The 91,984-nt window shown below is 58.1% G+C and carries 74 protein-coding genes (1 of these 74 running past the window's edge); 39 read left to right on the plus strand and 35 right to left on the minus strand.

Annotation, left to right across the window (positions count from 1 at the left end; genetic code table 11):
* The 9 genes from nifJ to BUC26_RS03040 form a co-directional block, all read right to left on the minus strand.
* Window positions 1-2,936: the 5' portion of a pyruvate:ferredoxin (flavodoxin) oxidoreductase gene (gene nifJ, locus BUC26_RS03000; RefSeq protein WP_073373342.1), read on the minus strand. 586 nt of this gene lie to the left of the window's left edge; only the first 2,936 of its 3,522 coding nucleotides appear in the window; it begins with the start codon at window positions 2,934-2,936; its stop codon lies beyond the left edge, outside the window.
* A gap of 497 nt (window positions 2,937-3,433) precedes the next feature.
* Window positions 3,434-4,774, minus strand: a complete 1,341-nt coding sequence (locus BUC26_RS03005) for a (Fe-S)-binding protein (protein WP_073373343.1) — start codon at window positions 4,772-4,774, stop codon at window positions 3,434-3,436.
* Between the two features lie 72 nt (window positions 4,775-4,846).
* Window positions 4,847-7,429, minus strand: a complete 2,583-nt coding sequence (locus BUC26_RS03010) for an FAD-binding oxidoreductase (RefSeq protein ID WP_073373344.1) — start codon at window positions 7,427-7,429, stop codon at window positions 4,847-4,849.
* 77 nt (window positions 7,430-7,506) lie between these two features.
* Window positions 7,507-8,199 carry a class I SAM-dependent methyltransferase gene (locus BUC26_RS03015; RefSeq protein WP_073373345.1) on the minus strand — a complete coding sequence of 231 codons (693 nt, stop codon included), beginning with the start codon at window positions 8,197-8,199 and terminating at the stop codon, window positions 7,507-7,509.
* Window positions 8,200-8,237: 38 nt separating this feature from the next.
* Window positions 8,238-8,540, minus strand: coding sequence for an MTH1187 family thiamine-binding protein (locus BUC26_RS03020; RefSeq protein ID WP_073373346.1), 303 nt, complete (start codon window positions 8,538-8,540; stop codon window positions 8,238-8,240).
* Between the two features lie 87 nt (window positions 8,541-8,627).
* Complete coding sequence (locus tag BUC26_RS03025) at window positions 8,628-9,527, minus strand: HpcH/HpaI aldolase/citrate lyase family protein (RefSeq protein WP_073373347.1); 900 nt, start codon at window positions 9,525-9,527, stop codon at window positions 8,628-8,630.
* Between the two features lie 22 nt (window positions 9,528-9,549).
* Window positions 9,550-10,446, minus strand: coding sequence for a succinate--CoA ligase subunit alpha (locus BUC26_RS03030; RefSeq protein WP_073373348.1), 897 nt, complete (start codon window positions 10,444-10,446; stop codon window positions 9,550-9,552).
* A gap of 14 nt (window positions 10,447-10,460) precedes the next feature.
* A complete protein-coding gene (locus tag BUC26_RS03035; RefSeq protein WP_073373349.1) occupies window positions 10,461-10,745 on the minus strand; it encodes a hypothetical protein in 285 nt (94 codons plus the stop codon).
* A gap of 12 nt (window positions 10,746-10,757) precedes the next feature.
* Window positions 10,758-12,014 carry an ATP-grasp domain-containing protein gene (locus BUC26_RS03040; protein WP_073373350.1) on the minus strand — a complete coding sequence of 419 codons (1,257 nt, stop codon included), beginning with the start codon at window positions 12,012-12,014 and terminating at the stop codon, window positions 10,758-10,760.
* A gap of 1,027 nt (window positions 12,015-13,041) precedes the next feature.
* Here BUC26_RS03040 and dctP point away from each other — a divergent pair.
* The 5 genes from dctP (at window position 13,042) to BUC26_RS03065 (ending at window position 18,392) form a co-directional block, all read left to right on the plus strand.
* Window positions 13,042-14,190: a TRAP transporter substrate-binding protein DctP gene (gene dctP, locus BUC26_RS03045; RefSeq protein ID WP_073373351.1), complete on the plus strand. Its 1,149-nt coding sequence runs from the start codon at window positions 13,042-13,044 to the stop codon at window positions 14,188-14,190.
* 89 nt (window positions 14,191-14,279) lie between these two features.
* Window positions 14,280-14,963, plus strand: a complete 684-nt coding sequence (locus tag BUC26_RS03050) for a TRAP transporter small permease subunit (protein ID WP_073373352.1) — start codon at window positions 14,280-14,282, stop codon at window positions 14,961-14,963.
* Window positions 14,964-14,975: 12 nt separating this feature from the next.
* Window positions 14,976-16,514 (plus strand): TRAP transporter large permease, encoded by a 1,539-nt coding sequence (locus BUC26_RS03055; RefSeq protein ID WP_073373353.1) that lies wholly within the window; start codon window positions 14,976-14,978, stop codon window positions 16,512-16,514.
* 136 nt (window positions 16,515-16,650) lie between these two features.
* Window positions 16,651-17,601 (plus strand): methionyl-tRNA formyltransferase, encoded by a 951-nt coding sequence (locus BUC26_RS03060; protein WP_073373354.1) that lies wholly within the window; start codon window positions 16,651-16,653, stop codon window positions 17,599-17,601.
* Complete coding sequence (locus tag BUC26_RS03065) at window positions 17,595-18,392, plus strand: sulfite exporter TauE/SafE family protein (protein WP_073373355.1); 798 nt, start codon at window positions 17,595-17,597, stop codon at window positions 18,390-18,392. Before BUC26_RS03060 ends, BUC26_RS03065 begins: the two co-directional genes overlap by 7 nt.
* Before the next feature lie 199 nt (window positions 18,393-18,591).
* Here BUC26_RS03065 and BUC26_RS03070 read toward each other — a convergent pair whose 3' ends face one another.
* The 8 genes from BUC26_RS03070 to BUC26_RS03105 all read right to left on the minus strand — a co-directional run bounded on the left by BUC26_RS03070 (window position 18,592) and on the right by BUC26_RS03105 (window position 30,776).
* Window positions 18,592-21,468: an anaerobic glycerol-3-phosphate dehydrogenase subunit C gene (locus BUC26_RS03070; RefSeq protein ID WP_073373356.1), complete on the minus strand. Its 2,877-nt coding sequence runs from the start codon at window positions 21,466-21,468 to the stop codon at window positions 18,592-18,594.
* Between the two features lie 94 nt (window positions 21,469-21,562).
* Window positions 21,563-22,735 (minus strand): pyridoxal-phosphate-dependent aminotransferase family protein, encoded by a 1,173-nt coding sequence (locus BUC26_RS03075; protein WP_073373357.1) that lies wholly within the window; start codon window positions 22,733-22,735, stop codon window positions 21,563-21,565.
* A 77-nt stretch (window positions 22,736-22,812) separates the two neighbouring features.
* Entirely contained in the window at window positions 22,813-23,991 is a 1,179-nt protein-coding gene (locus BUC26_RS03080; protein ID WP_073373358.1) for an aconitase family protein, read from the minus strand.
* A gap of 52 nt (window positions 23,992-24,043) precedes the next feature.
* Entirely contained in the window at window positions 24,044-25,033 is a 990-nt protein-coding gene (locus tag BUC26_RS03085; RefSeq protein ID WP_073373359.1) for a zinc-dependent alcohol dehydrogenase, read from the minus strand.
* Between the two features lie 59 nt (window positions 25,034-25,092).
* Window positions 25,093-26,604 (minus strand): tripartite tricarboxylate transporter permease, encoded by a 1,512-nt coding sequence (locus tag BUC26_RS03090; protein ID WP_073373360.1) that lies wholly within the window; start codon window positions 26,602-26,604, stop codon window positions 25,093-25,095.
* Window positions 26,605-26,625: 21 nt separating this feature from the next.
* Entirely contained in the window at window positions 26,626-27,129 is a 504-nt protein-coding gene (locus BUC26_RS03095; protein ID WP_073373361.1) for a tripartite tricarboxylate transporter TctB family protein, read from the minus strand.
* Window positions 27,130-27,270: 141 nt separating this feature from the next.
* Complete coding sequence (locus BUC26_RS03100) at window positions 27,271-28,254, minus strand: tripartite tricarboxylate transporter substrate binding protein (RefSeq protein WP_073373362.1); 984 nt, start codon at window positions 28,252-28,254, stop codon at window positions 27,271-27,273.
* Window positions 28,255-28,799: 545 nt separating this feature from the next.
* On the minus strand, window positions 28,800-30,776 hold the full coding sequence (locus tag BUC26_RS03105; RefSeq protein ID WP_073373363.1) for a sigma 54-interacting transcriptional regulator: 1,977 nt from the start codon (window positions 30,774-30,776) through the stop codon (window positions 28,800-28,802).
* Here BUC26_RS03105 and BUC26_RS23385 point away from each other — a divergent pair.
* The gene (locus tag BUC26_RS23385; protein ID WP_153307075.1) at window positions 30,766-30,933 is read left to right on the plus strand and encodes a hypothetical protein; all 168 of its coding nucleotides are present in this window, start codon (window positions 30,766-30,768) and stop codon (window positions 30,931-30,933) included. The two genes, BUC26_RS03105 and BUC26_RS23385, sit on opposite strands and share 11 nt — an antisense overlap.
* Before the next feature lie 16 nt (window positions 30,934-30,949).
* Here the strand turns inward: BUC26_RS23385 and ilvD are convergent, their stop codons facing one another.
* The 3 genes from ilvD to BUC26_RS03120 all read right to left on the minus strand — a co-directional run bounded on the left by ilvD (window position 30,950) and on the right by BUC26_RS03120 (window position 34,685).
* The gene (gene ilvD, locus BUC26_RS03110; protein ID WP_073373364.1) at window positions 30,950-32,776 is read right to left on the minus strand and encodes a dihydroxy-acid dehydratase; all 1,827 of its coding nucleotides are present in this window, start codon (window positions 32,774-32,776) and stop codon (window positions 30,950-30,952) included.
* A 61-nt stretch (window positions 32,777-32,837) separates the two neighbouring features.
* Window positions 32,838-33,812, minus strand: coding sequence for an aldo/keto reductase (locus tag BUC26_RS03115; RefSeq protein ID WP_073373365.1), 975 nt, complete (start codon window positions 33,810-33,812; stop codon window positions 32,838-32,840).
* A 192-nt stretch (window positions 33,813-34,004) separates the two neighbouring features.
* Window positions 34,005-34,685, minus strand: a complete 681-nt coding sequence (locus BUC26_RS03120) for a GntR family transcriptional regulator (RefSeq protein ID WP_161949793.1) — start codon at window positions 34,683-34,685, stop codon at window positions 34,005-34,007.
* A gap of 267 nt (window positions 34,686-34,952) precedes the next feature.
* Between BUC26_RS03120 and BUC26_RS03125 the strand changes: the two genes are divergently transcribed.
* Both BUC26_RS03125 and BUC26_RS03130 read left to right on the plus strand, forming a co-directional pair.
* Window positions 34,953-35,780, plus strand: a complete 828-nt coding sequence (locus tag BUC26_RS03125) for a 4Fe-4S binding protein (protein ID WP_073373367.1) — start codon at window positions 34,953-34,955, stop codon at window positions 35,778-35,780.
* Window positions 35,777-36,457 (plus strand): hypothetical protein, encoded by a 681-nt coding sequence (locus BUC26_RS03130; RefSeq protein WP_073373368.1) that lies wholly within the window; start codon window positions 35,777-35,779, stop codon window positions 36,455-36,457. Before BUC26_RS03125 ends, BUC26_RS03130 begins: the two co-directional genes overlap by 4 nt.
* Window positions 36,458-36,660: 203 nt before the next feature.
* Here BUC26_RS03130 and BUC26_RS03135 read toward each other — a convergent pair whose 3' ends face one another.
* Entirely contained in the window at window positions 36,661-37,716 is a 1,056-nt protein-coding gene (locus tag BUC26_RS03135; protein WP_208609705.1) for a tartrate dehydrogenase, read from the minus strand.
* Window positions 37,717-38,102: 386 nt separating this feature from the next.
* On the opposite strand from BUC26_RS03135, the gene BUC26_RS03145 reads away from it, so the two are divergent.
* Window positions 38,103-38,912 carry a sulfite exporter TauE/SafE family protein gene (locus BUC26_RS03145; protein ID WP_208609706.1) on the plus strand — a complete coding sequence of 270 codons (810 nt, stop codon included), beginning with the start codon at window positions 38,103-38,105 and terminating at the stop codon, window positions 38,910-38,912.
* Window positions 38,913-38,927: 15 nt separating this feature from the next.
* On the opposite strand, the gene BUC26_RS03150 is transcribed toward BUC26_RS03145, so the two are convergent.
* Genes BUC26_RS03150 through BUC26_RS03160 form a run of 3 tightly spaced genes read right to left on the minus strand, consistent with a single transcriptional unit; the run spans window position 38,928 to window position 42,261 of the window.
* Complete coding sequence (locus BUC26_RS03150) at window positions 38,928-40,214, minus strand: MFS transporter (RefSeq protein WP_073373371.1); 1,287 nt, start codon at window positions 40,212-40,214, stop codon at window positions 38,928-38,930.
* Window positions 40,215-40,237: 23 nt separating this feature from the next.
* Entirely contained in the window at window positions 40,238-41,074 is an 837-nt protein-coding gene (locus tag BUC26_RS03155; RefSeq protein WP_161949794.1) for a VWA domain-containing protein, read from the minus strand.
* On the minus strand, window positions 41,071-42,261 hold the full coding sequence (locus BUC26_RS03160; RefSeq protein ID WP_073373372.1) for a magnesium chelatase ATPase subunit I: 1,191 nt from the start codon (window positions 42,259-42,261) through the stop codon (window positions 41,071-41,073). The genes BUC26_RS03155 and BUC26_RS03160 overlap by 4 nt, the downstream gene beginning before the upstream one ends.
* Window positions 42,262-42,514: 253 nt before the next feature.
* Between BUC26_RS03160 and BUC26_RS03165 the strand changes: the two genes are divergently transcribed.
* The 5 genes from BUC26_RS03165 to BUC26_RS03185 all read left to right on the plus strand — a co-directional run bounded on the left by BUC26_RS03165 (window position 42,515) and on the right by BUC26_RS03185 (window position 46,900).
* Window positions 42,515-43,168, plus strand: coding sequence for an RraA family protein (locus tag BUC26_RS03165; RefSeq protein ID WP_073373373.1), 654 nt, complete (start codon window positions 42,515-42,517; stop codon window positions 43,166-43,168).
* 4 nt (window positions 43,169-43,172) lie between these two features.
* Complete coding sequence (locus BUC26_RS03170; protein WP_073373374.1) at window positions 43,173-43,472, plus strand: MTH1187 family thiamine-binding protein; 300 nt, start codon at window positions 43,173-43,175, stop codon at window positions 43,470-43,472.
* 73 nt (window positions 43,473-43,545) lie between these two features.
* Window positions 43,546-44,112: a LutC/YkgG family protein gene (locus BUC26_RS03175; protein WP_073373375.1), complete on the plus strand. Its 567-nt coding sequence runs from the start codon at window positions 43,546-43,548 to the stop codon at window positions 44,110-44,112.
* A 38-nt stretch (window positions 44,113-44,150) separates the two neighbouring features.
* A complete protein-coding gene (locus tag BUC26_RS03180; protein ID WP_073373376.1) occupies window positions 44,151-46,274 on the plus strand; it encodes an LUD domain-containing protein in 2,124 nt (707 codons plus the stop codon).
* A gap of 197 nt (window positions 46,275-46,471) precedes the next feature.
* The gene (locus BUC26_RS03185; protein ID WP_073373377.1) at window positions 46,472-46,900 is read left to right on the plus strand and encodes a universal stress protein; all 429 of its coding nucleotides are present in this window, start codon (window positions 46,472-46,474) and stop codon (window positions 46,898-46,900) included.
* A gap of 5 nt (window positions 46,901-46,905) precedes the next feature.
* Here BUC26_RS03185 and BUC26_RS03190 read toward each other — a convergent pair whose 3' ends face one another.
* Window positions 46,906-47,631 carry a septal ring lytic transglycosylase RlpA family protein gene (locus tag BUC26_RS03190; RefSeq protein ID WP_073373378.1) on the minus strand — a complete coding sequence of 242 codons (726 nt, stop codon included), beginning with the start codon at window positions 47,629-47,631 and terminating at the stop codon, window positions 46,906-46,908.
* Window positions 47,632-47,879: 248 nt separating this feature from the next.
* Here BUC26_RS03190 and BUC26_RS03195 point away from each other — a divergent pair, with 248 nt between their 5' ends.
* The 15 genes from BUC26_RS03195 to BUC26_RS03270 all read left to right on the plus strand — a co-directional run bounded on the left by BUC26_RS03195 (window position 47,880) and on the right by BUC26_RS03270 (window position 65,033).
* The gene (locus BUC26_RS03195) at window positions 47,880-48,698 is read left to right on the plus strand and encodes a FadR/GntR family transcriptional regulator (protein WP_073373379.1); all 819 of its coding nucleotides are present in this window, start codon (window positions 47,880-47,882) and stop codon (window positions 48,696-48,698) included.
* Window positions 48,699-48,724: 26 nt separating this feature from the next.
* Window positions 48,725-50,311, plus strand: a complete 1,587-nt coding sequence (locus BUC26_RS03200) for a CoA-acylating methylmalonate-semialdehyde dehydrogenase (RefSeq protein ID WP_073373380.1) — start codon at window positions 48,725-48,727, stop codon at window positions 50,309-50,311.
* A 391-nt stretch (window positions 50,312-50,702) separates the two neighbouring features.
* The gene (locus tag BUC26_RS03205) at window positions 50,703-52,979 is read left to right on the plus strand and encodes an NADP-dependent malic enzyme (RefSeq protein ID WP_073373381.1); all 2,277 of its coding nucleotides are present in this window, start codon (window positions 50,703-50,705) and stop codon (window positions 52,977-52,979) included.
* 342 nt (window positions 52,980-53,321) lie between these two features.
* Window positions 53,322-54,038, plus strand: a complete 717-nt coding sequence (locus BUC26_RS03215; protein WP_073373383.1) for a GntR family transcriptional regulator — start codon at window positions 53,322-53,324, stop codon at window positions 54,036-54,038.
* A gap of 37 nt (window positions 54,039-54,075) precedes the next feature.
* Window positions 54,076-55,116 carry a TRAP transporter substrate-binding protein gene (locus BUC26_RS03220; protein WP_073373384.1) on the plus strand — a complete coding sequence of 347 codons (1,041 nt, stop codon included), beginning with the start codon at window positions 54,076-54,078 and terminating at the stop codon, window positions 55,114-55,116.
* A gap of 72 nt (window positions 55,117-55,188) precedes the next feature.
* A complete protein-coding gene (locus tag BUC26_RS03225) occupies window positions 55,189-55,752 on the plus strand; it encodes a TRAP transporter small permease subunit (protein ID WP_073373385.1) in 564 nt (187 codons plus the stop codon).
* Window positions 55,753-55,772: 20 nt separating this feature from the next.
* On the plus strand, window positions 55,773-57,065 hold the full coding sequence (locus tag BUC26_RS03230; RefSeq protein ID WP_073373386.1) for a TRAP transporter large permease: 1,293 nt from the start codon (window positions 55,773-55,775) through the stop codon (window positions 57,063-57,065).
* 9 nt (window positions 57,066-57,074) lie between these two features.
* Window positions 57,075-58,037, plus strand: coding sequence for a carbamate kinase (locus BUC26_RS03235; RefSeq protein ID WP_073373387.1), 963 nt, complete (start codon window positions 57,075-57,077; stop codon window positions 58,035-58,037).
* An 8-nt stretch (window positions 58,038-58,045) separates the two neighbouring features.
* Window positions 58,046-59,002, plus strand: a complete 957-nt coding sequence (locus BUC26_RS03240; protein WP_073373388.1) for an oxamate carbamoyltransferase subunit AllH family protein — start codon at window positions 58,046-58,048, stop codon at window positions 59,000-59,002.
* A gap of 150 nt (window positions 59,003-59,152) precedes the next feature.
* Complete coding sequence (gene fdrA / locus BUC26_RS03245) at window positions 59,153-60,688, plus strand: acyl-CoA synthetase FdrA (protein WP_073373389.1); 1,536 nt, start codon at window positions 59,153-59,155, stop codon at window positions 60,686-60,688.
* Window positions 60,685-60,864: a fdrA domain protein gene (locus BUC26_RS23535; protein ID WP_073373390.1), complete on the plus strand. Its 180-nt coding sequence runs from the start codon at window positions 60,685-60,687 to the stop codon at window positions 60,862-60,864. Before fdrA ends, BUC26_RS23535 begins: the two co-directional genes overlap by 4 nt.
* A gap of 37 nt (window positions 60,865-60,901) precedes the next feature.
* Entirely contained in the window at window positions 60,902-62,137 is a 1,236-nt protein-coding gene (locus BUC26_RS03255) for a YlbE family protein (protein ID WP_073373391.1), read from the plus strand.
* The gene (locus BUC26_RS03260; RefSeq protein WP_073373392.1) at window positions 62,134-63,471 is read left to right on the plus strand and encodes an amidase; all 1,338 of its coding nucleotides are present in this window, start codon (window positions 62,134-62,136) and stop codon (window positions 63,469-63,471) included. The genes BUC26_RS03255 and BUC26_RS03260 overlap by 4 nt, the downstream gene beginning before the upstream one ends.
* Window positions 63,472-63,492: 21 nt before the next feature.
* Window positions 63,493-63,972 carry an ureidoglycolate lyase gene (locus BUC26_RS03265; RefSeq protein ID WP_073373393.1) on the plus strand — a complete coding sequence of 160 codons (480 nt, stop codon included), beginning with the start codon at window positions 63,493-63,495 and terminating at the stop codon, window positions 63,970-63,972.
* Window positions 63,973-64,076: 104 nt separating this feature from the next.
* Window positions 64,077-65,033: a bile acid:sodium symporter family protein gene (locus BUC26_RS03270; RefSeq protein WP_073373394.1), complete on the plus strand. Its 957-nt coding sequence runs from the start codon at window positions 64,077-64,079 to the stop codon at window positions 65,031-65,033.
* 138 nt (window positions 65,034-65,171) lie between these two features.
* Here BUC26_RS03270 and BUC26_RS03275 read toward each other — a convergent pair whose 3' ends face one another.
* Window positions 65,172-66,029, minus strand: coding sequence for an alpha/beta fold hydrolase (locus BUC26_RS03275; RefSeq protein WP_073373395.1), 858 nt, complete (start codon window positions 66,027-66,029; stop codon window positions 65,172-65,174).
* 781 nt (window positions 66,030-66,810) lie between these two features.
* Between BUC26_RS03275 and BUC26_RS03285 the strand changes: the two genes are divergently transcribed.
* From BUC26_RS03285 to BUC26_RS03295, 3 genes are all read left to right on the plus strand, one after another.
* Complete coding sequence (locus tag BUC26_RS03285; RefSeq protein ID WP_073373397.1) at window positions 66,811-67,647, plus strand: cache domain-containing protein; 837 nt, start codon at window positions 66,811-66,813, stop codon at window positions 67,645-67,647.
* 36 nt (window positions 67,648-67,683) lie between these two features.
* Window positions 67,684-69,066: an ATP-binding protein gene (locus tag BUC26_RS03290; RefSeq protein ID WP_073373398.1), complete on the plus strand. Its 1,383-nt coding sequence runs from the start codon at window positions 67,684-67,686 to the stop codon at window positions 69,064-69,066.
* Window positions 69,067-69,293: 227 nt separating this feature from the next.
* Window positions 69,294-71,258, plus strand: coding sequence for a monovalent cation:proton antiporter family protein (locus BUC26_RS03295; protein WP_073373399.1), 1,965 nt, complete (start codon window positions 69,294-69,296; stop codon window positions 71,256-71,258).
* 198 nt (window positions 71,259-71,456) lie between these two features.
* Here the strand turns inward: BUC26_RS03295 and BUC26_RS03300 are convergent, their stop codons facing one another.
* Window positions 71,457-72,041 carry a YajG family lipoprotein gene (locus tag BUC26_RS03300; protein ID WP_073373400.1) on the minus strand — a complete coding sequence of 195 codons (585 nt, stop codon included), beginning with the start codon at window positions 72,039-72,041 and terminating at the stop codon, window positions 71,457-71,459.
* A gap of 236 nt (window positions 72,042-72,277) precedes the next feature.
* Complete coding sequence (locus tag BUC26_RS03305; RefSeq protein ID WP_073373401.1) at window positions 72,278-72,604, minus strand: hypothetical protein; 327 nt, start codon at window positions 72,602-72,604, stop codon at window positions 72,278-72,280.
* A 250-nt stretch (window positions 72,605-72,854) separates the two neighbouring features.
* Here BUC26_RS03305 and BUC26_RS03310 point away from each other — a divergent pair, with 250 nt between their 5' ends.
* Both BUC26_RS03310 and BUC26_RS03315 read left to right on the plus strand, forming a co-directional pair.
* Window positions 72,855-73,622 (plus strand): GAF domain-containing protein, encoded by a 768-nt coding sequence (locus BUC26_RS03310; RefSeq protein WP_073373402.1) that lies wholly within the window; start codon window positions 72,855-72,857, stop codon window positions 73,620-73,622.
* Window positions 73,623-73,973: 351 nt separating this feature from the next.
* Window positions 73,974-74,378 (plus strand): hypothetical protein, encoded by a 405-nt coding sequence (locus BUC26_RS03315; RefSeq protein WP_073373403.1) that lies wholly within the window; start codon window positions 73,974-73,976, stop codon window positions 74,376-74,378.
* Between the two features lie 3 nt (window positions 74,379-74,381).
* Here the strand turns inward: BUC26_RS03315 and BUC26_RS03320 are convergent, their stop codons facing one another.
* Window positions 74,382-74,567 carry a rubredoxin-like domain-containing protein gene (locus tag BUC26_RS03320; RefSeq protein ID WP_073373404.1) on the minus strand — a complete coding sequence of 62 codons (186 nt, stop codon included), beginning with the start codon at window positions 74,565-74,567 and terminating at the stop codon, window positions 74,382-74,384.
* A gap of 562 nt (window positions 74,568-75,129) precedes the next feature.
* On the opposite strand from BUC26_RS03320, the gene BUC26_RS03325 reads away from it, so the two are divergent.
* Together BUC26_RS03325 and BUC26_RS03330 are read left to right on the plus strand one after the other, a co-directional pair.
* Window positions 75,130-82,341: a non-ribosomal peptide synthetase gene (locus BUC26_RS03325; RefSeq protein ID WP_143165892.1), complete on the plus strand. Its 7,212-nt coding sequence runs from the start codon at window positions 75,130-75,132 to the stop codon at window positions 82,339-82,341.
* Entirely contained in the window at window positions 82,338-83,654 is a 1,317-nt protein-coding gene (locus tag BUC26_RS03330; protein WP_073373406.1) for an aromatic amino acid transport family protein, read from the plus strand. Before BUC26_RS03325 ends, BUC26_RS03330 begins: the two co-directional genes overlap by 4 nt.
* 8 nt (window positions 83,655-83,662) lie before the next feature.
* Here the strand turns inward: BUC26_RS03330 and BUC26_RS03335 are convergent, their stop codons facing one another.
* Genes BUC26_RS03335 through BUC26_RS03345 form a run of 3 tightly spaced genes read right to left on the minus strand, consistent with a single transcriptional unit; the run spans window position 83,663 to window position 85,653 of the window.
* A complete protein-coding gene (locus tag BUC26_RS03335; RefSeq protein ID WP_073373407.1) occupies window positions 83,663-84,307 on the minus strand; it encodes a 4'-phosphopantetheinyl transferase family protein in 645 nt (214 codons plus the stop codon).
* A gap of 37 nt (window positions 84,308-84,344) precedes the next feature.
* Window positions 84,345-84,614, minus strand: a complete 270-nt coding sequence (locus BUC26_RS23540) for a hypothetical protein (RefSeq protein ID WP_073373408.1) — start codon at window positions 84,612-84,614, stop codon at window positions 84,345-84,347.
* Between the two features lie 28 nt (window positions 84,615-84,642).
* Window positions 84,643-85,653 (minus strand): OmpA family protein, encoded by a 1,011-nt coding sequence (locus BUC26_RS03345; RefSeq protein ID WP_084540414.1) that lies wholly within the window; start codon window positions 85,651-85,653, stop codon window positions 84,643-84,645.
* Between the two features lie 727 nt (window positions 85,654-86,380).
* On the opposite strand from BUC26_RS03345, the gene BUC26_RS03350 reads away from it, so the two are divergent.
* The 3 genes from BUC26_RS03350 (at window position 86,381) to BUC26_RS03360 (ending at window position 89,283) form a co-directional block, all read left to right on the plus strand.
* Window positions 86,381-86,896, plus strand: coding sequence for a TRAP transporter small permease (locus tag BUC26_RS03350; protein WP_084540418.1), 516 nt, complete (start codon window positions 86,381-86,383; stop codon window positions 86,894-86,896).
* Window positions 86,893-88,191: a TRAP transporter large permease gene (locus BUC26_RS03355; RefSeq protein ID WP_073373410.1), complete on the plus strand. Its 1,299-nt coding sequence runs from the start codon at window positions 86,893-86,895 to the stop codon at window positions 88,189-88,191. The genes BUC26_RS03350 and BUC26_RS03355 overlap by 4 nt, the downstream gene beginning before the upstream one ends.
* Before the next feature lie 63 nt (window positions 88,192-88,254).
* Window positions 88,255-89,283 (plus strand): DctP family TRAP transporter solute-binding subunit, encoded by a 1,029-nt coding sequence (locus tag BUC26_RS03360; RefSeq protein ID WP_073373411.1) that lies wholly within the window; start codon window positions 88,255-88,257, stop codon window positions 89,281-89,283.
* A gap of 189 nt (window positions 89,284-89,472) precedes the next feature.
* Here the strand turns inward: BUC26_RS03360 and BUC26_RS03365 are convergent, their stop codons facing one another.
* The 3 genes from BUC26_RS03365 to BUC26_RS03370 all read right to left on the minus strand — a co-directional run bounded on the left by BUC26_RS03365 (window position 89,473) and on the right by BUC26_RS03370 (window position 91,256).
* Window positions 89,473-89,718 (minus strand): cold-shock protein, encoded by a 246-nt coding sequence (locus tag BUC26_RS03365; RefSeq protein ID WP_208609708.1) that lies wholly within the window; start codon window positions 89,716-89,718, stop codon window positions 89,473-89,475.
* 72 nt (window positions 89,719-89,790) lie between these two features.
* Complete coding sequence (locus BUC26_RS22875; RefSeq protein WP_143165893.1) at window positions 89,791-89,979, minus strand: DUF3553 domain-containing protein; 189 nt, start codon at window positions 89,977-89,979, stop codon at window positions 89,791-89,793.
* 422 nt (window positions 89,980-90,401) lie between these two features.
* Window positions 90,402-91,256 carry a restriction endonuclease gene (locus BUC26_RS03370; protein WP_073373413.1) on the minus strand — a complete coding sequence of 285 codons (855 nt, stop codon included), beginning with the start codon at window positions 91,254-91,256 and terminating at the stop codon, window positions 90,402-90,404.
* Window positions 91,257-91,984 lie beyond the last annotated feature (728 nt).

A 91,984-nucleotide genomic window follows, 5' to 3' on the forward strand; every position in this document is an offset into this window, starting at 1 on the left:
GCCATGACGTGGTCGAGACCGCTGTAGCCGATATCATAGGCCCAGCCGTCACCGCCGACGATCCAGTGAGATTTCTTAGTAAACAACTCGGAGCTGCGGGCTATCTCCTCGAGCAGTTGATTGCCGCTGCTATTTGCCAGCAATTGTTTCAGCTTCTTACCGGCGGCCTCGGAGCCGGCCGCATCGTTCATCGCACCAAGCCAAGCGGTGAAGGCTTCGCGCAGTTCAGCCGAAATATCCGAAGCTATGGCCTTTTCAACCTTGGCGGCCAGCGCCTGTCGCCGGGTGTTGTAGGCCAGGGCCATGCCGTAACCGAATTCCGCGGCATCCTCGAACAGCGAGCTGGCCCAGCCCGGACCATGCCCCTCGGCATTGGCGCAATACGGCGAAGACGGCGCCGAACCGCCCCAGATGGAACTGCAGCCGGTGGCGTTGGCGATGGTCATCCGCTCACCGAAGAGCTGGGTGATAACCTTGACATAGGGGGTTTCGCCGCAACCGGCGCAGGCACCGGAGAACTCGAGCAGCGGCTGGTAAAACTGGCTGCCTTTGACCGATTCTCGATTCGTCAACTCGCCCTTGAACGGCACGGTCAACGAGAAATCGTAGTTGGGAATCTCCGTCTCCGTCTGGGTGACCATCGGTTTCATCACCAGGGCCTTATTCTTGGCCGGACAGATGTCGGCGCAATTGCCGCATCCCTGGCAATCCAGGGTATTAACCTGCATCCGGAAATGATAGCCCTTGAGGTCCTTGCCGATGGCCGGAATGGTCTTGAAGGTCTCCGGCGCCTCGGCCAGTTCCTCGTCGGAAGCAAGAATCGGGATAATGGCGGCGTGCGGACAGACAAAGGAACACTGATTGCACTGGATACACTCCTCGGGCAGCCACTCCGGCACGCTGACCGCAACCCCGCGTTTCTCGTAACGGGCCGTCGAAGTCGGGAAGACACCGTCGACCGGGAAGACGCTGACCGGCAGTTCGTCACCCTTGAGGGCCTGAACCGGCCGCATGATTTTGTCGACATACTCGGTGGCCGACGGTTTGGCCGGGATACCGCCGGATGCCTGGCCCCAGGATGCCGGCACTGTAATCTCGACCAGATTGTCCAGGGTATTGTCCACCGCGTTGATATTCATCTCGACGATATGATCGCCTTTCTTGCCGAAGGTCTTCTTGATGTCCTTCTTCAGCAGATCAATGGCGGTATCGATGGGCAGCACCTTGGCCAGCTTGAAAAAGCAGGTCTGCATGATCATATTGATGCGGCCGCCAAGGCCGACTTCCTGGGCCAGTTTGATCGCATCGACGTTATAGAATTTCAGTTTTTTGTCGTGGATGGTGCGGCGCAGATCGCCGGGCAGATGCTCTTCCATCTCTTCAACGCTCCACGGCGAGTTGAGCAGGAAGGTGCCACCTTCGCGGATACCCTCGAGAATATCGTAGATATTGACGTAGGTCGGGTTGTGGCAGGCGACGAAATCCGCCTCGTTGATCAGGTAGGTGGACTTGATCGGCACGTCGCCGAAACGCAGATGGGAGATGGTGATACCGCCCGATTTCTTCGAATCGTAGGCAAAATAACCCTGCGCGTATTTTTCGGTATTGTCGCCGATGATCTTGATGGCACTCTGGTTGGCGCCGACGGTTCCATCGGAGCCCAAGCCCCAGAATTTCGCCCGGATATTACCCTTGGGCTCGGCACGGAAGCTCGGATCGACGTCGAGAGAATAATGAGTGACGTCGTCATTTATGCCGATCGTGAAGTGTTTCTTCGGCGTGGCTTCGCTCATATTGTCGTAAACAGCTTTGACCATCGCCGGGTTAAACTCTTTGGAACTCAATCCATAGCGGCCGCCGATAATCTTCGGCGGGGCGATGCCCTTGTCAATGTAAGCGGCACAGACATCGGTATAAAGCGGCTCGCCGACCGAGCCTGGCTCCTTGGTCCGGTCAAGGATCGTGACCGCTTTGGCGGTGGCCGGAACGGCACCGATAAAGGCTTCAATATCAAACGGCCGATAAAGTCTGACCTTGACCGCACCGACTTTCTCGCCACGGGCCACGAGTGCATCGACAGTCTCCTCGATGGCTTCACAGCCCGAGCCCATGGCGACGATTACCCGTTCCGCCTCGGGATCGCCGATATAATCGAACAACTGGTAGTTCCTGCCGGTCAATTCGCCGACCTGCTGCATGCACTTGGCGACGATGGCCGGGGTGGCCAGGTAATAGTTGTTGACCGCTTCCCGGCTCTGGAAGTAAATGTCAGGATTTTGCGCGGTTCCTCTGGTATCGGGACGTTCCGGGTTAACGGCCCGCTTCTTGAATGCCCAATAGGCGTCCCAGTTGAACAGCTTGGCCATATCCTGATAATCGATCATTTCAATCTTCTGGATCTCGTGACTGGTCCTGAAGCCGTCATAAAAATGCAGGAACGGCACCGAGGACTCCATCGTGGCCAGGTGCGCAACGAGGGCCATGTCCATGACCTCCTGCACCGAACTCGAGACGATCATCGCAAAACCGGTCTGCCGGGTAGCCATGACATCGGCCTGATCACCGAAAATAGACAGGGCGTGAGCGGATAACGAACGGGCAGTCACATGGAAGACGCAGGGCAGCAACTCACCGGCGATCTTGTACATGTTGGGAATTTTCAGCAGCAACCCTTGTGACGCGGTAAAGGTCGTCGTCACCGCACCCCCGACCAGCGCGCCGTGCACCGCTCCGGCTGCTCCCGCCTCCGACTGCATCTGCTTGATGCTCAGTTTCTCGCCGAAGATGTTTTTCCTGCCGGCAACGGCCCAGGAATCTGCTATCTCGCCCAGAGGACTCGAAGGAGTGATCGGGTAAATAGTGGCGACTTCGCTCATGCCATACGCAACATGGCAGGCGGCGGTATTACCGTCAATGGTTTGCATTGTTCCCTTCATTAATTCACCTCTACAATGTAATAGTGTTCATTCGCGCTTTTCCGCTCCACAAACTCGGGAAGAAAAGGCGAACAATAAGCGCGGTGCCCGCCGCTTCAGCGCGGCAGCGACAACATCACGCCCGGTGCCGTACCGCCTGGAAGCTACGGCCGGCCGGTATCTGGACTGACCAAGGCTCAAACACTGTATAAAAGATTGCTCGCTTTGGCAAGCGCATACTCCTACAAAGTCACGTTAATTTTTGATCCTTTCTATCAGAAGACTGAATAACGCTCGGGAACCTTGAAAAATTGTCATTTCGTCCAATCTCATCGTTGTTCAATCAAATTTTATCCTCGGAATATCATCTATGCCTGCGGTAAAAATTTTCTTGCTCGCCTCGATTTTTAACGAAATTCTGAATTTTTCAAGCTCCCCGTTCAATGTCACCGACAGGGAGCATTCCGGCCGCACGACGAGGAGAGGTGGTAACGTGCGGCCGGTGATCGGGCGGTTGCCTATTGTTGTCGTGCTTTCAATTGTTCCTGGTAATCGAGCATTTCGGAGATATGAAACACCTTGGTCTTCATGCCATGCCGCTTGATGCCATAGGCAAGCTGAATCATGCAGGCCGGGCAGCTGGTCACCAGAATATCGGCATCGGTATCTTTCAGGTTTTTCATTTTCCGATCGAGCACCTTCTGCGACAGATCATAGTGAGTCAGCGCATAGGAACCGGCCCCGCCACAGCACCAATCGGCCTCGGCCATCTCCTTGAAGGTGACGCCGGGAAGGTTTTTCAGAATTCCCCGGCTCTCATCCTTGATTCCCTGACCCCGCACGGCATGGCAGGGGTCATGATAGGTAACGATTACCGAGCCTTTGCCTGTGCCCGTTAGCTGCTGCGGTGCGCTTGCATGGGCGTCATGATAGCTACCGGCAGCCTCATCGGAGCTTTTTTTTCCGTCCTGCTCATCGGCATAGAGGAACTCGACCACATCTTTGATCATCGGCAATTCCTTATTGGCCCGGGCGGCGTCACGTTCATCGTCTTTGAAGATTTTCGGGTATTTTTTCAAAAACGAGGCGCAGCTCGAACAATCCGTGACGATCAGATCGACATCGAGTTTTTCAAAAACGTCGAGATTCTTGCGCGCAAGCAGTTTGGTATTGCCAAGATCGCCGTACGTATAGGGCGGCAGGCCACAGCAGCAATTGTCCATCACGGTGACCGATTTTGCCTTGGTCTTTAAGACCTCAAACGTTGCCTTGCCGGCCTGAACCTGAATGACGTCCATGCCGCAGCCAACAAAATAGCCGATCTTCAGTTTGTCGCCGGTTCCCGGATAAACGCCCGGTTTAACGGTGCCGCGAAACGAAGACATCGGCAACTTGTCGACCATTCCTTCGGCTTTCGGCAAATCCCGACCGAAGATTCGCAGCAGTCCAAGTGCGTTGGCCACCTTGGAAGCACCGGAATTCTTGCCGAGCGCCACCGCGCGGGCAGCAACATGGAGGCGTTTCGGGTAGGGCAGCAGATGCTCAAACAACAGTCGGTGAGCCGGCTTTTTACCGATTTTGTCCAGGTATTCGGCCCGAGCATTGAGCACCAGATCGGTGGTCGGTATCTTGCCGAAGCAGTTGGTAGTGCAGGCACCACAGCCGAGACAGGTAAAGAGCGGGTCTTCCAGCTCTTCATTCCATTCCACGCGTTTTTCGATGATACCGCGCAGGAGCGCCAGGCGGCCCCGAGCCACCCCGCTTTCGTGACCGGTTGTCCGAAAAATCGGGCAGGCAACATGACAGAAACCGCATTTATTGCACTTGGCTATGTCATCGTAATAGGCTGATACAGTCATAATTACAAACCTCTTAGTGGTTTTATCGCTTCACAGTTTCCGGCCGATCAGTAACCTGATATGCCGCTTGCACTAAACTCTTCCGGGCAGGATACCGGGAGCGAAAATGCGGTCTGGATCCAGAACGCCCTTGATGGCATGACTCAGTTTCCATTCCGGTCTCGTCGAACCGAAGACATCATTGCTCTTGCGAAACGCCTCGGATGCCTTGAGGACAACGACATGACCCTGACAGCGTTTTACGAGGCTGTCGATTTTCTTCCATTGCTCTGCCGTCAGGTCGACAAACCCCGCATGAATCCGAGCACAGGCCACGTCGAGCAACACTTGATCGGGCCGAACTATCCTCTCCAGATCCAAGTAACATTCAAGCACCCGGGCGATAATAACATCCGCCTGAAGGACGAAGGGACTCTGCCAGATTTTCTCGAAGGCGCCAGTGTGGCACCCCTCCTCGAGCGGATATTCACTATCGCCGGAAACAGCCAGCCCGATGGACTGCATGACTTCCGCACAACGTTTGATCTGGCTCGGGACGACGATCTGCAGCCCCTCGAAACCGACCACCAATTTCCAGTTGTCGGCCTCCGGGACCATGGTGACGGATACGGCCAGCAGATTGGAGTTGGCGATCTTAGTGGCAGCTGCATAGCATTTTTCGTGGCTTCCGACCGCGGCAACCATACGGCATGTTTCCGGCCGGGTAGCAACTTTCCAGGTCGCCTCGGTGATCAAGCCGAGTGTACCGAGCGAACCGTTCAGCAGTCTGGTCATGTCATAACCAGCCACGTTTTTCATGACCTTGCCACCGGCGCTGACCATGGAGCCGGTGCTGTCGATGTATTGCAAGCCGAGCAGCATATCGCGTGGTCCGCCATAGGATACACGTTCAGGACCGACCGCCGCCATAGCCACGATGGAGCCGGTGGTCGAATCGGTAGTGAAATAGGATGGTCTGATCGGCAACCACTGGTTCTTTTCGCCCAGCTTCACCTGCAGGGCGGCAAGCGTGACGCCGGCACCGGCGGTGATGAACTGATTGTCATTATCGTACTCGATGATCTCGGACATCTGCAGGCTGTCGACGATCTGCGCCGGAGTCTCCGAATAGTTGCCGATACCGTTGAACGTGCCGTTGCCGGCAAAACGAACGGCTTTCTTCTCCGACCGGGCCTTCTTTATTATACCCATGGCCTCTTTTACCCCGGCCGCCGCGGCACCACCCGGTCGCCTCAGTATGGTCGGCTCGGACGGCGGCAGTCGCCTCTGCCCTTCCGGCGGCAGCGGAATGACCTTACCCGGGTTGAGCAGATTGTCGGGATCGAGAGCGAGTTTGACATCCTGCTGGGTGTTGAGATCGTTGCCGGAAAAGATCATATGCATCGCTTCCTGCTTCTCGTGACCGACACCGTGCTCGCCGGAGATGGTCCCGCCCAACTCGGCGCAGACTTCCATAATACCCCAACCAGCCTTGTGCGCCTGCTCCAACTCCTCAGGATGACGCGAATCAAACATCAGCAGCGGGTGCAAATTGCCGTCGCCGGCGTGGAAGACGTTGCCGACCGGACGACCATATTTTTCGGAGATTTCTCTAACGCCCTCCAGTGCTTCGGGCAACCGGCTCCGCAACACGCAGCCGTCGTTGACCAGGTAGTTCGGCGACAGGTTGCAGATGGCACCAAAGGCACCGCGCCGCCCCTTCCAGAGCAGGTCGCGCTCCGCCTGGTTCTTGGCGGTCCGAACTTCGCGGCATTGGGTGGCCATGCATATTTCCTCGATCTTCTCGGCCTGCTCCTGCAGGCCAGCGTTCATACCTTCGACTTCGATGATCAGCACCGCCGCTGCATCCTGGGGGTAGCCGCATGGGGCGCCCATCTCCACCGCTTTGATGATCGTGTTGTCCATCATCTCCAGGGTCAATGGCACAATACCGGCCCGGATGATCTCCGAGACAGAGCGGGCGGCATGCGGAATCTCGTCATAAATGGCCAGCATGGTAATGACCGATTCGGTCTTCGGCGTGATTCGTACGATAATCTCGGTCGCCACCCCGAGACACCCTTCACTGCCGACCATGAGTCCGCGCAGATCATAGCCCGGCGGATCAAACGCCGGCCCGGCAACATCGACAATCTCGCCGTCGGCGGTAACCATTTTCATGCCGAGAATGTGGTTCGAGGTCACACCGTATTTCAGGCAACGCGGGCCGCCGGAGTTTTCACCGACATTACCGCCGATAGTGGAGACTTTCTGGCTGGCCGGATCCGGCGCAAAAAACATGCCGAACGGTGCCACCGCCTCCTGCAGCTCAAGATTGGTCACCCCCGTATGCACCACCGCATAACGACTCTCGGGATGGATTTCCAGTATTTCATTGAGCCGGGACAATGCAACGACCACACCGGAATGACTGATTGTACCACCGGAGAGGTTGGTGGCAAAACCGCGAGAAACCGAGGGCACCCCGGCTCGGTGCGCTTCACGCAGCACGCGCGCCACCTCTTCCGTCGTGCCGGGAAAAACGACGACTCCCGGCATATCCGTCGGAACTACCGAGGCATCGTAGGAGTATAGTTCCATGTCGGCCTTGGAATGTTTGACATATTCCTTGCCGACAATCTCTTCCATACTGCGAATAAAACTTTCGTTAATCATCTGTGTCCTCCGACTGCCTTTTGGCGGTAAAACGCTACCCGGGGAAAAGCGTCAGGCACGCTCCGATCCGGATGGTGTCATTGTTTCTGCCAGCAGAGCGCCACAAGCGCCCCTGTATTTTTCTGCTCCAGACGTCCTTGCTCTTCCAGCACGGCTGCCTGCCCGGGGTCAGTGTCTTTGAGAAAATGAATCGCCGTTTTGACCGTGCCCGGGCTGGAGGCGAGTCGGCTCATTTCCTGCGGCGAACGAAACGTCATGTTGGCAAACAGGGAATGGCCCGCGGCCGCTTTTTCTTTCCTGCGCACCGCCCATGGACTCAGGCTGTTGAGCGTGGTGACGACGACAGTGCCACCCGGCCGGGTCACTCGATTCATTTCACCGATTGCCGACCGCGCATCAGCGACGAATTCCAACGCCGTCATCGAGTAGACCCGGTCAAAACTCTGATCGGCGAAAGGAAGTCTGGTCATCGTCCCGACCAGAGCGGCGAAACGATATCCCACTGCCTTTGCCTCCGCCCGGCGGAGCATCGGCAACGAGAGATCGAGACCGACCAACGCCGGTCGGACGGCACCAACCAGTGCGGTAAAAACACCGGAACCGCAACCGACATCGAGGATCAACTCGTCGGGTTGCGGCGCCAGGAGTTCGATTAATAGTTCGGCCTCGTAAGCCTTGACCAGTTTACCGATCGGGGTTGTAAACCACGTATCGTAACGATCCGGCCAATCGTCAAACAATTGGCCTTCGGTTGCTTGATCGGTTGTCATGATCGCCGGGAATGCTTCACATTCTTTCTCATCATCGGCTACTCACCGACCTTGTCGGTAACCGATTGGATCTTGCCGGCCAGGCTGGCGTCCTTATCCCGCCGATCATCAACTTTGAGTTCGATGATCAAACGACGAGCGCCTTCTTCCAATTGGGCTTGATGGATTTTGTTCACCAACTCGAACAAATCAGGCAACGTGGGAACCTCGATCGAAGTGGACATCCCGCCGACCTGGTAGGTGTATCCTGACTCCTCGATGATCTTGACGCCCTTCCTGACAAAGCGTCCCATGCTGAGCCCTTCGCTGACCGGATAGATGGACAATTGCGCAAGGATCATAAACACACTCTCGATAGTCTGGACGGACTGGGGGACCACCGGACCATCTGGTCCGGTAATCCCCATATACCCCCGAAATACGGTGGGTTATTTTTTGTTTTTGTCTTCGACGGCCTTGATTTCGGCCATGGTCCGAAGAATCTGCATGGCATTTTCATAGACCGGTGTATCAACCATTTTTCCGAGATAGGTAACCGCCGCCGAGCCTTTAGCGATCCCTTCCTCCTCGAAGACTTTCTTCACTCCCTCGGCCCATTCGACACTTTCCGGAGACGGTGTGTAAATCTCGTGGGACCGCTCGATCTGGCTCGGATGAATGAGCATTCGGCCTTCGTAACCCATCTGGTGTCCTTCTTTCGTGCTCTTCTTGAATGCTTCTTCGTCCTTAAAGGCAACAAACGGACAGTCGATGGCTACACAGCCTGCGGCTCGGGCAGCCACGGCAGTATGATAGCGTGCATAGAGCTGCTCGACACCTTCCGAGGTCAGCTCGACACGCATATCCTTGGTGTAATCCACAGCGCCGAAGATCAACGAGTTGACGCGCGGGCTGGCGGCAGCCGACGGATACGCGTTGATGACACCCTTGGCGGTTTCGATCAGCAGCTGAATGGCCACCGTACCGACTTTCATGCCGCGACGCTGCTCGAGTTCCTCGAGCTTCCAATCAAGACGCTGAACGTTCTCAGGACTGCCGCACTTGGCCAGACAGACACCGTCGAGGCCGGGATGAACGATGGCCTCGAGGTCATCGTTGGTCATCTCGGTCTCCCAGTTATTGATCCGCACGTAGAGATACGGTGCGGCCTGGTTGGCGCGTTCGGTCTTCAGGTACTTCTGGATCATTTCCCGGCCTTTGGCTTTCTCCGCCGGCGGTACTGAATCTTCCAGATCGAGGGTAACGATGTCGGAGCCGATGGTCGGCGCCTTGCCAACCATTTTCTCGTTGTTGCTCGGTACGTAGAATACTGATCTCATTACGGCCATGGTGGTTTCCTCCTGTTAGTGTTTATAATCCGGTAAGTTCTTTGATTTTGGGAGCGATTTCCTCGGGGCTGTCAACGACATGCGCTCCGGCTTCGCTCAGGGCCTTCATCTTGCCCTGAGCGGTCCCGCGTCCCTTCTCGACAATACTGCTGGCGTGCGAAAACCGCATACCTTCCGGGGCCCAGGCGCCGGCTATAAAAACGACAAGCGGTTTGGTAAACTCTTTGTTAGCGACGACTTCAGCCGCTTCTTCTTCCATGGTACCGCCAATTTCACCAAAAATCGCCACGGCCTTGGTCTGCTCGTCTTTTTCAAATTTTTTCAGCACATCGGCCATGGTCAGGCCGAGCACCGGCTCGGTGCCGATATGCATCGCCGTGCTGATCCCCAGACCGGCTACTTTCAGCGCCCAGGGCACGGTACCGGACTGGCCGCCGCTGCGGGAAATTACCCCGATCGGCCCCGGGTCAAACAACGTCCCGGCCCAGTCGACGCTGCCGCCGAGCCAGCCAATTACCGATTTGCCGGGACTGATCAGCCCGAGACTGCCGGGACCGAGCAACTCGACGTTATTTTTCCGGGCGTAGCTGACCATGTCGATGACGTCATGGATTGGGATACGTTCGACTGGTGAACTGACGAACTTGACACCGGCATCGATCGCTTCATAAACGGCTCCCTTGAGAGCCGGCCCGGGAATGAAGGTGCAGGCCGCATCGATCTGGCCGTGATTGCGGATAGCTTCCTTGACGGTGTTGTACACCGGGATGCCGTGCACCTCGCTGCCGCCCTTGCCGGGGGTTACCCCGGCCACCACCTTGGTGCCGTAGTCCTTCATGTATTTGGTACGCAGGGAACCTTCACGCCCCGTGATACCCTGAATAACAACTGTGGTATTTTCATCCATTATAATAGACATATATCATCCCCTGCTCATGCGGTTCCGTGCTTTGCTCTATATTCGGCCAACCCCTCAATGGGTACCTCGATGGTAATGGCCGAATTTCCCCTAAACCAGCATTCATATTCACAGGCCAGGCACTCGGTACCCTTGCGGGCCAAGTTATCCGGGCTATCAACTACGGCCGGTTTGCCGTCCTTGAGGACCAGAATGCCCCGGCTGTATTTCTTGCAGGCCTCGACGCAGGCATGCGTCGTGCATCCTTCGCATTTCGCCTCATCGATGATGATCTTGATTGTTCTCTCAGAAAATTCCATCTATCTCTCCTCTCAGGCCGCAGCCTTCTCCTTGCGATATTCTTCCACCAGAGCTTTAACCCGGCCACCGATGAACTTGGCGTCATAAACGTGCTCGCGGTCGTAAATCTCCACCCGATCGCCAAATTCGGCCAACCCCTCCTTGAGAATCTCCTGGGACTGTTTTTCCTTGTTGCCGCAGAGCAGCAGCACGACCGGGAAACCGGGCCGTTTCGGAAGCTCTTCCCGCAACGCCTTGACGATACCGTGGGCATGGTGCCACTGCTCCTGGTTGGCCATCATGAAGCCGGACAGGAAATAACCTTCGATCCCCGGTTGCGACATGATCAGCTTGACGGCGCGATACACTTTCGACGCAGTCGGATTGCCACTGGTATCGGCATAATCGGCAACCTTCAGGCCGACCTTGTTAAGCGCATCCATGCCGAGCATCGCGGCGCCGCCGCCGATGCCGTGATAACCGACATAGCCGCCTTTCCGCAACTCCTCGGGCGGAGCCATTTCTGCCAGATAACTGGTACCGCGAAAATCGTTGGCTTCAAACGACCAGCCCATCAATTCGAAATCGGTCGGCTCTTTGAGAAATTCACGGCCGATCTTGATGCCGAACTCCGGATGCCGAAACAGGGCCTGATCGTCCACTTCCATCCGGCAATCGGCGGCCAACACCTTGCCGTCCTTGGTGAGCACCAGCGGGTTGATTTCCAGTGCCCGGCAGTCATTTTTGCGAAACGCATTGTAGAGTTTCAAGATAACGTCGGCCAGCGGCCGCAAGACCGGACCATTGATGCCCATCGACACCGCCATGTCCAGCGTGTCGTGGATCATCAGCCCTTTGATCACGTCGACATTGCGCGTGGCGATCTTGTCTTCGGACACCGACTCGATGTCGACGCCGCCTTCCGGGCTGAACATCAGTACCGGTCCACGGACATCCTGGGCGGAATTGATGATCAGACCGGCATAGAACTCCTGGGCGATATCTAGTTGTTCCTCAACGAGGACCTGTTTGACCACCAAGCCCTTGATGGTCATCCCCAAAATCTGCTCGGCCATTTTTCCGGCCTCCTCAGGAGTTGCAGCAAGCTTGACGCCGCCGGCTTTGCCGCGTCCTCCGGCCAGAACCTGCGCTTTTACGACAACCGGCTTGCCGATGGTGCGCGCCGCCTCGACAACCTCCTCCGGGGTGCTGGCGACTATCCCTTCAGGGACCGGAATGCCGGCTTTTTTGAAATGCTCTTTACCCTGATATTCGAGAAACTTTGCCATCTTTCCTCCGTGTTCACTGAGTTATGGTTACGGCCCAGCCTGGCATGTATACATTTTCGCACGCCGGCTCGGTCTCTTATCCGAACAACCTTTTTCACTGGTAAGACCAGACTAATTCTGTCATTTTGACAATCAAATGTCAAGGAATTTTGCTGGCCGCCCGGAAGTTTTATGGCCCACTCAAGATCTTTACCCAAAACATCACAAAACACAGCTTTCGGCACAACTAGACAATTTCGCATAATCCACGGATTCATCACTGTTGCAGGAATACGGTTGCCTGGTTCGACTCAACTACTTCGACCCAACATCACCCCCTGAACCCCTCCTCACCCCAGCAGGCGACGCAGGTGATCATTGGGATCACTCGATGAAATCTTTCCATGTACTTGTTTTTATTGATGTAACGATAAAGAAAAACTCGTCGTAAGAATATGGATGATTAATTATTTTTTATCGATAATAGTTAATATCGGTCCACGCTCCACTTTTTTGCAGTGACAAATTTACGTCTTGTTCGCTCCCCACTTTATCTCTTCTTTATGTGTTTGTGCTGAATAATCAACAACAAACACAATGATGAAGATCATTCCCCAAAAGATGCGCGCACCATTTTTCTCCTGTTGCTTCCCGGTTTTTAGAAAACTATTTGACACTTAAACAGAAACATTATATAAGGAAGTATTCTGGTTTGACCAGAAATTGCTTTTCGTTCTTTGGCACAAATTCACAAGCAGGTTAAAATAATATGGATTTCCGACGGAGCTAGTTGACCCTGCGCTCGCAGATCGGTCTATCACAGGCGCTCCAGGTCAAAACATCCACTTTTTTGATGAGGAAAATTCATATTTTTTATGAACCTTTCCGCCCGGATCGTGCCATAATACAAGCATAGTTCGGACAAAAGCGGTTCAAGGATCGTACAGCACCATAATGTCCGTAGTTTCGCCGAACAATTCATCGGGTGAGACCAGCATTCCGATGCATTGTCGTCACAAACCAACCCCTGAGAAACAAGGAGTGAACCATGCAGGAACAAGGACAGAAACAAGACGCAGCAGTAGCTACCGTGCCGAAAGACAGCGGGCGCCGCAAGTTCCTCAAGACCGCTGCCGCAGCAGGCGCCGCCGTCGCCGCCAGCAGCGCCGTCGGGCCGTTCATCAAAACCTCCAGTGCCGCTACCACCTGGAAACTGCAAACCGTCTGGGACGCTGGTACCAGCGGCTACACCCTTTTTGAAAAGTGGTGTAATGGGTTCGCCGAGCGGTCCGGTGGCGAATTGATCCTCAAGCCGTTCCCGGCCAAATCCATTGCCGCCGACAACAACGCCCTGTTCGAAGCCGTTTCCACCGGCGTGCTCCAGGGTATGCAGCCGTTCACTATTTACTGGGCCGGTAAGATCCCGGCCTCGGTATTCCTTTCTTCGTATCCGATGGGACCCGATCAACCGGCCCAGTGGGACATCATGTTCGACGCCCTCGGCATGAAAGACCTGGCCCGCGAGATCTATGCCAAGCATGGCCTGTTCTACGTTGGTCATGTCCACCATGACGCCAATATCATCCATTCGAAAAAACCGGTTACCACTCTTGAAGACTTCAAAGGTCTCAAATTACGAGCTCCCGGTGGAATGATCGCTGAAGCATTCCAAGCCTTGGGCGCCAGTACCGTCTCCCTGCCAGGCTCGGACATCTTCCCGGCCCTGGAGAAAGGCACCATTGACGCAGCTGACTACGTCGGACCGGCCGTCAACTGGGACCTCGGTTTCGCCCAGGTCGCAAAATACATCCTGTTTGGCCCCCCAGGTGTTATGTCTCTGTACCAACCGGTCGACTTGATGGATATCACCGTCAATCTCGGTGCCTGGAAACGGCTCTCTCCCGAATTGCAGACCCTGTTTGAGGAGGAGGTTCGCACTTATTCATATGCTCACTATATCGGAATCCAGAAGGCCAATGTCGTCGCCTTGAAGAAATTCGAGGAAGCCGGCTGCGAAGTCAGCCGCCTTTCTCAGGACGACGCTATGAAGTGGCGGCAAATGATCGTGCCGATCTGGTACAATTGGGCGAAAAAAGATGCCGACGCCACACGAGTCTTCAAGCTGCAGTTGGACTTCATGATGAACGACCTGATGGGCTACGTCACGCCGGATGACATCAAAGGACAAACCCTGTAAATCACCACTAATCTATTAACCCATTACAAAGACGGAGGCCCTTGCGGCCTTCGTCTTTGTAATTGATCTCCGCACGGGAGTCTGCACGTATGGACGCGAAGACACTATACGATTTCGGCTTTGTCCTGCCGCACTGGTTTTATTGGGGCTGGTTGGTCGTATCGCCGATCATCCTGATCATCTGGAGTTATTACCTGGAGAACAAGAAAAAGCAGCGCGGTGAACTCGTTGTTACCAAGGAAGAGGAGGGTTCCAACGGCCCCGCGCCGAGCAACGCGATGACCCGGGTTATCGACTGGATCTGTGAGCATACCGGCCAGATGGTCGGTTTCTGGACCATCACCGCAGTCTGCTTTTACGCCTTCGAGGTTATTTCCCGCTATATCTTCAACAAGCCGACCATCTGGGTACATGAATCGTCGTTCCTGTTGTTCGGTATGCAGTACCTGTTAGCCGGCGCTTATGCTTACCTGCACAACTCGCATGTGGCCGTCGATATCGTCTTTGCCCGGCTTCCGCCCCGCGGTCGTTATGGCATGGACGTCTTCACCTCGGTCTTCTCTTTCATTTTCTTTATCGTTTTGATAGGTACCTCCTGGAAATTTTTCATGAATTCACTCGGCATGCGCGAGCGCACCGTGGAGACCTGGCAGATTCAGTACTATCCGGTCAAGGGCATCATGGTCGTCGGCAGCATCCTCATTACGCTGGCCGCGATATCCAAGCTCTACAAGGACATCAAACTTTTCAATCAACTTGGCAGAAACGCGTAACGGGGAGGCGGCATGAGCACCACAACAGCATCTCAATCGGCCGGAGGCAGCAAATTCGGCCTGTTTTGGAATATCGTCGTCTACGGTCTGACGATCGTTTTCAGCCTCGCCGTTCTCGTCGAGCTGATCAACGTTATGTTCTACGATCCGTATGGTGACGAGTACTTTCTCTTCCGGACTGCCGGCGTCTTCGCCGGGGTCGATATCTCAACGCTGACCTGGTGGATGTTCGGCAGCCTCGCCGTGCTGCTCATGGCTGGCCTGCCGCTGGCCTTCGTGACCGGTGGTCTGGGTTGTGTTTTCGTCTACACCATCGGCGATCAGGCGATGCTCAACATCCTGCCGAGCAGGATCTTCCCGATGATGACCAACTCGGATCTCTCGGCCATCCCGTTGTTCATCTTCATGGCGGCCATGCTCGAAAAAGCCGGCATCATCGAGGAGATGTTTTCCGTCGCCTATAAATGGATGGGCGGTCTGCGCGGCGGCTTGGCTGCGGCGACCATCGTCGCCTCAACGATTCTGGCGGCTATGGTCGGCGTTATCGGCGCGGCGGTCGTTACCATGGGCATCCTCGCCCTGCCGGCGATGCTGTCGCGCAACTACGATGAAAAAATCGCCCTCGGCTCGATCATGGCCGGCGGCACCCTCGGTATCCTGATCCCGCCGTCGATCCTGGCCATCCTCTACGCCGTCGTCGCCCAGCAATCGGTCGGCGAACTCTACATCGGCGCGGTATTGCCTGGTCTGCTGCTGTCCGGCATGTATGTCACCTATGTCCTGATCCGGGCCTTTACCAACAAAGACCTCTGTCCGGCGATGCCGAAAGAAGAACTGATCAGCTGGATGGAAAAGATCAAGCTGCTCAAGGGTTTGATCGCCCCGATCTTTCTCGTCTTTCTCGTCCTCGGCCTGCTCTTCGGCGGCATCGCCACCCCGGTCGAGGCGGCCGGACTCGGCTCGTTCGGCGCCGTTATCGTCGCCATTATCCAGCGCAAGTTCTCGTTGCTCGTGTTGAAAGAAGCGTCGATGACCACCTTGCGGGCCGCCACCATGGTCCTCTGGATCATGTTCGGTGCCTCGCTGTTCGTCGGCTTTTACATCCTGCAGGGCGGTGCCGCCTTTATCACCGAGGCGATGCTCGGACTCGGGCTCGGGTCCTACGGCATCCTCTTCTTGATGATGTTCTTGCTCGTCATCCTCGGTATGTTCCTCGACTGGGTCGGCATCCTGCTGCTTGCCGTGCCGATCTTCGTGCCGATCATCAAAACCCTGACCTTTCCCGGCCTGTTCGGTATGCCGGGACCGGCACCGGAGGATGTGGCCCTGTGGTTCGGCATCCTCTATATCGTCAACATGCAGATGTCGTTTCTCAGCCCGCCGTTCGGCTATGCCCTGTTCTACATCCGTGGCGTCTGTCCGCCGCATATCAAGATGTCGACTATCTTCATGGCCTCGATACCGTTCCTGGTCATGCAGGTCATCGGCCTGATGATCGTCGTTATTTTTCCGGCCATGTGCACCTATCTGCCCAGTGTGGTCTACGGCTGATAGATCGAATTGAAGCAAGGGCGGCGCTATACCGCCCTTGCTTTCTTGACAGACCTTCAGGCCCCGCCTTTTTCTCTGGCCGGGGCCTGTTTTTTTGCAGTATCATACATACGCGATCGTCAACCAGGAGGGAACCATGCGTATCGTCTTCATCGGCCAGGCGCCCTTTGGTGCCGAAACACTGGAAGCACTGCTGGCCCAGAGCGAGCAGATCGTCGGCGTCATCACCACCGAAGAGAATCCCCGACAAAAACAGGAAAACCCGGTCAAACAGTCTGCCGACAAGCATGGCCTGGCCCTGCTGCAGACCAACCGACTGAAGCGTCCCGAGGTGATCACCTGGGTCCGCGATCTGGCCCCCGACCTGCTCGTACTCGCCTTTGTCACCTCCTTCGTGCCGACCAAAATGATCGACTGCGCCCGCCACGGCGGCATTAACTATCACCCGTCGCTGCTCCCCAAATACCGCGGCGGCTCGGCCATCAATTGGGCGGTGATCAACGGTGAACAAGAGACCGGCGTGACCATCCATTTTATCGATGAGGGCGTCGATACCGGACCGATCATCCTCCAGGAAAAAGTGACCATAACCGACGACGACACAGTTAAAAGCCTCTACTTCGGCAAACTCTATCCGCTCGGAATCACGATGATGTGCACGGCGGTGCGGTTGATCAAAAACGGTCAGGCCGTCACCGTCGCCCAGGATGAACATGAAGCTTCCTATCAACCGGTGATCACCCCGGCCGACACGGTTATCGACTGGGGACAACCGACGCAGCGGATCTACAACCTGATCCGCGGTAGCAACCCTTCTCCGGGGGCCACCAGTTGCCTGGGCACCACCCTCTGCCGGATCTTCGACTGCCGGCCGGCAGACGCTGCCGGTACGCCGGGCAGCGTGATTCAAATCGCTGACGACTCGTTCACCGTCGCCACCGGCGACGGTGCCATCACCGTACAGACCATACGGCCGGCCGGCGCCAAGAAAATGTCGGCAGCCGAATTCGTCGCCGATGTCTCCCTGAGCCTTGGTGATAGGTTCATTCCCCCGGCAGATCCGACGGCGAAGGAGCAGCCATGCTGACCACCATTCTGCTCTATTGCCTCCTCGGCTCTTTTGTCGGGGTCCTTGCCGGCCTGCTCGGGGTCGGCGGCGGCCTGGTGATCGTGCCGATCCTGGTCTTTGCCTTCACCTACCAGCAGATCCCGTTCGAGATCATCATGCATCTCGCGCTGGGGACATCGCTGGCGAGCATCATCTTCACCTCCGTGTCGAGCTTCATGGCACACCACAAGCGTGGCGCGGTCGACTGGACCACGGTCCGGCGGATCGTCATCGGTGTCATGACCGGCACGTTTTTCGGTTCCTGCATCGCCTCCTGGCTATCGACGGTGGTCTTGAAAGGGCTTTTCGTTGCCTTTCTCTACTTCATTGCCTACCAGTTCCTCACCAATCGCAAACCGAAACCGACCCGTGAGTTGCCCGGCCGTTTCGGCATGTTCGTCGTCGGCAACATCATCGGTATCGTCTCGAGCCTGGTCGGCATCGGCGGCGGCGCACTGTCGGTGCCGTTCATGATCTGGTGCAACGTGGTCGTTCACCGGGCCATTGGCACCTCGGCCGCGATCGGGTTGCCGATCGCTATCGCCGGCACCGTCGGCTTCATTTTCAACGGCTGGGCACACCCGCAATTGCCCGATTATTCAGTGGGGTTCATCTACCTGCCGGCCCTGTTCGGCATCGCCGCCGTCAGTGTGCTCACCGCCCCGCTCGGGGTGCGGTTGGCGCACAGTCTGCCGGTGGACAAATTGAAGAAGATTTTCGCACTGCTTCTGATCGTCGTCGGCACCCGCATGCTGCTCAGTATCATCTGAAACCAGCGATCCGGCGCACCCTTGAATAGCAAACGGCCATGACCGGAAATTTCCCGGTCATGGCCGTTTCTTATGCAGCTACCCCCATGACGGAACGTCACAACGAACTATGTAAATCGGCGTCATGGTCGGAAGGGCTGGCCGGGCCTGCCGCCTGCAACGACAATGCGCAGAATCGGCAGCACAGGTCGCACGCCTGTCAACCCACCTCGACAGCGACCTTCTTGCCGGCCGTTGCGTAGGCCATGGCCAGTATTTTCAGCGGCGGCAGGGAATCGCGGGCTGTTCCCTGATAGATCTGCATACCGCAGGCACCGCAGCCGGTGACCACCTGATCGACCCGGGATTCGTTGATTTCATCGAAGAGCCGCTGGCCGATCTTCATCGACAGCTCGTAATTCTTCGCTTTCAACCCATAGGTTCCACCCATGCCGCAACACTTGTCGCTATACGTCTGCACCTCGACACCGGGAACCAGCCGCATCAATTCCGCCGGCTCGGTGGTGACTCCGAGGCTGCGCAGGTGGCAGGGAGCATGATACCCCAGCTTCATGTCGAGCCGACCAAAATCGGTGCGCAACTCTCCCTTTTCATGCAAATCCATCAAGTAACGGTGGATATCGATACAGGCCCCGGCGACCAGACGGGCATCATCGGAATCAAGAATCCGAGGATACTCGTTTTTCACGGCCAACGCGCAGCTCGGCTCACTGAAAATAATCGGCAGACCGCGGGCGGCATACTCCTTCAGGGCAGCAATATTGAACTCGATGTCACCGAGGATCTGGTCCTGGCCACCGGCACTGATGCGGGCGATACCGCAGCATTTCAGATCCGGCATGATAACCCGAATACCGTTGTGCTCGAGCACCTCGATCACCGCCAGCCCCTCGCCCTCCGGGTCGTTGTAGTTGCCGAAACAGCCGAGAAAGAAGACCGCCTCCTTAGTGCCGGCTGATCGCGGCCGCGTCTTCATCATCTTGCGCAGGGTCTGATGGTGGAACGGCGGCAAGTGCCGCTTGGCATCCATACCGAGCACCTTCTCCAGTCCCCAGCGAACCGGGCCGAGCGAGGTGGCGAAATTGGCCAGCGGCGCCATCAGGCTGCCCTGTTTGCAGAGCAGAGCGGTGTCGGTGAGTACCCGGTTGGTCAACCCTTCCCCTTTGCGCCGCACGTAATCGGTTCGGGCCGCCATAGCCAGCCACGGCACATCGACTCCGGACGGGCACTCGGTCAGGCAGCGCTTGCAATTAATGCAGGAGTCCATCACTTCCTTGAATTCGGGTTCCGCAAGAATCGACGGATCGAGCTTGCCGGACGTCAGTTCCCGCAGCAACGTGATCTTGCCGCGGCCCTTGGTCCACTCCTGCAAGCTGGAGTTGGCGATCGGACAATATGACCGGCACTTGGCGCATCCCGAACAGTTTTCAATCTGCTCCTGATAGACCAGTTTGTCGAACGAGCTGCCGGTTTGGACCAGCGCGAAATCTGGCCCGAACTTCAGGTCATGGCCGAGGGTGTTTTCATCGCCGGAGATGATCACCCCGGGATTCATCAGGCCGTCCGGATCGAACACCGCTTTGATCTCCTTCATCGCCTCATAGAGATGCGGATATTGCCGCTGGACATAATAGCTGCGCAACCGGCCATCGGCATGCTCGCCGCTGACCGTCCCTTTCAGGCTGAGGACCAGCTCGCAGACCGCCTCCGACAACTCTAGCATGGTCTTCACGTCATCGGGCTGACGAAGATCGAGGATGGCCATGGTATGCAGATTGCCGTCGCCGGCATGGCCGTAGATCGCCGCCTTAACCTGAAAGCGATCGAACAGGCGGCGCAGACCGCTGATGTATTCGGGCAACCGGCTGACATGGACGGCGGCATCCTCGATAAAGGCGATCGGCCGTCGTGGCCCTTTCATTCGGTTGAGGATTGGTCCGGAAATACCGCGCACCTTGGAAAAGGTTTTCATATCCGCAGCGTTACGGGCCTGCAGGACCTGAACCGCCAGGTGGTTGTCATCGATGAGGCGTTTGGTAATCCGAGCGAATTTCTCCTGCAGCAGTTCATCAGAGTCTTCCTGGAACTCGATGAACAATGATGCTTCGGTATTTTCCGGAAAATATTGGGCCAGCTCCGGACGCTGTTCGCGGGCCAGATCGAGGATGTGCTTTTCCATAATCTCGACCATGGACGGTCCCTCTTCGAGAATCTGCTGGGTCGCTTCGCCGACCTTGTCGAGGTCATCGAGGTAGACGAAACCGCTCAAGGCCTTCTGCGGTATCGGCGAGAGCGCCAGCGTCGCCTCGGAGACGATGGCCAGTGTGCCTTCCGAGCCGACGAGCAGCGGCGTCAGATCAAACGAATCGCCGTCGAAAAGATCCCAGACATGATAGCCGCAGGAGTTTTTGCTGGTGAACGGTCGCTCTTCTTCGAGATACGGTTCATAGCGCTTGATAATCTCGGGCACCGTTTTTCGGACGGCGGCCGCCAGTCCGGTCGCTGCCGTCTCCGCCGGGTCTGTTTCGTTATTGCGCTGTGTTCCGGTGCGCATGACCTCGCCATTGGCCAGCACCAGTTCCAACCCCCGGACGTGGGCCCGGGTCGTCCCGTATTTGACGCCGTGCGGACCACTGGAATTGTTGGCGATCATCCCGCCGAGTGTCGCCGAATCGACGGTCGACGGATCGATCGGGAAATAGAGCCCGTGCTTTTTCAGCTGCCGGTTCAGATCGGCCAGGACGATACCCGGCTCGACCCGAACCCACCGCTCCTGTACATTGAGCTCCAACAATCGATTGAGATTCTTGCTGAAATCGATCAGGATACCGGCGCCGAGTTCGTTGCCGGCACGACTCGTCCCGCCGCCACGCGGAGTCAGAGGAATCTTGTGGGCGCCGGCAAACCTGATCGTCTCGATGATGTCCTGCCGATTTTTCGGTTGGACGATAGCCAGCGGCTTGATGCGAAACAAGGATGCCCCGCTGCTGTAGATCGACCGACTCAGCTCGTTGTCCAGGACATCCCCGGAAATGCGCTGTTTCAGTTCGTTGAACACATTTTTAGTATCTTCCATCTATCTTTCCTTAGCGAACAAAGACGGCTCCCTTGATCGAAACCGAGGAAGCCGAACGTAATGGCGCTTATGTAAATTCAATAATTACTAAATGTTACTTGGCCTTATCAGAGAGATAGCTCATTGCCGCCTGTACCCCGCCTTTTTCATGCGCAACTCCGGCCAATTCCAGTCCCATCTCGACACCGGCCAGGGTACCGAGCAGGGTCAGGTCGTTGAGATCTCCGAGGTGGCCGATGCGAAAGACCTTGTCGGCCACCTTTCCCAAACCGCTGCCGAGCGACATGTCGAACGCGTTGAGAACGACCTTACGGAAGGCATCAGCTCCCTTGTCTCCCGGCATCATGACCGTGGTCAATACCGGGCTGTACTCCTTCGGCTCCTCGCAGAGAATCTCCAGTCCCCAGGTCCGGACGGCACGGCGAGTAGCCTCGGCAAAGCGGGCATGACGGACAAAGACATTATCGAGCCCTTCCTCTTCGAGCATCTGGATCGCTTCGCGCAAGCCGAAGAGCAGGTTGGTGGCCGGTGTCGACGGATACCAATAGTTGGCGTTGGCCTTGAGCATGTCGTTCCAGTCCCAGAAATGACGATTGAAACCGTTATGCTTCGAGGCTTCCAGCGCCTTTTCGCTGACGGCGTTGAATCCGAGACCGGGCGGCAGCATCAAACCTTTCTGCGAGCAACCGACAGTCACATCGACCCCCCACTCCTCGTGCCGATAATCGACCGAACCGAGCGAAGAGATAGTGTCGACCATGAGCAGGGCCGGATGGCCGGCGTTGTCGATGGCCTGGCGGATCTCGGCGATGCGGCTGGTCACACCGGTAGAGGTCTCGTTGTGGACGATGTTGACCGACTTGATGGTCTTCTCGGTATCAGCCTTCAGCTTTTCTTCGACGATCTGCGGATCGGCGCCGTGCCGCCAGTTGGTCGGCACAAAGTCCACTTCGATCCCGAATTTGCGGGCCATGGTGCACCAGAGCGTGGCGAAATGACCGGTCTCGAACATCAAGACCTTGTCTCCGGGACTCAGGGAATTGATCAATCCCGCCTCCCAGGCACCGGTCCCGGACGTCGGGAAGATAATGACCGGGCCGGAGGTCTTGAAGATCCGTCGCGATCCGAGCAGCACCTCCTCTGAGAGTTTGTGAAAATCAGGACCACGATGGTCGATGGTCGGGTGTCCGATAGCATGCAACACCCGATCGGGAACATTGGTCGGGCCGGGGATCTGCAGAAAATGACGTCCACTTTTAAAGCTCATGATTCTCTACTCCTTCATACTCAATAATAATAATGAAAAACAAAAGATCATCGTCTTTTGCTGGCTCCTCTGTGCGGCTACCGGCCATCGGGCCCGGTAATCCGTCCTTTGACCGCGGACCAGGCGGCCGTCAGCGGTGAAGCCAGGAAAATATCGGCTTCCGCTGCTCCGATCCGGCCCGGGTTGGCCCTGATCGTGGTGGTAATGGCCGTATCGGCAGCACTGAGCAGACCCAGATGCCGACCGGGACATGGGCCGCAGCCGGGCGGCAGTACGATAGCCCCGGCGCCGCGCAGGGCCGCCGACAGTTTCAACGTATCCATCGCCTCCAACACGTTGCGGGAAGCCGGCGTGATCAGGCAGGTCACTTCGGGATGGATGCCGTGCTTGAGCAGAATTTCAGCCGCTGCCTTGATATCCTCAAGCCGCCCCGAGGAGCAGCTACCGATCAGCGCCATGCTGATACGTCGATCACTGAGCGTTTCCGGAGCGGCGAATGTCAGCTGCTCACCGGGCAAAGCGACGAGTGGCTGCACTCCCCCGGCGTCGATTGCGATATCGCAAACAGCCCGTTCACCTTGCGGTAGAACAAAAGCGGTAACGACTCCGCCCTCGGGCAGAAAATTACAGAGCGCCATTTTTTCGCTGATAGAGAGCTGGTCGACAGCGGCGCCGGTCAGTACGACCGCCTTGCCCCGGACGAGATCACCATGGCTGCGCAGGATCTCCATCGCCACATCACGGGCCATGACCAGCGGCGAGATTCTGCCGGTAACACAAATCACTACCTGTTCGGGAACACTCAGATCATAGGCTCCGCGGCAGATCACCTCGGCAAAACGTGGGCCGGAGACAGAAAAGGCCAGGGCACCGAAAGCACCCGCCGTGGCAACATGGCCGTCGGCCCCGACGATGATCATGCCCGGCCACAGGGATTCTTCTTCGGCGACGACCTGGTGGAGGACGCCTTCACCGTTCCGATAGAGAAGAATCTGGTGGCGACCGGCAAATTCGGCGAGTTCCAGCTGAAACTCACGATCCCGCACGGTCGGCGCCGGAAATGCATGATCCAGTGTAAACAAGGTCCGACAGCAGCCGGCCGGGCGGGATCCGCGCTCTTTCAGCTCCTGCAAGACGGCCGGGCCGGTACCGTCATGGGCAAGCGCCAAGTCGACCTTCAGCGAAACGATCTGCCCCGGTATCACCTCGTCCCGCTGGGCCGCTTTGGCCACTTGTCGATAGAAGAATTCGCTCATTGTCAGTTACAACACGCCAACTTGTCTCTCTTCATCGCTACATCTTCTCGCATTACGGGCGCAACAGCACCTTGATTGCGGCCGGATCGTTGTTGGCGACCTCCATCGCCTCATCGATCCTGGCCAGCGGAAAGGTATGGGTAATCAGCGAGGCGATATCGAGCTGGCCGAGCAGCACCGGCCGCAGCGCCTGCGGCACCCAGATATGCCGCTGCAGCACGCCGTGATGAACCAGTCCGGTATTGACGACCTGCAACGAATTGTTATGCCAGCGCGAGATATTGAGCTTGATATCCTGGGTGATCCAGGAATAAAAGACCAGTGTGCCGTTGTGTTTGACCGCGTCATTACAGAGCTGTACCGCCTCGCCGGTACCGGCGACCTCGACCACGACATCGGCACCCTCACCGCCGCTCAAATCGAGAATGGCCGCGAGCGGATCGGTCTCGGAACTGTTGATCGCCTCATCAAGGCCGAGCTGTTTGCCAAGCGCCAGTTTACCATCGACGACATCGACGCCGATGACCCGATGCGCTCCTTTTTTCTTGGCCACCTGGGCAATGACCTGCCCGGCGAAGCCCATACCGATAACGGCAACGGTGTCGCCCAGTTGTACCTTTGAGCAGAGACCGGAAAAGACCGCACAGCCGATCGGCTCGCCAAGGGCCACCAAATCCATGTCGAGGCCGTCCGGCGCTGGTTCGAGGTCGTCCTCTCCGGCGACAAAATAATCGCTGTAGGTCTCCACCCAGCCAAAGGCGATGACCCGGTCGCCCTGCCGATAGCCGCGCACGTTAGCCCCCACCTCAACCACGGTGCCGCCGGCCTCGTGGCCGAAAAAGTATGGGTAGCCAAACGGCGTGCGCATCTCGCTGTTCAATCCACCGGCCGGCGGGATGATACCGTTGTAGAGATTCTTGTCCTGGCCGCAGATGCCGGCAGCATGGGTTTTGACGAGAATCTGGTCCGGTCCGGGAGAGATCTCCCGCTGCCGCACTTCTATTGCTCTGACACCAGTCAGGCAGGCACTGTTGACGATCATGATCGGTTTATTCTCCAGAGTCGTTCATCATCGAGCTTCTTGCAATCGCCGCGTTATAACTACAGGCTCGGCTGCTTCATTTCCCCGGCGAGCAGGTTGGGCTTATGCCGCATCCGGCTGTAGAGCGTATAGAGAAACGTCGCCAGCGCGACAGCCAAAATCGTGCCGGAAATCGGCCGGCTGAGAAAGGCGATCAGATCGTAATCCTCCATACGCATGCCGCGCCGCAATGACTCCTCCGCCAACCCGCCGAGGACCAGGGCGATGATCAACGGGGCGACCGAATAGTCATACTTTTTCATCACGTAGCCAAGCAGGCCGAAGGCAAACATGATCCAGACATCGGACATCGAGTTGCTGATGCCGAACGCACCGACGGTGGCAAAGACGAAAATACAGGGCCCGAGGATCGAGTAACGGATCTTGCGGAAATTGGAAAAGAGTTTGGCGACAATAACCCCGGCAAAAAGCATGAACACGTTGGAGACGTACATCGCCAGAAAAATCGAATACATCAGATCAGGCTGATTGAGAAACAGCATCGGCCCCGGCTGCAGGCCATGCACCATAAATCCGCCGATGATGACCGCCGTCGTCGCACTGCCGGGAATACCGAGCGTCAGCAACGGTACCATGGCGCCGCCTGCCGCCGCATTGTTGCAAGTCTCCGGCGCTGCGATGCCGTCGGCGATACCGGTACCGAATTTCTCGGGATGCTTCGACCAGCGTACCGCTTCCGAATACCCGACAAACGATGCAGTGGTAGCGCCGACACCGGGTAGGATACCGATCAGGGTGCCGATCACCGCCGACCGCAGCACATTCCACTTCAGCTTGAGCATTTCAACCAGCGACGGGAATTCCGTTGAAACTTTGACTTCCTCCTCGCCATCGATCTTCGATCCCTTTTCGGCGGTCATCAGAATTTCACCGATGGCGAACGCACCGATCAACGCGACGATGAAATTGACCCCGCCGATCAGGCCGCTCCAGCCAAAGGTCAATCGCTCGACGCCGGACATCGGGTCGATGCCGATGGTGGCGATCAGCAGTCCGACAAAACCGACCAGGAAGGCCTTCGTCATCTTGGTCCCGCCGAGAGAGGCGATCAGCGTCAGCGCGGCAAAGGCCAGGGCAAAATATTCGGGTTCGGAAAAACTGAGCGCCACCTTGGCCAGCTGCGGTGAGATCAAGTTCATGATTCCAACACTGAATAATCCGCCGATGCAACTACATAATATGGCAATACCGAGCGCTTTGCCGGCCTTGCCGGCTTTGGCCATCGGGTAACCGTCAAAGCCGGTTACCGATGCCTCGGGCGAGCCGGGAACATTGAACAGGATGGCCGAGATCGAACCGCCGAAGGTGCCACCGCAATAGACCGCAGCGAGCAGCAGCAGGCCGGTGGTGGCGTCCATCGCATAGGTGAAGGGAATCAGCAGGGCGGTTCCCATGGTCGAGTTCAGACCGGGAATGGCGCCGAGCATGACACCCATCAGCACACCGCCGCAGATGAACAGCATCGCCATCGGAGAAAATACATTATGAAATGCGGTAAACCAGATTTCCATCGCAACAGGCTCCTTTACCGATCAATACAATAGGTGGCTGATCTCGAGAAAAACCCCGGCGCCACGGGGCAGCGGGACATACATTACCTTGGTGAACAACAGCACGATACCGAGCGTCAGGACAAACGGTATGGAAAAGATCAGCACCTTGTTCCGCTCGCCGAGCAGAAACATGAAGGCGATCATCTGCAGCGGAGTCAGCACGAGAAAACCGACATACGGCAACAACAAGAGATAACCGGCGATCAGAGCGACTGCAGCACCAAAACGCAGATTCGCCGACGAAAACTGCAACCGCTCAAATGGTGGAATGGTTCCCTGCAGAACTCCCTTGATCGAGAAAAAGGCTACCCCGACACTGAGGAACATGATCATGTAGAGAACGAACTTGGGCCAATAAGCGGGTCCGAGTTTGCCGTACACGCTCCCCGAATCGTAGATCTTGATCTCGCTCAGCAGATACAGGGAGACGGCGAAGAGGATAACACTGATAATCACGTCAGCTTTTAAAAATGCTTTCAACACGAACCTCTCCTTAGCTCCTTTTATAAACATAAACGGGGACCGGTACCGGCCGTCAAACCGGCACCGGTCGTTTCTTCATGAAGGGATGGCAGTTTATTTTGCTTTTTTAGACGGACCTGATGGTTCGCCCGATCCGGCAGACTATTTGACGTAGCCCAATTCGGTCAGAATTTCTTTGTTAGCCTGGTACTCTTCTTCCCAGAACTTGCCGAACTCCTCCGGACCTTTCCAGCCCGGCCGCTGATCCAGCAGCGCTGCCGCCTGGTATTTTTGGTAGGATTCACTGTCGGCCGCTTTTTTCAGAGCATCGGCCAGATAATCAACGATCGGCTGCGGCGTTCCCTTCTTGACCGCGAGACCGCGCCAACGGCCACTGGTAATATCGATGCCCAGTTCAACAGAGGTCGGGACTTCGGGGAATTTATCCAGCCGCTTGTCGTTGAAGACGATGATCGGGATCAGTTTCTTCGCTTCGATCAACGAGATAACCGAGCCCGGCTCTTCGTGCAGCACGTCGAGATGCCCGCCGAGTACAGCAGCGTGGCTCTTAGGCGCCTTGTCAAACGGCACATACTTGACGTCGATGCCGGCAGCCTTGGCAAATCGCATGATGATGATCTCATCGGGGCTGGTCGGGGTGGTACCGGTAAACTGTACTTTGCCCGGGTTGGCCTTGGCATAGGCAATCAATTCTTCAGCGGTCTGGAAGTTCTTGTTGTCGGGATTGACATAGAACATGCTCATGTCCTGCTGTACTTGGACCAGCGGAGCAAACTCTTCGCTGTAATTTTCACGCCCGAGAACGGTGTTGATCAATTGCTCAGGGCTGAAATTGTAGATGGTGTACCCGTCCGCCGGCTGCGCCAGCACATATTTTGACGCCTTGACTCCGGCGCCACCGGTCATATTGGTGACGTTGATGTTGACGCCCAGGATTTCAGCGGCAGGCATCATCAGGTTACGGACAAAGTTATCGCTGCCGCCACCGGCACCATACTGAACGACCACTTCGATCGGTCGTTCCGGATAGCCATCCGGCCCGTCCCCCGCTTGAGCGGTAAAGGCAAGCAGGAACGACGAGACTGCCAATACGGACAATCGAAAACATTTCTTCACACTCAGCATACACACACCTCTTTTGCTTACGAGTTTGAGTTGCAGCCGAACCGGCGCGAGCCCATCCGGCTTCCCAGCCTGTGGCTGTTTGATCGAATAACGAACTTTGCTGCACCTCCTTGTACGCACGGTTGATTCTTGTCGCCGGCGATCTCTCGCGTTGTCACCTTCCTGCCCGTTGCTTGCTGCAAAGCAGGAAACGGGCACCAAGATGAAACATGCGGCAGAGATCAGCAACTGGTCGGTTGCATTCCGCCGTCTCTATGGTGAAACAACTCACCCCATCCCTGTTCTATAAGCAAAACCCAGGCCAATCGGAGTACTCACCGAAGCTTTTTTATAGAGGTGGTGATGCTTTCGGAATGGTGAACGAAAAATGTAGTATCGAAGGAAAAACCGAAGATGGAAATACCGGGGGGAGGGGGGAAGTCAGCTCCGTTTTGTTTCCGACATGAAACATGTTTCAATATGTTTCAAATGCGAAACGTTGAATCGCGGGTCAGCGCCCATGCACCGAATCCACCCCGCGCGTCGAACCAATTATTGTCGGGCCGTCATGGCTCCGTGTCGATATGCTGCAGCTTCCGCCACAGGGTTGTGCGACTGATACCGAGCTTGCGGGCCGCCGCTGTTTTGCTGCCGCGGCATTCCTGCAGGACCTTTTGGATGAGCCGGTATTCGTAGGAGGCCGTTTCCTGATCCAATCCCTGCGGTGGAGGTGCCGTCTCACGGTCCGGGCCGCCGGCAACCACCGGGTCAACGGTTGTTTCGGCCGGCTCGCGGCAGGACGACGGTTCGTCGCCTGCTTCGGTGACGAACTCCTGGAGTTGCAGCGCCTTGCGGACATCTTCGGCGTGAATCAAGCCCCCCGGTGTCAATACCGACAAACGCTCCATCGCGTTGCGCAGCTGCCTGATATTACCGGGCCAGCCATAGTCCAGCAGCAAATCCTGAGAATTTTGCGAAAACAAGCCCGGCGGCTTGCTTTGGGCGGCATAGAATTCCTGGAGGAAGTGATCGGCAATCGGCAGGATATCTTCCCGCCGCTGGTTCAGCGTCGGAATGGGCAAAGACAAGACGTTGAGGCGGTAATAGAGATCTTCACGAAACTGCCCGTCGGCCACCATCTCCCTGAGATTACGATGGGTCGCCGCAATCAGGCGGACGTTGATCGGCAGGATACGACTGTCACCCAACCGCATGACTTCGCGCTGTTCGATTGCCCGAAGGAACCGTGATTGCAACATCGGCGGCATCTCGCCGACTTCATCGAGGAGCAGGGTGCCGCCGTGGGCCATCTCGAACACCCCGGCCTTGCCGCCCCGACGAGCACCGGTGAAGGCACCCTCGACATAACCGAAAAGCTCACTTTCCAGGATGGACTCGGGCAGCGCGGCGCAATTGATCGCGACGAACGGCTCATTCCTGCGCCGACTCGCATTATGGATAGCCTGGGCGAAGATCTCCTTGCCGGTCCCGGTTCGCCCGTAGAGCAGGATGGTCGAATCGATGGCTGCATATTCTCGCCCCAGCACCACCGCCTCCAGCAGCGCCGGACTGCGGCCGATGATATCGGAAAAACGGTAATGGGCGGTCAGCCCTTTGTCCGACAGCTTGCGCCGCACCTTGCTCTCAATTTTCTGCAGCGCATCCAGTTTCTGAAATGTCGTTACTACCCCTTCGATCCTACGGTCGACGATGATCGGTATCCGGTTGCCGACCACTTTGACCGAGCCGATCTCGAAAACCGCCCCGAGTTCGGGGCGTCCGGACTGGAGCAGGAGATGGCAACCGGCGTCGGGTATAACCTCGGTAACGTCACGGTTAATCGCCTGTTCCGCCGACCAGCCGGACAGCTCCTCGGCCACCCGGTTAAACACGGTGATCCTTGCATGCCGGTCCAGCACGATAATGCCGTCATAGGTGAAGTTGAAGATCGCCTTGAGCTGTTCGGCCTTGCGTTTTTCCAGCTTTCTCACTTCATTGACCCGGCGCGCTTCGAGCAGCGCGGTGCGCACGGTCTCGAACGCCGAGGTGATGATCACCGCCTCCAGTCCCTGCGCCCGAGCCTCCCGGGCCATGGCTATCTTGCCGATGACGACATCGGCGCCTTTTTCCTTGAGCAACCCGATGCCATGGGAAATATCGTCGAGATCGTTCTGACAGGTGTACTTGATCAGCGTGTCTTCGATGATCTTCTCGAGACTGGGCAGGCCGAGAATCACATCCTCAACGTCGACGATGCCGACCCGATTGCCAAGATTCTTGGCTTCCTTGTAGGCCCGCAGAATGTCATAACCGCCGATGCGGATATCGACGACCGGCAGCTCTATTCCGGACTGTTTGATCTTGGAGGCGGTCAACCCCCGACTGACGATGACCTGATAGCCATTTTTTTCCGCGCCGGCGGCAAACTCGACGGCCTCATCCATCCGGGTGATGCGGATATCGACATCATCGTCGTCGCCGATCACCTTCAAACCGATCTCGGCCAGTTCCGGATAGGGGCAGATGAAGAGGATGTCAGCCATCGAACCTGTTGCGAGCGGCCTGCATGAGCGCCGCCCGCATCCATACAGCAGGGTTTATATGAAAATCGGCGGGACAGGTTTTAACCTGTCCCCCGCTCACTTTCAAAAACCAACCAGCCTTTCCGACCACAGCGCCGATTTTCATTGTTCGCTGTGACGCCCCGTCATGGGGGTTAGAGAATACGGACCGCTCCGGTATCCGCCGAGGCGGCGAACCGGGCGTAAGCCTGCAGCGATTTCGGCGCCTGCCGGTCGCGCACCGGCTGGAAAGCCTGGTCTCCCCGAGCCTCTTCCTTGCGGCGTCGTTGATCCAGCTCCTCGGCCGGCACATGCAGCTTGATGGAGCGATTCGGGATATCGATCTCGATCTGGTCGCCGTCCTTTACCAGGCCGATCAGGCCGCCGGCGGCAGCTTCCGGGGAAACGTGGCCGATCGACAGTCCGGAAGTCGCTCCGGAAAAACGCCCGTCGGTGATCAGCGCACATTTCGTGCCGAGTTTCATCGACTTGATATAAGAGGTCGGGTAGAGCATCTCCTGCATACCCGGCCCACCTTTCGGTCCCTCGTATATGATAAAGACCACGTCTCCGGCGACCACCGCTCCACCGAGGATGCCCTCACTGGCCTCTTCCTGGGACTGAAACACCTTGGCGCGACCGGTAAAATTCAGGATCGATGCATCGACGCCGGCGGTCTTCACGATGCTGCCCTTCTCGGCAATATTGCCATAGAGTACCGCCAGGCCGCCATCGGGCGAATAGGCGTGGTCCCGGTCGCGGATGCAACCGCCTTTTCGGTCCCGGTCAAGTTCCGGGTATTGATTGCCTTGAGAGCCCATGATCAGGTTGCGGCCGCTGTTGCCGGGCGCGGCGCCGTAGAGACGCAGCGCTTCTTCGCTGGCCGACTGCCGCATGATGTCATAGGCGTCAAGCGCCTCGGCTAGGTTCATGCCATCCACCCGGCCGACACTCGTGTCGAGCAGCCCGCAACGATCAAGCTCACCCATGATACCGAGGATGCCACCAGCCCGGTTGACGTCCTGGACATGGTAGGGGGAACTCGGCGAGACTTTGCACAGGTTCGGAATCTTGCGCGACAAACGGTCAATGTCGGCCATTTTGAAGTCGACTTCTGCCTCGTGGGCGATGGCCAGGATATGCAGCACCGTATTGGTCGAACCGCCCATCGCGATATCGAGAGCCATCGCGTTTTCGAAGGCTTCCTTGGTACAGACCGAACGCGGCAGCACCGAGGCATCCTCGTTGCCGTACCACGCCTCGCACAGGGCCACGATTCGCTCCGCTGCGCCGGTGAACATCTGCCGCCGCAGTGTGTGGGTAGCGACCACCGTACCGTTGCCGGGCAGGGCCATACCGAGGGCCTCGGCCAGACAGTTCATCGAATTGGCGGTGAACATGCCCGAGCATGAACCGCAGGTCGGACAGGAGGCCCGCTCGATGGTGGCGATGTCTTCATCGCTGACCGATTGATCGGCGGCCATGATCATCGTGTCGACCAGATCGAGCCCTCGTCCCAATGCCTGCCCTGCTTCCATCGGTCCGCCGGAGACATAGATCGCCGGAATGTTGAGCCGCATCGCCGCCATCAGCATGGCCGGCACGATCTTGTCGCAATTGGCGATGAGCACCATCGCATCGACCTGGTGGGCGTTGCACATGTACTCGATGGAATCGGCTATCAGCTCCCTGGACGGCAGGGAATAGAGCATGCCGGCATGCCCCATGGCAATGCCGTCATCGATCGCGATGGTATCGAACTCCGGGGCAAAACAGCCGAGTTGTTCGATCCGCTGCTTGACCATCTGACCGACCTGGTGCAGATGCATGTGACCGGGAACCAATTGGGTGAAGGAGTTGACGACGGCGATGATCGGTTTGCCGAATTGCTCCTCGGTCATCCCGTTGGCCCGCCACAGCGAGCGGGCGCCGGCCATTCTCCTGCCATGCGTGGTGGTGGTACTGCGCAGAGCGATTGCCATGATATTACCTCTTTGAATTTCGTTTTTTCCAAGCTCCCCTCAAGCTGCAGGCGGGCCGCGGTTACGGCTTGATATCGTCTGTCCGGTCGGTGGCCGGCGGCGGCGTCGGCGTCAAAGCGGCCAGCCGGTGGTACAGCTCTTCAGTCATATCGATTTCCAATGCGTTGAGCGAGTCTTCCAGTTGCACGGTGTTGCGCGCCCCGATGATCGGTGCGGTGATCGCCGGGTGGGCCGCCGCCCAGGCCACCGCGAGACTAACCGGATTGTACCCGTTCGAACGGGCGAAATCGACATATTTGACCGCCGCGGCCAGCATCCATTCGTCGCCATAACGCCGGCCGTAACTGGCCAACCGGCCGAGGCGATGTTCGGACGGCTCGATGGATTGCCCGTATTTACCGGTGAGCAATCCGCCCCCCAGCGGGTTGTAACTGAAGACCCCGAGCCCGGCCGCCTCGGCATGCGGCAGGATCTCAACCTCGGCCTGGCGCTTGACCAGGTTGTACATCGGCTGAATGCAGACGAAACCGGGCCAGTCGTGCCGGGCCGACACCCCAAGGGCCGTGGCAACTTGCCAGGCGGCGAAGTTACTGGCACCGATATAGCGGATCTTGCCTTGGCGCACCAGGTCGTCCAGCGCCGACAGCGTTTCTTCCAGCGATGTGTGCGGGTCGAAACGGTGCAGGAAATAGATGTCTATCCACGAGGTGCGCAGCCGCTTCAGGCTCGCCTCCACCGACGCGGTGAGATTACGACGTGAAGAACCGCGGGCATTGATATCGGTGCCCATCTGCCCCCACCCCTTGCTGGTGATGATCAACTCGTCGCGACAGCCGGCGATCAACTGACCGAGAATCTCCTCGGCCGACCCTTTGCTGTAGACGTTGGCACAGTCGAAGGTATTAATACCGGCATCGCGGCAACGATGGAACAGGGCCGCCGACTCGCGGGGATCGGCCTCGTTGCCGAAGGTCATCGTACCCATGCACAGCTGGGAGACCTGAATGCCGGTGGATCCGAGATAGTGATACTGCATGGCACTCCTCCAATGATGGTGAATGATTATTGTTATGATATCAGGCTGCCGTGAGAATTTCGAGCCTGCCGGCAAAAATTAAAACAAATGAGAATAGTGGCCGCTTCCATAGAGGCCTCATCCCAGGAACGAACTGCTTTCATAGCGCACAGAGAACGGATCGTACGACCATTTCGCCGAGGTAACCGTCTTTCAACGGGCTGCCGGCCCACCGGGAAGCGGCGTGTCTTCCCGGGCCTCCCGAACGTGTGCCCGCATGATCCGCTCACAAAGCTGGGTATCGCCGAGATCAAGCGCCAACAGGATCTTTTTGTGGCCGGCGATGCTCCGGCGAGCGCCACCGAGATGGACCAGGGTATTTTCTCGATAGCGCAGCACATAGTGCCGCATATCTTCGATCAAGCCGTGCAGCCGTGGCCGGGAGCCGGCAATCAGACCGGACAGCAGGTCATGAAACCGGGTGTTGAGCGCGAAAACGCGGTCCAAATCTTCTGTGCCGCAGGCCTGCTCCGCCTGGACCACCAGCGCCCGCAATTCATCCAGCGCCTCGGCAGTTATAGTCGCCGCCAGACAAGCCAGAGCGTGGCCTTCCAGAACCGCCCGGATCTCGAACAACTCGTTCATGTCCTCGAGAGAATCATCGGGCACCTGGAACCCACGGGCGCCGGCGGCAATGACCAGCCCTTCCAACTCCAGTTTGTGCAGCGCCTCACGAATCGGCGTACGACTCACGCCGAGACGCCCGGCGAGAAACTGTTCGGTCAGGCGCTGTCCGGGACGGAATTGCCCGGTCACCAATTGTCGACGGAGCAACCGATAGGTCTGTTCACGCACGGAACGGGAACGAACGGGAGTCGCACTCAGTGAATCCACTATTTTGTATCCAAAAATGTTAGAAGCATAGCTCTTCCTACCCGATCCCACCGATGTCGTCAAGTTTTTCGCTAACATCTGATAACTAATTGTACATTAGCAATATTTTACTATTAACAAGCAAACGACAGGCTTGTTCCGAACCGCTTGTCGGACGACTATGACCAACGAAACCGTTGCCACTCCCCTCTTTTTTGGATACAATACCAGAGACCTGCCGGAAACGGCCCTGAACCTCCCCTTTAACCATCGAGGATCACTGCGGTTATGAACATTTCAAAGGAAAAATGCGTCGGGTGCGCCAATTGCATCCCCATCTGTTCCGTCGGCGCCATTTACATCGGCGAGGACGGTCTGGCGGAGATCAATACGGAGACCTGTGTCGAGTGCCACAATTGCTATCGGAGCCTGAGCTTCGAGCACCTCCAGCCGGGATTGACGCGGACCATTCGCCGCATATTGAAGAAATTCGGCCTGCGCTTTCAACCCGATCCCGATGTCTGCCCGACCGAGGCCTTCATCCCGGACGAGCTTTCCTGGCCGCGCATCGTCCGACGCGCCTTCAGCGACCCGATGGTCACCCACGAGTCGACCGGCGTTCATGGGCGCGGCACCGAGGAAGTCAAGACCAATGACGTCAGTCATCGCATCAAGCCCGGTGATGTCGGCATCGTCGTCGAATTCGGCCGTCCCGGCATCGGTGTCTATTTTCGCGAGGTACAAAAAGCGACCATGGCCATGGCCGCGGCGCGCGTCGTCTTCGAAGAAGGCAACCCGGTGACCCAGATGATGGCCGACCGGCAAATCGGCACCATCCGGGAAGACGTTCTCGACGAGAAGGTCCTCTCCTGCATCGTCGAGATCACCGTACCGCTCGACGATACCGTCCGAGTCCTCGGCGTCGTCAAGCAGATCTGCCAAGCGGCCGAGACGGTGATCTCCATCGGCGTCTCGACCGTCTGCGATGAGGCCGGCAACGATCCGATCAGGGAGCTTCTCGAACGGGAAGGCTATCAGGTCGGCTGGGCGAAAGTAAATCTCGGCCTGGGGCGGGCCAGCAACGCCTCTATCAGCACTGCGGGAGGTGCGCAATGACCAATACACTCCACCGTTTCGGCACAGCGGAAACCCTGAAAAACGATTTCATCGTCTTTGCCATGGCCGGCAAGGGCTTCAACGATGAAGGCGCTTTGGACAAGGCGAAGACCTTCTTGCGGACCGCCATCAAGTACCGGCCGATCAACATGGGCAACGCCCTGGTCAATGCCCTCTATCGCCCGGAAAAGGATCTGACCTTTATCAAGCTCTACTTCGTCGGCCGACAGGAAAAGACCACCTACGAGCGGCTTATCGACGAGATCCCGGGTCCCGGTTCGGCGGCCGTGGTCTTTGACGACGGCGCCGCCGCCAGCCAGTTCGTTCGCGAGATCAAAGGACTCGATCTCGGTCTGTCGATCAATATCAGCGCCCTGGTGGACGATGTCCGGGGCATCTGCGGCGAAGTCGACATTACCCCGCATGCGGTCGAATATACCCTCGGCTTCCACGGCGACACCAGCCGCCTGCCGGATCGCGACACCCTGTCGCTGTCGACCATGTGCGGCCACGGCATGGTCTCGCCCAATTTCGCCAAAAAGATGATCGACCGGGTCAAGGAAGGCCGGATGGCCCCCGAAGCGGCAGCCTCCTGTATGGCCAAGTTCTGCGTCTGCGGGGTCTTCAATACGACCCGAGCAATGCGGGTGCTCAATCGGGTGAAGAAAGGCGAATAACTGCCGGCCTCAGGTCTCAACACCCTCAACCGGCAGACTGCTCCTCCATACGCAGTCTGCCGGTTGATTTTTTTACCCCCCGTGACAGGGCACAAAAGACACGGAAAATCGGCATCGTGGTTGGAAGGGCAGCAATAATACAGATCAAAACCTGTCCCACCGTTGGATTAGAGAGCGGAGGACAGGTAAAACCTGTCCCGCCGTTAGGAAAGACTGCCGATAACGCGCTCGGTAAACGAGTCAGTCGTCTCGCTGCCACCCAGGTCACGGGTCAGAAAGCCGTCACCGGTGACCTTTTCCACCGCCGCCATCAAGGCCGCGCCGGCCGGGGCCTCGCCGAGGAAATCGAGCATCATTTGGATCGACCAGAAGGTGGCGATCGGATTTGCTACGCCTTGTCCGGCGATGTCGGGCGCCGAGCCGTGCACCGGCTCGAACATCGACGGGAACTCCCGCTCGACGTTGAGGTTGGCCGATGGCGCTACGCCGATGCCACCGGCCACCGCCGGACCGAGATCGGAGAGGATATCGCCGAACAGATTCGAGCCGACCACCACGTCGAACCAGTCGGGATGCTGCACGAAATGGGCGGTCAGGATATCGATGTGGAACTGGTCGCAGCGCAGGTCCGGATAGTCGGCAGTCACTGCGCGAAACCGCTCGTCCCAGTACGGCATGGTAAAACGGATGCCGTTCGATTTGGTGGCCGAGGTCAGGTGACGGGCCGGGCGGTTCATGGCCGTCTCGCAGGCAAAGCGGATCACCCGGTCGACGCCTTTCCGGGTAAAGACCGACTCCTGCACCACCACCTCACGGTCGGTGCCGGTGAACAGGCGACCGCCGATATCCGAGTATTCGCCCTCGGTGTTCTCCCTTACCACGAGAAAATCGATATCTGCCGCGGTCCGGCCGGCCAGCGGTGACGAAATACCGTTGAGCAGCCGCACCGGACGGAGATTGACATATTGCTCGAACTGACGGCGAATCGGCAGTAGTAGACCCCACAGCGAGACGTGGTCCGCTACGTTCGGGGCACCGACCGCCCCGAGCAGGATTGCCTGAAACGGGCGCAGCTGCTCCAGGCCGTCGGCCGGCATCATTTCACCGTGCTGCCGGTAATAGGCGCAGGAAAAAGGAAACTCGGTCAATTGCAGACCGAACTGAAACTCTTTGGCCAGCACTTCCAGCACCTTCACGCCTGCCGGGATGACTTCCCTGCCGATCCCGTCACCGGGAATCAGCGCAATCTGATAGTCCATATGCGTGCTCCTGTCCATGTCTGAAGGGAACCTTGAAAAATTATCATTTCGCCCAATTTCATCGTTGCGTAATCAACTTTTATCATCGGAATATCGTGTATATGCCTGCGATATAATTTTCCTGCGCGCCTCGATCTTGAACGAAATTCCGAATGTTTCAAGATCCCCTGATGATGCCTGAAAATTTCGGGCTACCTTCCACCTCACTGCAGCTTAGCAGAACCGGGCAAAACGACCAAATCATTCCTGCTTACCTCGGCGTGATCATAGCGGATCGCTCCTTTTGCCGGAACATGACGCTTGATCGTGGAACGACTGGTGGCGTCCTGGTATAGTAATGGACTTCGTCACCATTGCCGATACCATCCTTTACTGGGAGAAGGCCGATGCCCACCGACTTCACCACCATGCTCCTGGCCTATGGCGCGGTCGGCGCGTTCGTCGGCATCCTCGCCGGACTGCTCGGTGTCGGCGGCGGCGGCGTGATCGTGCCGCTGCTGGTCTTCGTCTTCCACCTGCAGGGGGTCAGTGACCAGATAACCATGCACCTGGCCCTCGGCACCTCGCTGGCCAGCATCGTGTTTACGTCGATCTCGAGCTTCATGGCCCACCATCGCCGTGGTGCCGTACACTGGCGGACGGTGCGGCTGATCGTGGCCGGCATCGTCGGCGGCACGCTGCTCGGCTCCCGCTGCGCGGCGCTGCTATCCACCGATTTCCTGAAAGGGTTTTTCGTGCTGTTCCTCTACTTCGTTGCGCTGCAGATGCTCGTCAACCGGCCGCCGAAACCGTCTCGGGAACTCCCCGGACTGGCCGGCATGTCGGTCACCGGCGGAGTGATCGGTCTACTCTCCAGCCTGGTCGGCATCGGTGGCGGTTCGCTGTCGGTACCGTTCATGGTCTGGTGCAATATCGCCGTCCATCGCGCCATCGGCACCTCGGCCGCAATCGGCCTGCCGATCGCGCTGGCCGGCACCGTCGGCTATGTGGTCAACGGCTGGGGGCAGCCTCAGCTGCCAGCCTATTGCGTGGGGTTTGTTTACCTGCCGGCCCTGGCCGGCATCGCCGCCGTCAGCGTCCTGACCGCACCGCTCGGCGTGCGGCTGGCGCACCGATTGCCGGTGGACAAACTGCGCAAGATCTTTGCGCTGATGCTGATCGCTGTCGGCACCCGGATGCTGGCTAGCATCTTCTGAAGGGAACCTGAATCTTCAGTGCTCCGCCATCTCGCAATAGGATTCCCGGGTGAACAATACCATCAAGACAGAAACCGCCGCACACAGCGTCAGCCAGAGAAAGGCGGCTGAATAGGCCTCGGCCGGATAGATCCGGGCCCCGCCGACGAGCACGCCCTGCCAGTGCGCATCGAGGATAGAACCGAGGAGCGGCTGCAGAATCGCCGCGATACCGAGCACCGCCATATTCACCACCCCGCCAACGGCGCCAGAGGCGCCCGGATGATTGACTTCCCGGGAAAAGGCAAAGCCGATGATCAGTGCGCCGGATGTAAACCCGATCGCTGCCAGTAGCGGGTAGAGCAACTGATACGGCAGCTCCACCAGCAGAAAAACGGTCCAGAGCAGCGCTGTCGCCAGATTGCATACCAGGTACGGCAGCTTGCGCCGGCCGATTCGGTCGGAGATGGCGCCGAGCACCGGGCCACCGATAGCCCAGGCGATCAGCATGGTGGTGGTGATGGTAGCGGCATGTGAGCGACCCAGTCCATAGACCTGCGTCAGGTACGGCACGCCCCAGAGCCCCGCGAAGACGAGGACCGGCGCCGCTGACAGACCGCCGGCAAAGAATAGCAGCCAGGTCTGTTTTTTCAAAACCACCGACTTGAGGGCGACACCAGCGGGCAGGGAACCGTTCTGCAACACCGAGGCATGGGCGTGACTGCGGTAGTCATAGGAGCTCGGGTCATCACGCACGGTCAGCCAGATGATCAGCGCGGCGGCCAGGGTCAGACCGCCGCTGACACCCATCGACAGACGCCAGCCGAACGATGCCACCGCCTCGGACAATGGCACCCCGGCCAGCACTCCGCCGATATTGCCAAAGAGCAGAGCAACTCCGGTCACCGTGGCGAAGCGATTCGTCGGGAACCAGTGACCGGCCAGTTTCATGCAGGAAACGAAGGCCACCGCCACCGAGGCGCCGATCACCACCCGGCCGATAATCGCCGTCGCCAGATTCGGGCCGTAGGCAAAGATAAAGATGCCGGCGGCGCAGGCAGCGCAGGCATAACTGCTGAGGCGACGCGCCCCGATCCGGTCGACGAGCAGGCCACTGGGGATCTGCATCGCTGCGTAGGCGTAAAAATAGGCCGCGGACAAGTTGCCGAGCAGGGCCCCGCCCATGGCGAAATCGCGCATCAACTCCTCGACCATGACCGCCGGGGCCATGCGTTGAAAAAAGCCGATCAGGTACAAAACGGCAACCAGGCCCCACATCAGCCAACCAAGCCACGCCGGCGGATATCCTTTCGTCTGCTGCATTTCTGTTACGTCTCCTTCTCTCATCAAGAAAAACCGACCACCGCCCGGACCATGCCGCCGGTGCGCAGTCGGCTGATATGTTCATAGGTGCCGCCCAGTGCTTCCGCCAGTCGGCGCATCTCCGGGGCCGGACTGCTGAGCGGCCTGGTGTCGATGACCAGGGAGGCGATCCGGTCCCGCCCGATCCTGCTGCCGATGGCCAACAGTTCGCTCTGAACCTCACCGGCAGGGCACGCGGGATCGTATGGCACGTTCGCTTCACCGTCGGAGAGAACGACCAATAATGGCCGGCTTTCAGGATCTTTCAACCGCTCCGTGCGGATCAGCTGCCAGGCCTTCATCAAACCGTCGGCGAACGGGGTCGCACCGCCGGTCGGCAGCGACTTGAGCTGCCGCTGGGCCAAGGCCAGACTGGTCGTCGGTGGCAGGACCAGTGTTGCCGATTCCTCGCGAAAGACCACCAGTCCAACCCGGTGCCGCTTCTGGTAGACCTTGCCGAGGATGGCCAGGACCGCCCCCTTGGCGGCCCTGATCCGATTGGACGTCCCGTCGTCCCCCATCGAGTCGGAAGAGTCGACGACAAAGACCACCAGGGTCCGGCGCGGGCGCCGGTAGATTTTCTTGCGCAGATCGCCCGGCGTCAGGGTCAGTCTGCCATCTGCAGTCAGCCCCTGCTGCCTGAGCAGCGCCGCCCGGACGGTGGCGTCGGCGGCCAGATCGAAACCGCGCTCCCGCTCCCCCACCGGTTCGGCCCGGGTGTATCGGCCGGCCGAGCCGGTTACCGTGGCCGTTTTGGCGCGGCCGCGGCCACCGCCGGCCAGCACCATCCCGTCAAGATCGACATCGGCGAGACAGGTCAATTCATCCGCGTCGAAAACGACTTTTTTTTTTCGGCAAGGAAGGTAAAGAGCATGCCGACATTCGAGGCGGCCATCGAACCGGGCACCTGCATCGGCAGGTCCTCCCATTCCTCAATCTGGCCGGTCGAGGGCTGCACATCGTCGGCGGTCTCCCGGTCATCGGCTACCCGCCGGAGCGCCTCTTCGAGTTTTTCCTCGATCTGCTCGGCGGTGGCCAGTGCCACCGTGGTGATCCGGTGCGGCAGCACAAAACGGGCCGCGTCGCGGATATGGTCGAACCGGACCTCGTCTTCTTCAAGAAATGCTGCCAGCGCCCGCGCCGTCTTGACGATGCCGATATCGGCACGATGCCCCTGGGCCTTGACCTCCTGCGCCAGCGCCACGGCCCGGCCGAGCATCTCGTCGGAGACCATGACCTGCGGCAACCGTGCACGGGCCCGGTCAACCAGGGCGGTCAGCAGCTCTTCATCATCGGCGTAGCCGGCAACAAATCCCTCCGGATCGAGATCAAAAGCGATCCGGCGGCTGACCACCCGACGTCGTTGCATTGCCTCGCTTTCGCCAGCCACCGTCAGGCTCAGACCGAAACGATCGAGAAACTGCGGCCGTAGCTCGCCCTCCTCCGGATTCATCGTGCCGACGAGCATAAAGCGGGCCGGATGGACAAAGGAAATTCCCTCCCGCTCCACCAGATTGACGCCGGATGCCGCCGCGTCGAGCAGGATATCGACCAGGTGATCATCGAGCAGGTTCACTTCGTCGACATAGAGAATGCCGCGATTTGCGGCAGCCAGCAATCCCGGCTCGAAGCGCCGCTCACCGGTGGCCAGGATCTGCTCGACGTGCAGGGTGCCGATCACCCGGTCCTCAGTGGCCGACAGCGGCAACTCGACCAGCGGCATCGGCCTGGACACCGTCGGCAACGATTCGCCGGGCCGAAAACGCTCGCGACAAGACGGACACATCATCCGTTCGTCCGCCGGATCGCAATTGTAGGGACAGCCTTGGACGACGTCGATCTGCGGCAGGATATGAGCAAGCGCCCGGACCGCCGTCGACTTACCGGTGCCTTTCTGGCCGCTGATCAGCACTCCACCGATGGCGGGATCGACAGCATTGAGCAGCAGCGCGGTCTTCATTTTTTCCTGGCCGACCAGAGCGGTAAAAGGAAATACGGATCGTTTCATCGGATTTCGTATAATTTCAGTATAATGAAAGTGGTAAGACCAATTTAACTAGTAAATAATACAAGAAATAGTTCCATAATGGAAATCAAATTTACTGGATGGCCCGATCAAAAACGATGTATAATGTTTCTGTGTTTTTTTATCGGCCCCATGATTGAGGCCACACTGAACAATAAAAAAACTTTGCCACTGAAAGTCAGCGGGGGACAGGTTAAAACCTGTCCCACCGTTGGCTGAGCTTTGGAGGAAACCGATGCCGGAACTGCTATCGTTCGCCGACCTGTCCCCCACCTGTTTTGCCGACGTCCTGCCGATCGAGCAGGTCATGGAGCCCGGCATCGTACCGCTCTGGCCGGATATGCCCCGAATTGCCGGACCCGCTTTTACCGTCCGCTGTGCTCCGGGCGACAACCTGATGCTGCATGCCGCCATCTATCGCGCCAAGCCCGGTTCGATCATCGTCGTCCAGGCGGGCGATCACCGTTTCGCCGTATCCGGCGGCAACGTCTGCGCGGTGGCCGGGCAGCGCGGTATCGCCGGCTTTGTCGTCGACGGGGTGATTCGCGATCTGCAGGAGGTCAAAGACATCGGTTTTCCGGTATTCGCCCGCGGAGTCAGCCCAAAACCGGGGGGCAAGAAGGTCTATATGCCGTTGAACGAGGTCATCACCTGCGGCGGCATCGGTGTCGGACCGGGCGACTTGATCGTCGCCGACCGGGAAGGCATCGTCGCCATTCCGGCCGCCCGCAGACAGGAGATCCTTGCCGCCGCCCGGCAGCGCCAGGCAGCCGACGACGCGACACCATTGGCACAGTGGCGCGATAAGCACCGGCAGCGCATCGCCGAATTACTGATCAAGGCCGGTTGTCCCGACGGGGCGCCCGAACCCGGCACTACCCGGAGGTAACAGCATGAAGGTCATCATGGATCTGACCGTTTCGCCGTTCGGCGTCGGCCTGTCCGTTTCGCCCTATATCGCCGCCTGTCACGAAATTTTCGCCGAGGCAGGCCTGAAAACCAATCTCCACGCCTACGGCACCAATATCGAAGGGGAGTGGGACGAGGTCTTCGCCGCCGTCAAGCTGTGCCATGAAAAACTGCACGCGATGGGGATCCCGCGCCTGACCAGCAGCATCAAGGTCGGCACCAGAACGGACAAAGAGCAATCCCTGCACGACAAGATCGACAGCGTCAAAAACAAACTGGCATAATGACGCCGCTTCAGGTACGCTTGGCTGGATAGAGCAAGTCATACCCCGCCCGTTCAGCACCAGGAGTCCCACCATGGCCTTCGATTTTGCCAGCCGTTTTGAAAAGCTCTCCGGCATCGTTCACCGAGTCGGCTCCGAAGCGGCAGCCGCGGCCACGATCGCTCAGATCTGCCAAACATCCCAGGCAGGCTGCATCGCACTGGCCGGCCTGTCGTCCACCCTGGTAGCCCTGATCAAGGAGGCCTGCGAACAGACCTGTCCGGAGTTGAGCATCCTCACCGAACCCTATGCTGCCGCCGACCTGCCGCTGGCCATCGATCGGGCCGACATCGGCGTCACCGGCATCTCCTTTGCCATCGCCCAGTCGGGAACGATGGTCGAAGTGGCCGACAACGACGCCCTCCGGCTCGTCTCCAGCCTGCCGAGAATCCATATCGGCCTGTTGCGGGCAGAAGACATTATCGAACACTATCACGACAGCGCCGGCCGGATCCGTGCAACCATCGCCGACCATCCGGAAAACCTGGTGCTCAGTTTTATTTCCGGTCCGAGCCGGACCGGCGATATCGAGTTGAAGCTGACCCTCGGCGTGCACGGCCCGGAGGAGGCTCACTGCGTCATCATCGACGCGGCCGCCTGACGCCAGCAGCCGACCACCTTGTCACCCCGGACAGCGCCATGACCAGCCAACGTTATACCTCCCTGTATCAAAGCATCGAAGCGGCCCTTGAAGATCACAGCAAAAGCGATCTGCTGCGCGGTTGCATGAAACGCGGCCGCGACACCCGCGCCGCAGCACTCGAAGAGTTGCCCGGCGGCGTGGCCTTCCGGGGCGATGTGCGGGCTGCCAAGGAGCGGTGCATCGAGGCTCTGCCCGAACTGAAGCAACGCTTTATCGATAATGCCCGGAAGCGCGGAACCATCGTCTACGAGGCACGAGACGGTGCCGACGCCATCGCCTATTGCCTCAACCTGGCCCGCCACCGTGGCGCCCGGGTCATCGCCAAGTCGAAATCGCTGACCACCGAGGAAATCGACCTGAACCAGCCGCTCATCAAAGCCGGCATCGATGTCGTGGAGACCGATCTCGGCGAGCTGATCATCCAGTTGGCCGGCGAAAAGCCGTTCCACCTGGTCTTTCCGTCGATCCACAAGATGGCTCCGGAGGTCGCCGAGATCTTTTCCCGGACCACCGGCCAAGCGGTTGCCGACGATATCCCGAGTATCATGAAGGTGGTTCGCACCTATCTCCGACCGATCTTTCTCAAGGCCGAGATCGGCCTGACCGGCGCCAATGTGGGCATCGCCGAGACCGGCGGCATCTGCATCGAGACTAACGAGGGCAACGCGCGCCTCGTTTCGAGTCTGGGATCATGTCACATCTGTCTGATCGGCATGGAGAAGATCGTCGAGACTATCGAGGACGCGCTGCTCATGGTGCTGGCCCATCCGGTCAGCGCCTCCGGCCAGCTGCCGACCAATTACGTCACCTGGATGCACGGGCGTTCACCGCTCGGCGAGGGCGCGGCCGCCGAAGAACGTGAGAGCCACATCATCATCCTCGACAACGGCCGCACGGCGATGCGCGGCGATGCCGACATGCGTGAGGCCCTGTACTGTATTCGCTGCGGCGCCTGTATGAATATCTGCCCGACCTACGGCGTGGTTGGCGGCCATACCTTCGGCTACATCTATCCCGGCCCGATGGGCATCTGCTGGACCGCCGGCGTTCATGGCCTGGAGCGGGCCGGCGATTTCGCGCAGCTCTGCATCTCCTGCGGCCTGTGCAAGGAGATCTGTCCGGCCAAGATCAACATGCCGCACATGATCGCCGAGATCAAACATCGCGACGCCGCCGCCAACGGGCATTTGCTCGTCAACCGGGTGATGATGGGCGCCGACCGCGCCGCCCGGCTCGGCAGCGCTACCGCCCCGTTGGCCAACGCCGTGCTGGCCAGCAAACCGCTGCGCGCCTTGCTGGAAAAGACTATCGGCCTGGCCGCCGAACGCACCCTGCCGCCGTTTGTCGCCTCGACCTTTATGCGCCGCTTTGCCAAACGGCCAAAACCCACGTTCGAGCTGATCCGCAACGTCGTCTTTTTTGTCGATGTCTATGCCAACTACAACAACCCGGATCTCGGCCTGGCCGCCGTTGATGCCCTGGAGCGCCTCGGCTGCAAGGTGATCGTGCCGAACCAGGAGGTCAGCGGCTATCCCTACATCGCCTACGGCGGCATGGACCAGGCGCGCCGGATTGCCCGCCGCAACAGCAGCAAACTGGCACCGTGGGTCCGCCGGGGCTACGACGTGGTGGCGATCGAGCCGACCGCCGCTTACGCGTTGGCCGTTTCCTACCCGGTACTGACCCGCGGGTCTGAGGAGGCCCGGTTGCTCTCCGAGCACACGTTTGAACTCTTCGAATACCTCAACAGACTGGAAGACGAGACCGGCCAGAGCCCGGACCCCGAGCTCCTGACCGGCAGGCGGCTGGGCTTTCACTGCGCCTGCCATCAACGCCCGCTGGGAGGCGGTCGGGGAGCCGTCGACTGGCTGCGCCGTCGCGGCGCCGCAGTCGAGTTGATCGAGACCGGCACCTGCTGCGGCATGGGCGGCACCTTCGGCCTGAAAGGCGGCCTGCTCGGCTACGATCTCTCCCAGGCCGTCGGTCAGCCGCTGTTCGACCTGTTCTCGGCCAGCGGCGTCGATGCCATCGTCACCGAGAGCAGCGTCTGCTCGATCCAGCTGGCCGAAGGTACAGCTATGCGAGTCTACCATCCGCTGGAACTGCTGAACCTCGTCTGATCGCGGCGGGCGCCGGCGCCGCTAATGCGCAGTATACCGGCAACCACGCTGATCAACAGAGCGATCCAGCCGGTAAAACAGCAGCGTTCATTTTTTATCTTCGCCTTGCCCTGTAAATCAATCCAGGCCTGCTGTATAATAGTTGTGTGCAAGATTGCCCGCCTGATCAATCACCCCCAACTTCAAGAAGGCCTTTCATGCAGATGACCCACATCCTGCTGCCCGTCGACGGTTCCATTCATTCCAAAGACGCCACCGACTATGCCGTCTACCTGGCCAAATTGTCCGGCGCCCGCGTCACTGCCGTATGCTGTTACGAGTGGTGCTCCAACCTCTACGAGGTAACCCAGTCGGCGATCGATGAGTTAAAGGATAAATTACGCAAGAATGCTGAACAGATCATTGACGAAACGAAGGAAAAACTTGCGGCAGCCGGTATCGATTATGAAGCGGAGACCGTGTCGGGAGCCCCCGGCGTGGTCCTGACCAAGATGATCAAGAGCAAGGAATTCGACCTGGTGGTCATGGGATCGCACGGCCATTCCGATATCGGCGGCCTGTTCCTCGGCAGTATCACCCACAAGGTTCTTAACAAAATCTACTGCCCGGTACTGATCGTCCCGTAGAACTGCTAGAGAACACGAAGGATAACGGTGCCGACGCCCTGCTCGACCAGGGAGAGCTGGCGTGCCAACTGAAAACTCAGATCGACCTCGCGCCCGGCAACATACGGTCCACGATCGGCCACGACGGCACGCACGACCTGACCGGTACGCGGATTTTCCAGCTCCACCCGGGTGCCGAGCGGCATCTCCTTGTGGGCGATGGTGTTACCGTACATGTCGTAGGGTTCACCGTTGGCCATCGGCCGACCGTGGTGATACTCGCCATACCAGCTGGCAACCACTGCCCTGGATCCCTCTTTCTCCGCGGCCGGAATGCGCAACTGCATGCCCGGCTGCAGCCGCCGCGGATCGGTGATATTGTTGAGTCGCAGGATAGCATCGGGATCGACGTGATAGCGCTTGACGCCGAGTTCCCAGACGGTGTCGCCGGGTTGGACCGTATGCAACCGCTCCCCGCCACGCGCCTGAAACGTTGTCCCTGCCGCCGGCACCGCGCTGCTGGAGACGGCAGCTGGAGACGTGCGGGCCGCCTGTTTGGCCTGGGCGTCAAGAACGGTTTGAAAGCGCTGCTGAACGGAAACGGTTTTCCCTTCACGCAAGAACCAGTTGCCGTTCACCCGTGATCGACCGACCGCCTGCGGATTCAATTCCTTCAGGGTCTGCCAATCGGTGCCAAGCCGCCTGGTGACGTTTGCTATCGTATCGCCTCGTTGAACCGTGTAGTCCATCATCTTTTTTCCCTTTCTCTTTCCGTGTCTTGTTAAACCGGCCGGATAACTCTCTATCGGCCAGTCCGGCAACGAAATTTAGCTGCGACAGCAAAGAGGAAAGAAGAGCGATCTGCAGACGAGAAACCGCTTCGATTGTTCGTGCAAATATTAAAATATTATGATATTAAAAAAATCACACGACATCTTCGAAGTCTCCGCGAGAGCCCTTGATCCGGTTCTTAAACCGAAAAACATTAGCAAGGAACTCCATGTTTACTCCGGCGAGAAAGGGAAAAACGACGGACATCATCATCGAACGGATCCGCACCGCGATTCTTGCCGGGAAACTGCAACCGGGCGACCGGCTGCCGACTGAAAAAGAACTCGGCGAACAATTCCAGGTCAGTCGCCAGACCATCCGGGAATCACTGCGGGCCCTGGAACACGTCGGCCTGATCACGTTACGCAAAGGCTCCGGCGGCGGTGCCTTCATCAAGGCCGTCGACGCCGAAATCGTCGTGCAAAACCTGGCCAACTATCTCTACTTCAAGGACCTTACCATTGCCGATCTCTCGGAAATTCGCATCCTGCTTGAACCACATGCTGCCCAGCGAGCGGCGCAACGCGCTACGGCGACCGACCTGCAGCGGCTGACCGCGCTCAACGAGCAGACTCGCCGGGCCATTGACCGGTGCGATCTCAACCTGGTGACGGCCAGCGAAATCGAGTTTCACCGTCTCATCGCCGGCCAGACCGGCAATCCGATTTTGATGCTGGTGCTTGATTTTGTTGAAACCCTTCTTGAAGACTTCAAAAGAATCCTGCAGCCGGACCAGACCTTCATGGAAGCGGTGCTCGCCTCCCACGAGTCCATTCTGCAAGCCATTGCCGATCGCGACGAGACGCGCGCGGCCGAGCAGATGCTCGATCACGTCCAGGCCGTCGAGCGTCACCTGGCCCGACTCAGAAAGGACGAAGACGGCTGCCGGCTCTGGAACAACTGCCTGCAAACAACCGATAACGACGCCCTGCGACAGGGACCGTCCAGAACAGAACACGCACCCCGGCACATTGCCGGACTCTCCTAAACCATTAGCCCAACAAGGGGGACTCGATGTCAGCACACACCACCCGATACTTTGTCGTAACCGACAGCGGCCAGGTCGATCCGGCGCCGAAAAAACTCAAATACCATGCCGGCGGCCAGTGGCTCGAATCAAAGAGCGATGTCTACATGGACTGCTACAACCCGTCCACCGGAACGATTATCGCCCAGGCCCCGCAGTGCACGTCAGCTGAAGTGGAGCAGGTCATTGCCGCCGCCGTCGCGGCTTATCCGGCCTGGTCAGACACTCCGGTGAGCAAGCGCATGCAGGTCCTGTTTCGGATGAAACACCTGGTTGATGCCCACCTGGAAGAGCTGACCCATCTGCTTGCCACGGAAATGGGCAAAGCCTGGCAGGAAGCCATGGGCGATATCCTCAAGGTCAACGAGGTGATCGAGTTCGCCTGCGGCGCGCCGCACCTGATGAAAGGCGAATCCCTGATGCAGGTTTCCAACGGTTATGACACCGTTCAATACCACCATCCACTCGGAGTCTTCGCCGGTATCGCCCCGTGGAACTTCCCGGCCATGATTCCGCACGGCTGGATGACGCCGATCTGCATCGCCACCGGCAATTGCATGGTACTCAAGGCGGCCAGTTTCGTCCCGCAATCATCAATGCGGCTGATGGAACTCTGGCAGGAGGCCGGTCTCCCCGACGGCGTACTCAATGTCTTCACCGCCGGCCGCAACGAGGCGGAGATCCTGCTCAAGCACCCCGACATCAAAGGCGTCTCCTTCGTCGGTTCAACCAAGGTCGGCAAACACATCTACGCAACCGCCGCGGCTCACGGCAAGCGGGTTCAGGCCCTGACCGAGGCGAAGAACCATGCCCTGGTGCTGCGCGATTGCAAGCTCGAACGTACGGCGCGCGGCATTATCAACGCCTTCTGCGGCTGCGCCGGCCAACGTTGCATGGCTCTGCCGACCATCGTCGTCGAGGAGGCCATCGCCGACGATTTGGTCGATCTGCTGAAAAAACTGGCCGCCGAGATCGCCATCGGCCCGGCCTACGAGAAAAGTACCGGCATGGGACCGGTGGTCAACGAGGGGCACATGAAATTCGTGACCGATTGGATCGAGACCGGCATCGAAGAAGGAGCGACACTCGTTGTCGACGGCCGCAACCCGGAGGTACCGGCCGGCTGTGAAAAGGGATTTTTCATCGGCCCGACGATTTTCGATCACGTCACCGAAGAGATGTCTATCGGCCGCGAAGAGATCTTCGGCCCGGTGCTGACCGTCAAGCGAGTCAAGAATTTCGCCGAAGGCCTGCTGCTGATGAACAACAGCCGGTTCGCCAACGGCTCGGTGATCTACACGCAAAACGGCCATTATGCCCGTGAATTCGCCAAACGCACCGATGCCGGCATGGTCGGCGTCAACGTCGGCATTCCGGTGCCGCTCGGCATTTTCGGCTTTACCGGTCACAAGCAGTCATTTTTCGGCGACCTGCACGTCATGGGCAAAGACGGGTTCGCATTCTTTACCGAAACCAAAAACGTCACCCAGACCTGGTTCTCCGAGGACGAGGAGATTTCCGGCAAAGTCGATACTTGGGACGGCACGATCACGTCGATGCCGGACCAGAAATAGCATTCTCCCTCGCCGCCCCTTCACAGCCGCACCCGCTGGCGTCTTCACCAGACGCCAGCGGGTGCGGTTATTGCAGGACGCCGGTAGCGTCGCCAGCTCCCCTAACAAAGAAAGTTCGTTCACGACCATCCTTCCCTTTACATCCGCTATCTCCCCGCGTAACAATTAGGGATACCCCTCTATTTTTTTTGTCGACAATCAGCGTGCCGGATTGATCAGTTCAGCCGACGGTGGCAGCCGTTCCGGAACACCTCGATTGCAACGGAGTTAGACAATATTATTGACTTCTGGTCTTACCAAATATATGCTTAAAAGCACCGTTAAAATGAGATTCAGTTCTGGTAATACCAGTTTCACATGAATCGTAAACTTTCATAACAGGAGGCTCTCCATGGCTACTGATGTCTACGCCGAAGCTCTCGAATACCACCGAAGCGGTCGCAAGGGAAAGATCGAGGTGGTGGTCACCAAACCCTTTTCGACCCAGAAAGACCTCTCCCTGGCCTACAGTCCAGGCGTCGCCAGGCCCTGCCAGGAGATTGCCGCCAATAGCGAAGATGCCTATGAGTATACCGCCAAAGGCAATCTGGTAGCTGTTATCTCCAACGGCACAGCGGTGCTCGGTCTCGGCAATATCGGCGCGCTGGCCGGCAAACCGGTCATGGAAGGCAAGGGAGCCCTGTTCAAAAAATTCGCCGATATCGATGTCTTCGACATTGAAGTCGCCACCGAAGACCCCGACGAGTTGATCAGGACCTGCGAGTTGATCGCTCCGACCTTCGGCGGTATCAACCTGGAAGATATCAAGGCACCGCAATGTTTCTATGTCGAAGAAACACTCAAGCAGCGCGTCGACATCCCGGTCTTTCACGATGACCAGCACGGCACGGCCATCATCACCTCGGCCGCCTTTCTCAATGCGTTGGAAATCACCGGACGCGACATCACGGAGGTCAAGGCGGTGTTCAACGGGGCCGGCGCCGCCGGCATAGCTTGCGCCCGGATGTTCATCGCCCTCGGCCTGCCCAAAGAGAATCTGATCATCTGCGATTCCAAAGGCGTTATTTATCAGGGACGCAGCGAATCGATGAACCCCTACAAAGAGCAATTGGCAAACGACACCCCGCACCGGACATTGGCCGAGGCCGTGCAGGGGGCCGATGTATTCTGCGGGGTCAGCGTTGCCGGCGCCCTGACCACCGAGATGCTGCAGAGCATGGCCGAGCGTCCGATCGTCTTCGCTATGGCCAACCCGGAACCGGAAATCTCCTATCCCGATGCCATCGCCGCCCGGCCTGACTGCATTATCGCCACCGGCCGCAGCGACTACCCGAACCAGGTCAACAATGTCCTCTGTTTCCCGTTTCTCTTTCGCGGAGCCCTGGACGTCCGCGCCAAAGAAATCAACACCGAGATGAAGATCGCCGCAGTCAGGGCCATTGCCGAATTGGCCAAGGAAGAGATCCCGGACCAGGTATTGCGGGCCTACGGCGCCGACAATTTCGAATTTGGCCCCGAATATCTGATCCCGACCCCGTTCGATCCCCGGGCCCTGCTACGCATTGCCCCGGCGGTTGCTCGAGCAGCCATGGAAACCGGGGTGGCGCGCAAACCGATCGCCGACCTTCAGGGCTACACCGAACACCTGGAAGCGACCCTCGGACGCTCCAAGGCCATCCTGCGCTTCGTGACCAATCGCGTCAAGAAAGAACCGGTACGAGTCGTCTACCCGGAAGGCACCAACAAAAAAATCATTCGAGCAGCGATCCAGGTAATGGAAGAGAATATCGCCACCCCGATCCTGCTCGGCAACCACGACGAAATCAGCGAATTGCTCAGCAAACACGGCATTCCCGATCACTCGATTCTGATCGTCGACCCATCCCGGGAAGAAGACTGCATCGAGCGCTACGCCAGGGACTATTACGAGCGGAAACAGCGCTCCGGCATCACCCTGCCCTATGCCCGCGACATCATGCGTCGTGATACCGGCTTTTTCGGCGCAATGATGCTCAATGGCGGCGATGCCGACTGCATGATCTACGGGCAGTCTCTGCCCTACCCGTACGCCATCCGCCGGGTTTTATCCTGCGTCGGCCGGACTTCAGAGCGAAAAACGGTGGCCAGCGTTTACATGATGGTGTTCAAGAAACGAACCCTGTTTTTTGCCGATACCACGGTCAATATCAACCCGAGCGAACAGCAGCTCGCCGAGATCGCCGTATCGGTTGCCGATTTTGTCAAGGAATTCGACATCACGCCGAAGATCGCCATGCTGTCCTACTCCAACTTCGGCTCCTCCGATTCTCCGGGCGCGGCAAAAATAGCCCGGGCCACCGCGTTGGTCAAACAGCTCGCGCCCGAACTCGAAGTCGATGGCGAAATGCAGGCCAACCTCGCCTTCAACACCGAATTGCGCGAGGAGATTTTCCCGTTCTCCACCTTGAAAGGAGAGCCGAACATTCTCATCTTCCCGGACCTCAACGCCGCCAACATTGCCTACAAGCTGTGCATGCGGTTGGCCGAGGTCGATGCCATCGGCCCGATCCTGGTCGGCCTTAACAAATCGGCCCATATCGTCGAACGCGGGGCTCATGCCGATAACATCTTCAACCTGACGACACTGGCCGCACTCAAGGCCCGCCAAAACGTTATCCTCCCAAAATAACAGTAGAGGGAAGCTTGAAAAATTGTCATGCCGCCCAATTTCAGCGTTGCGCAATCAAATTTTATCCTCGGAATATCTTGTATATGCCTGCGGTAAAATGTTCTTGCGCGCCTTGATCTTGAACGAAATTCCGAACTTTTCAAGCTTCTCTTGAGCCGGGACGCCCAACGGGGCGTCCCGGCAATGTTGCCCTCCCGCCGCACCCCACAATAGAAATTGTGCAGGACAAAAAAACATTTGACGTGTTGTTGCCGTTACTGTATTCCTGTATACAAGAATACACAATAACACACACCAACACGCAACACACGTTTGCCAACCTTTTCCCCAGAGGGCACCCCGATGACCGCCGGCCTGTCAGGAGATCGTGTCAAGACACCCCAGACCATCGCCGAACAAGTTTACGACTTGTTGCGCAAACGAATCATCGAGCAACAGATCAAGCCGGGAGAGCGGTTGCTCGAAGTCGCCGTCTGCGAATCGCTCAACGTCAGCCGGACGCCAGTCCGGGAAGCATTCCGACTGCTCCAACAGGATGGGCTGGTCGAACGCATCCCGCAGGGGGGAATTCGCGTCACCGGACTGTCACTCGAGGAATTGAAGGAAATTACCACGCTGCGGACCGTTCTCGAGGTCCATGCCGTGGAGATGGCCTGCGATTTGATCGAAGAGCACGAAATCGAAACACTCGAGCTGATCGTCGAACAGGCGGCGGCACTGGTTGCCGCCGCCAATGAAGGAAAGGACATCGACCTCGACGAATTGAGCCGGCTCAACACCTTGTTTCACGATACGATCTGCGCGGCGGCACGCAGCAGCTATCTCGGCAAGATCCTCGATATCGTGCGCATGCCCATTTTGCGTTTCCGCCCGTTTTCTCTCGTTGATCGAGAACACCGCCTGCGTGGCGTCGAGGAACACCGTCGCATGGTCGACATGCTGCGCCGGCAGGACAAGGAAGGGCTCAAGCAATTAACGGCCAAGCATGTCGGCGACGTCTCCAAAGCAGTCGCCCGCATATTATCGTCAACCCAAGCCAATCGGGGGGCAGTTGCCTGATCCCCCATTATCACCGCCAACACTGAGGAGAACAGAGATGAAACGTTTCACCATTGCACTGGTCACAGCAGGGATGATGGCGACTTCAAGCCTGGCCCTGGCCGCGGAAAAGTCATTTAACGTCCTTGGTCAGCCACTGGCCACCGGCCTCATCCAGAAAAACAAGGAGCAGCCGTTCTTCGAAAATTTTGCCGAAAACACTGGTCTGGCCATCGACGCCAACTACAAACCGATCGATGTCACCGGCATCAAATCGGAGGAAACCCTGCGCGTCCTGAAAAACGGGCTATTCGACATCGTTTCCATCCGTACCGCCCAAGCCGCACGTGACGAGGTGTTCCTGCTCGGCCAGGATCTTGTCGGCCTCAACCCGACCTACGAAAAAGCGCGCCAGGTCTACGATGCCTACAAACCGCATTTCGCCGCACGTCTGCAGGAGAAATTCGATGCCAAACTCCTCGGCCTCTGGCCGTTCGGTCCCCAGGTCCTGTTCTGCAAACCGGAAATCTCCGGCCTGGCCGACCTGAAAGGAAAGAAAGTCCGGGTCTACGACCAGAACCTGTCGCAGTTTATCGAGAGCATCGGCGCCACTCCGGTACCGATCGGTTTCTCCGAGGTGCAGCAGGCTCTGTCCCGCGGCGTCACCGAGTGTGCCATCACCGGCGCCAGTTCGGCAAACACCGCCGGCTGGCCGGAAGTAACCGAGTATTTCATGCCGATCGGCTTTCAGGTCGGTTTCAACGGTTACGCCATCAACATGAAGACCTGGAACAAACTCTCCCCTGAAGAGCAGGAGAAAATGCAGGCCGCCTTCGACAAACTGGTCGACGACATCTGGGTCTACTCCGAGGAATTGTTTGAAGACGCGCTGCGCTGCAACGTCGGCAAAGAACCGTGCACGACCGTTACCAAATACAACATGAAAGAGGTTCCGGTGAACGAGGAAGACCTGAAGATCGTCGCCGATGCGGTCAAGACGGTATCCTTCCCCACCTGGTCCGAGACCTGTGAGAAGAACTACCCGGGCTGTACGGAGCTCTGGAAAAAAGTCCTCGGTCCGCTGACCGGTATTGAATAACCGACGCGCCCGTCTCAACCGGCCGGCCTTCAGGGTCGGCCGGTTCACCGTCTCTTCCGTGCAGGACGAATCATGGAAATCAATAAAAAAATAGCTTTTTACGCAAGCTGTCTGTTTGGCTATCTCTGTATCGGCCTGTCGATCTTCGTCAGTGTCGAGGTCGTCATGCGAAAAGTTTTCACCAAGTCTCTGCAAGGAGCCGACGAATTGGGCGGCTACGTCCTGGCCATCGGCTCGACCCTGGCGTTTTGTATCGCCCTGATCGGCAACAACCATATCCGCATCGATATTTTTCATTATAAGTTCCCAGACAAAATGCAGGCCGTGCTCAACTGGCTGGCCAAGCTGTCGATGCTGTTTATTTCGTTTTTACTCGCTTTTGCCGCCGTCGGGGTCCTCCAGGAAACCATGAGTTACGGCAGCAGCGCGCCAACCCCATGGGCAACACCGCTGCACTACCCGCAGATTCCCTGGACCACCGGTCTGATCATCTTTTTCGGGTTGTCCTGCTATTATCTGATCAACGCCACCTGGCTGCTGATTACCCGCCGCTGGAACGATCTTCGCGTCCTCTATCAGCCAAAGGGCTCCGCCGACGAGGTCAAAGAGGAACTGCTCGACCTTGAGCACCGTTAACGAGAGGTAAGAAAGCGCATATGTTAGCTGAGATCCTGATATTTTTTGTCGCCGGCCTGGCCTTGCTCTTCCTCGGGGTGCCGATATCTCCGGTGATGGCCATCATCGGTCTGATCGGCGGCCTACTGGCGTTTGGCTACCCGTTCATGAATTCGATCGGCAGCGTCGTCTGGGGGGTGCATAACTCGTTTATTCTCACCGCGGTTCCGCTGTTCATCCTGATGGGGGAAATCCTGCTGCGCTCCGGAGTTGCCGACAAGATGTACAATGCGCTGGCCAAATGGATGAACTGGCTGCCCGGCAACCTGCTCCATACCAATATCGGCTGCTGCGCCCTGTTTGCCGCAACGACCGGCTCATCGGTGGCCTGCGCGGCGACCGTCGGAACTGTCGCGCTGCCGACGCTCAACGAGCGTGGTTTCTCGAAGAAACTGTCCCTCGGCTCACTGGCAGCCGGCGGCACCATGGGCATCCTGATTCCGCCAAGCATCGCCCTGATCATTTACGGAAGCCTGACCAATAACTCGATCAGTCAACTCTTCGTCGCCGGTGTCATTCCCGGCATCGTGTTGACACTCGCGTTCTTCGTCTACCTGATGATCGCCAGCATCTCCATCAAAAACACCGGCATCATCAAGGTGTCCTGGCCGGAACGTATACGCGCCCTGCCGGAGATGCTGCCGCCGCTGTTCATCTTCTTCATCGTCATGGGCAGCATCTATTTCGGCCTGGCAACACCGACCGAATCGGCGGCCCTCGGGATCATCGCTTCGCTCTTTTTCGCCTGGCGCGGCGGCAAGCTGACATTTGCCATGTTGCACAAATGCTTTGTCAACACGGCACAGCTGACCGGCATGATCATCCTGATCATCACCGCCGCTTTTATCCTGAACCTGACGCTCAGCCTCCTCGGTATCGCCGAGATGCTCACCCAGCAGGTGCTGACTCTCGACTTGACGCTGACCCAGCTGACGCTGGTAATGATCCTGTTTTATATCGTCCTCGGCATGTTCCTCGATGTGCTGTCGATTCAGGTCGCCACCATTCCCATCGCCTACCCGATCATGACCGCCGCCGGCGCCGACCCGATCTGGTTCGGAATTTTCATCGTTCTGATGAGTGAAGTGGCAATGATCACCCCGCCGATGGGAATGAATTTGTTCGTCATCCAGGGCGTTCGCCAGGACAAGGGTCCGCTGTCCGATGTCATCTGGGGCGCGCTGCCGTTTGCGCTGATCATGCTGGCCTTCACCGTATTCCTGATCTTCTATCCGGAAGTGGTAACCTGGCTGCCGGCAAAAATGAGAGGGTGATCAACTCCGATGAAGCAACACAGCGCCATGCCGGACCAACTGCTCATCGCTCTGGGCGGCAATGCCATCCACCCGGAGGGCATCAAGGGGACCGGGCAGGAACAGTTCGACGTCGCCGCAACCGCTGCCACGGCTCTACTGCCGCTACTGGAGGCCGTGCCGAATCTGGTGTTCACCTTCGGCAACGGGCCCGGTGTCGGCAAGGTCCTGATGCGCCAGGCCATCGCCAGCAAACGGGTGGCCAGCATGCCCCTTGATATCTGTGTGGCCAACAGTCAGGGCGGAATTTCCTATGTCATCATGCAGGCGCTGCAGAACGTGATGCGCGCCAAAAACCTGCAGCGCCCGGTGGCCAGCATCATATGCGAAGTGCTGGTCGATCCTGCCGACCCGGCGTTTGGCCGGCCGGACAAACCGCTTGGCTATTTTTTCAGCGAATCTGAAGCACGGGATCTCGAAGAGGAATTCGGCTGGACCATGAAAGAGGATGCCGGCCGAGGCTGGCGGATGGTCGTACCGTCTCCGGCACCGCTGAAGATTCTTGACAGCTCCCTGCTCAGTTCGTTGATACGACAGGGCGTTATTGTCATTACCGCCGGAGGTGGCGGCATCCCGGTAATCACCGAGAATGGCGATCGGCTCCGCGGCATCGATGCGGTCATCGACAAAGACCTGACTTCGGCGTTGCTGGCCAGAGAACTCGGTATCGAGCACCTGCTGATCCTTACCTCGGTAAGACATGTGAAGATCAATTACGGCAAAGAAAATGAGCAGGACCTGTCGACGCTGACACTGGCCGAACTCGATCGCTACATCGGCGAGGGACATTTTTCGGCTGGCAGCATGGGACCCAAAGTCGAGGCCGCCAGAAAATTTTTGCTCGCCGGCGGCACACGCGCCATCATCGCCCATCTCGACGAAGCATACCAGGCGTGTCTCGGCACCGCCGGCACCCAGATCGTCAACCAATGAGACAGGGCATGGCGGCAGATTCACTGCGGCAGGTAATCACGGCCGATTCGGTCGGGGTGCAGATCGGACCGATGCTCTCCGGATCGGCACGCTGGCGCATCACCCAGACCTATCGCCACTGTTTCTATTGCCTCTCCGATACCGGAGACGTCATCTGTATCGGTGATGCCCACATCGACAGGGGGCCGTTCACCATCACCTGCACCGTCAGTGATGTAACGGCAGTTGCTGCGCTTGCTGGCAGCCAATATGTCCAATCGTGTGACGGCACCATGCTGTTCGGTGATCAGGCCATCCTCGACACGGCCCGTGCCACACCGTGGCCGGCCGATTTCAACACCTGTGCCGGACCCGGAGCCGCCCTTGATACAATGCTGGCGACCCTGGTCGATACGGCCGCCACCACGGCGCCGCAGCAGAGTTTCGGTGCCCTGATCCCGGCAATATTTGCCTCTCAACCTCGTGCTGAGAAGACCTCGGCTCTCACCGTCGCTCTGCATCGACGACTGCTGCAGGTCGTCGATGCCATACGGTACGAAAATGCTTTCGATGATCCGGAGCGGCTGACGTCACTGCTGGCCCCACTGATCGGCCTCGGGTACGGTTTAACGCCGTCCGGCGACGACTTTTGTGCCGGATGGATCCTCAGTCTCGTTGCCATCGGCAAAACACGGCAGGCAACGACGCTGGCGACCGGCCTCTTCGACGAAGCCGGAAACCGAACGACGGCGATCAGTCTCGCCTTTTTTCGGGCACTAGCGGAATCCCGGCTATCCGAAGGCCAGGCCCGGCTCCTTCACTGCTGCGCGGCCGGACAAACTACCGATCTCGCCGATGCGCTACACGGTGTTTACCACCACGGCGGCACCTCGGGATGGGACATGCTGGCCGGATTCGCCTTCGGCATCGGCCTGCCTTTAGGTGAACATCGATTCCCCGGGCTGGCCGGTTCTGCTGGAGGCTGATAATTGGTGGCTGACGGGCTGAAGTCTGTTTTGCCATTGGGAAGTCGGCGAAGGACAGGTTAAATCTCCCTCGTCGTAGGGAAGTTAGCGGAGGACAGGTTAAAACCTGTCCCGCCGTTGGATGAGATAGCAGTCAAGAGGTTATGTATTATGTTCGAAACAACTACCATCGTAACGGCAAGTTATTTTGATTCGGTCGTCCTGATGCGGGTCGCCAGCCAGCTGAAAAAGCGGGACGGCATCACGGAAGTGGCGATGTTCATGGGCACGGAAGGCAACCATGAACTCCTCGACCAAGTCGGCCTGGCAACGGCTGAAAGCAAACATGCCGGCCCCCAGGACCTGATCATCATTGTCCGGGCGGACACCCAGGCCCTGGCTGAGCAGACCAGCACGGAAGCAGCTGCGATGCTCTCCGCCAAGAGGGAAACCGATCAATCGGAACTATCCTACCGGCCGCGGATGCTCGATCGCGCCCTCGGCTTTCTGCCGGACGCCTCACTGGCCGCCATTTCCATCCCCGGTGCCTACGCCGCTCGGGAAACCCAAAACTGCCTGGCGCATGATCTCAACGTCTTCCTGTTCAGCGATAACGTCGCGTTGGACGACGAGGCACGACTGAAGAAAATCGCCCTGGACAAAGGACTGCTGCTCATGGGGCCGGACTGCGGCACCGCCTATCTCAACGGGGTCGGCCTCGGTTTCACCAACGTAGTGCGCCGGGGCAGGATCGGCTGTGTGGCCGCCGCCGGTACCGGCCTGCAGGCCGTGGTCTGCCGCGCAGACCACCGTGGTGAGGGGATTTCACACGGTATCGGCGTCGGCGGCCGCGACCTGAGCGGAGAGGTCGGCGGCCTGATGACCAGCTACGCCCTGTCGCTGCTCGATCAAGATCCGGCCACCGAGGTCATCATCCTGATCTCGAAACCGCCGCACCCCGAGGTTGCCCGTAGCCTTGAGCAGACCTGTCGGCAGCTGGCCACACCGGTGATCACCTGTTTTCAGGGCACCACCCTCGACTCCGACGCCTTCATCCAGAGCGCAACGCTCGATGAGGCCGCCGACCGAGCGGTCTGCCTGCTCGGCAACACGCCCTTCGTTCCGCGAAACTTTACCGATATAGCCCGCATCAAGCAATTGCTCGATCATCAGCAATCGACAGCGGCAGGAAGGCGGATTATCGGTCTGTTTACCGGGGGGACACTGGCCAAAGAAGCATATCTGCTACTTCGCCCGCTGCTCGGAACCGTCTCCGCCGATCTTGACCAGGCCGGCAGCCACTGCCTGGTCGACCTCGGCGACGACCGCTATACCGTGGGCAAGCCGCACCCGATGATCGCCCCGGAAAACCGGACCGAAGTCTTATTGGAACTGGCCACCGCCGGCCGGCTCGATGACTGCGGAGCACTCCTCTTCGATTTGGTGCTCGGCCATGGCTCGCACGCTGATCCGGCGAGCGAGCTTGCCGCCGGCCTGGCCGAATTACGCAGTCGGCACGGCCTGACCATACCGGCTATCGTCAGTCTGATTGGCACCGAGGGCGACCCACAATCACTCGTCGAACAGCAGCGCGTCCTGAACGAGGCCGGCGCTACCGTTTTTCTGATTAATAGTGAAGCAGCCCGTTATGCGGCCCTGCTCGTCGTCCCCGACTGCCGCCAGGCATTAATGGAGGTACGCCCATGACCGACAAACAATCACCGCTGACCCGCGAGGTGCGGGTCATCAATATCGGCCTCGAACGCTTCGCCGACGATCTGCGCAGCCTCGGCGTCCAGGTGGTCCAAATGGATTGGCGGCCGCCGGCGGGCGGCGACAAAAAGCTGATCGAGATCCTGGACCGCCTCAAAGACCGGTCATGAAACCATCCTTTCTCCACATCAAGCAGAAGAGAGTGTCATGAACATTACTGAAGCCAACCGACAATGCCTTGACAAGATCCAGGCGAGCACCGCGGTCTGGAGCGATATCCGGCCGGCCCATGAAGTCATCTCCGGCATGACCGACTATACCGTACTGCACGCCGGCCCCCCCCTGACCTGGGAGCAGATGTGCGGGCCGATGCGCGGCGCCATCACCGGGGCCTGCATCTACGAGGGCTGGGCGACCTCTCCGGACGAAGTCGACAGGCTGGCCAGCGGCGGCAAACTGGTCTTCGATTCCAGTCATCATCGCCATGCCATCGGTCCGATGTCGGGAATCATCACGCCGACCATGGAGGTCAACGTCGTTAGAAACGAGCCTTTCGGCATCGAGACCTACTCGACGCTCTATATGGGCATCGGCAAAGTGCTCCGGCACGGCGCCTTCGATGACGAGGTGATGACCAAACTCCGCTGGATGAACCAGGAGCTGGCGCCGCTGCTCAAGGCCGCTCTGCAGGCGGCAGGCGGCATCGATATCAAGAGCATCGTCGCCCAGTCACTGCAGATGGGTGACGAGCTGCACAACCGCAACAAGGCGAGCAACGCACTGCTGCTGAACAGCCTTGTACAACACCTGATCGAAGTCGGCACGAAGGAGGAGGCGATCCGGGCCATCGACTTTATCGACAAGGCCGGTCATTTCATTCTCAATGTGGTCATGGCCGGTTCTAAAGGGATGCTCGACGCCGGCAGCGGCATAGACGGTTCGACGATCGTCACCGCCATCGCCCGCAACGGTTACGAGGCCGGAATTCGGGTCAGCGGCCTCGGCGACCGGTGGTTCACGGCCCCCGCCCCGCCCATCGACGGCGTTTACTTCCCCGGGTTCGGACCGGAAGACGCCAATCCCGACCTGGGCGACTCGGCCATTACCGAGACCATCGGACTCGGCTCCTTTTCCATGGCCGGTGCGCCGGCCGTGGTCGAGTACATCGGCGGCACCGCCCAGTTCGCGGTGGAGACCTCGCTGAAGATGTACGAGATCACCGTCGACGAACACCAGACCTACAAGCTGCCGCCGCTCAATTTCCGCGGCGCGCCGCTCGGTATCGATATCCGCCGGGTGGTCGAAACCGGCATCACCCCGGTAATCAATACCGGTATCGCCTGCAAGCGCCCGGGAGTCGGCCAGATCGGCGCCGGGCTGACGGCCATCCCGTTGCAGTGTTTTACCGCAGCACTCGAGGCCTTCGCCCAGCAATCGACATGAACCCGCCCTGCGAACTGACCGCCGGGGAAGCGCTGCGCCTGATGGCAGACGACCGTCTCGACAGTGAGGCGCTGGCCGTATCCTGCCTGGAACGCATCGACCGGCTGGAACCCGCCGTCGGCGCCTGGGCACACCTCAGCCCGGAGCACTTGCTCGCCCAGGCCAGACAAGCGGACCAGCGCCGCCGCGAAGGCCAAGCGGCGGGCCTGGTGCTCAACGGCATTCCGGTCGGCGTCAAGGATATCTTCGATACCTGCGATCTGCCGACGGAAAATGGAACGAGCGTCGACCACGGGCGACAACCGGCCACGGATGCCAGGGTGGTCGAGTTGCTCCGTGCTGCCGGCGCACTGATCGCCGGCAAAACCGTCACCGCCGAACTGGCCGTCTACGCCCCCGGCAAGACTACCAATCCGCACGACCATTCCAGGACACCGGGCGGGTCGTCGAGCGGCTCAGCGGCCGCCGTGGCCTGCTCGATGGTACCGCTGGCCATCGGCACCCAGACCAACGGCTCGGTGATCCGGCCGGCCTCCTACTGCGGCGTCGTCGGCTACAAACCTACCGGCGGCTTGCTTGCCAGGGCCGGTATTCTGTGTCAAGCACCGAGCCTCGACCAGGTTGGCGTCTTTTCCCGCCGCGTCTTCGACAGCGCCCTGCTCGTCTCGGCCCTCACCGATCGGAGCCGGCTGCACGGCGATACCCAGCCCTGGTCGCCACCGGATCTTGCCCGGCTGCACAACGGCAGCGCCGCTCCGCCACGCCTGGCCCTGGCTCGCACCGCCGTCTGGCCGGAAGCAAGCAAAACCACCAGAGAAGCCATACTCACCGGGATAACCACTCTCGGTGTCGACATCGAAGAAATCGTGCTGCCGGACATCGCCGGCAGGGCCGTCGGTTGCCATCGCACCATCATGCTGGCGGAGATGGCCTATCACTACTGGCACTTTTACGACCACCACCACCTGCAGATCAGCCCACAGCTGCTGGCAATGATCGAAGAAGGTCAGGCCATCGGACTGGCCATCTATCTTGAAGCACGGGAACTGGCTGCTGAAATCACCGACGCCGTCGAACAGGCGCTCGCCGGTTTTGACGGCGTCCTGACCCCCGCCACCCCGACACCGGCGCCGCGCGGTCTGGCATCGACAGGCAGCCCGATATTTTGTACACTCTGGAGCCTTTGCGGCGTCCCCGCCCTGTCGCTGCCCCTGTTGACAGGCGAGGACGATCTGCCGCTGGGGCTGCAGATCGTCGCCCCGCGCGGAATGGATAGCAGATTACTGCAGGCGGCCCAATGGCTCGAGGAAGCAGGGCCGACTGACCAATCATAAACGCATCAAGGAACAACCACTATGATCCTGACGACCACCCCACTCGATCCGGCAACGTTTGCCCGTTTCGGCCAAGTCCTGATGGCCGAAACGGGGATCCCGGAATACAACTCCTGGGCAGGACGGGTCGAGAATCTACGCCCGGAGGCACGGCTCAACGTCACCTACATGAGCATGCATCAGGCCCCCTGTCCTGCCCGGATAACCCAATTCGAGCGGCACCCGTTCTCGCACCAGATGTTCGTACCCCTCGAAGGCACCCAGCACCTGGTCATCGTCTGCCCGTCGCTGGCCAATGGCGAACCGGATCTGGCCCGGATTGCACCGTTTCACGCAACGGGCGGCCAGACGGTGATCTATTCCGCCAATGTCTGGCATACTCCCCGGACCGTGCTCAACGCGTCGGGGGCCTTTATCATGCTCCGCTGGGATGCCGGAAATTCAATGGATACCGAATTTTTCGATCTCGATCTGCCGTTTGACGTGCACTATCCGCAGTGATCGGCACCCCGGCAACCCTGCTCCGCAGACAAACCTTTGCAGAAGCCCCGTGCATCCGGTATGAATGCGTCGACAAAATCCGGATTTCATCTATGGGGTAGGTCGTGCTCGGTTTTCTCAAACAACAATGGTTTATCCTCGGCATTGCGGCAGCCGCCGCGATCGGCTTCGTCGAGCCGGACTGGGGAGCGGTTCTGCAGGACTACGACATCTTCAGCATCGGTATTTTCCTGTCCTTTTTCGCCACCGGCTTGTGCCTGGAGACCCGGGCCATTCTTCGCCAGGTCAGATCGGTCAGGGCACCAGTCGCCGCCCTGCTGTCATCCCTGATCCTCTACCCGCTGCTCGCCTGGGGAGCTGCCCTGCCGCTGTTGCCGGCTGAATTCATCGTTGGTGTCTGTATCATCGGCACCGCTCCGGTAACCGTGTCCTCCGGAACGATCATGACTGCCATCGCCCGCGGCAATGTGCCGCTGTCGCTGCTGATCTGTATACTCACCAGCTTCCTGGCCATCTTTACCATTCCGGTGATGCTCAATCTCCTTCTCTCGGTCGGCCGGGATATCGACCTGCCGGTCCTACACATGCTTGGCGGACTCGCGCTCAAAGCCTTGCTCCCCCTGATTCTCGGGCTGCTGGCCAGGCCGGCGGCAAAAGGTTTTGTCAAGAGATACAGCCACCACCTGTCGATTTTTCAATCCGGCATCATCATTCTGGTCATCTTCAATGCGGTCAGCAACTCGGCCGACGATCTGGCCGATTTGGGCAGCTCGATCATCACCGTCACGGTTTTTATGATCTGCCTGCACGTGTTCATGCTGGTCTTCAATTTCCTGTTCGCCCGCCTGATCAGGCTGGACCACGCCTCTCTGGTGGCCTTTACCATCCATACCTCGCAAAAGACGCTGGCCATCAGCTATATCGTCTGGGCCGGCCATTTCGCCGCCGACTATCCGGCGGCCTTCATCCCGGCAATCATCTGCCAGCTCACCCAGATGACACTCGGCACCTTTGTTGCCGATTTTTTCAAAAACCACCGCCGGTCGCCTGCCCACACCTGATCCGTGCGGCAGCTATCAATGCTCAGGGCCGCAGCACGGCCGCCCGCCACTGAACCAAACATCCTTCCTGCTGCTTGTGTACCGGCGGCAGCCGATACCGGCCACCTTGAAAACCGGCACGTGCACCTAATCTCACGATTAGCGAGCCGTAGAATCTGTCGAGGCAGCCGGCGTTTTCGCTTCCACGGCTGCCAGAAAATCAACCAAGGCCCGGTTGAACAGATCCGGTTCCTCGGTATTGACGGCGTGACCGCTTCGGGGGAAGACCCACAGGGCGGCATCGGGCAGCGTCTTCTTGAGCAACAGGCTCGGCTCCAACGCCGGGGCATCCTCATCGCCGACGACGATCATCACCGGCAGGTTCACTTCGCGCAACAGATGCGTCATCTCATGGAGGGACGGCCGTTTGGCCTGGATGCCGCGCAGGGTCAGACTTGCACCCAGCGGATCGAGCGCTGTCGCCATATGCTCGACAAAGTCCTGCCAGCCCCGCGGGTCTTTTCTTTTGAAGGCCAGCCGTGTCGGCCCGTTGGCATAGGTCCGGGTCGCCTGCGCGATATCGGCCTCAATGCCGTCGGCCAGCACCTCATTGCTGGCCAACCAGGCGGCACGTTCAGCGGCGATGGAACCGTATCCGCAGCCGCAGAGGGTAACCGAACGGGCCCGTTGACCGTACCGCAGAGCGAAATCAAGCGCGGTGACACTGCCCATGGACAGACCGACGATATGGGCCGTGTCGATGTGCAGAGCCGTCAATAGCCGGGCCAGATCGTCGCCGGCGATCTGCTGACTGTAAGCGGACTGCTCGCGGGATACATCCGACGGTGGATAGCCTCTGGCATTATAGGCGATACAACGGTAAGACCGGCTCAGATAACGCAGCTGGGCCTCCCAGCTGCGCAGATTCCCCCCGAACTCATGGGCAAACACCACCGGGACTCCGGAACCGGCTTCTTCGTAGTACAACCGGACTGAATTGGATTCGATATATGGCATGATTTTCTCAACTCCCTAGGGGAGCTTGAAAAATTCGGAATTTCGTTCAAGGTCGAGGCGCGCAAGAAAATTTTAACGCAGTCATATATATGATATTCCGATGATAAAATTCGATTGCGCAACGATGAGATTGGGCGAAACCACAATTTTTCAAGGTTCCCCTTAGATTGATCTTGGCAATGGCGCCAAGACTATTCACCGTGCCGGGCTGGAGCTGCCCACCCTTCTGCGATGATGGCCTCCGCCGGTTGCCGTTTCTTCAAACCCGAAGCATGAAAACTGATGATGTAGTGAAGACCATCGGCACCGAGAGTAATCCTCGTTCGGGAGCAGCCCCATCCGTTCTTGTGTATACAGGTATACTTTCACCTCATCGCCCCGTCAACAGCTTTTGGCTCCCTCCGGGAAAACCCGGATTTCGGTTCATCACCGAAACAAAGGAGACCTCTACGCGAAAGGCGGAACCTTCCGCTGCAAGGGGATGGAGTGCACCTATCCTCCTCAGAAACTCTGCGAAAACCCCACGTTCCAAAAAGTGTTTGTCGACACGTCCAATAATGCGCATTATACACCATCCCGGTGACAGCCAAGTCCTCCTGATAATGATCTGAGAAAACCGATAGTACCCGACATCCCTGCGGATCAGTTAATGCGCAACAGCCAAAAAACGGCTATGATACCCGGCAACAGGCGTCGGAACGAAACGCTATGACACTGACCGGCAGGGGACCTTGGCCCATTGTCCCGATCAGGGGGTATGTTCCATAACACCAGGAGTCGCATGTTTTTCCCTCGTCCTCGATCCATCAGCGCGATTCTGAACCTGCTTATTATGATCGCGGTGTTACCCGTCCTGGGTATTCTGATCCACTCAAGTATTGAACAACGACAGCGCCACATCGAGGATGCCGAACGGGAAGTCCTGCTGATTACCCGATCCATGGCCGAAGTCCTGACCGGTGTTACCGACTCGGTCAGGCAGACCCTAACCACCCTGGCCTCGATCGATGCTATCCGTAACGGCGACTTGCCACGCTGCGCCGACCTGTTGCGCACCACCTGTGCCGGCAATCCACGCATCTATAGCATCTCCCTGACCGACGCATCAGGCAGTGTAGTGGCCGCCAGTCGACCGTTTACCAGCGTGTCACTGGCGGATCGACGGCACGTTCGGCAGGCGTTTGCCACGGGGCAATTTGCACCTGGAGAATACATCGTCACCAGAATGGGCGGCAAAAAATCAGGTTTCTCCTTCGCCTACCCGATCCCGGATCGAGCCGGCAGCCCCCACATGGTCTTGACGGCAGTTCTCTTTCTTGATCGAATCAGTGGCTTTCTCGATTTTTCCAATCTGCCTGACGGCTCGTTCATGGCCATAACCGATTATCGGGGCATCAGGGTTCTGTACTATCCGGCCAGCGAAACGAATCCGATTGGTGTCCCGATCCGCCCCGAAAGCTGGGAGATTGGCCGGGACAGCCTGCAATCGAAGCTATTTAGACAACAGGGTTCGGATGGACGAAAACGAATCTTTGCCGTCGAACCGCTCAGACTATCCCCCGGAGAACCACCCTACCTCTATGCCTGGGCCGGCATTCCGGAAGAGCAGGTCCTGTAGCCACTCAATGACATCCTGTGGCGAAACCTGCTACTGATGGTCCTGATCACCGGCCTGGCAATGGCGGTCTCCCGGTTGCTCGGCACGGTCTCCTTTATCAGGCCACTCCGCCGGCTGGTCGCCGCCACCGCCAGAGTCGCCGAAGGCAACCTGGCAACGCGCAGCGGATTGAACTCGTGCGGCGGTGAAATCGGGGCACTTGCCGTGGCCTTCGACAACATGACCGACTCGCTGCAACGTAACAGGGCTGAACTGCAGCAACGGGAACGTCACCTTGAAGAGGCACAGCGCATTGCCCACATAGGCAGCTGGGAATGGGACGCGCAGCGAGACGTTTTCCTGTGGTCCAAGGAACTTTATCGAATTCTTGAGGTCAATCCCGATAATGATCCTCCGGCTCTTTCCCGGCTGGGTGATAGTATCGGTCTCGATAGCCTACATAGGCTGCGAACGGCTATGTTCGATACCCTGAAACAGGAAAAGGACTTCGAGGTGGAACTCCAACGCTCCAGAACAGATGCCACCTCCAGCTGGCTGGTGGTCCGCGGCGAGCGGCTCACGCCAAGCCGGCTGCGCGGTACCGTCCTCGATATCTCGTCCCGGAAACAGGCGGAGATGGAACGTCAATCGATTCACGAGCAATTACTCCACTCCCAACGACTGGAATCGATCGGTCGTCTCGCCGGCGGCGTTGCCCACGATTTCAACAACATGCTCGGGGTGATCATCGGCTATACCGAGTTGTCTCTGGAAAAGTTGCCGCCCCACGACCCGTTACGCGCCAACCTGCAGGAGGTGCACAAAGCCGCCAGCCGCTCCAGTGAACTGGTCCGGCAATTATTGGCTTTTGCCCGGCGTCAAACAGCCACGCCGAAGGTGCTCGATCTCAACACTACCATCGCCGCCATGCTGACCATGCTGCAACGCTTGATCGGCGAAGACATCGAGCTGCTCTGGCAGCCGGCCGACGGACTCTGGCCGGTACGCATCGACCCCGGGCAGGTCGACCAGATCCTCGCCAACCTCTGCGTCAACGCCCGTGACGCAATGACTGGAACCGGCCGGATGGTTATCGCCACCACCAATTTCACCGCTACCTGTGACCATTATCATGGCATGGAAGCATGTCCGCCGGGCGATTACGCGCAGATCGTGGTGAGCGACAACGGATGCGGCATGGATGCCGAGGTGAGAAAGCAGATTTTCGAACCGTTTTTCACTACCAAAGAACTGGGTAAAGGCACCGGTCTCGGACTGTCCACGATATTCGGCATCGTCGGTCAGAATAATGGTTTTATCGAGGTCAGCAGTCAGTCCGGCGCCGGAACGACCTTTACCGTTAACCTTCCCCGTTTCCGCAACAGCGAAAGACGGTTTCCAGAGAGCGAGGAATCCCGGTCGACAACCAACTCTGCATAGCCATAGGGCATCCACAGAGCACCGCTTTCCTCCATAACCGTTCCCTTCACGCTAAGATAATTCCAGAGCCCCTCGGTGTACAAAAATATATTGCTCTCTGGTATAGTACGTGACGGTGCGGTCCTGTATCCGGAAATCGCCGCTTGCCTGATCTGAAGATCAGTAATCCCGCGGCCGGGCGATTTGATCTGCGCCCCGACGAGTGAGGAACTACCTGCAAATACGTTATGGGCATTACGACCGATATCATCATCATTGTGCTTGCCGCCTTCTTCTGCGGCCTGATCATGCAGCGGCTGCAGCAGCCGCTGATCCTCGGCTACATCATCGCCGGCATCATCCTCGGCCCGCATTCCGGCGGCTTTACCATCAGCCAGACCCACGACATCGAACTGCTCGCTGAGATCGGGGTGGCCCTGTTACTGTTTGCACTCGGCCTGGAATTCTCTCTCAAGGATCTCAAACCGGTCAAGTTCATCGCTCTGATCGGCACGCCCATCCAGATCGTACTGACCATCGTCTTTGGTTACGGCCTCGGCATGATGTTCAATCTGGACTGGAACAGTTCATTATGGCTCGGCGCGATGATCAGCCTGTCCTCGACCATGGTCCTGCTGAAAACCCTGATGAACCAGGGCTGGCTCGGCACCCTGTCGAGCAAGGTGATGATCGGCATGCTCATCGTACAGGACCTGGCCGTGGTACCGATGATGATCATTCTGCCCCAGCTCAACGATCCCGCCTCCGGCCTCAGTTCACTCGGCAGCGCCGCGATCACCGCCATGCTGTTTCTGGCCGCCATGCTCGTACTCGGCACCAAACTGCTGCCGGCTGTTCTCCGCCATATTGCCCGGCTCGGCTCGCGCGAGCTCTTTCTGCTGGCCATTACCGCCATCGGGCTCGGGGTCGGCTATGCGACCCACTTGGTCGGCCTCAGTTTTGCGTTTGGCGCTTTTGTCGCCGGCATGGTGCTCAGCGAATCGGATTACGGCCACCAGGCGCTCAGCGATATCATCCCGCTGCGCGACCTGTTCAGCCTGCTCTTTTTCGCCTCTGTCGGTATGCTGCTCGACCCCACCTTCCTGGTGGAAAACTGGCGGCAAGTGGCCCTGCTGGTCCTGCTGGTCAGTATCGGCAAGGGGCTTATCTTCGGCACGTTGGCGATAATCTTCCGTTATGGTAACGTCGTACCGCTGGCCGTCGGCCTCGGCCTGTTCCAGATCGGCGAGTTTTCCTTCGTACTTGCCCGGGTCGGCGTAGCCACCGAATCGATCGACACGGACCTCTACAACCTGGTCCTGACCGCAGCGGTCACAACGATGATCATGACACCGCTCATTTCCTCGCAAACCTCACGGCTCTACGCGCTGAAAAAGAAATGGTTCCGTCACGAACCGCTGGAAAGCGTCAATATCCCGGAGGAAGGGCTGCACGATCATGTGGTCATTGCCGGCAGCGGCCGGGTCGGTTTCCGTATCGCCGAGGTGCTCAAACGGCTCGACGTGTCATTCGTCCTGGTCGAACTCGATCAGCAACGGGTAGAGCAGGCCAAAGAGGCTGGTTTTCCGGTGGTCTACGGTGACGGCAGTCACCGCATCGTCCTCGACGTCCTGTCGGTACAGACCGCCTCATTGCTGGTAGTGACCATCCCGAGCATTGTCACCGCCCAGGCGATCATCAAGCAAGCCCGCAAAATCAACCAGCAGATGCGGGTCGTCGCCCGTATCTCGGAGCCCGAGTTTTTTGAGGTGTTCAAAGAATTACGGGTCAACGACCTGGTCTACCCGGAATTTGAGGCCGGCCTGGAGATGACCAGGCAGGTATTGTTCCACCTCCATCTGACACCCTCGGAGATCCAGCGCCAGACAGAAACCATGCGTCAGGAATTCCTCGCCCCGCAACTTGCGGACGGTGAGCACTTCCGCACGCTCGGCCAACTCTGCGCCGCCGATCTGCAATTTGACCTGGAATGGATCAGACTCGAACCGGACAATACCCTGATCGATCGCAGCATCGGCGAGGCGGCCATCCGCCGCAGCACCGGTGCGTCGGTGGTCGGGGTGATGCGCGACAAAGAGTTGACACCGAACCCCGGTCCGGAATTCACATTTCAGAAAAACGATATGGTGGCCATTATCGGTTCCGAAACGGCTCGCCAGGCCTTTCGTCTTTTCCAGCCGATCGTCGCTTAACCAACCATTTTTGAACCAAATTATTATCGAACCTTGAGCAGGGAAATGCTAGACTGGAGCTGATTACAGACTGCACAAGCCCCTGACCACCCGAGGCCAGATCGAGCAAACCATCAGGAAGCTTAGTGCCGCCTGCCGAAAGCAGCGTGTCTCAAACTATGTCTCCAGCCTGACTGATGATCCGCCGCCACTTTTCGGTCACTTCCCGCCGACAATCATCTTCCTGATTTCCTGATCTTCGAGAATCTGCTGAACGATCCTTGATAACTGCTCGTTGAGCAGTGGTTCCAACTCATCGAGGTCGGGCCGGGTTACCGACACGCGGGTCGACTCCTTGCGATAGCGTTTCGTCAACGAGTCGCCGTGGCCGGTGATCGTTATCGAAACCGCGCTGACGGCCTTGATGTCATAGAGGACCTTGGGCTTGGTGACCGTTGCCAACACCTCTTCAATAGCGAGTTCCAGATGGGCCGGCGCCTGCTGCGAAAAGACCAGGCCCTGTTCGCGAAACCCATTCGTCAATTGTTCGGCTACGACGATGTGCGGCGGATTACGGTTGGGGATCGGTACCGGAGGATCATCTTTAATCAGATAGCGGACAACTTCCTGATACTCCCTGCCGTCATGCCCCCGCAGGGAGATCGCCGAACCATCGGGATATATGTTTTCCGGTTGCGTGGCAACACTGAGGGTGAGATTGGCATCCAGCGGCAGAGTCGGGGCACAGCCGACAAACAGCAATAGACAGGCACATGCACAGACAAAAAGATTCCACGGTTTCATAATCTGCTCCGGGAAGAAATTGAAATGGCTCGCATTACAACCAAAGACAGCTGGGACCCCGCAGCCACATTCAGGCCATGAGCAACCAGCCGCCATCAGAGGCGATATGGTGAAACTGTAACGGTCCCGAGCCGCAGCGTCAAGCGGCGCCACTTCCCAACATGACCGATTTTGCCGACAATCAAAGGACCGCAGGCAGCAAACATGCAGCGCACCCTTGTATGCGGAAAAACGCCTTATTCTTTCTTGTGTTTTATTTCTTCTTCGATATAACGCAGGATATAACGACGCCCGTTGATCGTCGAGCTGATCGTCCAGACGAGCAGCAGGACACCCAGGCCAAGCACCAGCGGCAGTGCCGGGCGAGGAACCAGGAAAGCAGCCGCCACAAGCACGAGCATGCCGATGGCGAGAAACTTCATGGCCCGGCTCCTCGCCTGCTGAATAATTTCGTGGGCCGCCTGTTCGGTAGTGACGCCGCTGCGACGCATTGCTTCACACATGGTCTCATAGGCGAGTTGGTGCCGCCGTGCCATGCGACCAAAAGGATCACTGAGATTCATAGATAACCAGGGTAGAGCGTGTCATGAGAGAAAGATGTCACCATGTCGATTGGCGGGCAACGCAGTTCATAGCGCGCGAGACCGCATACTCCCAAGGATTGACCTCCGGCCGTCGCAGCCCTGCGCGAAAGGACCACGCCGCTTGACTGTTTTCGTGACGAGCATCCATTGATCTGGTACCATAATCAATGTCGCCGCAAAAGACCAGCAACGAAAAGGGCGCCACTGCCGGTAAAAAACCTCCGTTCATATGAATAACACTCCGAGTCCAGATCAGAAAATTGCCGCGCTGATGGCCTGCGCTCGGACCGTTCTGCAGAAGCGTTCCTTTCCCGAGTGCGCCCGATCGCTCTTTGATCACTGCTGCCGTCTGACCGGTGCTGTCTCCGGTTATGTGGCACTGCTGAGCGCTGACGGCCATGAAAACGAAGTGTTATTTCTCGAAGCCGGGAACCTTCCCTGCTCCGTCGACCCGCTCCTGCCGATGCCGATCCGCGGGCTACGCGCCACCGCCTATCACCGCCACCAGACGGTATACGACAACGACTTCATGAACAGCCGGTGGGTCGCCTTTATGCCGACAGGCCACGTCGACCTGCACAATGTGCTCTTTGCGCCGCTCAATATCAACGGCCAGACCGTGGGCATTATGGGACTGGCCAACAAACCGTCGGATTTCACCGACGACGACGCCGAGATCGCCTCAGTCATTGGCGAACTGGCGGCCATTGCCCTGGCCAACAGCCGCTATCTCGACCTGCTCAACGAAAAAACCGCCTCCCTGGAGCGGGCCCTGGCCGAGATCAAAACTCTGCGCGGCCTGTTGCCGATCTGTTCTCAGTGCCGCAAGGTCCGTGACGACGCCGGACTCTGGCAGCGGCTGGAGGCCTATCTGGAACAACATACCGATACCCGCTTTACCCACGGTCTCTGTCCCAATTGCGTCAGGGAATTATATCCGGATGAAGCAGACGCGATTCTCGGCGGTCCCAAGGATCTTAATCCGTCCCAGTCCTGAGCTGGTACTGCGATGTGTCTATCCATTCCGATAGCTGATCTCTTCCAAAACGGTAGATATTGTCTGCCAGATGACAACCGATTCCTCCCCAAATCAAGTGGGAACCTTGAAAAATTGTCATTCCGCCCAATCTCATCGTTGCGCAATCAAATTTTATCCTCGGAATATCATGTTATATGCCTGCGGTAAAATTTTCTTGCCCGCCTCGATCTTGAACGCCGCCTCGATCTTGAACGCCGCCTCGATCTTGAACGAAATTCCAAATTTCTCAAGCTCCCCACGTGGTTGTCTCTTTCAAGATTCCCGTAAGATTATCGGAATATATTCTGGCTTTCTCACAAACGGTTTCCGATGAAAAAACCGGACTGGATGGAACGGGCCGAGGAACCCCTTGGTTGCTGGGCGGTTTTTATCGGCGAAAACGGACCGACCACTGAAAAGATCACTGGCCGGCTCCATATAACGACCTGGAATGTCTATTTCGTTGCCGGTCTGCACCTTGATCACCGTGCCGGACTGATGATGGCCGGCGGCCGGTTCGGCTATCACGCCGATGTCCGGCCGCCGTTTCAGATCAGCGATAAACGGATCAAAATCGCCCGGAATCGAATACGCCGCGTCACCACCTCACGCCAGTGGCTGATTCTCGGATCACTGCACCTGCTCCTGGTCAGCGGGGAAGAACTGGTCTTTCGCTTCGGTGCCACACCGCTGCGCGGCGCCGTGGCCGCCCTGACACCCGGGAGTGGCGGCTGAGGCTCAGAGCCGTGGATCGACGTTGCCCAGCCCGCCGCAATCGGGGGTGTAGCAGGTGACATCTTTAAAATCGCAATTCTCCTTGCAACTGGGACACTTTTCGGGCGGCGTCGCCGACTGGACGGTCCTGCCGCATTTGCCGCACTTCCAATAAGGATCGTTTTTCCCCGGGGTGGTTGTTTCTGCCATTTCTTTCTCCTTTGATTCACCACAAAGTGAACACTTTTGTTTTATGTTGACGACGGACGACCCGCCACCTGCCGCCACTACCGGCAAAGTGCTTGCGTCACCCGCTGTTCGGATACGCATCCGCAACGCTTCTTCTCTCCTCCCGCCGGCCTGTCTCGAATCCGTCTGTACACGATAATGCATTCCCCGGGGTGGACCAGTGAAATCTCAACCCGGTGGCACGCGCTCTTCCCGGCGAAGTATCCTCGTCGGCACCAAAAGTCGACGGATTGCGAGCAGGCCTTTCCTGATTTACAAGCCGCTGGAGCTTAGCTGATAAGTGTGATACGCTAAACGGCATACCGGGGCCAGAGCAGCGTGTTCCCGTTGTCCGGAACGATCTTGGCAGGCCCGGTGTTTGGTGTTCGCCATCTTCCGGCAATCGGCGGATCGCCGATGGACAGTTGATGTCCAGGCTGCTCAGACTGCTCCTGCCGGCAAAGAAGCAGCGCATTACCAATCATACAAAACGTATGAGCTGCGGTTTCGAGCCGCAGCTCTGAACCATACAGATGAGGTTGTCATGTCTTTTGAAATGTTCGAACCGACCCGAAACCAACAGGCCACTATCGAATGGAGCCACTTGATCGGCAACTGCTGCACGGTGTTTCGACTGGAAGGGAACGTGGACACGGCGCGTCTCCGTGCTGCGGTGCACGATGTCGTGCAACGCTGTCCGTCATTCTCCTGCCGTTTTCTGCGCCTGGACGGCGCCCTGCGGATTTTTTACAGCAAGGAAATTGAAGGCGACCTGGAGGTCATTGATCTCGGCGAACGTGAGGAAGCGGCTCATTCGCTGATCGAAACGCTGCAGGACCGGCGTTTCCGTCTCGACGGCGGGGCACCGTATCTCTTCTGCCTGTTGCAAGGCCAAAGCGTTCATTACCTGGTGTTCGTCTGTCACCCGGTGATCATTGACCGTTTTTCGCTCAAGCCCCTGTTCGCCGCTCTTGCCACCGCCTATCGCGGGGAGCGTTTGCTCGAATCACTCGGGTTGCCGCAACCCCTCCTGGTCGAAACGGAGCGAGCCCGGATAGCTGATCCTCGGTATCGGGAAAGCATGCGTTTCTGGTTGCAGATGCTCCGGGATGCGTCATTCGAGTGGCGGCCGCCCCGGGTCGAAGACCAGGTGGCCGGCAGCTATTTTAATGTTGCTCTGTCGGCACAGAAAACCGCCACCCTGCGCGACGTCGCAAAACAATTCGACATCGGCCTCGATCAGCTCCTGCTCTTTTCGTTTCATCTCTTCTTGTATCGGATCACTCGCAGCGAGACGGTATTGACCTTGTATCATCACCGTATCCACATCGATGCCCCGGAAGAGATCGGCTTCAGCATCAACCGGCCGACCTTTAAAAGCCTGCTGGTCCCCGGCCAAACAGTGGCCGGGTTCCTGCGCCAGGCAGCCCGTCTTTACAAACAGGCCCGCCATCATTCCGATCTGCCGCTTAGTGAGCTGATCGAAGAATTCAGAAAGGACAACCCGGATGGTCGCCCGGCCAACGTGCTCTTCGACGAAGATGCCCAGCCCTATCGGGAACTCAGGCTGCCCGGCGTGACGGCGACACTGCTGCCGAATTATTCCCATCGCCTGCAAGTTGAGGATATCGCAATCTATTTTTCTCTTGACGACACCGTGTCCTTCCATGTCCTGGCCCGTTCCCCGCAGGAAACGCCCGGTCTGCGCGGAGCGTTCGACCATTACCTGACACTGCTCGGACAATTGCCCGTAGACCTCCACCGCAGTGTTGATCAGATCCGCCTCTTCGACGAGACACTGCGCGCCCGGGCGCTGGCGTTGGCCGACGGCGGTGAACGGCTGGCAGCACCGGTCGATGTCCTGGCCCTCTTTGCCGGCGTCTGCACCCGCATGCCGGAGGCGCCGGCCCTGCGCTTCAACGATACCGTGTTCTCCTATGCCCAGCTTTCGGCAACCGCCGGATCAGTGGCGGCGCACCTCAGACCGCTGGTCGCCGGCAGGCCGGACGTGCTGATCGGCATCTGCCTGTCGCGCAGTGAACGAATGATCCAGGCCATCCTTGGCGTTCTGGCGGCACCTGGTGGCTACGTGCCGCTCGACCCGCAGATGCCCGCCGAACGGCTCCGCTTCATCGCCGAGGACGCCCGCCTCGCGGCGGTAATCGCCGACGAAAGCACGCAGCGGCTCATCGCCTCGGTCGCCGCCTGTCCGGTGCTCGACATCGCCGAACTGCTCGATCGCCCTGCGCCCGTCGACACTCCGCCCGCCGCCGTTGCCGGCAGCACCGCTTACATCATCTACACCTCCGGCACGACCGGCATTCCAAAGGGAGTCGTCATCGAGCGCGGCATGCTCGCCCACTTCATCGCCTCGCTCGAAGGGGTATGGGAAAACGGGGTCGGCAGCCGCTGGGCCCAGTTCGCTTCGGTAAACTTCGATGCCAGCGTCCTGGAGATCTTCAACTCCTTGACCCATGGCGCCGAACTGGTGGTCGTTCCGAGTGAAGTGCGCGGCGATCCCGAAGCGATTTTCAGCCTGTTGCGCGAGGCACGCATCAGCCACGCCTTTCTTCCACCCGCCCTGCTGCGGCTGTTGCCGCGTCGACCCCTGCCGGACCTGCGCGCGATCTTCTGCGGCGGTGAGGCGAGCGACGAGGATACCGTGCGCTTCTGGTCCAAAGCCGTGGATCTGGCCAATATCTACGGCCCGACCGAAACGACAGTCATGGCCACCATTAACCGCATGGGCGGCTTCAAGGCCGCCAACCATCTCGGCCGCCCCCTGCGCGGTTACCACACCTATCTGCTCGACAGCGACGGAGAGCTGACGCCTATCGGCGGCATCGGCGAAATCGTGGTCGGCGGTGAGACCGTGGCCCGCGAATATCTGGGCCGCCCCGAACTCAACGCCCAGAAATTTCTCGCCAATCCCTACGGCCCCGGGCATATCTACCGCACCGGCGACCTGGGCCGTTTTCTGCCCAACGGTGAGCTGGAATTTCTCGGGCGCAGCGATTTTCAGGTAAAAATCCGCGGCTTCCGGATGGAACTCGGCGATATCGAGACCGCCATCGCCGACCAGCCTGAAGTCACCGGCGTTTATGTCGGCGCTATCGACCAGCCGGGCGGCAAACAACTGCTGGCCTGGTACGTCGGTCCCGGACTGCGGCCGGAAACCCTGCGTGAGAGGCTCGGCAAGCGGTTGCAACATTACATGATTCCCAGTTTCCTGATCCCGATCGACACTTTTCCGCTCAACATCAGCGGTAAGATCGACCGTACTCGCCTGCCCATGCCGACGCCCGGCCAGGGCCCCGGTCAGGCAGCATCGCTCGACGAACTCGAGCGGCAGATCCGGGACATCTGGGCCGCCACCCTGCACCTGCCTCCCGAATCCCTCAGCGGTGACAGCAATTTCTTCCATCTGGGCGGTCACTCGCTGCTCGCCGCACAGGTCTGCACCACCCTGTCAACCACACTTGGCAATACCTTTCGTCCCAAGCAGCTGTTCGAGCATCCGGTCCTGGCCGATTTCTGCGACCAGGTGCGCGCCACCGAACCGGACACCGACCCGCTTCCGCCATTGACGGCAACCGGCGAGACCTCTGCGGTGGTTACCAACCGCTTTATCGGTATGCTCTTCAGCCGGACCCTGGGTCGGCCGGAAGACAACACCTACAACATCGTCGTGCGCATCGATTTCTCGCGCCAGATTAACCCACTGGCATTGCGCCGGGCCTTCCACGACCTGCTCGCCGCCAACCCCATTTTCCGCGCCGCCTTCAGCGAGGAGCACGGCGAGTTGTGGCTGCGCGCCTCCGAGGGGGACCTGCCCGCCATTTCCCTGGTCGACAGCTCCGCCGACACCATTGCCGCCCGTGCCGAAGCGCTGCGCGACAAACCGCTGGGAATGTCCGAGGCACCGCTCTGGCGCGGCGAAATCCACTGCACTGCCGCCGGCGACACGACGCTGATCTTCTGCGTTCATCACGCGCTCTTCGATGGCTGGTCGCTGAACCTGTTGCTGGCGGAACTCGCTGCCCGCTACGAAGGCCGCGATTGTGCGCCGCGCCTCACCTGGTTCGACTACTGGCGCTGGGCCCCCTGTCTGCCGAACAGCCGTCCCTTCCGCGATTCCATCGCCTACTGGAAAGAGAAGCTCGCCGGCGTCGACGCCCATACCGAACTGCCCGCCGATTTCCGGCACAAACGACCCGACGCCAATGCCTCCATTAACCTGCGTATCGAGCCGGCCACCGTCGCCGTTCTCAAGGACTTTGCCGACGCGCGGAACATGACCCTTTCGCCGCTGTTGATGGCCCTCTACGTTACCTGGATCTGGCGCTTGACCGGCCAGGAAGAGCTGGTCTTGAGTTATCCCTATGCGGCGCGCGACATACCCGGCACCGAAGAAATGTACGCCGCTTTCGTCACCATGGGCTACCTACGCCAAACCGTGCAGCCGCGCCGGCCGTTCAGCGAGTTGGCCCTGGCCGTGCACCGCCAGATGCTCGACGACAAGGAACACCTTATCGCCACCCCGCACGACGCGGAAATAGCCGGGCTCGAATCGCTCAATCTTATTTTCAGTCTGCAGAGCGGTATCGGCCTTGAAGGCGGTTTCGGCGGCGCCACCTTCCGCGCCGACGAACTCCCGTCAAAGACCTCCAAAGCCGACATCGCCGGGATTTTTTACCAAAGCGGCGACGGGGCCATCGAGGGGCGGGTCGAATACGATAGCTCGCTGTTTCAACCCGAAACGATCGCCGGCTTCCTGGAAATCTTCAAGACACTGGTGGAAGATGCCGCCCATCGCCCCGAGGCCCGTGTCAGCGAACTGGCCTATCAGTCCGACGCCGCCCTCGCCCGCTTCATGGAGTTTTCCTGCGGCGAGCGGCTCGACCGTCCGGACACGACTATTGCCGCGCGCTTCGCAGAGATCGCGGACACCCTTCCGGATCGCCCCGCGCTGCTCTTCAAAGACCGGCGTCACACCTTCCGTGAATTGGCCGACTGGAGCGATCGTATCGCCGCCGGACTGCTCCGCCGCGTCACCTCCGGGGCGCGAATCGGCCTGAGCATGCAGAAGAGCGACGGCCTTGTCGCCACCGTGCTGGCCATCCTCAAGCTCGGTTGCGCCTATATTCCGTTGGATCCGAGCTATCCGCCGGACCGGGTGCGTTTCTTCGTGGAAAATGGCGGTGTCGACCTCGTCGCCGCCGACGCTGAAAGCCGCGCCGCGCTCGCCGCCATCGGTCTTAACCACCTCGACTACATCGACCCGCTCGCCGAGGCAATTCCGCGCGACACGCCGCTGCCGCCGGTTGAACCGCACACCCTCGCCTACGTCATTCACACCTCCGGCTCGACCGGCCAGCCCAAGGGCGTGATGATCGAGCAGGCAAGTGTCGTCCGGTTGGCACAAGCTGCCGCCGCGGCATTCGGGCTCTCGGAAGACAGCCTCTCCGCGCTGATCGCCTCGATGAACTTTGATGCCAGCGTGATCGAGATCTTCCCCTGTCTGCTCGAAGGCCACACGTTGACCGTCATCCCCGAGGCCGACCGCACAGACCCGGCCGCCCTGCACCGCACCTTGCGCGAAAGCGGCGTAACCCACGCGATTCTCTCGCCGGTGGTCCTGCAGAACCTGCCGCGCGAAGAAATCCCGTCGCTGCGTATGCTCGGTTTCGGCGGCGATGTGCTCGACGAGGCGACCGCCCGCTGGTGGAGCCGGCACACCCGCCTGTTCAGCCTCTACGGGCCGACTGAAACCACCGTCATGTCCTCGCTCGGCCAGATCCTGCCGGATAGCAATCCGCGCATCATCGGCACGCCGCTCGCCGGCTACCGCATGTACCTGCTGAACAGCTACAAGCAGCCTGTCCCGCTCGGTGCAGTCGGTGAAATCTGCATCGGCGGCATGAACCTGGCGCGCGGTTACCTGAACCGCGACGACCTTACCCTCGAACGGTTCGTACTCGACCCGTTTGACGGTTCACCCTACGCGCTGATGTATCTCAGTGGCGACCTCGGTCGTTTCCAAGCCGACGGTACGATCGAATACTTCGGGCGCAACGACGCCCAGGTCAAACTGCGCGGCTTCCGCATCGAACTCGGCGAGATCGAGGCCTGCCTCAGCTCGTTCCCGGGACTGCACCAGGTCGTCTGCGCCGCCAAGGGCGAAAGCGAGAACCGCTATCTCGCCGCCTACTACGTCGCCGACACTGATCTCGATGACGATGCGCTCCGCCGCCACACCGAAGATGTTCTTCCGGACTACATGACACCTTCCTTCTTTGTCCGGCTCGACGCGCTACCCGCCTCGCCCAACGGCAAGGTGGACCGCAAGGCTCTGCCCGCCGTCGCCGGCAAGGTCAGCGCCAATCCACCGCGCGACGGACTTGAGCGCCAACTCGCCGAGATCTGGGAAGAGTTGCTGCGCTACCGGGGCATCGGCCGGGACGACAGCTTCTTTCATGTCGGCGGCAACTCTTTGCTCGCCGTTCGCCTGCAGAACGAGCTGCGCCAGCGACTCGGCATCGACTTCACGATGGGTGAGTTCTACAGCCAGCCGACCATCGCAGCCCTTGCCTCCGGGCACAGCGTCAACCACATCCAACAGGCGATCAGCGATGCCCGGACCGGGATCGATATCCTCGACCCGGCGCCGCACGCCACCGTCCCCGCCGCAATAAGCCGCGTCCTGCTGACCGGCGCGCGCGGCTTTCTCGGCTGCTGGCTGCTCGATGAGCTGATTCGCAGCGGCGCCTTCGTCCAGTGTCTGCTGCGTTGCAGCGACGAAGCCGAGGGGTTGGAAAGCCTTCGCAAGCAAGCCCTGACCGCCGGCATCAGCCCCGATTTCTCGCGCGTCGGCATCCTCATCGGCGATCTTGCCAAGCCCGGCCTTGGTCTGGCCGACGAGACCTATCAATCCCTGGCCGACGACATCGACGTCATCGTCCATTGCGGCGCCTTCGTCCATCACCTGCACAGCTACGCGACGATGAAGGCGACCAATGTGAACGCCACCGCCGAACTGCTGCGACTTGCCCTGACCAGGCGGCAAAAGCCGTTCTGTTTTGTCTCGACGCTCTCCGTGGCGACCGCCATCGCCGATGTCACCCAAGCCGACGAGGCGATCTTGCCGAATCCTCCGGTCATCGACAACGGCTACCTGCTAACCAAGTGGGTCGGCGAACAACTCGTCGCGCAGTGCGCGGAACGCTTCGGCCTACCCACCGTCATCGCCCGCGCCGGCAACATTACCGGCAGCAGTGTCAGCGGATTCAGCAACTATGAGCACAACCATTTCTGGCTGTTCAACAAGGGCTGCCTGCAACTCGGCGCCTTTCCCGACATCGCCGAGACCGTTGAAATGACGCCGGTCGATGTGCTTGCCCGGGCTATCGCCGGCTTGGCCCTCGCGCCTCGCGACTCGCTGCTCGTTGCCAACCTGAGCAACCCGAACAGCCTCTCGCTGCGTGAGTTTTTCCAGGCGCTCGGTAACTGCGGCCTGGCCGCCGACCCGGAACCGACCACCACCTGGCAGCAGCGCCTCGTCACCATCGGCGAAGACAACGCCCTGGCTCAGCTCAAAGGGTTTTACGAAGGCGACCTTTCCGGCGACCCGCCGCCGACCGAGCAGACGGCAACACTCACCGCCCTTGAGGCCCTGGGCATCGATTTTGCCGCCGACTACGAAAAACTGATCCCGCTCTATGTCGCATATCTGACGGATGAGGGCTTCCTGCCGTGAGCGTCACCAAACGAGACGATGCTCCTGATCCGGCCTCACCGTTTAACGAGTGGGGTTGGATCCTGACCATGTTCGGCACCGCGGTCGGGGCGGGCATTCTCTATCTGCCCGTACAGGCTGGCTCGACCGGCATCTGGGCCCTGGCCGTTTTATCCCTGCTGCTGTTGCCGCTGATCTACTATTCCCACAAAAACGTCGTCACTATCGTGCTTGCCGGCGGCAGCGATGCAAATTACGCACGTGTGCTGGCCGGTGGCTGCGGCCGTTTCTTCAGCGAAGGACTGGTAGCTCTCTATTTTCTCACCTTTTTTGTCCTACTCTATTCCTACCTTCTGGGCCTGAGCGCCAACATGACGGATTTCCTCGACAAAATGGGAGTTCCAGCAGTTGGCTGGCTCACCGGGGGCCGGCTCAACCTGCTCATCGTCGGCGCTTTTGCCGCGCTTCACCTGATCGGCGAGAAGGCCATCCTGCGCGTTATGAGCGCCATTTCCTCGGTGTTGATCGTGTTGCTCTTCGGCATCTCGGTGTACCTGATTCCGTTCTGGGACCCCACGCCTTATCTCGGCACCCCGTCGCCGCTCCATTTCGTCGACGACCTGCTGCTGATCCTGCCCATTCTGACCCTGTCGTTTCTCTTCTTCCCGGCGTTGTCGTCGATGGTTGCCGCCTACCGTAACTCGACCGCCACCACCGGTGAACCTGCGCAGGACACAGCCCGTCTCAACCTGATTGTGCTGAAGACCACACTGTTGTTGTTGCTCTTCGTGCTGTTCTTCGTCTTTTCCTGTCTTCTCAGTCTTTCCCCCCAGGCCTTTGCCGATGCCGCCAAGCACAATCTCAACTGCCTGGCCCTGCTCGGTGATCGGGCCGGCATCAACCCGGTCGTTGCCGAAGTTGGCCCGGTGCTCGGACTCGGTGCTTTGATCACCTCATTTATCGGCGTCTTTTTCGCCGTCCGCGAATCCGCCCTGCAACTGGTGCAACGCGGACTCTCGCTGGCTGGAAGCACCACCGTGGACCGCTCTTCGGCCGTGCAATCCCGGCGGCAGAGCACCACCGTTCAACTCGTGCTGTTTGCCAGCCTCTGGCTCCTGTCCCTCGTCAATCCCTCCGTCATGAGCCTGTTCGGCCTGGTCATCTCACCCCTGGTCGCCATCTTCATCTTCATCATGCCCGTCGTGGTACTCGCACGCACCCATGGCCTCCGGATGCTGCTCAGGCCTTCCAGTATCCTGGTCCTGATGACCGGATTGCTCGTTCTCTTCTCCTTCGAACTGGGAACAGTGATCAAAAATCATTTCGGTTTCTGAGCCGATCGTCAGGGGTGCAAGCTTTCTCTTGTCAGCGACTCAAGAAAGATCCCGGAAGGCGGGACGTTCGTTGCGATATGACAGCTCATGTCCCCGCCCCCGATAATCAGTGATCGAAGATGCCAGACCGAGCCGGCCGCAGCAACGACATCCCGGCTGACATCGAGTTGTTCGAACGGCAGGGCCAGACCGAGGCCGCACCCCTTGACAACCGCCTCTTTTCGCGTCCAATAGTCGTAAAACGACCTGAGATCGCCGCTCCCCCCTGTTTCTTCCCGCGCATCTGCCAACTCCGGGACAATGTGCTGGAACTGCTCAACATCGATCGGGCGAATCGCCTCGATATCTATGCCCACCTGACCACGACTGCACACAGCCAAGACCACCGTTTCACCGGAGTGCGAGAGGTTAAAATCAGGGCCGCCGGGGATGAGCGGTCTCCCCCGCTCCGTCTGGCAAATCGTTTGCAGGGTAAACCGCCCGGCACCGCCGTACGGCAAGCTCAATGCTCGGCGAAGGAGCATCCTGCCCAGCAGCGATCTTTGCCGATCCTGCCAGCGCTTCAACCGAAATATCGCCTGCTGCTGGAGAGGCGGCAATTCAGCAAGAAATGCTGCCTCCAGCTCCACGGCCAGCGGTTCGCCGAAGTGCACAAAAGAGATATGGATCTCGTTGCCGTGGCTATCTCTCTTATTCGAAATCGTCAGAGAACCAAAAGACGTGCGATTGTCTTGAACCTGCCCCTCTTTTGCCATTACCGTCTTCTCGCGACAACTCGTCGCCCGCTCTTTGCAGATCGTTGAGCGCCTTTTGTTTTCTGTCGATCTCATCTTCCAGCGATTCGATCACCATGAACTGATGAGGTTTGACGGAATGGGCCGGCAACGCTGCCTCCCGATCAGCCAATTCCGCCTGCAACCGACTGATCTCTTCCCGAAGCTGCTGCACGTTGGCACTCATACTGATTCCTGAAGAGATACGGACTTTTTCAAAGCGACCTCTTATCGGTGTCTTCCACCAATTCCACCCGCCTGTTTAGCGCCCGCCCTTCCTCGCTTTTGTTGCTGGCTACCGGGCAGGCATAGGAAACGCCCACGGGACGCAGGCGGGCGGCCTGAATGCCGTGTTTCCTTACCAGTTCATCGACCACAGTGGTGGCCCTTTTTTCCGACAGCTCGCTGTTGTAGGAAAAAGAACCGGCATTGTCGGTATGACCGACAACAAGCAGACTTAAGTCATCGTTATCGTTGAGCATAATTGCTATTTCAGTGATGGTTGCCACCGATTCAGGTTTAAGATCCGCCTTGTCACTATCAAAATAGATGCCATAAAGCGCGATACTGCCGGCCGTAGCAATCACAGAAGCCATCTCCTTCGCAGTGATTGTAACCATTTTCTGCTCCATCTCCGTGCGCTCGATGATATCGACCTGGAGTAACACCTGCCCCTTCTCGACATCTTTCAAATCGCTTGCCCAGAAACGATTTTCCACCGCATACAACGCGACAAGAAGAGAAGTATCATCATCTCTTTTTTCCATGACGAGATAGCGTTGCGAATCGCTGTTCAGGGTGAGCGCAGGGACATTGGGGGGCCATTTGATCTCTTTATACCCGGCTGCTTCAGCAAAGTAGGAACCGAGATCTTTCGTGCCGCCACCAAATATAACGGTGAATCCGTCTGCCTGCAGATCCTGCTCGTAATTACGGATCACCTCGAGCGGTGAACGACCGAGAGGTACTTTATAGGTCAATCGGGTAACCGCTCCCTCGGCGCTCATTTCTTCTTCGATTTCACTCGAATTACGGGCCTTGCCTAGGGCAATGGTCAGTTCGCTGTACTCTTGGAAATTGTATTTGATAATTTCCGCTCCTTCATAGCGCTTAACAGCCGGATGATCGGCGCTCCCTTCGATATCGGCATGAGCCGACCCGCCCGCAAACGCTGCTGCCATCAAGCACAAGAAGCCAACGATCACCACACGACATTTGTTTCTCATGACGCACCTCTCCTCACGTTTGTTGCTCCCTCATCATCTTGTTGTTGTGTCACTGTCACCCATGCAGGAGCTGCTTTCTATAGGGAGCTTGAAAAATTCGGAATTTCGTTCAAGATCGAGGCGCGCAAAATAATTTTCCCGCATGTATCTACTCGATATTCCGATGATAAAATTTGATTGCGCAACGACGAGATTGAGCGAAATGACAATTTTTCAAGGTTCCCCTATGCTTTACCGGGACACGCGGAACGATGCAACAAATGAAAAAGTACGCCTGATTTTTTGGGAACCTTGAATGACAATCCGTACCCCCGGACTGATCGATTCTGCCACAGACTGCTTCGAGACGGCCACGATGGAAGGTTTGTATCAGATTCAAAGTGGTTACAGACGTGACATCGACAGCCGTCGACCAGCCGATCAAAGCGGAACATGACAGCTGGGGACAGAACAGCTCAACTCGAAGAAGCAGGCATTCACGGAAAATGTTAGACATATCTGTAAGACAAACCTTGTAACAACGAATGGAAGACGATAAAATCTTCTCCTCAGAAAGTCGCTGCGAAATCCGGTCGATGCTTTTCCGAGCCACTCACTTTGGCGTGCCGACACCGGGGTTCGCCAAGGGGTATTGCCTGCAGATTCGCCTTTACCTGTCATTTGTTGCCAGAAACACATCGATTCGCCCATGGAATCGCAGTTCACGTCGAATAAACCGCCGAATCATATGACCGAGGCAACCGCTGACCAGGGTGCCCAGCCGACCGATGAGGAGGAACACGCAACCACCGTCCCGCTGAAGATCGAGGACTGGCTGACGGTCATCGTCATGGCCTCGTTGGCCCTGATCACCTTCGCCAACGTGTTGGTTCGCTATTTCACCAACCGCTCGTTTGCCTGGACCGAGGAGATCTCCATCTTCCTGATGATCGTGCTGGCTTTGGTTGCCGGCTCCGCCGCCGTCGCCCGCAATCGTCACATCCGCATCGAGTATTTTATCGGTAAAGGTTCCCGGAAACGCCAGCGACTTCTCGGCCAACTGGCCGCAGCAATGGTGTTCGTCCTGTTCTTGTTGATCGCCGCTCTCAGTTCCCGCATGGTCTGGGACGACATCCGGTATGGCGAGACCTCGCCCGGCATCGGCGTGCCGCAGTGGTGGTATTCGCTCTGGCTGCCGTTGTTGTCCTTCGCCATCTCCCTTCGTGCACTTGGATTACTGATCCGGCAGGGACGCGAACAATGATCGGTGCCTCCCTGTTCATTGTTTTCATCCTGATGATGTTGGCCGGTGTACCGATCGGCGTATCGATGGGATTGTCCGCCGCCCTGGCGATCGGTCTTGCCAATCCCGACACCCAATGGTTCGGCCTGCTGGCCGTGCCGCAAAACTTTTATGCCGGACTCGGCAAGTATCCGCTGCTGGCCATCCCGATGTTCGTATTGGTCGGCATCATCTTCAACCGCTCCGGCGTGGCGCTTCGGCTCGTGCGCTTTGCCGTCTCGATATTCGGCCAGGGACCGGGAATGCTGCCGCTGGTGGCGATCGCCGTGGCCCTGCTGCTCGGCGGTATTTCAGGCTCCGGCCCGGCCACTGCCGCCGCCGTGGGCAGCGTCATGATCGTGGCCATGACCCGCGCCGGCTATCCGCCGGCCTTTTCGGCCAGCGTTATCGGAGCTGCATCCGCTATCGACATCCTCATTCCTCCGTCGATTGCGCTGATCATTTACTCGGTACTCGTGCCGGGCGCCTCGGTCCCAGCAATGTTTGCCGCCGGAATGGTACCGGGCATTCTGGTCGGTCTGGCGCTGATCATCCCGTCGGTCCTGCTGGCCAGAAAACACCGGATGGGACTCCAGGAGGCCGCCCTGAGCAAACCGCTCTTCTGGCCGAGCCTGCGCGAGGCGTCCTGGGGACTGGCCGCGCCGGTGTTGATCCTCGGCGGTATGCGACTCGGCTGGTTCACCCCGACCGAAGCGGCGGTGGTCGCCGTCTTTTACGGGCTCTTTGTCGGCATGGTCATCCACCGTACCATCGCCGTTCGCGACCTGTTCGGTATCCTGCGTGATGCCGGCGAGCTGTCGGCGGTAATCCTGATCGTCGTCGCGCTCGCCGGGATCTTTGCCTATTCGCTGTCGACGCTCGGCATCATCGACCCGATCACCGAGGCCATCGTCAATTCAGGCCTCGGCCAATACGGGGTCCTATTCCTGCTCATTTTATTGTTGGTTTTTGTCGGGATGTTTCTTGACGGGATCTCGATCTTCTTGATCTTCGTGCCGATTCTGATGCCCATCGCGCTGTTCTACCAGTGGGATCTCGTTTGGTTCGGAGTCCTGCTCACTCTGATGGTGGCTGTCGGCCAATTCACGCCGCCGCTGGCCGTGAATCTGATGGTCTCGTGCCGGATCGCCCAGGTCAGCATGGAGCAAACCGTGCGCTGGGTCAGCTGGCTGCTGTTCTCCGTGCTCTGCGTCTTGCTGTTGGTTATCGTCTTTCCCCAGCTGGTCCTGTGGTTGCCGCAGACACTCGGCTATTGATCAAACAAGTATATCGTTCCTGCAGAAAAGAGCCGTCAACATCAACTGAAAGGAGAAGCAAACATGAAACAAAGATTCACGCTGACCGCGTTCCTGGTCGCAACCTTGCTGCTTAGCGCGGTTGTAGCCTCGGCACAAAACTACAAATCCGAGTACAAGATGTCGCTCGTCTTGAGCACCGCTTTCCCGTGGGGCAAAGGGGGTGAAATCTGGGCCGATCTGGTCCGTGAACGTACCGACGGCCGGATCAACATCAAGCTTTATCCCGGTGTCTCGCTGGTCCAGGGTGACCAGACCCGGGAATTGTCAGCCATTCGTCAAGGCGTCATCGACATGGCCGTCGGTTCTACCATCAACTGGTCTCCGCAGGTCAAACAGCTCAATCTGTTCTCGATGCCCTTTCTGATGCCTGATTTTGCCGCTATCGACGCCCTGACTCAGGGCCCGGTCGGCGAGCAGCTGTTCTCCATTCTCGAAGAGGCCGGGGTCGTGCCGCTGGCCTGGGGGGAAAACGGATTTCGCGAGATTTCCAACTCCAAGCATGCCATCAGTTCGCCCGATGACCTCAAAGGCATGAAGATCCGTGTTGTCGGTTCGCCGCTCTTCCTCGATACCTTCACCGCCCTGGGTGCCAACCCGACCCAGATGAGTTGGTCCGACGCCCAGCCCGCCCTAGCCAGTGGCGCAGTCGATGGTCAAGAAAATCCGCTGGCTATCTTCACTGCGGCCAAACTGCACACGGTCGGCCAGAAACACATCACCATGTGGGGCTATGTAGCCGATCCGCTGATCTTTGTCGTTAACAAGGAAGTCTGGAACTCGTGGACGGAAGAAGACCGGGCCATCGTCAAGCAGGCCGCTATAGACGCCGGCAGGCAGGAAATCGTTATTGCCCGGGCCGGTCTGGTCGAAGGCGACCGGTCGCTGCTTGAAGAAATCGAAGCCAACGATGTGACCATCACCGAGTTGAGTGATGAACAGCGGGCAGCGTTTGTCGCGGCAACCCGCCCGGTATTTGACAAATGGAAGGCTCAGGTCGGCCCGGAACTGGTCGAAATGGCAGAACAAGCCATCGCCGCTCGTAACAACTGATTTCCCACCGATCGACGCGCCAAAGCCGGATCCCGGGGGAATACCGGGGTCCGGCTTTTTCGTCTCGGCCAAGGTTGGCAGCAAACGATGTCTTCGGTTGCTGTCAGTAGCAATCTTTCGGCACTGGATCGATTGGCGACTGAGTTTCCTCAATCATTGACTGCGAGAGAATGTAGGTATTCCTCTTGCTCAGGTCATTACCCCGAAACGGAACTCCTTTTTCTTACCCTTCACATCGCCTGCCGACTTGTGCCTGCTCACCAGCTTTACCTTTTTCGCAACAAGACCTTTTTCCCCCGGGTGGCATTCGAACTCTACGATTGCGCCAACCTTGAGGAACTGACAGTCAACGAGGTCTCTCTTGCTGACCAGTATGTCCGGGCCGCCTCTGTTGTCGAGGAAACCGGTGTTCTTGTCACGAAACCATTTTTTCACTGATGTTTGCAAAACTCCCCCAAATAGTTAGATGGTTGTCTCTTTGTTTTCGGGAAAAACAACCCCGAACGCTTATTGTTTAGCCTTGACTTTAACAAGATATTTCGAACCCTTTGCTATCGAAACCTCGGGAAAACCGGCAAAAAGGACACGAATCGTTCCGCAGCTGTTGACGTCGGTAATTTTTCCGATACCCCACTCAGCTTTTTTGTTATGCCGAACAGCTTCACCCTTACACAATAGCGTTGTCTGTGTTGTCATTCCTGTCTCTCCGATAGTTGTATTTGATTCTGCACCAAACCAATTGAGACTATATGCACGGAGATGGGAAAAAGATGTACGAAGAGTGAAAGTAAATGCCTGGCAGCCGATAAATCTACTTTACGCCCTTAAATCGTCCCGCGCTTTCTGGAGACTTTCACACTCGACTATTCTCGAAAGAGCGCCCTTAGATGGATGTTCCCAATAACAGCAGAAAACCCTCTGTAAGCATTGAAAGCAGAGGGTCTGATCTATTCCAACGGCCTATCGTCGGCTCGCGATTTCGCTGGTGGGCGAGGCGGGATTCGAACCCGCGGCCTTTGGCTTCGGAGGGGAACATAATATCCACGGAGAATGCATGCAAGAGAAATAGTGAAATACCGACATAATAAAAGGAAGTGTTTGGGAAGTGCCAGCAATTGTCACTCATATTGCTCGAAGAATGCTTCATCTATATCATATACCTTCCTTGGTATTAAACCGAGTTCCAAATCTTCAAACAGCTTCACCAGATCTTCTCCATCTACTAGCTCAATAGGCGGAACTCCATCTCTTCTAGCTTCACTTTTAGACGATACCGTAAATGATCCGGTCGTAATGAGAATTCCTTTATCGGCCCTGCCAGACATAGCGCCTCTAAAATCACGGACCTGTGAAGCAGTTACACTTCCAGAATATTTCTTACATTGGAATAATACATTAAAGCTAACGAATGGGTTAACTTGGAGTATGCCAATACCATCTATACCACCATCACCAGATCTTCCAGTTACTTTTACTTGATCAAAACCAGATTCCCTCAACAACCTTTGACATAATCTTTCAAACCCATCCGGGGAAAGCGATTTTAGCTTTTGTAGTAAGACATTACGACACGTTAGTTTCTCATCATCACCTAGAGTTGTTATATTCTTTTTATCACATTTCTTTTGCTTATTTTTATCTGAGAAACTTTTTACAGCTTTTTTATAGAGACTTCGGAAATCGTACTTTGATGGGTCAATATTCAACCCGATATCAGTAAGAGTCCACACACCTCTTTGAGAATCACCAATAACGTTAGCTTCTTTTAAATACGCTCGAGCAAATTGGACTTGGTTCCGAACACGTGTACCTCCACTTGGCAACTCAATTTTTTGCTCTTCTTCCGATATATCCAATAGCTCTATGGCTCTATCCGTAATCTCTGCAGAGGTGCCCGACCCGCCCTTCTCTTTTAAAGCAATAACAATTGGACCGAAAAATCTTAAAAATTCTGGACCGTCATTTTTTTTCATTTCACTCCCCAAGAAGATCGCATCAACAATTTAGCAAAAAAAACTACAATCAATATTTTATCTATCACTACCTCTAACACCATTAAGTATCCTAATTTCGGTGAAATTTATATTCCTTCCCCTGTTAGTGCTTTCGCTAAGACAGATCGAAATATTTGCAATAATTCCTTAAGTGATCACCGTATTATTAATATATGAAATTCATAGGAATATCTGATTGACCAGCGAAATAATAAATGCAGTTGAGAATGTTGGGAGAAAAATTACGACCAAAGTACAAAAAATAAATTCAAATACGCTCAAGTTATTACCAATAACCATGAAATTATTTTGCTTATCCCAGACCAATCCCTCGCCTCTCATTAGCTTTGTATAAGAAACCACATATAAAATCAGGTTCAAACCCGGCACTCCAAAAAAGCATCCATCCTTGCACACACTAAAAGATCTTTTCCAATATCTTTCAGAATTCTTCTCTGCAAAATTAAAATCAATTATTTTAAGACCAAACAACTTTTTGAATGGTGTCGTTCCAAAATACATCAACATCATCGACTCTAGAGGAATAAAAACCAAGTAGGATATGATAGTCCAACCGAAAATCATTTGTTCACCATTATATAATATATTTACCCAGTAGTGTCCGGTTAAGAGCCAAACGACTCGGTGTAACATCTTGTATTAATATAGCATTCACGGCAAAATGACCATAATCGACTTGAAATCTG

The organism is Desulfofustis glycolicus DSM 9705 (assembly GCF_900130015.1).
Classification (GTDB): domain Bacteria; phylum Desulfobacterota; class Desulfobulbia; order Desulfobulbales; family Desulfocapsaceae; genus Desulfofustis; species Desulfofustis glycolicus.

What these genes read in the sequence shown, in the direction of transcription:
- BUC26_RS03325 (WP_143165892.1), top strand. Translation starts at nt 75,130, where the DNA reads ATGTCTTTTGAAATGTTCGAACCGACCCGAAACCAACAGGCCACTATC.
- BUC26_RS03305 (WP_073373401.1), bottom strand. Translation starts at nt 72,604, where the DNA reads ATGAATCTCAGTGATCCTTTTGGTCGCATGGCACGGCGGCACCAACTC.
- BUC26_RS03295 (WP_073373399.1), top strand. Translation starts at nt 69,294, where the DNA reads ATGGGCATTACGACCGATATCATCATCATTGTGCTTGCCGCCTTCTTC.
- BUC26_RS03090 (WP_073373360.1), bottom strand. Translation starts at nt 26,604, where the DNA reads ATGGAAATCTGGTTTACCGCATTTCATAATGTATTTTCTCCGATGGCG.
- BUC26_RS03355 (WP_073373410.1), top strand. Translation starts at nt 86,893, where the DNA reads ATGATCGGTGCCTCCCTGTTCATTGTTTTCATCCTGATGATGTTGGCC.
- BUC26_RS03100 (WP_073373362.1), bottom strand. Translation starts at nt 28,254, where the DNA reads ATGCTGAGTGTGAAGAAATGTTTTCGATTGTCCGTATTGGCAGTCTCG.
- BUC26_RS03085 (WP_073373359.1), bottom strand. Translation starts at nt 25,033, where the DNA reads ATGATCGTCAACAGTGCCTGCCTGACTGGTGTCAGAGCAATAGAAGTG.
- BUC26_RS03350 (WP_084540418.1), top strand. Translation starts at nt 86,381, where the DNA reads ATGACCGAGGCAACCGCTGACCAGGGTGCCCAGCCGACCGATGAGGAG.
- BUC26_RS03180 (WP_073373376.1), top strand. Translation starts at nt 44,151, where the DNA reads ATGACCAGCCAACGTTATACCTCCCTGTATCAAAGCATCGAAGCGGCC.
- BUC26_RS03080 (WP_073373358.1), bottom strand. Translation starts at nt 23,991, where the DNA reads ATGAGCGAATTCTTCTATCGACAAGTGGCCAAAGCGGCCCAGCGGGAC.
- BUC26_RS03175 (WP_073373375.1), top strand. Translation starts at nt 43,546, where the DNA reads ATGGCCTTCGATTTTGCCAGCCGTTTTGAAAAGCTCTCCGGCATCGTT.
- BUC26_RS03260 (WP_073373392.1), top strand. Translation starts at nt 62,134, where the DNA reads ATGAACCCGCCCTGCGAACTGACCGCCGGGGAAGCGCTGCGCCTGATG.
- BUC26_RS03215 (WP_073373383.1), top strand. Translation starts at nt 53,322, where the DNA reads ATGACCGCCGGCCTGTCAGGAGATCGTGTCAAGACACCCCAGACCATC.
- BUC26_RS03300 (WP_073373400.1), bottom strand. Translation starts at nt 72,041, where the DNA reads ATGAAACCGTGGAATCTTTTTGTCTGTGCATGTGCCTGTCTATTGCTG.
- BUC26_RS23540 (WP_073373408.1), bottom strand. Translation starts at nt 84,614, where the DNA reads ATGAGTGCCAACGTGCAGCAGCTTCGGGAAGAGATCAGTCGGTTGCAG.
- BUC26_RS03275 (WP_073373395.1), bottom strand. Translation starts at nt 66,029, where the DNA reads ATGCCATATATCGAATCCAATTCAGTCCGGTTGTACTACGAAGAAGCC.
- BUC26_RS03065 (WP_073373355.1), top strand. Translation starts at nt 17,595, where the DNA reads ATGCTGACCACCATTCTGCTCTATTGCCTCCTCGGCTCTTTTGTCGGG.
- BUC26_RS03255 (WP_073373391.1), top strand. Translation starts at nt 60,902, where the DNA reads ATGAACATTACTGAAGCCAACCGACAATGCCTTGACAAGATCCAGGCG.
- BUC26_RS03235 (WP_073373387.1), top strand. Translation starts at nt 57,075, where the DNA reads ATGAAGCAACACAGCGCCATGCCGGACCAACTGCTCATCGCTCTGGGC.
- BUC26_RS03160 (WP_073373372.1), bottom strand. Translation starts at nt 42,261, where the DNA reads ATGAAACGATCCGTATTTCCTTTTACCGCTCTGGTCGGCCAGGAAAAA.
- BUC26_RS03190 (WP_073373378.1), bottom strand. Translation starts at nt 47,631, where the DNA reads ATGATGGACTACACGGTTCAACGAGGCGATACGATAGCAAACGTCACC.
- BUC26_RS03105 (WP_073373363.1), bottom strand. Translation starts at nt 30,776, where the DNA reads ATGGCTGACATCCTCTTCATCTGCCCCTATCCGGAACTGGCCGAGATC.
- BUC26_RS23385 (WP_153307075.1), top strand. Translation starts at nt 30,766, where the DNA reads ATGTCAGCCATCGAACCTGTTGCGAGCGGCCTGCATGAGCGCCGCCCG.
- BUC26_RS03070 (WP_073373356.1), bottom strand. Translation starts at nt 21,468, where the DNA reads ATGGAAGATACTAAAAATGTGTTCAACGAACTGAAACAGCGCATTTCC.
- BUC26_RS03115 (WP_073373365.1), bottom strand. Translation starts at nt 33,812, where the DNA reads ATGCAGTATCACTATCTCGGATCCACCGGCATTCAGGTCTCCCAGCTG.
- BUC26_RS03135 (WP_208609705.1), bottom strand. Translation starts at nt 37,716, where the DNA reads ATGGACTATCAGATTGCGCTGATTCCCGGTGACGGGATCGGCAGGGAA.
- BUC26_RS22875 (WP_143165893.1), bottom strand. Translation starts at nt 89,979, where the DNA reads ATGACAACACAGACAACGCTATTGTGTAAGGGTGAAGCTGTTCGGCAT.
- BUC26_RS03030 (WP_073373348.1), bottom strand. Translation starts at nt 10,446, where the DNA reads ATGTCTATTATAATGGATGAAAATACCACAGTTGTTATTCAGGGTATC.
- BUC26_RS03185 (WP_073373377.1), top strand. Translation starts at nt 46,472, where the DNA reads ATGCAGATGACCCACATCCTGCTGCCCGTCGACGGTTCCATTCATTCC.
- BUC26_RS03315 (WP_073373403.1), top strand. Translation starts at nt 73,974, where the DNA reads ATGAAAAAACCGGACTGGATGGAACGGGCCGAGGAACCCCTTGGTTGC.
- BUC26_RS03145 (WP_208609706.1), top strand. Translation starts at nt 38,103, where the DNA reads ATGCCCACCGACTTCACCACCATGCTCCTGGCCTATGGCGCGGTCGGC.
- BUC26_RS03200 (WP_073373380.1), top strand. Translation starts at nt 48,725, where the DNA reads ATGTCAGCACACACCACCCGATACTTTGTCGTAACCGACAGCGGCCAG.
- BUC26_RS03225 (WP_073373385.1), top strand. Translation starts at nt 55,189, where the DNA reads ATGGAAATCAATAAAAAAATAGCTTTTTACGCAAGCTGTCTGTTTGGC.
- BUC26_RS03170 (WP_073373374.1), top strand. Translation starts at nt 43,173, where the DNA reads ATGAAGGTCATCATGGATCTGACCGTTTCGCCGTTCGGCGTCGGCCTG.
- BUC26_RS03040 (WP_073373350.1), bottom strand. Translation starts at nt 12,014, where the DNA reads ATGGCAAAGTTTCTCGAATATCAGGGTAAAGAGCATTTCAAAAAAGCC.
- BUC26_RS03020 (WP_073373346.1), bottom strand. Translation starts at nt 8,540, where the DNA reads ATGATCCTTGCGCAATTGTCCATCTATCCGGTCAGCGAAGGGCTCAGC.
- BUC26_RS03125 (WP_073373367.1), top strand. Translation starts at nt 34,953, where the DNA reads ATGAACATTTCAAAGGAAAAATGCGTCGGGTGCGCCAATTGCATCCCC.
- BUC26_RS03290 (WP_073373398.1), top strand. Translation starts at nt 67,684, where the DNA reads ATGGTCCTGATCACCGGCCTGGCAATGGCGGTCTCCCGGTTGCTCGGC.
- BUC26_RS03015 (WP_073373345.1), bottom strand. Translation starts at nt 8,199, where the DNA reads ATGACAACCGATCAAGCAACCGAAGGCCAATTGTTTGACGATTGGCCG.
- dctP (WP_073373351.1), top strand. Translation starts at nt 13,042, where the DNA reads ATGCAGGAACAAGGACAGAAACAAGACGCAGCAGTAGCTACCGTGCCG.
- BUC26_RS03320 (WP_073373404.1), bottom strand. Translation starts at nt 74,567, where the DNA reads ATGGCAGAAACAACCACCCCGGGGAAAAACGATCCTTATTGGAAGTGC.
- ilvD (WP_073373364.1), bottom strand. Translation starts at nt 32,776, where the DNA reads ATGGCAATCGCTCTGCGCAGTACCACCACCACGCATGGCAGGAGAATG.
- BUC26_RS03195 (WP_073373379.1), top strand. Translation starts at nt 47,880, where the DNA reads ATGTTTACTCCGGCGAGAAAGGGAAAAACGACGGACATCATCATCGAA.
- BUC26_RS03025 (WP_073373347.1), bottom strand. Translation starts at nt 9,527, where the DNA reads ATGGCCGTAATGAGATCAGTATTCTACGTACCGAGCAACAACGAGAAA.
- fdrA (WP_073373389.1), top strand. Translation starts at nt 59,153, where the DNA reads ATGTTCGAAACAACTACCATCGTAACGGCAAGTTATTTTGATTCGGTC.
- BUC26_RS03345 (WP_084540414.1), bottom strand. Translation starts at nt 85,653, where the DNA reads ATGAGAAACAAATGTCGTGTGGTGATCGTTGGCTTCTTGTGCTTGATG.
- BUC26_RS03060 (WP_073373354.1), top strand. Translation starts at nt 16,651, where the DNA reads ATGCGTATCGTCTTCATCGGCCAGGCGCCCTTTGGTGCCGAAACACTG.
- BUC26_RS03205 (WP_073373381.1), top strand. Translation starts at nt 50,703, where the DNA reads ATGGCTACTGATGTCTACGCCGAAGCTCTCGAATACCACCGAAGCGGT.
- BUC26_RS03150 (WP_073373371.1), bottom strand. Translation starts at nt 40,214, where the DNA reads ATGCAGCAGACGAAAGGATATCCGCCGGCGTGGCTTGGTTGGCTGATG.
- BUC26_RS23535 (WP_073373390.1), top strand. Translation starts at nt 60,685, where the DNA reads ATGACCGACAAACAATCACCGCTGACCCGCGAGGTGCGGGTCATCAAT.
- BUC26_RS03010 (WP_073373344.1), bottom strand. Translation starts at nt 7,429, where the DNA reads ATGATTAACGAAAGTTTTATTCGCAGTATGGAAGAGATTGTCGGCAAG.
- BUC26_RS03165 (WP_073373373.1), top strand. Translation starts at nt 42,515, where the DNA reads ATGCCGGAACTGCTATCGTTCGCCGACCTGTCCCCCACCTGTTTTGCC.
- BUC26_RS03240 (WP_073373388.1), top strand. Translation starts at nt 58,046, where the DNA reads ATGGCGGCAGATTCACTGCGGCAGGTAATCACGGCCGATTCGGTCGGG.
- BUC26_RS03220 (WP_073373384.1), top strand. Translation starts at nt 54,076, where the DNA reads ATGAAACGTTTCACCATTGCACTGGTCACAGCAGGGATGATGGCGACT.
- BUC26_RS03285 (WP_073373397.1), top strand. Translation starts at nt 66,811, where the DNA reads ATGTTTTTCCCTCGTCCTCGATCCATCAGCGCGATTCTGAACCTGCTT.
- BUC26_RS03075 (WP_073373357.1), bottom strand. Translation starts at nt 22,735, where the DNA reads ATGAGCTTTAAAAGTGGACGTCATTTTCTGCAGATCCCCGGCCCGACC.
- BUC26_RS03310 (WP_073373402.1), top strand. Translation starts at nt 72,855, where the DNA reads ATGAATAACACTCCGAGTCCAGATCAGAAAATTGCCGCGCTGATGGCC.
- BUC26_RS03130 (WP_073373368.1), top strand. Translation starts at nt 35,777, where the DNA reads ATGACCAATACACTCCACCGTTTCGGCACAGCGGAAACCCTGAAAAAC.
- BUC26_RS03055 (WP_073373353.1), top strand. Translation starts at nt 14,976, where the DNA reads ATGAGCACCACAACAGCATCTCAATCGGCCGGAGGCAGCAAATTCGGC.
- BUC26_RS03370 (WP_073373413.1), bottom strand. Translation starts at nt 91,256, where the DNA reads ATGAAAAAAAATGACGGTCCAGAATTTTTAAGATTTTTCGGTCCAATT.
- BUC26_RS03265 (WP_073373393.1), top strand. Translation starts at nt 63,493, where the DNA reads ATGATCCTGACGACCACCCCACTCGATCCGGCAACGTTTGCCCGTTTC.
- BUC26_RS03360 (WP_073373411.1), top strand. Translation starts at nt 88,255, where the DNA reads ATGAAACAAAGATTCACGCTGACCGCGTTCCTGGTCGCAACCTTGCTG.
- BUC26_RS03035 (WP_073373349.1), bottom strand. Translation starts at nt 10,745, where the DNA reads ATGGAATTTTCTGAGAGAACAATCAAGATCATCATCGATGAGGCGAAA.
- BUC26_RS03230 (WP_073373386.1), top strand. Translation starts at nt 55,773, where the DNA reads ATGTTAGCTGAGATCCTGATATTTTTTGTCGCCGGCCTGGCCTTGCTC.
- BUC26_RS03050 (WP_073373352.1), top strand. Translation starts at nt 14,280, where the DNA reads ATGGACGCGAAGACACTATACGATTTCGGCTTTGTCCTGCCGCACTGG.
- BUC26_RS03005 (WP_073373343.1), bottom strand. Translation starts at nt 4,774, where the DNA reads ATGACTGTATCAGCCTATTACGATGACATAGCCAAGTGCAATAAATGC.